General features: G+C 64.3%; 107 protein-coding genes and 2 tRNA genes (1 of these 109 only partly in view). 34 read left to right on the forward strand and 75 right to left on the reverse strand.

All coding sequences use genetic code 11. The features are described 5' to 3' along the window. The 7 genes in view from IE92_RS0105135 to IE92_RS0105165 are tightly spaced (at most 48 nt apart) and all read right to left on the reverse strand, a layout consistent with a single transcriptional unit that may run on beyond the window. Positions 1 to 47, reverse strand: partial view of a CsbD family protein gene (locus tag IE92_RS0105135; RefSeq protein WP_030143798.1) — the 5' end (the start) only. 127 nt of this gene lie to the left of the window's left edge; 47 of the gene's 174 nt are visible here — the first part of the coding sequence; its start codon is at positions 45 to 47; its stop codon lies beyond the left edge, outside the window. Between the two features lie 26 nt (positions 48 to 73). Beyond that, positions 74 to 289: a hypothetical protein gene (locus IE92_RS0105140; RefSeq protein WP_156027395.1), complete on the reverse strand. Its 216-nt coding sequence runs from the start codon at positions 287 to 289 to the stop codon at positions 74 to 76. A gap of 48 nt (positions 290 to 337) precedes the next feature. Next, entirely contained in the window at positions 338 to 955 is a 618-nt protein-coding gene (locus tag IE92_RS0105145; RefSeq protein WP_030143800.1) for a hypothetical protein, read from the reverse strand. After that, the gene (locus tag IE92_RS0105150) at positions 952 to 1,518 is read right to left on the reverse strand and encodes a hypothetical protein (RefSeq protein ID WP_030143801.1); all 567 of its coding nucleotides are present in this window, start codon (positions 1,516 to 1,518) and stop codon (positions 952 to 954) included. Before IE92_RS0105150 ends, IE92_RS0105145 begins: the two co-directional genes overlap by 4 nt. Next, positions 1,515 to 1,862 carry a hypothetical protein gene (locus IE92_RS0105155; protein WP_030143802.1) on the reverse strand — a complete coding sequence of 116 codons (348 nt, stop codon included), beginning with the start codon at positions 1,860 to 1,862 and terminating at the stop codon, positions 1,515 to 1,517. The genes IE92_RS0105150 and IE92_RS0105155 overlap by 4 nt, the downstream gene beginning before the upstream one ends. Beyond that, complete coding sequence (locus IE92_RS0105160; RefSeq protein ID WP_030143803.1) at positions 1,859 to 2,050, reverse strand: DUF2273 domain-containing protein; 192 nt, start codon at positions 2,048 to 2,050, stop codon at positions 1,859 to 1,861. Before IE92_RS0105160 ends, IE92_RS0105155 begins: the two co-directional genes overlap by 4 nt. After that, a complete protein-coding gene (locus IE92_RS0105165; RefSeq protein ID WP_030143804.1) occupies positions 2,047 to 2,502 on the reverse strand; it encodes an Asp23/Gls24 family envelope stress response protein in 456 nt (151 codons plus the stop codon). The genes IE92_RS0105160 and IE92_RS0105165 overlap by 4 nt, the downstream gene beginning before the upstream one ends. A gap of 203 nt (positions 2,503 to 2,705) precedes the next feature. Here IE92_RS0105165 and IE92_RS0105170 point away from each other — a divergent pair, with 203 nt between their 5' ends. Together IE92_RS0105170 and IE92_RS0105175 are read left to right on the forward strand one after the other, a co-directional pair. Next, on the forward strand, positions 2,706 to 3,305 hold the full coding sequence (locus IE92_RS0105170; RefSeq protein WP_030143805.1) for a hypothetical protein: 600 nt from the start codon (positions 2,706 to 2,708) through the stop codon (positions 3,303 to 3,305). Further along, positions 3,287 to 3,916: an RES family NAD+ phosphorylase gene (locus IE92_RS0105175; RefSeq protein ID WP_030143806.1), complete on the forward strand. Its 630-nt coding sequence runs from the start codon at positions 3,287 to 3,289 to the stop codon at positions 3,914 to 3,916. The genes IE92_RS0105170 and IE92_RS0105175 overlap by 19 nt, the downstream gene beginning before the upstream one ends. Positions 3,917 to 3,963: 47 nt before the next feature. Here IE92_RS0105175 and IE92_RS0105180 read toward each other — a convergent pair whose 3' ends face one another. From IE92_RS0105180 to ileS, 6 genes are all read right to left on the reverse strand, one after another. Next, positions 3,964 to 4,599, reverse strand: a complete 636-nt coding sequence (locus tag IE92_RS0105180) for an ABC transporter ATP-binding protein (protein WP_030143807.1) — start codon at positions 4,597 to 4,599, stop codon at positions 3,964 to 3,966. An 8-nt stretch (positions 4,600 to 4,607) separates the two neighbouring features. Then, positions 4,608 to 6,548 (reverse strand): hypothetical protein, encoded by a 1,941-nt coding sequence (locus IE92_RS0105185; RefSeq protein WP_030143808.1) that lies wholly within the window; start codon positions 6,546 to 6,548, stop codon positions 4,608 to 4,610. A gap of 14 nt (positions 6,549 to 6,562) precedes the next feature. Beyond that, on the reverse strand, positions 6,563 to 6,784 hold the full coding sequence (locus tag IE92_RS18725) for a lactococcin 972 family bacteriocin (protein ID WP_211250754.1): 222 nt from the start codon (positions 6,782 to 6,784) through the stop codon (positions 6,563 to 6,565). 425 nt (positions 6,785 to 7,209) lie between these two features. Beyond that, complete coding sequence (locus IE92_RS0105195) at positions 7,210 to 7,596, reverse strand: DUF4233 domain-containing protein (RefSeq protein ID WP_051701821.1); 387 nt, start codon at positions 7,594 to 7,596, stop codon at positions 7,210 to 7,212. Between the two features lie 2 nt (positions 7,597 to 7,598). Beyond that, a complete protein-coding gene (locus tag IE92_RS0105200) occupies positions 7,599 to 8,903 on the reverse strand; it encodes a bifunctional folylpolyglutamate synthase/dihydrofolate synthase (RefSeq protein WP_051701902.1) in 1,305 nt (434 codons plus the stop codon). A gap of 285 nt (positions 8,904 to 9,188) precedes the next feature. After that, a complete protein-coding gene (ileS, locus tag IE92_RS0105205; protein ID WP_030143812.1) occupies positions 9,189 to 12,551 on the reverse strand; it encodes an isoleucine--tRNA ligase in 3,363 nt (1,120 codons plus the stop codon). A 385-nt stretch (positions 12,552 to 12,936) separates the two neighbouring features. On the opposite strand from ileS, the gene IE92_RS0105210 reads away from it, so the two are divergent. Beyond that, positions 12,937 to 13,602, forward strand: coding sequence for a M50 family metallopeptidase (locus IE92_RS0105210; RefSeq protein WP_162178486.1), 666 nt, complete (start codon positions 12,937 to 12,939; stop codon positions 13,600 to 13,602). On the opposite strand, the gene IE92_RS0105215 is transcribed toward IE92_RS0105210, so the two are convergent. Next, positions 13,599 to 15,413: a prolyl oligopeptidase family serine peptidase gene (locus IE92_RS0105215; protein WP_030143814.1), complete on the reverse strand. Its 1,815-nt coding sequence runs from the start codon at positions 15,411 to 15,413 to the stop codon at positions 13,599 to 13,601. The two genes, IE92_RS0105210 and IE92_RS0105215, sit on opposite strands and share 4 nt — an antisense overlap. Beyond that, positions 15,410 to 16,699: a hypothetical protein gene (locus tag IE92_RS0105220; protein ID WP_051701819.1), complete on the reverse strand. Its 1,290-nt coding sequence runs from the start codon at positions 16,697 to 16,699 to the stop codon at positions 15,410 to 15,412. Before IE92_RS0105220 ends, IE92_RS0105215 begins: the two co-directional genes overlap by 4 nt. Positions 16,700 to 16,803: 104 nt before the next feature. Between IE92_RS0105220 and amiA the strand changes: the two genes are divergently transcribed. From amiA to IE92_RS0105255, 7 genes are all read left to right on the forward strand, one after another. Next, entirely contained in the window at positions 16,804 to 16,905 is a 102-nt protein-coding gene (gene amiA, locus IE92_RS18870) for a streptamidine family RiPP (protein ID WP_245601218.1), read from the forward strand. 76 nt (positions 16,906 to 16,981) lie between these two features. Beyond that, positions 16,982 to 17,716, forward strand: coding sequence for a hypothetical protein (locus tag IE92_RS17165; protein WP_051701818.1), 735 nt, complete (start codon positions 16,982 to 16,984; stop codon positions 17,714 to 17,716). Beyond that, positions 17,716 to 18,720 (forward strand): CocE/NonD family hydrolase, encoded by a 1,005-nt coding sequence (locus IE92_RS0105235; protein WP_051701817.1) that lies wholly within the window; start codon positions 17,716 to 17,718, stop codon positions 18,718 to 18,720. The genes IE92_RS17165 and IE92_RS0105235 overlap by 1 nt, the downstream gene beginning before the upstream one ends. Further along, on the forward strand, positions 18,717 to 20,105 hold the full coding sequence (locus IE92_RS0105240; RefSeq protein ID WP_030143818.1) for a YcaO-like family protein: 1,389 nt from the start codon (positions 18,717 to 18,719) through the stop codon (positions 20,103 to 20,105). The genes IE92_RS0105235 and IE92_RS0105240 overlap by 4 nt, the downstream gene beginning before the upstream one ends. Before the next feature lie 4 nt (positions 20,106 to 20,109). Then, positions 20,110 to 21,435, forward strand: a complete 1,326-nt coding sequence (locus tag IE92_RS0105245; RefSeq protein WP_030143819.1) for a nitroreductase family protein — start codon at positions 20,110 to 20,112, stop codon at positions 21,433 to 21,435. Continuing rightward, entirely contained in the window at positions 21,425 to 23,329 is a 1,905-nt protein-coding gene (locus tag IE92_RS0105250) for an ATP-binding cassette domain-containing protein (protein ID WP_051701816.1), read from the forward strand. Before IE92_RS0105245 ends, IE92_RS0105250 begins: the two co-directional genes overlap by 11 nt. After that, the gene (locus IE92_RS0105255; protein ID WP_043321963.1) at positions 23,326 to 25,074 is read left to right on the forward strand and encodes an ABC transporter ATP-binding protein; all 1,749 of its coding nucleotides are present in this window, start codon (positions 23,326 to 23,328) and stop codon (positions 25,072 to 25,074) included. Before IE92_RS0105250 ends, IE92_RS0105255 begins: the two co-directional genes overlap by 4 nt. A 60-nt stretch (positions 25,075 to 25,134) precedes the next feature. Here IE92_RS0105255 and IE92_RS0105260 read toward each other — a convergent pair whose 3' ends face one another. From IE92_RS0105260 to IE92_RS0105270, 3 genes are read right to left on the reverse strand one after another with little or no spacing between them, the layout of a single operon-like run. After that, on the reverse strand, positions 25,135 to 26,127 hold the full coding sequence (locus IE92_RS0105260; protein ID WP_051701815.1) for an ABC transporter substrate-binding protein: 993 nt from the start codon (positions 26,125 to 26,127) through the stop codon (positions 25,135 to 25,137). Positions 26,128 to 26,140: 13 nt separating this feature from the next. Beyond that, on the reverse strand, positions 26,141 to 26,926 hold the full coding sequence (locus IE92_RS0105265) for an ABC transporter ATP-binding protein (protein ID WP_030143823.1): 786 nt from the start codon (positions 26,924 to 26,926) through the stop codon (positions 26,141 to 26,143). Then, positions 26,923 to 28,023: a FecCD family ABC transporter permease gene (locus IE92_RS0105270; protein ID WP_245601219.1), complete on the reverse strand. Its 1,101-nt coding sequence runs from the start codon at positions 28,021 to 28,023 to the stop codon at positions 26,923 to 26,925. Before IE92_RS0105270 ends, IE92_RS0105265 begins: the two co-directional genes overlap by 4 nt. A 273-nt stretch (positions 28,024 to 28,296) precedes the next feature. Here IE92_RS0105270 and IE92_RS0105275 point away from each other — a divergent pair, with 273 nt between their 5' ends. From IE92_RS0105275 to IE92_RS0105290, 4 genes are all read left to right on the forward strand, one after another. Then, positions 28,297 to 28,977 (forward strand): sporulation delaying protein family toxin, encoded by a 681-nt coding sequence (locus tag IE92_RS0105275; RefSeq protein WP_030143825.1) that lies wholly within the window; start codon positions 28,297 to 28,299, stop codon positions 28,975 to 28,977. 6 nt (positions 28,978 to 28,983) lie between these two features. Next, entirely contained in the window at positions 28,984 to 29,556 is a 573-nt protein-coding gene (locus tag IE92_RS0105280; RefSeq protein WP_081864040.1) for an SdpA family antimicrobial peptide system protein, read from the forward strand. Between the two features lie 101 nt (positions 29,557 to 29,657). Beyond that, positions 29,658 to 30,497 carry a hypothetical protein gene (locus IE92_RS0105285; RefSeq protein ID WP_051701813.1) on the forward strand — a complete coding sequence of 280 codons (840 nt, stop codon included), beginning with the start codon at positions 29,658 to 29,660 and terminating at the stop codon, positions 30,495 to 30,497. Then, the gene (locus tag IE92_RS0105290; RefSeq protein ID WP_030143828.1) at positions 30,494 to 30,973 is read left to right on the forward strand and encodes an SdpI family protein; all 480 of its coding nucleotides are present in this window, start codon (positions 30,494 to 30,496) and stop codon (positions 30,971 to 30,973) included. The genes IE92_RS0105285 and IE92_RS0105290 overlap by 4 nt, the downstream gene beginning before the upstream one ends. Positions 30,974 to 31,045: 72 nt before the next feature. Here IE92_RS0105290 and IE92_RS0105295 read toward each other — a convergent pair whose 3' ends face one another. Together IE92_RS0105295 and IE92_RS18525 are read right to left on the reverse strand one after the other, a co-directional pair. After that, the gene (locus IE92_RS0105295; RefSeq protein ID WP_030143829.1) at positions 31,046 to 31,678 is read right to left on the reverse strand and encodes a hypothetical protein; all 633 of its coding nucleotides are present in this window, start codon (positions 31,676 to 31,678) and stop codon (positions 31,046 to 31,048) included. Then, the gene (locus IE92_RS18525; protein WP_030143830.1) at positions 31,675 to 32,289 is read right to left on the reverse strand and encodes a TetR/AcrR family transcriptional regulator; all 615 of its coding nucleotides are present in this window, start codon (positions 32,287 to 32,289) and stop codon (positions 31,675 to 31,677) included. Before IE92_RS18525 ends, IE92_RS0105295 begins: the two co-directional genes overlap by 4 nt. A gap of 130 nt (positions 32,290 to 32,419) precedes the next feature. Between IE92_RS18525 and IE92_RS0105305 the strand changes: the two genes are divergently transcribed. The 4 genes from IE92_RS0105305 to IE92_RS0105320 are packed head-to-tail and all read left to right on the forward strand — an operon-like array spanning position 32,420 to position 37,848. Further along, positions 32,420 to 34,039 (forward strand): ABC transporter substrate-binding protein, encoded by a 1,620-nt coding sequence (locus tag IE92_RS0105305; protein ID WP_051701812.1) that lies wholly within the window; start codon positions 32,420 to 32,422, stop codon positions 34,037 to 34,039. A 1-nt stretch (position 34,040) separates the two neighbouring features. Further along, complete coding sequence (locus IE92_RS0105310; protein WP_245601220.1) at positions 34,041 to 35,060, forward strand: ABC transporter permease; 1,020 nt, start codon at positions 34,041 to 34,043, stop codon at positions 35,058 to 35,060. Continuing rightward, entirely contained in the window at positions 35,057 to 36,010 is a 954-nt protein-coding gene (locus tag IE92_RS0105315; RefSeq protein WP_081864039.1) for an ABC transporter permease, read from the forward strand. The genes IE92_RS0105310 and IE92_RS0105315 overlap by 4 nt, the downstream gene beginning before the upstream one ends. Beyond that, positions 36,007 to 37,848: an ATP-binding cassette domain-containing protein gene (locus tag IE92_RS0105320; RefSeq protein WP_051701811.1), complete on the forward strand. Its 1,842-nt coding sequence runs from the start codon at positions 36,007 to 36,009 to the stop codon at positions 37,846 to 37,848. Before IE92_RS0105315 ends, IE92_RS0105320 begins: the two co-directional genes overlap by 4 nt. 43 nt (positions 37,849 to 37,891) lie before the next feature. On the opposite strand, the gene IE92_RS0105325 is transcribed toward IE92_RS0105320, so the two are convergent. Further along, the gene (locus IE92_RS0105325; protein WP_156027396.1) at positions 37,892 to 38,335 is read right to left on the reverse strand and encodes a DUF3995 domain-containing protein; all 444 of its coding nucleotides are present in this window, start codon (positions 38,333 to 38,335) and stop codon (positions 37,892 to 37,894) included. Positions 38,336 to 38,395: 60 nt separating this feature from the next. Then, the gene (locus tag IE92_RS0105330; protein ID WP_030143836.1) at positions 38,396 to 38,905 is read right to left on the reverse strand and encodes a DinB family protein; all 510 of its coding nucleotides are present in this window, start codon (positions 38,903 to 38,905) and stop codon (positions 38,396 to 38,398) included. Between the two features lie 74 nt (positions 38,906 to 38,979). Here IE92_RS0105330 and IE92_RS0105335 point away from each other — a divergent pair, with 74 nt between their 5' ends. Continuing rightward, positions 38,980 to 39,774, forward strand: a complete 795-nt coding sequence (locus tag IE92_RS0105335) for an alpha/beta fold hydrolase (protein WP_030143837.1) — start codon at positions 38,980 to 38,982, stop codon at positions 39,772 to 39,774. After that, positions 39,767 to 40,315, forward strand: coding sequence for a TetR/AcrR family transcriptional regulator (locus IE92_RS0105340; protein ID WP_030143838.1), 549 nt, complete (start codon positions 39,767 to 39,769; stop codon positions 40,313 to 40,315). The genes IE92_RS0105335 and IE92_RS0105340 overlap by 8 nt, the downstream gene beginning before the upstream one ends. Before the next feature lie 227 nt (positions 40,316 to 40,542). Here IE92_RS0105340 and IE92_RS17750 read toward each other — a convergent pair whose 3' ends face one another. The 5 genes from IE92_RS17750 to IE92_RS0105355 all read right to left on the reverse strand — a co-directional run bounded on the left by IE92_RS17750 (position 40,543) and on the right by IE92_RS0105355 (position 45,681). Continuing rightward, a complete protein-coding gene (locus tag IE92_RS17750) occupies positions 40,543 to 41,748 on the reverse strand; it encodes an acyltransferase family protein (RefSeq protein WP_162178487.1) in 1,206 nt (401 codons plus the stop codon). Then, positions 41,699 to 42,577, reverse strand: a complete 879-nt coding sequence (locus IE92_RS19140; protein WP_081864037.1) for a patatin-like phospholipase family protein — start codon at positions 42,575 to 42,577, stop codon at positions 41,699 to 41,701. The genes IE92_RS17750 and IE92_RS19140 overlap by 50 nt, the downstream gene beginning before the upstream one ends. Before the next feature lie 108 nt (positions 42,578 to 42,685). Next, a complete protein-coding gene (locus IE92_RS0105345; protein ID WP_030143839.1) occupies positions 42,686 to 43,348 on the reverse strand; it encodes an ABC transporter ATP-binding protein in 663 nt (220 codons plus the stop codon). Beyond that, positions 43,345 to 44,796 (reverse strand): hypothetical protein, encoded by a 1,452-nt coding sequence (locus tag IE92_RS0105350; protein WP_156027398.1) that lies wholly within the window; start codon positions 44,794 to 44,796, stop codon positions 43,345 to 43,347. Before IE92_RS0105350 ends, IE92_RS0105345 begins: the two co-directional genes overlap by 4 nt. Before the next feature lie 81 nt (positions 44,797 to 44,877). Beyond that, entirely contained in the window at positions 44,878 to 45,681 is an 804-nt protein-coding gene (locus IE92_RS0105355; RefSeq protein ID WP_211250755.1) for a hypothetical protein, read from the reverse strand. Positions 45,682 to 45,952: 271 nt separating this feature from the next. On the opposite strand from IE92_RS0105355, the gene valS reads away from it, so the two are divergent. The 4 genes from valS (at position 45,953) to IE92_RS0105375 (ending at position 49,860) form a co-directional block, all read left to right on the forward strand. Further along, on the forward strand, positions 45,953 to 48,535 hold the full coding sequence (valS, locus tag IE92_RS0105360; RefSeq protein ID WP_030143842.1) for a valine--tRNA ligase: 2,583 nt from the start codon (positions 45,953 to 45,955) through the stop codon (positions 48,533 to 48,535). A gap of 1 nt (position 48,536) precedes the next feature. Then, entirely contained in the window at positions 48,537 to 48,989 is a 453-nt protein-coding gene (locus tag IE92_RS0105365; protein ID WP_030143843.1) for a GNAT family N-acetyltransferase, read from the forward strand. Between the two features lies 1 nt (position 48,990). Then, positions 48,991 to 49,257, forward strand: coding sequence for a hypothetical protein (locus tag IE92_RS0105370; RefSeq protein WP_030143844.1), 267 nt, complete (start codon positions 48,991 to 48,993; stop codon positions 49,255 to 49,257). 189 nt (positions 49,258 to 49,446) lie between these two features. Beyond that, positions 49,447 to 49,860 (forward strand): VOC family protein, encoded by a 414-nt coding sequence (locus tag IE92_RS0105375; RefSeq protein ID WP_245601221.1) that lies wholly within the window; start codon positions 49,447 to 49,449, stop codon positions 49,858 to 49,860. Between the two features lie 116 nt (positions 49,861 to 49,976). On the opposite strand, the gene IE92_RS0105380 is transcribed toward IE92_RS0105375, so the two are convergent. From IE92_RS0105380 to IE92_RS0105390, 3 genes are all read right to left on the reverse strand, one after another. Beyond that, a complete protein-coding gene (locus IE92_RS0105380) occupies positions 49,977 to 50,699 on the reverse strand; it encodes an SDR family oxidoreductase (RefSeq protein ID WP_030143846.1) in 723 nt (240 codons plus the stop codon). 76 nt (positions 50,700 to 50,775) lie between these two features. Continuing rightward, positions 50,776 to 51,690 carry a LysR family transcriptional regulator gene (locus tag IE92_RS0105385; RefSeq protein ID WP_030143847.1) on the reverse strand — a complete coding sequence of 305 codons (915 nt, stop codon included), beginning with the start codon at positions 51,688 to 51,690 and terminating at the stop codon, positions 50,776 to 50,778. An 85-nt stretch (positions 51,691 to 51,775) separates the two neighbouring features. Continuing rightward, positions 51,776 to 52,582, reverse strand: coding sequence for a class I SAM-dependent methyltransferase (locus IE92_RS0105390; protein ID WP_043321959.1), 807 nt, complete (start codon positions 52,580 to 52,582; stop codon positions 51,776 to 51,778). 115 nt (positions 52,583 to 52,697) lie between these two features. Here IE92_RS0105390 and IE92_RS18530 point away from each other — a divergent pair, with 115 nt between their 5' ends. From IE92_RS18530 to IE92_RS0105405, 3 genes are read left to right on the forward strand one after another with little or no spacing between them, the layout of a single operon-like run. Next, entirely contained in the window at positions 52,698 to 53,225 is a 528-nt protein-coding gene (locus IE92_RS18530; RefSeq protein ID WP_281173588.1) for a lactococcin 972 family bacteriocin, read from the forward strand. Beyond that, positions 53,222 to 55,273 carry a hypothetical protein gene (locus IE92_RS0105400; RefSeq protein WP_030143850.1) on the forward strand — a complete coding sequence of 684 codons (2,052 nt, stop codon included), beginning with the start codon at positions 53,222 to 53,224 and terminating at the stop codon, positions 55,271 to 55,273. The genes IE92_RS18530 and IE92_RS0105400 overlap by 4 nt, the downstream gene beginning before the upstream one ends. Beyond that, the gene (locus tag IE92_RS0105405) at positions 55,266 to 55,916 is read left to right on the forward strand and encodes an ABC transporter ATP-binding protein (RefSeq protein ID WP_030143851.1); all 651 of its coding nucleotides are present in this window, start codon (positions 55,266 to 55,268) and stop codon (positions 55,914 to 55,916) included. Before IE92_RS0105400 ends, IE92_RS0105405 begins: the two co-directional genes overlap by 8 nt. A 194-nt stretch (positions 55,917 to 56,110) precedes the next feature. Here the strand turns inward: IE92_RS0105405 and IE92_RS0105410 are convergent, their stop codons facing one another. The 4 genes from IE92_RS0105410 to IE92_RS0105425 form a co-directional block, all read right to left on the reverse strand. Then, a complete protein-coding gene (locus IE92_RS0105410; protein ID WP_030143852.1) occupies positions 56,111 to 57,184 on the reverse strand; it encodes a 2,3-butanediol dehydrogenase in 1,074 nt (357 codons plus the stop codon). A 201-nt stretch (positions 57,185 to 57,385) separates the two neighbouring features. Beyond that, on the reverse strand, positions 57,386 to 58,663 hold the full coding sequence (clpX, locus tag IE92_RS0105415) for an ATP-dependent Clp protease ATP-binding subunit ClpX (protein WP_030143853.1): 1,278 nt from the start codon (positions 58,661 to 58,663) through the stop codon (positions 57,386 to 57,388). Positions 58,664 to 58,835: 172 nt separating this feature from the next. Next, positions 58,836 to 59,498, reverse strand: coding sequence for an ATP-dependent Clp protease proteolytic subunit (locus IE92_RS0105420; RefSeq protein ID WP_030143854.1), 663 nt, complete (start codon positions 59,496 to 59,498; stop codon positions 58,836 to 58,838). Positions 59,499 to 59,525: 27 nt separating this feature from the next. Continuing rightward, a complete protein-coding gene (locus tag IE92_RS0105425; protein WP_255505794.1) occupies positions 59,526 to 60,125 on the reverse strand; it encodes an ATP-dependent Clp protease proteolytic subunit in 600 nt (199 codons plus the stop codon). A 419-nt stretch (positions 60,126 to 60,544) separates the two neighbouring features. Here IE92_RS0105425 and IE92_RS17765 point away from each other — a divergent pair, with 419 nt between their 5' ends. Together IE92_RS17765 and IE92_RS0105430 are read left to right on the forward strand one after the other, a co-directional pair. Next, a complete protein-coding gene (locus tag IE92_RS17765; protein WP_156027400.1) occupies positions 60,545 to 62,014 on the forward strand; it encodes an ATP-dependent nuclease in 1,470 nt (489 codons plus the stop codon). A 171-nt stretch (positions 62,015 to 62,185) separates the two neighbouring features. Beyond that, on the forward strand, positions 62,186 to 63,202 hold the full coding sequence (locus IE92_RS0105430; protein WP_030143856.1) for an MDR family NADP-dependent oxidoreductase: 1,017 nt from the start codon (positions 62,186 to 62,188) through the stop codon (positions 63,200 to 63,202). 6 nt (positions 63,203 to 63,208) lie between these two features. On the opposite strand, the gene IE92_RS0105435 is transcribed toward IE92_RS0105430, so the two are convergent. Both IE92_RS0105435 and IE92_RS0105440 read right to left on the reverse strand, forming a co-directional pair. Then, entirely contained in the window at positions 63,209 to 64,957 is a 1,749-nt protein-coding gene (locus IE92_RS0105435; protein WP_051701809.1) for an alpha/beta hydrolase, read from the reverse strand. 126 nt (positions 64,958 to 65,083) lie between these two features. Next, positions 65,084 to 66,556, reverse strand: coding sequence for a SulP family inorganic anion transporter (locus IE92_RS0105440; protein ID WP_030143858.1), 1,473 nt, complete (start codon positions 66,554 to 66,556; stop codon positions 65,084 to 65,086). A 149-nt stretch (positions 66,557 to 66,705) separates the two neighbouring features. Between IE92_RS0105440 and IE92_RS0105445 the strand changes: the two genes are divergently transcribed. Beyond that, entirely contained in the window at positions 66,706 to 67,086 is a 381-nt protein-coding gene (locus IE92_RS0105445) for a MerR family transcriptional regulator (RefSeq protein WP_030143859.1), read from the forward strand. 103 nt (positions 67,087 to 67,189) lie between these two features. Here IE92_RS0105445 and tig read toward each other — a convergent pair whose 3' ends face one another. Together tig and IE92_RS0105455 are read right to left on the reverse strand one after the other, a co-directional pair. Beyond that, entirely contained in the window at positions 67,190 to 68,506 is a 1,317-nt protein-coding gene (gene tig, locus IE92_RS0105450) for a trigger factor (protein WP_030143860.1), read from the reverse strand. A gap of 56 nt (positions 68,507 to 68,562) precedes the next feature. After that, a tRNA-Pro gene (locus IE92_RS0105455) sits at positions 68,563 to 68,636 on the reverse strand. A 221-nt stretch (positions 68,637 to 68,857) separates the two neighbouring features. On the opposite strand from IE92_RS0105455, the gene IE92_RS0105460 reads away from it, so the two are divergent. Continuing rightward, positions 68,858 to 68,931 (forward strand) — tRNA-Gly (locus IE92_RS0105460). An 88-nt stretch (positions 68,932 to 69,019) separates the two neighbouring features. On the opposite strand, the gene IE92_RS0105465 is transcribed toward IE92_RS0105460, so the two are convergent. After that, complete coding sequence (locus tag IE92_RS0105465) at positions 69,020 to 69,442, reverse strand: hypothetical protein (protein WP_030143861.1); 423 nt, start codon at positions 69,440 to 69,442, stop codon at positions 69,020 to 69,022. Positions 69,443 to 69,477: 35 nt separating this feature from the next. On the opposite strand from IE92_RS0105465, the gene IE92_RS18180 reads away from it, so the two are divergent. Then, on the forward strand, positions 69,478 to 69,618 hold the full coding sequence (locus tag IE92_RS18180) for a hypothetical protein (RefSeq protein ID WP_156027401.1): 141 nt from the start codon (positions 69,478 to 69,480) through the stop codon (positions 69,616 to 69,618). 79 nt (positions 69,619 to 69,697) lie between these two features. Further along, entirely contained in the window at positions 69,698 to 70,117 is a 420-nt protein-coding gene (locus IE92_RS18185; RefSeq protein ID WP_156027402.1) for a hypothetical protein, read from the forward strand. 59 nt (positions 70,118 to 70,176) lie between these two features. Here IE92_RS18185 and IE92_RS18190 read toward each other — a convergent pair whose 3' ends face one another. The 29 genes from IE92_RS18190 to IE92_RS18215 form a co-directional block, all read right to left on the reverse strand. After that, positions 70,177 to 70,743 carry an alpha/beta fold hydrolase gene (locus IE92_RS18190; RefSeq protein ID WP_162178488.1) on the reverse strand — a complete coding sequence of 189 codons (567 nt, stop codon included), beginning with the start codon at positions 70,741 to 70,743 and terminating at the stop codon, positions 70,177 to 70,179. Positions 70,744 to 70,940: 197 nt separating this feature from the next. Continuing rightward, the gene (locus IE92_RS0105485; RefSeq protein WP_156027404.1) at positions 70,941 to 71,780 is read right to left on the reverse strand and encodes a hypothetical protein; all 840 of its coding nucleotides are present in this window, start codon (positions 71,778 to 71,780) and stop codon (positions 70,941 to 70,943) included. Positions 71,781 to 71,851: 71 nt separating this feature from the next. Next, positions 71,852 to 72,286: a hypothetical protein gene (locus tag IE92_RS0105490; RefSeq protein ID WP_030143865.1), complete on the reverse strand. Its 435-nt coding sequence runs from the start codon at positions 72,284 to 72,286 to the stop codon at positions 71,852 to 71,854. Further along, positions 72,286 to 72,510 carry a holin gene (locus IE92_RS0105495; RefSeq protein ID WP_030143866.1) on the reverse strand — a complete coding sequence of 75 codons (225 nt, stop codon included), beginning with the start codon at positions 72,508 to 72,510 and terminating at the stop codon, positions 72,286 to 72,288. The genes IE92_RS0105490 and IE92_RS0105495 overlap by 1 nt, the downstream gene beginning before the upstream one ends. Continuing rightward, a complete protein-coding gene (locus tag IE92_RS0105500; protein ID WP_030143867.1) occupies positions 72,510 to 72,962 on the reverse strand; it encodes a hypothetical protein in 453 nt (150 codons plus the stop codon). The genes IE92_RS0105495 and IE92_RS0105500 overlap by 1 nt, the downstream gene beginning before the upstream one ends. Next, entirely contained in the window at positions 72,962 to 73,720 is a 759-nt protein-coding gene (locus IE92_RS0105505; RefSeq protein ID WP_156027405.1) for a hypothetical protein, read from the reverse strand. The genes IE92_RS0105500 and IE92_RS0105505 overlap by 1 nt, the downstream gene beginning before the upstream one ends. Next, positions 73,717 to 74,718 carry a translocation/assembly module TamB domain-containing protein gene (locus tag IE92_RS18195; protein ID WP_156027406.1) on the reverse strand — a complete coding sequence of 334 codons (1,002 nt, stop codon included), beginning with the start codon at positions 74,716 to 74,718 and terminating at the stop codon, positions 73,717 to 73,719. The genes IE92_RS0105505 and IE92_RS18195 overlap by 4 nt, the downstream gene beginning before the upstream one ends. A gap of 11 nt (positions 74,719 to 74,729) precedes the next feature. After that, a complete protein-coding gene (locus IE92_RS0105510) occupies positions 74,730 to 75,839 on the reverse strand; it encodes a hypothetical protein (protein ID WP_030143869.1) in 1,110 nt (369 codons plus the stop codon). A gap of 772 nt (positions 75,840 to 76,611) precedes the next feature. Beyond that, on the reverse strand, positions 76,612 to 79,311 hold the full coding sequence (locus IE92_RS17170) for a tape measure protein (protein WP_030143870.1): 2,700 nt from the start codon (positions 79,309 to 79,311) through the stop codon (positions 76,612 to 76,614). A 34-nt stretch (positions 79,312 to 79,345) separates the two neighbouring features. Then, positions 79,346 to 79,615: a hypothetical protein gene (locus tag IE92_RS18200; RefSeq protein WP_156027407.1), complete on the reverse strand. Its 270-nt coding sequence runs from the start codon at positions 79,613 to 79,615 to the stop codon at positions 79,346 to 79,348. A gap of 89 nt (positions 79,616 to 79,704) precedes the next feature. Continuing rightward, positions 79,705 to 80,025, reverse strand: a complete 321-nt coding sequence (locus IE92_RS0105520; RefSeq protein ID WP_030143871.1) for a hypothetical protein — start codon at positions 80,023 to 80,025, stop codon at positions 79,705 to 79,707. 83 nt (positions 80,026 to 80,108) lie between these two features. Further along, on the reverse strand, positions 80,109 to 80,720 hold the full coding sequence (locus IE92_RS0105525) for a phage tail tube protein (protein WP_156027408.1): 612 nt from the start codon (positions 80,718 to 80,720) through the stop codon (positions 80,109 to 80,111). A gap of 69 nt (positions 80,721 to 80,789) precedes the next feature. Next, on the reverse strand, positions 80,790 to 81,221 hold the full coding sequence (locus tag IE92_RS0105530) for a hypothetical protein (RefSeq protein ID WP_030143873.1): 432 nt from the start codon (positions 81,219 to 81,221) through the stop codon (positions 80,790 to 80,792). Next, entirely contained in the window at positions 81,218 to 81,529 is a 312-nt protein-coding gene (locus IE92_RS18205) for a hypothetical protein (protein WP_156027409.1), read from the reverse strand. The genes IE92_RS0105530 and IE92_RS18205 overlap by 4 nt, the downstream gene beginning before the upstream one ends. 58 nt (positions 81,530 to 81,587) lie before the next feature. Next, positions 81,588 to 81,926 carry a hypothetical protein gene (locus IE92_RS0105535; RefSeq protein WP_030149783.1) on the reverse strand — a complete coding sequence of 113 codons (339 nt, stop codon included), beginning with the start codon at positions 81,924 to 81,926 and terminating at the stop codon, positions 81,588 to 81,590. Then, positions 81,917 to 82,306, reverse strand: coding sequence for a hypothetical protein (locus IE92_RS0105540; protein WP_030143875.1), 390 nt, complete (start codon positions 82,304 to 82,306; stop codon positions 81,917 to 81,919). The genes IE92_RS0105535 and IE92_RS0105540 overlap by 10 nt, the downstream gene beginning before the upstream one ends. 2 nt (positions 82,307 to 82,308) lie before the next feature. Further along, positions 82,309 to 82,536, reverse strand: a complete 228-nt coding sequence (locus tag IE92_RS0105545; protein WP_030143876.1) for a hypothetical protein — start codon at positions 82,534 to 82,536, stop codon at positions 82,309 to 82,311. A gap of 56 nt (positions 82,537 to 82,592) precedes the next feature. Further along, positions 82,593 to 83,630 carry a major capsid protein gene (locus tag IE92_RS0105550; RefSeq protein WP_030143877.1) on the reverse strand — a complete coding sequence of 346 codons (1,038 nt, stop codon included), beginning with the start codon at positions 83,628 to 83,630 and terminating at the stop codon, positions 82,593 to 82,595. Positions 83,631 to 83,647: 17 nt separating this feature from the next. Next, a complete protein-coding gene (locus IE92_RS0105555; RefSeq protein WP_030143878.1) occupies positions 83,648 to 84,007 on the reverse strand; it encodes a hypothetical protein in 360 nt (119 codons plus the stop codon). 34 nt (positions 84,008 to 84,041) lie between these two features. Beyond that, positions 84,042 to 84,539: a hypothetical protein gene (locus IE92_RS17175; RefSeq protein WP_051701808.1), complete on the reverse strand. Its 498-nt coding sequence runs from the start codon at positions 84,537 to 84,539 to the stop codon at positions 84,042 to 84,044. 94 nt (positions 84,540 to 84,633) lie between these two features. Next, positions 84,634 to 85,425: a VG15 protein gene (locus IE92_RS0105565; RefSeq protein WP_030143880.1), complete on the reverse strand. Its 792-nt coding sequence runs from the start codon at positions 85,423 to 85,425 to the stop codon at positions 84,634 to 84,636. Beyond that, on the reverse strand, positions 85,422 to 87,020 hold the full coding sequence (locus IE92_RS0105570) for a phage portal protein (protein ID WP_156027410.1): 1,599 nt from the start codon (positions 87,018 to 87,020) through the stop codon (positions 85,422 to 85,424). The genes IE92_RS0105565 and IE92_RS0105570 overlap by 4 nt, the downstream gene beginning before the upstream one ends. Positions 87,021 to 87,022: 2 nt before the next feature. Continuing rightward, positions 87,023 to 88,570 (reverse strand): hypothetical protein, encoded by a 1,548-nt coding sequence (locus tag IE92_RS0105575; protein WP_051701807.1) that lies wholly within the window; start codon positions 88,568 to 88,570, stop codon positions 87,023 to 87,025. After that, positions 88,500 to 88,967, reverse strand: a complete 468-nt coding sequence (locus tag IE92_RS18730) for a hypothetical protein (RefSeq protein WP_211250756.1) — start codon at positions 88,965 to 88,967, stop codon at positions 88,500 to 88,502. Before IE92_RS18730 ends, IE92_RS0105575 begins: the two co-directional genes overlap by 71 nt. Before the next feature lie 889 nt (positions 88,968 to 89,856). Beyond that, complete coding sequence (locus IE92_RS0105585) at positions 89,857 to 90,069, reverse strand: hypothetical protein (protein ID WP_030143884.1); 213 nt, start codon at positions 90,067 to 90,069, stop codon at positions 89,857 to 89,859. A 2-nt stretch (positions 90,070 to 90,071) separates the two neighbouring features. Beyond that, complete coding sequence (locus IE92_RS0105590; RefSeq protein WP_030143885.1) at positions 90,072 to 90,287, reverse strand: hypothetical protein; 216 nt, start codon at positions 90,285 to 90,287, stop codon at positions 90,072 to 90,074. 4 nt (positions 90,288 to 90,291) lie between these two features. Next, complete coding sequence (locus IE92_RS0105595; protein ID WP_030143886.1) at positions 90,292 to 90,504, reverse strand: hypothetical protein; 213 nt, start codon at positions 90,502 to 90,504, stop codon at positions 90,292 to 90,294. A 217-nt stretch (positions 90,505 to 90,721) separates the two neighbouring features. Next, positions 90,722 to 90,877 (reverse strand): hypothetical protein, encoded by a 156-nt coding sequence (locus IE92_RS18210; protein ID WP_156027411.1) that lies wholly within the window; start codon positions 90,875 to 90,877, stop codon positions 90,722 to 90,724. A gap of 49 nt (positions 90,878 to 90,926) precedes the next feature. Beyond that, positions 90,927 to 91,388: a hypothetical protein gene (locus IE92_RS18215; RefSeq protein ID WP_156027412.1), complete on the reverse strand. Its 462-nt coding sequence runs from the start codon at positions 91,386 to 91,388 to the stop codon at positions 90,927 to 90,929. A gap of 54 nt (positions 91,389 to 91,442) precedes the next feature. Between IE92_RS18215 and IE92_RS18220 the strand changes: the two genes are divergently transcribed. Then, entirely contained in the window at positions 91,443 to 91,643 is a 201-nt protein-coding gene (locus IE92_RS18220) for a hypothetical protein (RefSeq protein ID WP_156027413.1), read from the forward strand. Between the two features lie 59 nt (positions 91,644 to 91,702). On the opposite strand, the gene IE92_RS0105605 is transcribed toward IE92_RS18220, so the two are convergent. From IE92_RS0105605 to IE92_RS0105635, 7 genes are all read right to left on the reverse strand, one after another. Further along, a complete protein-coding gene (locus IE92_RS0105605) occupies positions 91,703 to 91,999 on the reverse strand; it encodes a hypothetical protein (protein ID WP_156027414.1) in 297 nt (98 codons plus the stop codon). Positions 92,000 to 92,083: 84 nt separating this feature from the next. Beyond that, complete coding sequence (locus IE92_RS0105610) at positions 92,084 to 93,328, reverse strand: hypothetical protein (protein ID WP_030149782.1); 1,245 nt, start codon at positions 93,326 to 93,328, stop codon at positions 92,084 to 92,086. A 386-nt stretch (positions 93,329 to 93,714) separates the two neighbouring features. Continuing rightward, positions 93,715 to 94,320, reverse strand: a complete 606-nt coding sequence (locus IE92_RS0105615; protein WP_030143889.1) for a DUF7341 domain-containing protein — start codon at positions 94,318 to 94,320, stop codon at positions 93,715 to 93,717. Then, positions 94,317 to 94,877 (reverse strand): dATP/dGTP diphosphohydrolase domain-containing protein, encoded by a 561-nt coding sequence (locus IE92_RS17180; protein ID WP_051701806.1) that lies wholly within the window; start codon positions 94,875 to 94,877, stop codon positions 94,317 to 94,319. The genes IE92_RS0105615 and IE92_RS17180 overlap by 4 nt, the downstream gene beginning before the upstream one ends. Before the next feature lies 1 nt (position 94,878). After that, positions 94,879 to 95,076 carry a hypothetical protein gene (locus IE92_RS0105625; protein WP_030143891.1) on the reverse strand — a complete coding sequence of 66 codons (198 nt, stop codon included), beginning with the start codon at positions 95,074 to 95,076 and terminating at the stop codon, positions 94,879 to 94,881. Beyond that, entirely contained in the window at positions 95,073 to 95,393 is a 321-nt protein-coding gene (locus IE92_RS0105630) for a DUF7768 domain-containing protein (RefSeq protein WP_030149780.1), read from the reverse strand. The genes IE92_RS0105625 and IE92_RS0105630 overlap by 4 nt, the downstream gene beginning before the upstream one ends. Positions 95,394 to 95,690: 297 nt before the next feature. Continuing rightward, positions 95,691 to 96,065 carry a hypothetical protein gene (locus IE92_RS0105635; RefSeq protein WP_030143893.1) on the reverse strand — a complete coding sequence of 125 codons (375 nt, stop codon included), beginning with the start codon at positions 96,063 to 96,065 and terminating at the stop codon, positions 95,691 to 95,693. Between the last annotated feature and the right edge of the window lie 556 nt (positions 96,066 to 96,621).

Consider the following 96,621-nt stretch of genomic DNA (forward strand, 5'->3'; position numbering starts at 1 on the left):
CCGACGACGGTGTCCGCTGCTGCCTTGATTCGGTTTTCTGCACTCATGATGTTGCTCCTTTGATGGTTGGTGACTAGTTGCCGACGAGAGACTTGCGTGTCTTCTCGATGGACTTTTGGGCGTTCTTGGCGAACTTCTTGCGCGCCTTCTTGGCGTCCGGGCTCGTCCAGAGCCGCTCGACCTGATGGCGCAGATCCTCATAGTTCTTGCCGCGATTCTTAGCCGACTGCACACCCACAAAATAGGCGGCCACCACGAGGATTGCGATAATCAAAAGATTCTTTGGCATCCGTACCACTCCTTCTTATTGAGATTGACGCTTGATGAAATTGACGACCTAGCGCACCCGCGTTGCCGAGCGCCACCGGTCCAGCCATCCCCGACCCTGCAGGTGCAGGATCACGGGAATCGTTGTGCCCGCCAGGGCGTCCCAGTCGCGCACAGCCCGCTCGACCTCATCGAGCACGCGCGGCACCCGGGCACCTCGGCGCAGGGTGATGCTGAGTCGGATCGCCGGTGCCCGCCGAACCCGATAGACACCGGTACCGGCCGAGAGCACATCGGTGCTCTCGCGCAGCCGGGCGGCGATCAGGTTCTCGACCAGATTGGCGTCCAACTCGGTGTCCCCCTGCCCACCCTCGATGCGCAGAACCGTGGCGGTTTTTCCGCCGCCCCGGGTGGAGAGGAAGATGATCAGCAGCACCAATAGGATGACCAGCTTGGCGATCAACAGGACCGCCGCCCCGGAGAGGGCGACCCCGCCGGGGAGTTCAAACCAGAACGATCCCAGCCAGTCACCGAGGGTGCCGAGCCAGCCGGCCACGGTGTCCCGCAGGCCGTCGGCCCACCGCGGCAGTTTTCCGCTGGCCAGCACGAGGAACACTCCGACCATCGCCAGCGCGAGTCCGGTCACCAGCAGCAGGGCACGATTCACGATGCGGTTGGTCGCGTTCATGAGACCACCCCACGTTCGGCGATCCGCACCCGGACCGTGCTGGGAAAGCCGGCCGCGACCAGTGTGTCCTGGGCGACCTCCCGCACCGATTCGGGATTGAGCGCGACCCCGCTGGTGGGTGTGACGTGCACACTCGCCTGGGTGCGTCCCACCACAACCGACACGTTGCCACGGTCGAGCCCCTCGGCCTCGGCAACCCGGTCGGCCACGGTGTCGGCAAGAACCCCGTTATCCACGAGGATTGCCAGCCGCTCGGTGGTGCGGGACCGTCGGTCGCGACGTCCCGGTGCGAGGGCCAGCCAGATCAGCAGGATCGCCAGCACCAGCAGGATGGTTCCTGCGCCCAGGGCCACCGATCCCACGTCGAAGGCCGCGCGGCGTCCGGAGAGGAACTCGGCCAGCGTGTCACCCACGCGCTCATCGATGATCATCCAGATACCCAGCACCAGCAGGCCACCACAGAGAATCACCAGCAGGCTCGCGACCACCACGGCCGGTGCCGTGCGCGAATCGTGGCTCTCGCGTCGGAGAACGCGGGTATAGACGTTCGAATCGATACTCATATCACCCTCCTCTCGCGCACCTCGCGGACACCCGAGTACCGGATATCCACGATCGAGACGTTGCGTCCGGCGAGCGAATCCAGTCCCCGAATCACCGCCTCGCGCAGCGCCTCGGCCCGGGCACCCAGGGTGTCCCCCGGACGCTGGCCGAGGGCGACCGGAACGGTCACCGTGGCCTTCAACGCGCCGGCCTCATCCGAAAAGGAAACCGATACGTCCTGGGCGGTCACCCGTGCGGCATCGCGCACCAGTCCCACCGCGAGATGCTGAAGCGCCCGGCCCGTGACGGTGGTCCGTCCGATGAGATTGCGCTCACCGGTGTCGGCTCGGACGTCCCCGGTCATGACGACGAACGCCGTCCACGGAACACGTCCGCCAGGGCGCGTACGTCCAGTCGTCCATCGGCAATCCGGCCGATCCCCGCTCCCACCAGCATCGCCACGGCGACGAGCACAAAGGCCCAGAAGCCGAGCACGATCCAGGTCAGGGCGAGGACCGCTCCGATTGCGGCCCCCACTCCCGACTTACTCACTGGACTCGAGCCTCCTGCGGAGCCTTCTGCTCCTCGTGGTCATCCTCGGAGGGAATGTGGACGTCGTTGACGGTCACGTTGACCTCGGTGACGTCGAGTCCCACCAGGTCCTCGATTGCGCGATAGATTGCCGCGCGGACATCATCGGCAACCTTCTGCAGCGACACCGGGTACTCGGCCACGATGGTCACGTCGGCGGCGGCCTGCTTCTCGCCCACCTCGACGCTGATTCCCTGGGTGAGGTCGGTGGTGTTCAGCGCATCGCGGATCGCGCCGACCACCCGGGCGGCACCTCCACCGAGGGCGTAAACGCCGGGGACCTCGCGGGCGGCGATACCGGCGATCTTGGCGACAACTCCGTCATCAATGGTGGTCTTGCCACCGAGGCTTCCGGCGGCCACGCCTGCCGGGTCGATCTTCGTCTGGGGGTTGTTTCCGGTTACGTTAGCCATGATGTTCTCCTTCACAAACCTGTCCGCACGTCCCGGTGCGGATCGCCTGAAGCGGCGACACAACTAGGACGTGTCCGGCACGGAAATCGTCACAAAACAGTCGGCATGTTTTTGAACGCGCGGCGGAAAAGCCCGGATTTCCGGGGGAACTTCCTGGATATCTGGCGGAACCAACGTTAGACTCAGTCGTAGGAAACGGAGGAATGATGTCGATCAAACAGCAGCGCAGCGCCGATGCCGCCCTCGTGCACGAGGCCGTACGCGCGGTGACCGGTGCCGACGCGACCCCGGCCGAGGTGGCCGACCTCCTGGAGCGGGTCCGCGCCCGGACCGCGGTGAGTGAGCTCTCCGGCGTTCTCGCCCGCACGGCCCAGGCCCCACACCCGGCGCTCGCCCGCGCCGCCCAGGCGGGGGAAAACGAGATCCGGGCGATCGATGCCGAGTTTGGCCTGCTGACCAGTGCCGAGGTGGCCAAGATTCTCGGTTCCTCCTCCACGCCGAGCGCGGTTCGGGCACTCGCCAGCGATATGCGTGGACGCGGCGAGCTCCTGGCCCTCAAACGGCTCAACCGGTTTGTCTATCCGGGGTTCCAGTTTGATCGGGGGCGGGGACGAGTCAAGCCGTGTGTGAAACCGCTGGTGGCGCTCGCCCATGCCAGCGACTGGGACGAGGTTGATGCGGTGCTCTGGCTCTGCGCCCCGAGCACCTACTTTGACGATGCGTCACGCCCGGTAGACCACCTCGACACCGATCCCGAGCGGGTTTTGGAGATTGCCCGGCGCGCATGGAATCCCGGCTGGTAGTCCCGGCACCGCCGGAACCGTTCGATCCCGAGACGATTGAGGTCCCCGCGGGCCTTGTGCTGTTTCGGGTGCATGCGGCCGAGCGCCTGGCGACCACCTTCAACCCGGGTTTTGGGGCCCCCACCCGCTTTGCCTTCTTCGGCGAGCCGAGGGTTCCGGTGCTCTATGCGGCCGAAACCGAGCAGGCGGCGATCGCCGAAACCCTGCTCCACGACACCCCGCTGAGCGGCGGCACGCTCCTGCCCTCCGCCTATCGCGGCCGCCGTCTCTCGCGGATCACCACGGCCCGCCCGCTCCGCTTCGCCTCGCTGCTGGGCCTCGGCCTCCGTCGGCTCGGGGTGAGTGCCGACCAGGTCACCGCGACCCCCGCCGCCCACTATGAACACACGGTGCCCTGGGCACGCGCCGCCCACGAAGCGGGGTTCGACGGCATCGCCTATATGAGCCGCCAGTGCAACTCGGACCGCGCGTTCGTCTTCTTCGGCGACCGAGCCCCCGCAGCCCTCGCCCCCGAAGCGGAACTCCACTGGGACTTCGACGACCCCACGGCCGGACTCCCCCGCCTGATCACCTTCTGCACCGCCCTGGGCGTAGAGGTGGTGGCGAGGTAGCGCGGACGCTGCGGGATAAGGATCCCCCGTCACACGGGTGCACGTGACTATCCGAGTCGAAACCGGGTGTCGCAGGTATCGGCGAAGTCCTCATCGTGGGTCGCGATGACCACCGTTGCCCCGGCATCCGCTCGCGCACGCAGCAGGCTCATGACCCGTGCGCGATTGGCGGCATCGAGGGAGGCGGTGGGTTCGTCGGCGAGGATCAGGTGCGCCTGGCGGTAGATGGCTCGGGCGATCGCGAGCCGCTGCTTTTCGCCGCCGCTGAGTCGCGCGGCAAGCTCCCGTTCGCGCCCGGAGAGCCCCACCTGTTCCAGGGCGGTGTGCAGTTTTCCGGCGTCTCCACGCACGGTAGCTCCGAGTGGGCCCAGCGCCATGACCGTGTTGGCCGCAACCGTACGCTCCTCGATGGTGCCATAGTCCTGAAAGACGAACGCAGCATGCGCACGCCAGAACGCGCGACGGGCGCGCTCCGATGCACGAGAGAAATCGGCACCGTCTATCAGGAGCGTGCCGCGTGAAATCGGGAGCAAAAGCCCAAGGGCATGCAGCAGCGTGGTTTTACCGCTGCCACTGGGTCCGGAGAGCGCGGTAATGGTTCCCGGGGTACAGGACAGCGAGACTCCTCGAATCAGCGTGTGATCGGCGAGGCGGACCTCGATGTTCCGGGTTTCGATGTGCATGAGGTCTCCTAAAAGAGTCGGCGACGCAGGTGAGTGAATACGCGCTGCCCCGCGCGCACATGGGTGAGCGGGGCCAGGAGGATCGCGAACAGTCCCACCCCGCCAATAACCCAGAACCCCGGTTGCTGGGTGATACCAACGATGGCGGTGATGATCACGACAACCACGACCCCCTGAATGCTCTCGGTTCGGACCCGGGCGGCCACGACACGCAGCGGCCGCACGCCGGCCACCCGGAGCGGATGGTCGGCCCGCGCATTCACCTCCGCGTGAATGCGCGCCCCCAGGATGGTGGCCAACACGAGCCCCAGTATGAGCGCGGCCAAGGCCGCGGCGCTCAGCGTGGCAAAACCCGCGGCGAACTGCGCCTGAACCAGCCCGTTTTCGGCAATGTAGCGTGCGCGCACCTCACCCTGTAGCCCAAATTCGGCGAGCAGCTGCTGGGCCGATTCACGATCACGAAGCACGATATTGCCGCTGGTTGCGAGTGCCGCGAGAAAATCATTATTGAACACGTTAAGGTTTTCAAACATCACGATTCCCACCCCTGGTCGCGCGTCCAGGGTGCCGTTTCCGAGTCCCACTCCGAGGACATCGGTGCCCGGCACCGGAGTCAACAGCTCGAGACTTTCTGAAACAGAACGAGCCTGCTCGGACGTCCCGGTCCAGTTTTCAAGATCCTGCCGAAAGGATTCGCGCAGTGATTGCGAGGCTCGATTGCGGGTTCCCGCGGGAACTCGATCCTCGGGAAACCAGCGCGGCGTGGCAAACATGATCGCCGCCGGGATATTTCCGGTTACCCCATACTCACGCAGTTGCTCCCGCTCCCAGACGATCGATAGCGCCGCCAAGCCGCGCTCATCGGCAGCGCGCAGCATGGCCGCAACCGGGGTTCTCAGACGCTGCCACCGCTCCTCGGTACCGGATGGGATCACGATCTCCGTGCGCTGTCCCAGACTTTCCCACTGCGAGAGTTGACGCGCCGCGTCCGAAGCGTGCGCCTGTGCACTCAGTGCGGGCGACAGCATTCCCAAAACCGCGGCCAGCAGGATCACTCGAGCGATCGCACCCACGCGTCCCAGTGCACGCATGGGCGGTATCCGCCGAGCCAGCATCCGTGACGTCGGAAGAGATGCGGCCGTTACCGAGACCCCCACCAGAACAGCCAGAATCCACCCCGTGAGAATTCCGCCCGCCAGGAGGGTGGCGATTCGCGGCACAAATACCCAGCCGCGCCACAGCCCAACAATGAGCGCCGTCACGGCCGTCAGCGCGGTGGAGGTTCCCAGGAATGTGCCGCTAAAGAGGCGAATATCCGCAAGCAAAACCCTGCTCGGACGGATCCCCGCCAGGATACTGAGCGCTCGCCCGCGCGCTCGGACCGTGAGCCAGCCGAGCATGGAAACAATGCTCAGCCCGAAGACCGCAAGCGTCGCCATGAGAAAGCTCGGTTGGCTCAGCACCAGGCGGATAGTCTCCCCCGGGGAGTCCTGACGCCAACTCATATCGATTGCGACCGAACGTGCCCAGCGAGCGAAACCGGCGCGGTCCGCGGTTGTCCCCGTAACCAGATACTCCCCCGCCGTCGGGCTCGACTCAAGCCGATCCGCCCCAACCAGGCTAGCCGCGGGCAGCGGACCGAATCGAGGAACGCTCTTGGGGCGATCACGCTCCCGTTCCAGCTCCGCGTACACGGATCCACCTCCCGATACCGCCGCCGGAAGTGCCCGCACCAGCCCCAACCCGAATCGCGCACTCGCTGCGGCAAGGTCGGATCTGAGACGGGCGTCGTCGGTCGCACCGGACGGATATGTCAGCACGACACTCGCCCGTGCCCCCACCGCCTCGGGAAGCGAACGATCCCGCAAGTCGGTGATCAGGGCAGCAAGAATCAGGATGAGGACACAGGCCACCACCGCGATCCCCGCCACCCCGCGCTTACGCACCACCCGTGCCCCTCCCGCTACAGAACGCGATAGTAGTAGGCATCGTCGTTGCCCCAATAGTTCAAGGCAGGTTTTTCCGCGATGGATTTCTTCTGGGGAGCGGTGTCCACACTGCGCACGGTTTCGCTCCCGTTCAGAACCACCGTGCTGCCATGTACGCGGTTCACCGTGTAGTACGACCGGATCGCCGCGTTCTTAAACCCGTACTGCCAAAACCCACCTTCGGCGGGATACTGCATCGAATATCCAACGTGCAACCAGTTGGGCGCTGCAGCATTTACCGAGGAACCATCCTGGGTCGACCCCGCCTGGGTAGCCGATGCTCCAATCGGGAGCGCCAACGGCACAAGCAATGCGGAGGCGGCAGCTACACTCAGCCCAAATCGTCTCACCAACGCTAACGTCATGTTCTTTCCTTTCGCAGAGGGACACTCGAAGCGGTGTCCGTTGCGAGAACGCTACGTCGAAGGGGGGACGAATCCCAGGCTTCGCCAGAAAAGAACGTGCCTTCAAGGGGAAAAATGCCGCGGTTCTGGGGATCTAGGCGAGAGGCAGGCTGTGGCCGCAGGACAAGGTGGACACGGTCGCGGACACACAAACGCCGCGGCGCGGATCCCGAAGGACCCGCGCCGCGGCGTGTGTTGAGGTGGCAGGGAAACGGTGGCTATTCGCCGGTCGCCTCCTGGTGCCGGCGGAAGGCGGCGTTGCGCTCGTCGAGCTGCGTGCCCTTGTAGACACCGTAGATCCAGAGCGCCAGGAACAGCGCGGCGGCCACCCAGATCTCGCCCACCAGGAAACCCGCGGCCACCAGGCACGCCTGGACCACCCAGCCGAGGATCTCGCCCAGCGGGCTCTTCAGCGTGGCCAGGGCAACCAGCATGATCACGATGACCACGCCGCCACCCACCAGCGCATACCAGGGCTCGCCCGGTGCGGCCTTCAGCCCAAACACCGTCAGGGAGGCCAGGCCGATGATGATCAGTTCAAAACCCAGGATGATCGACAGCAACATCTCCTTGACGCCGCGCTGGCGCCGGACTCGTCCCGCCACGACTACGCCTTCCACTCACGGTCGGCGGCGATCTCGATCGCCTCGCCGCCCAGCACGATCGATCCGGTCACCACAACCATGCGGCGCGGTGCCTCATCGGCCCACTCGCGGGCTGCCAGCAGCGCGTCCACCAGCTCCTCATACGGGGCAACCAGGGTGTCGGGCAGCTCGCTCAGGGCGATCTGCGCGAGCGCATCCACGTCGGTGGAACGCTCCGAGCTGGAGCGGGTCACCAGGGCGGTGGTCACGATCGGGGCCAGCTCGCGGAAGATTCCGGCGGCGTCCTTATCGCTGAGGATGCCGGCGACCAGGGCCACCTCATCCACGTCGAAGTAGCGCTCGATCGCCGCGCGCAGCGAACGCGCACCGTGCGGGTTGTGGGCCGCATCCACCAGGATGGTGGGGTCGGTGCCGATCAGCTGCAGGCGTCCCGGGCTGGTGGCCAGGGCCAGGCCCTCGGTCAGCGGCTCCTCGCCCAGCGGACGCTCCCCGTCGCCGAGGAACGCCTCGACCGCGGTGATTGCCACGGCCGCGTTCTGTGCCTGGTGATCCCCGTAGAAGGGCAGGTACAGCTCGGAATAGGTGGCCGCACGACCGCGCACGGTGATCTGCTGGCCACCCACGGCCACGATGTCCTCGGTGAGTTCAAAGTCGCGATCCTGCAGGACCACGGTCGCGCCGACCTCGGCCGCGCGGGCGTTGATCTGCTCCAGCGCCTCGGGCTTCTGCGCGGCCGACACCACGATCGCGCCGGGCTTGATGATGCCCGCCTTGGTCGCGGCGATCTCGGCGATGTTGCGGCCGAGCTTGCCCACGTGATCCAGGTCCACCGGGGTCAGCACGGCGATCTGAGCGTTGGCGACGTTGGTGGAATCCCAGGTGCCGCCCATGCCCACCTCAACCACGGCCACATCAACCGGGGCGTCAGCGAAGCAGGCGAATCCGAGGATGGTCAGCGCCTCAAAGAAGGTGATCTTCGGCTTGCCGGCGGACACCAGCTCGGCGTCCACGATCTCCAGGAACGGCTCGATGTCGTCCCAGTTATCGGCCACCGCCGCGTGGGCGATCGGCTTACCGTCGATGCAGATGCGCTCGGTGAAGTGCACCAGGTGCGGGCTGGTAAACAGCCCGGTGCGCAGCCCGTGGGCGCGCAGCAGCGACTCGATCATCCGCGAGGTGCTGGTCTTGCCGTTTGTTCCGGTGATCTGAATCACCGGGACCTGGTGCTGCGGGTCACCCAGCAGCTCCAGCACGCGGGCGGTGGCATCCAGGCGCGGCTCGGGGGCCACCTCGCCGGTGCGCTGCATCAGCTTGGCAAACACGACCGCCGCACGGTCGGTGTCGAATTCGCTGTTGAGGATTTCCTCATCCACGTCGGTTTCGGCGTCCTCCCCCACATCCGACGGATCGGAGACGGGAAGACCCAGCGGCCCGGAAAGCGCGGCGAGTTCCGCCGCGTCCTCGGCCGCCGCGTCGGCGGGAAGTTCGGGTTCGTTGGAGGAGTGAGTCATAAGAGCCGATCCCTTCGATATGCGATCCGGGCCGCGGGGACGAACCCGGATCGCACTACTGAGTGTGAAATAAGGTGGGAATTAGATTTCGGTGGAGGCGTCGAGGCGGGAAACCGCCACGATGAAGCGACCGGCGTTGGCGAACTTGCCCGCGGCGATCGACTGCGCAAACTCGGGACGCTCATCGAGCACCTCAGCCAGCCAATCGGTGCCCTCGGCCGCCGCGTGCGCGGACCCCTCGGGCAGACCGATCAGCCCGAACTCGGTGGCGAGGGTCTCCCCGGCGATGTCCACCAGCTCGGTGGCCACGGTCACGGCCTCGGCGTCGGCGGCGTCGGCGAAGACCAGGTCCAGGCGGATCCGGTCGGACACCTCAAAGCCGGCGGCCTTGCGGGTGTCCTGCACGGCGCGGATCACGTCGCGGGCCAGGCCCTCGGCCTCCAGCTCCGGGGTGGTCACGGTGTTCAGCAGCACAAATCCGCCACCGGCCAGCAGGGCCAGCGCGTTGTCGGCCGAACCGCCATCGCCCACCTCGAGGGTCAGCTCGTACTCGTGCGGCTCGAGGGCGATGCCACCGGCGGTGACCACGTCCCCCTCCTGGCTCCAGTCGCCGGCGCGGGCCGCCTTGATCACGGTCTGCACCTCCTTGCCCAGGCGCGGACCCGCGGCACGGGCGTTCACGGCGAGCTTTGAGGTGATGCCATAGCTTGCGGCGCTGTCCTCGGCGAGCTCCACGAACTCGACGGACTTGACGTTGAGCTCATCGCGCAGGGTCGACTCGAAGGCCGCGAGGCCCGCGGTGTCGGCGGCCACCACGGTGAGGGTCGCCAGCGGCAGACGCACGCGCAGACCGGCCTTCTTGCGCAGGGCCAGCGAGGTCGAGGCAATCTGACGGACCTGGTCCATCGAGGCCACCAGCGCGTCATCGGCGGGCAGCTCATCGGCGCTCGGGTAGTCGGTCAGGTGCACCGAACGGCCACCGGTCAGACCCTTCCAGATCTGCTCGGTCACCAGCGGCAGGAACGGCGCGGCCACCCGGGTGAGGGTTTCCAGCACGGTGTAGAGGGTGTCAAACGCCTCGCTGCCGTTGCCGTCCGCGTCCACGCCCGCCCAGAAGCGGTCACGCGAGCGACGCACGTACCAGTTGGTGAGCACGTCAGCGAAGTCACGCAGCGCAGCCGCGGCCAGCGGGGTGTCGAAGTGCTCCAGGTGATCGGTGACCTCGATGACCAGCTGACGGGTCTTGGCCAGGATGTAGCGGTCCAGCACGTCGGTGGAGTCGGTGCGACGCTTGGCGTCGTAGCCGCCCTCGGTCGCGAGGTTGGCGTACATCGAGAAGAAGTACCAGGAGTTCCACAGCGGCAGCAGCACGGCGCGCACGCCCTCGCGGATACCCTCCTCGGTCACCACCAGGTTTCCGCCGCGGATGACCGAGCTGGAGAGTAGGAACCAGCGCATCGCATCGGATCCGTCGCGGTCAAAGACCTCGTTCACATCCGGGTAGTTACGCAGCGACTTGCTCATCTTCTGGCCGTCGTTACCCAGCACGATGCCGTGGCTGATGACGTTCTTGAACGCCGGACGGTCAAACAGTGCGGTGGACAGGGTGTGCAGCATGTAGAACCAGCCGCGGGTCTGCCCGATGTACTCGACGATGAAGTCGGCCGGGTTGTGGCTCTCGAACCACTCCTGGTTCTCGAACGGATAGTGCACCTGGGCGAAGGGCATCGAGCCCGAGTCGAACCAGACATCCAGCACGTCGGTGATCCGGCGCATGGTGGACTGACCGGTGGGGTCGTCCGGGTTCGGGCGGGTCAGCTCGTCGATGTAGGGGCGGTGCAGGTCGGTCGGACGCACACCGAAGTCGGCTTCAAGCTCATCCAGCGATCCGTAGACATCGATGCGCGGATAGTCGGGGTTGTCGCTCTTCCACACCGGGATCGGCGAACCCCAGTAGCGGTTGCGGCTGATCGACCAGTCACGGGCACCGGCCACCCACTTACCGAACTGGCCGTCCTTGACGTTCTCCGGAACCCAGTTGATCTCCTGGTTGAGCTCGCCCATGCGGCCCTTGAACTCGGGGACCTTGACGAACCAGCTCGACACGGCCTTGTAGATCAGCGGGTTCCGGCAGCGCCAGCAGTGCGGGTAGGAGTGCACGTAGCTGGCCTGACGCAGCAGGCGGCCCTTCTCCTTGAGCAGGTTGGTCAGCGGCTTATTGGCTTCGAACCACAGCTCGCCGGCGACATCGGTCACCTCGGGGAGGAAGCGTCCACCCTCGTCCACCGAGAGCACCACGGGGATGCCGGCGGCCTGACAGATGCGCTGGTCATCCTCACCGTAGGCCGGGGCCTGGTGGACGATACCGGTACCGTCGGTGGTGCTGACATAGTCGTCGGAGAGGATCTGCCAGGCGTTCGACATATCCAGGTCCTCGGTGGTCTGGTAGTAGTCAAACACCGGGGTGTAGCGGGTGCCCACCAGCTCTTCGCCCACCAGGGTGCGGGTGATCGCGGCGGTGGCCGCGGCGGCATCCTCGTACCCCAGGTCCTTGGCGTAGCTACCCACCAGGTCGGCGGCCAGCAGGTACTGCGAGGCGGCGTCGCCACCGTCGTGGGCACCGTTCGGGCCCGCGGGCAGCACGGCGTAGCTGATGGCCGGGCCCACAACCAGGGCAACGTTGGTGGGCAGGGTCCACGGGGTCGTGGTCCAGGCCAGGGCCTTCACGCCGGTGAGTTCCAGGGTGTCGGCGCGTTCGCCGGCGAAGGGGAAGGTCACGGTGACGGTCTGGTCCTGACGGTCCTTATAGACGTCGTCATCCATCCGCAGCTCGTGGTTGGACAGCGGGGTCTGGTCGCGCCAGCAGTAGGGCAGCACGCGGTAGCCCTCATAGGCGAGGTCCTTGGAGTGCAGCTGCTTGAACGCCCAGATGACGCTCTCCATGAAGTCGATGTCGAGGGTCTTATAGTCGTTTTCGAAGTCGACCCAGCGCGCCTGGCGGGTCACATAACGCTCCCACTCGCGGGTGTACTTCAGCACACCCTCACGCGCGGCGTTGTTGAACGCGGCCAGACCCATCTCCTCGATCTGGCTCTTATCGGTAATGCCCAGCTCACGCTCGGCTTCGAGCTCGGCGGGCAGACCGTGGGTGTCCCAACCGAAGCGGCGGTGTACCTGCTTGCCGCGCATGGTCTGGAAGCGCGGGAACAGGTCCTTGGCGTAGCCGGTCAGCAGGTGACCGTAGTGCGGGAGGCCGTTGGCGAAGGGAGGGCCGTCATAGAAGGTCCACTCGGGGGCACCCTCGCGGTTGTCAATCGAGGCCTGGAACGTCCCATCGGTACGCCAAAACTCGAGGATCTGCTCCTCGATCTCGGGGAAACGCGGCGAGGCCTGGATACCGAACGCGGCACCGGGCTGGGAGTCCTGGGACTTCGGATACGACATGTGCAACTCCTGGCAGTGAGATTTTCTCCTGCGAGGACGACATGAGCCGCGGTACCACCTCGCTTATTCGCTGATCCCCGGGCAGGGGGCGAATCGCTTCATTGGGCTGTGACGGGCCTGACCCGTTCGGTTCTACCCGCGGCCGGGGCCGCGCTCTTCCGAAAACTCCCCGGTGATGGCCGGATCGATGTTGGTATCCACAAGTGTACCGGCAATTTCGGGGTGCGGCGAGCGCGCCGGTGAGCGTAGTGCGAACGTTCAGTGAAGCTCGGGAGAATAGGGTGTTCCCCGCGCGAAAGGCACCCCCATTTCTCTGCACTCCCTCGCACTCACCCCCGCCTCCTGGGGCGACACCCTCGATGCGTTCCTCGGTCGAACCACCCCGGTGACCCTGGAGCCGCTGATCCTCGGATCGATCATCCTGGCCGCGATTCTGCTGAGCGTGCCGCGGGTAACCTGGCGTTGGTTTGGGATGTTCACCACCCTGGTCCACGAGCTGGGCCACGCATTCTCGGCCGGGCTGCTGGGCCGCCGGGTGCGCGCGATCCGGGTGGGGGCCAATCACGGCGGCTCGACGATCAGCTCGGGTGGATCCTTCACCGCGGTCATCTCGGGCTTCCTGGGCTACCCGGCCCCGGCGATCGTGGGGGCCGCACTGATCCTCACGGCGACCGCCGGCTACACCCGGGCCGCGATTCTCGGCGGCGCAATCCTGGTGGTGCTCTCGCTGATCTTCCTGCGTGGATGGGGCGCGATCCTGATCGCCCTGGCCACCCTCGCCGGCGGCGCCGCGCTATGGGTTTACGCGGATTGGGTGATGCAGACCTATGCGCTGATCACCGTGGGCCTGGCCCTGCTGGTGGGATCCATCCGTGGCCTCGGCAACGTATTTGCCGCGCACGGCCGAAAGCACCGCAACCTGGAATCCTCGGATGCCTTTATCCTCGCCCGGCAGACCCACATCCCGTCGGTTTTTTGGCTGCTGGGTTTCAGCGTGACGATTGCCGCCTGTGTGTGGGCCAGCGTGGTGGCGCTGATCGGGACGGTTTAGGACACTCCCATCCACGGGGTTGTCCCCGCGGCGAAGCCGAGCAGGGTCGCCGAAAAATCGAGCAGGGTTCCCGCCGCACGCTGCGCATGACCGTCGCCCGCCTCGGTCAGCAGCGCCACCCGCCCGCCCCGACTGTTCAGCTCGGCGGCAAACCGCGTCGCCGCGGTGTTGTCCACCCGCTCATCCCGGCCCAGGATGCAGCACAGGATGGGTGGCACATTCTCGGCGCGTTCCCGGGCGATCGCCAGGTGCAGCGGCGAGTACTCGGCGCGCTGGGCAGCCGTAGTCTCCCCGTCCACACCAAACTCGTGCAGCCACTGCGTTCCCAGGCCGTGGCGGCGCAGGTCCACGGTGTCCAGCACGGGGGCCACCGCGATGACGCGCCCGAACGCGGACGGATCAATCAGCGCCGACGCGGTCACCACAAACCCGCCGTGGGAGGCTCCCAGCGCCGTCATATCCTCGGTGCGGGTCCATCCCCCGGCCACCAGCGCGTGAGCCACATCGATCAGATCGTGCACCGCCCGAATCTTCCGTGCCCCGCGGCCCGCCTCATGCCACTCGGGACCCAGCTCGCCGCCGCCCCGCACCTGCGCGGCCACAAACACGCCCCCGGCCTCAAGCCAGGCCGCCACGGTGGGCTCCGCCTCGGTGCGATGGTGCACCCCGAATCCTCCGTAGACCGACAGCAGAAGGGGTCGGGGGCCTCGCGGATGGTCCCCCTCCAGAAACTCGCGCCGCGACGAAACCACCAGCGGCACCGGGGTCCCATCTCGGGCGAGGATTGTCAGGTGCAGGTGGGTGTTGTGCTCGGCGTCGCGACCCGCTGCCGACGCCGACGCAGATGCCGATACCGATACCGATCCGCGGGTCAGGTCCACACACACCACCCCCGCGGGGCGCTCGGGCGAGGCGCTATGCACCCAAAGGGACACCCCGGTCTGATCCTCGCTCACACTCAGGGCCAGGAGCCGTTCGGCCGCGGACAGCGCATGGACGGGTGTTCCTCCGAGTGACAGCACCACAGCGTCCTCCACCTCGCGCGCGGTGACCTCGCCGAGGGAGGAGGCCAGCGCGACACGGCCATCCGCGGGCACGGTCGCAGGCACAAGCACAGGCGCTGCTGCGCTGCCGGGCTCCGGCACCCAGCCGTCGTCCCGAAAAATCCAGGTGGTCGGCGCAGACCCCGGATGCCGGGCGATGAGCCGAACGCCGCCCGAATCACCCTCAATTCGCAGCCGCAGCCCCTCGGGGGTGTGTTCAAGGTCCGCGGGCAGGCCCACCGGACGCGCATCCTCGGACGATCCCGCCACCCGCCACACCTCATGAACCGGCGGCTTGCCGGTGAGGACCCACAGGGCGGCCTCGTGGTGCGGCCCGGCATCGATCCACACCGGGCGCGCGTGCCACACGGGCGGAACGTCCAGGCGAACGGGTTCGGTGTCGGATGCCAGGATCCACACCTCGGCGAGTTCGGAATCGGGGGCGCCCAGTAGCGCGGCCACCCGCCTCCCGGTGGGATCAAGCGCAAACCCACGCACCACCCGGCCCGCGGGCACCGGCAGTGCCGCGCCAGGATCCGGAGGGGTTGGCGAGCGCCCGGGCGCACACGCGGCACCCAGCGTGGATGCGGATTCGCGGTAGAGCCGGGGGAAGTCCTCCCCCGGTCCGCGCCAGGTATAGACGGCGATGCCTTGGGCAATCTGTGGCATGCCCTGCCGCGCGGTGGTGTCCCAGCGAGTGAGGGCCTCCCGGAAGTAGTCGCGCGCCCGGCGGGCATCCTCCGATTCAAGAACGTTGGCCTCGCTCATCGCCCCACCAGATCCCCGGGGGCGGGTGCCGTGGCGTCGATCCAGGCGAGGTGTCCGCCGTCCCGCAGGGCACCGGGTACCCGAATGGTGACCGGCGAGGCGGAGGGATTGCCCGTGTCGATCAGCAGGACCTCGCCGTGTCCACCCCGGGTCAGTGCGACACGCTCATCCCGTGCGGATGCGGCGATGGCCCGCCGGTCCGCATCATCCCAGGGCTCGACCCCGGGTTTTGGAGCCCGATCCATCGGGGTGAGGCTCCAGGTTCCGCGCAGACCGAGAGGGCTCCCCGCCACGGGCGCGCGTTCGCCCACGGGCGGGGCCGCGAGACTCCTCGCCGGATCGTTCCCAACCTGCGCCTCCGCCGCATCGAGGTCGAAGACCGCGAGGTCATCCCCCTCGGGGTGCACCCGCGCCACCGCGATCCCGGTCGCCGTGAGCGCAAATCGAAAAATCAGTCCCCGCCCCAGCGGCGCGGTGCGCGTCTGTCCGGTATCGATGGTGTGCACCCAGAGCGTGTTTTCCCAGTCGGCCCAGTCGCGGGGAGCGTCGCCGCCCTGCCTGAGGACCGCAACGATGACCCGGCGGCGCGGGCAAAAGCGCAGGAAGTAGGCGCGACCCGGGGCAACCCAGGGGCGCACCCCCAGCGACCGAGGCACCACTCCGGTCACATCAAAGCACTCGAGCCCACGGTCGGTGGCGACCCACATTTGCCCCGAGACCGGATCGTAGACATCGCCGTGACCGGTGTCACCGATCGGTAAGATCTCGTCCGCATGCAGCTCGGGACAGTGCACACCCACCCGCAGAATCTCCGCCACATCCAGCGATTCCAGCGCACCCGGCTCCCGGTGGCGCAGCACCACGCGGGGTGGATGCGCACCCCCGGTCACAATGACACCGGGCTCCCCCGCTCGGGTGCGCACCCGGCGCGACCGGGGTCCCTCGGGGGCGTCCAGATCCACCACGCTCACCAGGTCGCTCCACGGCTCCCAGGAGGCACCCAACCCGGTCGACACGCCGAGGAAACGACCACTCGGATCACACGCCAGATGCTCGCCGGGGATCGCCACCGACACCCGTTCGCGCACCTGTCGGGCCAGAGCATCAACCACCACCAGCGCACCGCCGGCGTCGTCCACCCAGGCGCATTTTCCGCCGCCGAGCGGCAGGATTCCGGCGTGTTCGGCCACAACCTGACCGCGCCACCAGTCGGTCAGCGAGGCCGAATCGGTGTCGATAAATCCGATCGCCTCCCCGCGCTGGTCCGCCACCACGAGTACGTCCATCTGGGCTCTCCCTCGAAACTGTTATTGATAATGATTATCATTTAATTATAGGGTGAAGGCGTTGCCGACCGGCAGCACGAAGAAACACCGACGAAAGGAACCCCATGGAAAACACCGTGGTACTGACCGAAGTTGAAGAGACCGAGCAGCTGGCCCACCTGTCTGCCAGCCATTCGAACGCACTCGTCGAGAACCCGTTCGACTAGTCGGTCACAGTCCCCGCGGGGCGGATCCTCGGATTCGCCCCGCGGGGTGCCCGCCCACCATCAGGCAAGGACACCCGTGAACACCACACCCGAGCTCTTCACCCGCGATGGACACACGGTTGTCCGGGCATCCGACGGCAGCTTCCTCCGGGTCACCGCGAGCACTACCACCGCCTCCGCGGCGGACCTGTACCGACAGGTTGGGGAACGCCTGGCGGAGCGCGCCGCACAGCACGCGGCCCCGATTCCCGGACGCGAGGGCATCTCCCTCGCCGGCAATCCCGCCGATCTGGCCGCCCTCGCGCCGGCCCTTCTCGGCCTCGACGCGACTCCACGCTCCCCCACCTCACCCGATCGCGCCCTCATTGTGCAGGTTGTCGCCGACCGCACCCAGCACCGCGGGCTGGACCATCTGGCAGCCTCGGGTACCGGGGTTTTACGCTGCTACCGCGAGGGTGATCTGCTCCTGATCGACCCCCTGATGCTTGGGCCCGAAGATCCCACCGGCTCTCAGGTTCTGCGTCGCCGCATCGCCGCCTCCCCGGCCGCCGCGGACCTCAACGCCTGGCTCGACGCGGCCGGAGAGCATACGCCGGGTCTGGACGACCTCGATCCGGTCGCGCTCGACATGGCCGGGGCCCGGCTGCGCCAGATCATCGCCGCCTGGCAGCACAACACGGCCGAGCTGCCCCGGCTGCGCCGCACACTCTGGATGCTGGACTGCGCGACCCTCGCCGCCTCCGAACACCCGGTCCTGGCGTTTCCCGAGCCCGCCGCGAGGCCGCAACCCCGTTCCCTGTCCCGGCCGTGATGACCGAGCCGCGCACACTCGGGATCGCCGTCGATCCCCTCATCCACCTCGCCACCGACCTGTATGAACCCGAGCCGGGCCGCCCCCGCGGTACCGTCCTGATCCGCACGCCCTACGCTCGTTCCGCCCAGCGAGAGCACGCACTCTCCTGGGTACGCCGCGGTTTTCGGGTCGCGGTTCAGGACGTGCGTGGACGATACGGGTCCCCGGGCAGCTGGCACCCCTATCACCATGAGGGTACGGACGGCGGGCGCACGGTGGTCGAAATGGATCGACTCGGACTCATCGCGGGCGAGGTCCTCCTGGTCGGTGCCTCCTATGATGCCCACTGCGCCCTGGAAGCCGCCCGCTGGCTCGACACCCACCCCGGGCGGGTTCCCACGATCCGCGCGGTGATCGCGATGGTGCCCGCGCTGGGTCTCTGGGAAACCGCGCATGATCCAGACGGCACCCCGCGCCTGCGTGACCGCATCGGATGGTGGCACCAACACGGGTTCGCCCGCACCTCCCGGGCCTCGCTGAGCCCCACCGAGCTGGATCGACGGGTCAAACAGGCTCGGCACCACGGGGTTGCCGGCGTGGTCTCCCCCGCCGAATACGGCGCGGAGGCGCCTGCCCTCTGGCAGCGACTCTGGGAGGCCCGGCCCCTCGATCTCGCGGCGCGCTATGGCTCCTGTACCACCACACTGCTGGTCATCGGCGGGGACACCGACTTTTTCACCCGGGAGGCACGCCTCCTTGCCTGCGCCTGGGCGGGAGGGCGCACCGGTTATCTCACCGGGCCCTGGGGTCACGGCCTCACCGCGGACCTCGACCCCGAGACCGCCCGCGTGCTGCGCGCTCACGGGGGCCTGATGGCACGCATCGAACACGTCCTCGGCGACGCCGCGACGCTCCCGTCCGCCCACCGCTTCACCGGGGACTCCAACGCTCCGTGGGTCACCGAGAAGCGCACCCCCTCCACCCATCCGACGTTGCCCACCCCTTGGAAGGACTCCCGATGACCACCGCCGACGCCCTCAACCTGCTCCCCCTACACACCCTGGTGGACGAGCACACGGGCATCATTCGCCGGGTCCGCTCGGTGCTCACCCCGGAAAACGCGCCGCCCGCCTACACCTCGATGACCGCCGAGGTGTCCGATGCCCGCTGGCTCGGCGATTGGCCGGCCGACCGCGTCTCGCTGGGCACCACGTTTGGTGATCCCCGACAGGCCTGGATTGCCGCGGTCGCCGAGGGAATGGAGCGATACTGCGGCAACTTCATCCCGCGGGAGGTCCCCGACGCAGAGCACCTGATCGGCACCGCGAGCGAGCTGCGAGCCGCGGGCCACCGGATCGTGGAGCTCGGTGCGCTGCCCCGGTTTGCCTCCTGGCAGCTGGAATCCCCCGATTTTCCGTATCGCAACCTCGATGAGCACACCGAAACCCTCTGGATGCGCTGCACCCGTTACTCCGACGGGGAGGACGTGTGGCTTCCGGCCAGCCTGGTCTCGCTCAATTGGCGGCAGCGACGCTTTGCCCACCTGCCGCGCATCCATCACCTCAACTATGCGGGCATCGCCACCGGGCAGGGATATGCCGACGCCCGCGATCGTGCACTGCTGGAAACCATCGAACGCGATGCGCTGGAGGTGTGGTGGCACCTGGATGGTCAGGCCCGGGGCATCCGTCCCGAGTCGGTTCCCGGACTCACCGAGGCGATGGCCGGCAGCCACCTGGCGTACTGGATCGTCGAGCTGCCCAGCGAGTTCGCTCCGGTCATGGCCGCCCTGGTCTTCGATCCCGAGACCGGGCTGTATGCCGCCGGGTTCTCCTGCAAGACCGATCCGGCCGAGGCCGCCCGAAAGGCGGTCCTGGAAGCCGTGCACACGTGGGTCTATACGCAGGGCATCACCGAGGCGGACGGCTGGGTCTTCCAGGCCGTCGAGGCCGGGCTCATGGCGCGCGGACTCTACCTCGACCATCGGGAGGATCGGCGCTACCTGCGCGATACCGGGACCCACTTCTCCCGGGTGCGTGACCTCGGTGCCCACGTCCAGGTGTGGCTGGATCCCGAGGTCCACCCGCTCGCACGACGCTTCCGGGAACCCGCCCTCGGACTGGTTGATATCGCGGATATTCCGGCGACCGCCCCAGCCGACGTGTATCGCCGACTCATCGATGCCGGCCACCAGATCTTTGCGCGCGATCTGACCACCTCGGACGTCGCGACAACCGGGCTCAGCGTGGTTCGGGTGGTGGTTGAGGGTCTGGTGCCCAACGCTCCGGCGGCCTTTGCGTATCTGGGCTGCCCGCGGTTCGCCGAGGCCGCCCTTGCTCGCGGCTGGCGCCCCCGCATCCCCACCGAGCCCGAGGACTTCACCCTCGTTCCGCCACCCCACATGTAGGACCATGACCCCCTTCCAGCTCCCCCAACCCGCCGACCATGCCCGGCAGCTCTTCGCCGAGGCCTGGTCCTCGCGCGTGCCCGCGGACACGATCCATCCGGGCCCGCGTCAGAACCACTGGGACCGCGGCGAGCGGGTCGCACCCCTGCCCATGGCGGAGGTCCCGATCGCGGCGATTCTGCACGAGCTGTGGCGTCCGCGCGGTTTCCATCCGGACCCGCTCACCCGCGAGCCCACGGGCACCGCCCGGCGCGCGATTCCGTCCGCCGGCGGATGCTACCCGGTCCAGGTGCACCTGGTGGCCGGCGACGGATGCGACCTTTCCCCCGGGAGGTTTGCGCTCGATCCGCGGGATGCGAGTCTCGTGCGCCGGACGGGGACGGTTCAGCCCGGCCGCACACCCCGGGGTGCCCTGGTGGTGCTCGGGGTCCTCCCCCAGCGCACCCGCGGGAAGTACCATCACCGCACCCCGCCGCTGCTCATCGCCGATACCGCCTATGCCCTGTCCGGCATCATCCACCGGGCGGCGGCATACGGCCTGGAGTGCGAGCGGATGCCCGCGGCCCCCGACGAACTGGCACAGGTGCTGGGGCTACCGACCTACGCGCGCTGGCATGAGGTCTGGCCGGGCACCGGACCCGAGCTCCTGCTGACCGCGCTGTGGATACGCCGCCCGAGATGGCGGGCGAACGTAGCTTCGAAGCGTCCCGGGCGGGCCGATGTCTCGGCGATCCTTGAGGAGATATGGGCCGAAACCGGTCGCCCCCGGGTCGAAACCGGTCCCCGTCCACTCCCCGAACGCGAACCGCGCACCGACCCGGAGACCGCGGCCTGGGCGGATACCCTTGACCGGGATTTCCTAGGATCGGTTTCCGCACCTTCCCGCGCCCGACCCCTGCATTCGGACGTACTCGCGCGGCGACGCAGTCTCCCGCTGCACGCCCCCGGGGCACGTGATGCCGCGGAGGCCGCGCCCGAACGCGTCCTCACCGCCCTCGCGAGTATCCAGGTGCCGCCCGCCTGCCGGATCGAGGTGATCGGCGCCGACGGGCTCGCCGATCCCTCACTCGCGGCTTCGTGCGCCGGGCAGCACTGGATCCGCTCACTCCACGGCCTGGTGCGCTTTCACACCGACCGGTCACCCACCCCGGCCACCGTGTGGTGGGCATCCACCACTGCGGCCACCATCCTCTACTCCTGCCTGGGCGCGGGTCTCCCCCTGGGGTTTCGTCCCATCGGGGGCTGGCACGCTCATCCCGGCGCCCCGCTGACCCTCCACGGCCTGGGATTCCGCTCCGACCCAACGAAGGGAGCACACGGTGCTCACTAATCGGCGTCTCTGGGCGCTCACCCGCCCGCACAACGCCCTGCGAAACACACTCACCCTGGTGGTGTGCGCGGGGACCGCGACCTACTGGGCGCAGGCCTGGTTTCTCGCCGCCGCGCTCTCGGGCCTCCTGCCCGGCCAGCCCCACGATGTCGGTCGGGTGATGCTCAGCCTGGCCGCCGTGCTGGCCTGCGGACTCACCCGGACGCTGCTCACCCAGGTTCAGGTCCGGGTGGCCAGCACGCTGGGTGGCCGGGTGCGGGAGGACGTTCGACGATCACTCACCCGGGCGCTGCTGCATCCCCGACGGCTGCGGGACGCGTCCGAGCGTGCGGGTGCCCGCAGGCTCGCCCTCGGCGAGGGCACCGACGGGGTCGAGCCCTACGTGGTCTCGTATATTCCCGCCGCCCTGCAGCTTCAGATCCTGTGCCCGATCCTGCTGATCGTGATCGCGATCATCAATCCGCTTCTCGCCGCCGCCCTGGCCGCGGCGCTCCTCATCGCCGTGGGTGCACCCCGGCTGTGGAGCCGCCTACTCACCCGACGCGGCGCCGCGCACTGGGACACCTACGAGGCGCTTAGTGCCGACTTCGCCGAGGGGCTCCAGGGCATGCGCACCCTGAAGATCCTGGATGCCGTGCCGCGGTTTCGCACACGCCTGAACGACCGATCCGATGCCCTCCATCGGGCAACGGTTCGCACGATGCGGGTCTCCCTAGCGGATACGGCCCTCGCCGACCTCGGCATCCAGGCGGGCCTGCTCGCCGCGGCCGCGTTGACCACCCTGAGCGCGCTGGGTGTCCTGCCCTCGGGGCTACTGGGCGGGACTCCGGCCCTCAGCCTGTTCACGCTGATGCTCGCCTCGGAACTGTTCCGACCCGTGCGAGACCTGGCTCGGCACTGGCACGCCGGGTACCTGGGAATGTCGGCGCTGGGCAGCATCGATGCCGCCATCGGAGACACCGACCCGTCGGCCGAATCCGCGGCATCCGATACACGGCCCGGTGCCGCGGACGGGGGGACGCACCGGGACCGGGAGGAGCACCGAGCGAACACGGAGCACCGAGCGATCGAACGGCACCACGCAAACGAGCAGCACCGTATGGGCGAACCACACCGAACAGACGATGAGCACCGTGTGGACAACCAGCACCAACCAGACGAGCAGTCTCGGGATCACAAACCGCACCAGCCCCGCGGCAGCGTGCTCCGACTCGACCGGGTCGGTTTTGCCTACACTCCGGATTCGCCCCCGGTGCTCAACGAGGTCACCACCACGATTACTCGCGGCGGCATCACCGCGCTGGCCGGCCCCTCCGGCACGGGCAAGAGCACGCTCTTTGATGTGCTGCTGGGATTTCTGCCGGCATCGGGCGAGTGCCGCCTCGATGGTCGGCCCCTGCGACCCGAGGATATCAGCGTGGTCTCCCAGCACGGCTACCTCTTCCCCGGCACCATCCGCGCCAACCTGAGCGCGGTGGCCCCGGACGCCTCGGATGCCGACATGCTCGCGGTGATGCACCGAGCCGGACTCGGCCGCGAACTCGCCTCCTGGCCGCTGGGGCTTGACACCCGGGTGTCCGAGTCCGGGCGCTCCCTGTCGGGCGGGCAGATCCAGCGCCTGAGTGCGGCCCGCGGGCTCCTCGCCAACCGCGCGATCCTGCTGCTTGATGAGCCCACCTCGGCACTGAACCCCGAGCTGGCCGCACGGCTGCTGGCAACCCTGCGCGAGGAGGCCCGCAGCAGAATCGTGATCATGATCGCGCACCGAGCCGAGGCGCTCGAAGCCGCCGATACCGTCCTCACGCTGCGAGCGGGGACCCTGCACCGGGCCTCAACCTCAACCGCAGCGCCCACATCCACATCCACATCCACCACCGTCATGGAGACTCGATGAGTACCACGCCGCCCCGCACCGATCCGCTCTGGGCACTCATCCCCGCCCTCTCCGCCCACCGCGGCGCCCTCATCTGGACCGGCCTGGTGGGCCTGGCCAATAACCTCGCCCTGGTGTTCCTCGCGGTGGCCGGCTCATACACCGTCACGCTCGCCCTGGTGGAGCATCGCCCGGCCGAACCCGGCTGGTGGATCGCCGCGGCGAGTGCGGTCCTGCTGCGCGCGGTCCTCACCTGGCACGAGATGGATATCTCCCACTCGATCGCCTATCGGGTGCTGGCGGCGCTTCGGATGGCACTGTTTGACGGTTTCGCCCGCGGAGTCCCCTCCCGCTCACCCGATCAGCACACGGGACGCCTGGCCGCGACCGCGATGGGCGAAACCGAAAAACTTGAGTTCTTTTACGCGCACACGCTCACCCAGCTGGCCGGAGCCGCGGTCCTCCTCATCGGGGCGCTGCTCGCGCTGGGTGGCCTGGGCCCGACGCTGGCGGCGGGATTCGCGCTGGGATGCGCGGCGCTTGTGGCCTTCAGCGTTCCGCTGCTGCGCAAGAACGCGCGACTCGGCGAGCGCATCCAGCGGGCGAAGTCGGATCAGTCGGCCCTCGTTGTGGATGTCCTCTCGGGCACCCGCGAAATCCTGAGCTTCGATCTGCGGGACCGTGTGGGTGAGCAGCTCTCCGTCTCCACGCGGCGAATCGTCGAGTTGGAGCGGCGTCTGCGGGTGCGCGAGAGCGCCGCGGCGAGTATTCGAGAGCTCTGCACACTGGCAATTTTGATTGTGGTGTTTGTGCTGGCCTGGAATCAGCCGGGGCTGGAACGGGTGTGGATTCCCGCGGTCATCGCCGGCACCCTCACCGTGCTCGCGCCGCTCACCGAGGCGGTCGCGGTCCTCACCCAGCTGCAACCCCACCGGGCCAGCGCGGCCACGGTGGTTGCGGGAATCTCCCTGCCCCCCGAGGGGCCCACAGAAGGACCCACCGTGGAGTCCCTCGAGCAACCCGCCGAGGATCCCGGCACTCGGACCGCGCCCCGAGGACCCTCGATGCGGATGCCCGCGGGCCCGCTCGGGCTCGAACTCAACGCGGTGCAGTTTTCCTACGCACCGGACGCCCCCGCCCTTGCTCCCACCTGGCTCACCATCGCCGCCGGTGAGCACATCGGCATCGCCGGGCGATCCGGGTCGGGCAAAACCACGCTGGCTCGTCTACTCGCTCGGCTCTGGGAGCCGGATCGGGGCAGCATTCATCTGACCGCCGAAACCGGAGCACACTACGATCTGCGCGACCTGGATCTGTCCGGCTACCGGAGCCACGTCGGCCTGGTGGAGCAGGACGCCACGATCTTCCACGGCTCCCTGTGGGACAACCTTCGCCTGGCCGATCCAACCCTGACCGAGGACACCGCACTCCACACTCTGACCCGCGCCGGGCTCACCCTGGATCCCGGCCGCTGGCCCGCAGGGGTCCACACCGAGCTGGGTGAAGCGGGATCGGGCATCTCCGGCGGCGAGCGCGCCCGCATCGCACTCGCGCGCGCCCTGGTCCGGCGGCCACGCATCTTGATCCTGGACGAGACCACCGCGGCCCTGGACGCGCGCTCCGAATCGAGTCTGCTCGATGCGTTGGCGGCGCTGCGCGGGGAGACCACCGTGATCACCATCTCGCACCGTCCCTCGACCCTCGCCCGCTGCGACCGCGTGGTGCAGCTCCCCGCGCTGCACCGCGAACCCGAGCCGAGGGGCTAACCACAACAACGGGGCCCTGGCCGATCGGATTCGATCGGCCAGGGCCCCGTTACCGTGCGGCTAGGACGCGTGCAGCCCCTGCGCGATCTGCTGCACCGCACGAATGTTGCCCCAGGTTCCAGGCATCACATCGTCGGAGGCGATCGCGATCAGGCGGTCATTGGCAACCGCCGCCACCTGGGGGAACGTGGCCCGCAGGTAGTCCCGGGTGGCCTGCTCGTGGGCGGCATCCAGGGTGGTGAACACGATGGCCTCGGGGTTCTTGGCGATCAGCGTTTCGGGCGAGATGACCGCAGAGAAGAAGCTGGCAAACGCCGGATCCTCGGGGCTAAACACGTTGTCACCGCCGGCGAGCTGGATCATGTTGTACTCGATCCCCGCACCGATCGCCGAGATGCTGGTGCCCTCCACAAAGAGTTCGGCCACGCTCGGCTTGGGCTGCTGGGCGGTGCGGGTGGCTACCTCATCCAGCGCTGCCTGTGCCTCGTTCGCCACCGTCGCGGCTCGCTCCGGCACCCCGAAGATCTGGCCCAGGTTGGTGATGTCCTCCAGGAGGTCACTCACCTCGGCCACGCTGCGGCGATCCGAACATCCGGCCGTGGCCACGTACGCATTCGCGCCCGCGGCCTTTAGCTGCGCAATGTCCGCAAAGCCCTGCTCGGCGGTGAATTCATAGGTGGTCGGCGCGTAGACAAAGTCCGGCGATACCCCCAGCAGAACCTCGCGGGAGGGCGGCATCTGGTCGCTCAGCTGGCTCACCGTGCCGTCCTTGGCGAGTTCGGGGGCGAGCGGCTGGCCGTGGGTTTGAGCCTCGGCGACCACGCGGTCCGCCAGGCCCAGCTTGATCAGCATCTCCGACTGGGCCGGGCTCATGGCCACCGCACGCTCGGGGGCACGATCCACGCTGAGGGTGCGGCCGCAGTTGGTGAGGGTGACCGCGGAGGCCGACCCACTCGCGCCGGTATCGGGGGTCGACACGGCCTGGCCACAGCCGCTGAGGAGGAATCCGCCCAGGAGTAGTCCGGTCAGCGGAAGGAGGGTTTTTGTTGTCATACGGGTATCACTTTCACTTGGGTGGGATGGGAGGGGTGGGAGCAAGCGCGATCAGGGTCCGACCGGTGATCGGATGGGTGATGCGCCTCGAGTCCACCCCAAAGACTGCGCGGATGCTCCGCGGGGTGAGAATGTCGTGGGGGTCGCCGATGCCCAGCAGCTCCCCCGCGCGCATGAGCGCCACGTGGGTGCAGAACTCGCTGGCCAGGTTCATATCGTGCAGGGCCGTGATCACCGTGAGTCCGCGGCTCGTGGCCAGGGACATCAGCTCAAATTGAAACGAGATGTCGAGGTGGTTGGTGGGCTCGTCGAGGATCAGAATCGGGGCGTCCTGAACGAGGGCCCGCGCGAGCAGGACCCGCTGTTTTTCCCCGCCCGAGAGCACGGTGAAGGGACGCTCGGCCAGGTGGGTGGCGCCCACGTCCCTCAGCGCCTGATCAACCAGGTCGCGGTCGCGGTCGGAGTCCCCGCCGAAGCCGCGCTGATGCGGGACCCGTCCCAGCATCGCCATGTCACGTACCGAGATGGGGAACTCCTGGATGGACTCCTGCGCCATGACGGCCACGCGCCGGGCGACATCCCGCGCGGACATGGCCTGCACATCCGATCCATCCACCAGCACCCGCCCGGATGCGGGACGCTGCGCGCGATAGGCGGTGCGTAGCAGCGTGGATTTTCCACAACCATTGGGCCCCAGAATGCCCAGCACACTCCCGGCGGGCACACTCAGGCTAACCTCGGTGACCAGGCGTCGACCGCCCAGCTCCACGCTGACCGACTGAAACTCCACGCCCGTCATCGGGTGCCACCCATCCGAGCGCCCGAGGTGCGCATGATCCAGAGGAAGAAGGGAGCGCCCACCACCGAGGTCAGGATCCCCAACGGGATCTCGGCGGGCTGGGCGACGCTGCGGGCAAGCAGGTCGGTGAGCATCAGAAAGAAGGCCCCGCCCAGCATGACCAGCGGGATCAGCCGGCGATGATCCGCCCCCACGATCATCCTGATCACGTGCGGAACCACGAGCCCCACAAATCCGATTCCCCCGCAGACGGCAACCGTGGTCGCGGTGAGCAGGGCGGTGGCGAGGAGGAGGGTGCGACGCAGCGCGGGCACGTTGACCCCGAGGGCGGTGGCGGTCTCATCCCCGGCGAGCATTGCGTTGAGCGCCCGCGAGCGCAGCAGTGCATAGGTTCCCACCAGCACCAGGGCACCGGCCGGCAGCAGGAGCTGGGCGTATGTGGCCGCCGAGACGCTGCCCAGGAGGAAAAACAGCACGCTGTAGACGTTTTGGGCCGAGGTGGTCAGGGTCAGAAAATTGGTGATCGCGGCGAGCAGGGACCCCAGGGCAACCCCGGCGAGAATCAGGCGTGAGGGGGCGATGATCCCGCCCTGACGTGCCAACACGTACACCAGGAAGGTGGCCCCGATCGCCCCGACAAAGGCGGCGGCGTTGAGACTCAGCCCGGCAACCGCGGTGGATCCGGCCACGATCGCCAGGACGGCACCCACCCCGGCACCGGCCGACACCCCGAGGATGTAGGGCTCGGCCAGTGGGTTGCGAACGTTTGTTTGAAGCAGGGCTCCGGCCAGCGCCAGGCTCGCCCCGGCAACGCCCGCTAGCAGGGTGCGCGGGAGTCGGAACATCCACACGGCCTGGTCCTGGGCGCCGGTCAGACTGCCGTCACTCATCCAGGGCATCCCGGGCAGCAGGTGCCCCAGGATAACGCGCGCGGCCTCAAGCGGCGTCGTGCCCAGCGGACCGGTGGCGGCGGAGGTGAGGAGCACCACAAGAATCGCGACGCTCAGCAGGAGTACCCAAACCCCGGTCCGAGAGCGCGCGGGGCGACGCGGCGAGGGGGCGGATGGAAGGGTGGCTGCACGGCTGTTGTCGGTCACACATCACAGCGTAGCTTAATGAGAGCGATTCTCATTAACGGTGTGATGAAATCCCCTCGCGTCGCGGATAATCACGTCGAATGGTCCGCTTTACTTCCGGGCTCACTGCCCATTCACAGCCATTCGGGTATGGCAAGTGGGAGGATCTAAACGTCACAATCGACGTTCCGGATCCCCCGTCCATGGCACGATATGCTGCCCACGAATTTCGACCCGTGCATCTCCCCCTTTAACGCAACTGACGAGTCACTCGTCTTTGATGAAAGGGAACACATGTCCATCTCCACCGCCATTTCCACGGCTTTCAGCACCAAGAAGACCCTGGCCGCGCTGGCCCTCACCGCCACGCTGGCGATTGTGCCCGCGGCACTGCCGGCTCAGGCAGCCACCGCAACCACACAGTCCGCCAACCAGACCACCACGCGTGCCGCCGCCTTCGATGATCGCGCCGTGGTCGACCTGCTCGCCTTCGGCCGCGGTCCGATCGCCGAGCAGCGTCCCGAACTCGTTCGCCAGCTGGGCCATGCGGGCGCTTCCTCGGCACCGGCCGACCTCACCGACACCTTGCTCGCCGACCTGCGAGAGGTTGATCCGGACTTCACCGCCCGGGTCACGACCGGTGCACAGGCGAAGGATCCGTACCGCGCGGAGACGGCGCTCCAGGCATTCAGCGACGATGTTGCGCTGGTAGCGGCGAAGTACTCCACCGGCAGTGCAACGCCGGGCACTCGCTCGGACGCAACCGCCTCCTCCCCGCTCACGGTCTCCCCCTATAACGGCAAGGTGGTGGGCTTCACCAATGTGTTTGTGAGCACCCAGGTGGTGATTGCGGCCGCGGTCGCCGCGAGCGTCGCCGCCGTGGTGGGGGCACTGGCAGTGATCGTCTACCAGAGCCCCAGCGGCGACACCGACCTGATCCGGGAGGGGTTGGCGGCCTCGCTCTCCGAGCTCTAGTCCGCGATGAGCTCGCATCCTCGCACGCTGCCCACGCCCCGAACACGATCCACACGGGTATTTTTCCTCACACTGGGACTGATCACCATGTTCTTCGTGCTCACCGTGGGCGCTTCGTGGACAAACAACGTCCTCACCCGGTCACCTAAAACCTCGGTGTCCACGGATATTCAGGCTCTGTTCCCACAGGGGTGGGCATTTTTTACCAAGAGTCCGCGAGAGCCCGCCGCGGTTCCCTACCTGCGGACCGCGGCGGGCGACTGGGTTCGGGCCGATTCTCTACCCCAGTCCAGCGCCGGTAACCTCTTCGGGCTCAGCCGCAACCAGCGAGCACAGGGCACCGAGTTGGCGATCATCGCGCAGTTACTCCCCGGCTTCCAGGAGTGCGCCGACTATGTGTCCAGCTGCCTGGAATCCGCCGCACCCCCACGCACGGTCCTTCCCAGCCCCACGCGAGCACGGCAGTTCTGCGGAGATCTGACGATCGTCATGCAGGAGCCCGTGAAGTTCGGCTACCGGGATCGCGTGCCCTCCCAAACCCGCGCGGTCTCCCTTGCCCGGGTGGCGATCACGTGCTGAGCGCTCTTTCGTCGAGGGCGCTGTCCCCGGCACGAGACTTTAGTAGTGCGCTTCGCGGGCTGGCGGCAAACCTCTCCCGATACCCTCCGCCGGGGATCCGCGTGCAGCTCGGGCGCAGCATCATCGCCCTCGGCCAGCTCGTCACGCTTGCCCTCACCTCGTGGCTGAACCTGTCAACCGAGGTCCTGAGCGTCGAACCGGCCACGTACTGCGCGGGGGTGAGGCGAGCCTCGCTGTTCTGCCTGGGTTCGGAAACGCCGCAGGAGTTCGGCCGGTGGATCGGAATCGTCATCGCGGCGCTGGTCATCGCCGGGGCGTTCCCCCGCATCCTGGCGGTCGCGCACCTCTGGCTCGCCCTCTCGATGAATATCTCGCTCTCTCTGCCCGACGGCGGCGAAAGCGTGGCCGTCTTCGCCACCGCCTTTCTGGTGCTGATTGAGCTCGCCGATCGCCGCCGGTTGGGATGGTGCCGCGCGCCGGCGGAATCCGCCGACCTTCCCCGGAGTGGGCCGCGGGCGATCAGCTACGCGGGATCCCTCGCACTATGCATCCAACTGGCCGGCATCTATTTCGAGAGCGGACTGGCCAAGCTCGCCGTGTCCGAGTGGGTGGACGGCAGCGCGATGTTCTACGTCACCCGCGACCCGATGTTTGGAACCGTCGGCTGGGTTGGTGACATTCTCCAGGCGCTCACCATGCTGCCCGCCGGGGCGGCCCTGCTCACCTGGGGCACGATCGCGGTGGAGTGCACGATTGCCGTACTCCTCCTCCTACCGTCCCGCTATAAACGTTATGCGCTGCTCGGGGTCGTTCCGTTGCACCTGGGCATCGGAGTGGCCATGGGACTGTGGTCGTTTGCCGCGACGATGATCGGCACGGCACTCATCGCGACCTACTCACTCGCCGATCCCACTCACCCCCACACCGAAGGCAGGAAATGAGAGTCAAGATTCGATTCGCCTGGGCCGCCCTCTTTACCCTGCTGCCGCTGGTTTGGCTGCTGGTGGCCGCGCAGGATCAGCCCGTCATCGAGCGAGCAATCGCTACCCACTGGACCCTGGCCGGGGTTGCCGACGGCTACGACAACCAAAATGGGCTGCTCTGGGCGGCCCTGATTCCCCTGATCGCCTGCGCGCTGATCGCCGGTTCTCTTGTGATTGCGCTGGATCAGAGCGTGGGCCGCTGGGCGGCCGCCAGCGGGTTTGCAACCCTGGCGCTGGTGAGCGCCGGGGCGGCGCTTCTCTGGGATGCGGCTCTGACTACCGCGAGCCAACCGGAACTCGGCGACCGGCTAGGAACGCCCTTCTTGAATGTACTCTGGGCTCTCCCCTGGGCGCTGATCCCGTTGTGGATCGCGGCAGCTAGGACCCCGGTTCTGCCTCAGATCCGGGAGTCACCCTCGGATCCCGAGGACTAGTCGAATCACTCGGTGTAGCCACCGGGCCGGCCGGAGAGCGACGTCCAGGCATCCAAACTCGTGGAACCCTGTCTAGTGCCCGCCCTCGCCGTCCTCGTCATGGTCGTGATCGGGGTCCTCGGGCTCGCCGCAGGCGTGGCCCAGCATGCGGAAACCGTGCAGGACCGGGCTGGTCTCGGTCTGGCCGAAGACGTTGGTGCGGGTGATCGTATAGTCCACCTCGGCACCAAACGGATGCGAGGTGAAGGACTGCCCCGGTTCCCCGATGAAGGTGCAGGATCCGGCGTCGGTGGCACTGCCCGCCGCCTGAGCCGAGTCCCACCCGAGCCGCGCGGTTACCCAGGCGGCGTCCTGGCCGAGTGCCGTCTGCACTCGCAGCCGGCGATCCTCGGGGACCGGAATCTTGGTGCACTGCTGGCCGCCGGCCGCGCCCTTGCACACCTCACCATTGGTTGCGGTGCACTCGGTCTGCCCCGCCTGGATCTCGCATCCAGCGAGCACAAAGGACGCGTCGGCATGGGCGTTGTTTTGCTGGACGATCCGCAGCGTCGCGGTGCTTCCCGCGCCCTGACCCAGCGCAAACAGGACACCCCCGGCGGCGAGCACCAGGACCGCGAGCACACTCAGGGTGATGATCAGCCCGCGATGGCGACGCTTCGGCGGTTCGATGGGCGAAAAAACGGGTGCGGGCCAGGCCTCGGTCATCGGGTCCCCTTCGCGAGATTGGTGAATCCGGCCAGGGCCGGGCGCAGCGCCGCGGCCACATAGGTTTCCAGCCGGTCCCGGCGCACGCCCGCGGCAATCCAGGCACCCACGCCGGCGGCAATCGCGCCCACCGCGACCGATCCAATGGTGCGGGCGATGAACTCGGATTCCTCGGGGGCCACAAACGTCTGGATCGCCTCGGCGAGCGCCAGCAGGCGTGCCGGGGCCGAGGCCTCCAGGTCCGCGCGGGTTCCCATCAGCTCAACCTGGCTCAGTGCCCACGGCACCCGGGAGGCCGGATGTTCGGCCGCCACCGCGAGAATCAGCGTGGTGAGCCGTTCCAGCCGGGTCCCCTCCTCGGAGCCGGACGCTCCGAGTGCGGTGACCAGCGCGGCGATGGACGGGTCCAGATCGATCCACAGCAAATCCGACTTGGCCCCGAAGTAGTTAAAGAAGGTGTTTCGGCTCACCCCCGCGCGCTGGGTGATCTGCTCGATCGACGTGGCCGGATACCCCTGCTCCAGGAACAGCTCGGCCGCGGCATCCTCAAGCATCTGCCGGGAGGATCGGCGCGGACGGCCCACTCGGGCGGCGGGGGAAGCTTCGGTCACCGCGGTGTCCTTTCATCGGATTTCCCCCAGCCTAGCGGGCGGGCGACACACGTTTTACATCCACGCCGCACTCGCGCTAGGCTGGGTTCTTGCACCCGATCCAAAAACCCGGATCGGCAGGAAGGTTCCCGTGAATACCCATCGTCGCCTGCTCGGTTTTGCCGTGCCCGCGCTGCTTCTTGGCTCGGCCCTGGCGCTCTCGGCCTGCTCGGCCGTGGCCCCGACCGAACCCGTCTCCACCGATAAGACCCTGGTTTACGCCAGTGGGGACGCCGAACCGACCTGCCTCGACCCGCATGTGGGTGGCAACTATCCGCAGTCGCTGCTGGCCGCCCAGTTCCTGGAGCAGCTGGTCTCCGAGAATAAAGACGGCGAGTTCACCCCGTGGCTGGCCAAGTCCTGGACCACCTCCCCGGACGGCCTCACCTGGACCTTCACCCTGGCAGACAACGTGAAGTTCAGCGACGGCACCCCGCTGGACGCCGCCGCCGTGGTGCGCAATATCGAGCACGTCCAGGATCCCGAAACCAAGTCCTCGACCGGATACCTGGCCCTCGCCAAGGTCAGCAAGGCCACCGCGACCGACGCCCACACGGTCACCCTGAACCTCAGCCAGCCCGACAGCGCGCTGCTGGAATCCCTCAGCCAGCCCTGGCTCGCGATCGAGTCCCCCGCCGGACTCGCCCGCAGCCAGGACGAAAACTGCCAGGCCCCGATCGGGACTGGCGCGTTTGTGGTCGACTCCTGGAAGCGCCAGGACAGCGTGACCCTCAGCCGCAACCCGCACTACACCACCGGGAAGGGCGAGCCCGCGCTGGCGAAAATCACCTGGCGCTTCATTCCCGACTCGGCAACCCGCATCGCTGCGCTGCGCTCGGGGGACGTGCAGATGATCGACAACGCCCAGCCCGACACCATCGCCGCCAGCGCGGCCTCCGACGAGATCAAGCACCTCGACGCCCCGCGTCCGGGTTCGGTCAACCGGATCGAGTTCAACTCGTCCCGCGGACCGCTCGCCGACGAGCGCGTGCGGGAGGCACTGGTGCGCGGCGTGGACGTCAATGCCGGTATCAAGACCCTGTTTTTCGGGACCGCCACACGCTCCTACTCGCCGCTGTCCAGCGTGGAAAAGCTCGGATTCTCCGAACCCAAGCTGTTTGACACCGATGTGAACGCGGCCAAGAAGTTGTTGGATGAGGCGGGCTGGGTGCCCGGCACCGACGGGATCCGGGAGAAGGATGGGCAGAAGCTCAGCCTGAAGTTCCCCGTCAGCACCAACCAGTCCATCCCCGCCGAGCAGTCACTGTTTGAGCAGATTCAGGAGCAGGCCAAGGGGCTGGGGATCGCGATCACCATCACCCCGCTGGACCTCTCCTCCTGGTATGAGGCTCTGGGCAAAAACGACTACGATCTGGTGAGCGCTCCATACACCAAGGTAGGCCCGGATGTGCTGCGCATCCTCTACCACTCCGCCGGGATCACCCCGGCTCCCAGCGGCTACTTCGCGAACCACGCGCAGGTCAACCTGCCGGCGCTGGATGACCTGCTGACCCGGGCCGCCGAAACCGGCGATCAGACCGAGCGAGCAAGCCTGTATGAGCAGGCGCAGAAGACCATCCTCGAGGGCTACTACATCCTGCCGCTCTACGACCAGCAGAACCACTTCCTCTACTCGGGCAAGCTGACCGGGGTGGGCGAGGTCAACTCGGTGGGTAACCCGCTGCTGCGCGGGGTTTCGTTTGCCGGATAGTTTGACCCGGCCCGACGCCGCCACGCCCGCCCGCACCGCTTCGGTGCGGGCGGGCGCTCGCGGTTCCCGCGGGATCATCGTCGCGGTCGGGATGCGGATTGGCGGCGCGATCCTGGTGCTGTGGGCCGCCGCCACCGCCACATTTTTTGCGGTCAGGCTGATCCCCGGCGATCCCGCCCAGGCCTTTCTCGGCGGCCCCGGGTCCCAGGCTTCGGCCGAGGCACTCGCCCGCGTGCGTGCCGAAAACGGATTCGACCTGCCGCTGTGGCAGCAGTACCTCGACTACCTGGGGCGTCTGCTGCGCGGCGAACTGGGCACCTCCTATTCGCTGCACGCCCCGGTATCCGAGGTGGTGGGCGAACAGCTCGCCGGCACCCTGGAACTCGCGCTCTGGTCGCTGGTGATCGCCTGGGTCATCGCGCTGGGCCTCGCACTCTGGTCGGTGGCCGGAGGTCCGGTGGCCGCGCGCATCGCCGCCGGAATCGAGATGACCGCCGCGGTCCTCCCCCACTTCTGGCTGGGCAGCGTGCTCATTCTGCTGTTTGCGACCGGTCTGGGCTGGTTGCCCGCAATCGCCACCCCGGATGCGCGCGGGATCATCCTGCCCGCGCTGACCCTGGCAATCCCCCTGGCCGGGTTCCTCGCCCAGCTGCTGCGCGAGGCCCTGCAGGACGCCGCCGCGCAGCCCTTTGTGCTGACCGCGCGGGCCCGCGGGGAATCCCACGCCTCGGTGTTTGCCCGGCACACGCTGCGGCACGCGGCCGGGCCGGCCATCGGCCTGACCGGCTGGGCCTTTGGCTCGCTGATGAGCGGCGCCGTGGTGGTCGAGACGATCTTTGCCCGGCCGGGCCTCGGGCGCACCCTGGTATCGGCCGTGCAGGTGCGCGATGTGCCGCTGGTGATCGGGCTGACCCTGGTCGCCGCCGCGGCGTACCTGGTGGTGAGTGTGCTCTCCGATCTGGCCGAGCGCGCGCTGAACCCGGCCCTGCGCATCCGCACCGAGGCGGGGGCGGGGGCATGAGCGAGAACACACGCCAGGAACGTCCCGGCAGCGAGCCCACCTCGCCGTCCACGCCCCCACACGCCCAGCACGCACGGGCCTCGCAGCCCGTGCCCCCACGCACAGCCTCCCCGTGGGGTTCGCATACGCCCCACAGATTCACACTGCGCGCGCGCGACATCCCCCGGCTGATCGCCGCCCTGATCCTGCTGCTCCTGGTGATCGCCGCAATCTTCCCCGCGCTGTTTGCCCCCGGTGATCCGCTGGCGATCGATCCGGCCGCGGGTTTCCAGCCGCCCGGCGGCGCCCACCCGTTCGGGACCGACGGCTCGGGCCGCGACCTCTACACCCGGGTGATTCACGGTGCCGGACCCTCCCTGCTGATCGGCCTCGGCGCGACCGCGCTGGGTATCGGCCTGGCCACGATCCTCGGGCTCCTCGCCGGACTCGGCCCGCGCTGGCTGGACTTTGGCACCTCCCGACTGATCGAGGTCCTGCTCGCCTTCCCCGGGCTGGTGCTCGCACTGCTCGTCATGGTGATCTCCGGGCCCGGCGCCCTCGGTGCCACCGTGGCCGTGGGACTCGCCACCGCCCCCGGATACGCCCGCATCATCCGTGGCCGGGTGCGCGAGATCGCCGGTTCCGGCTACGTCGAGGCGGCCCGAGTACAGGGACGCGGACGGGTGCACATCCTCACTCGCCACATCTTTCCGGGCACCGCGCGCTCGCTCGCCTCGCTGGCCACCCTGGGCCTCGGTCAGGCAATCGTGTGGGTGTGTGCGCTCAGCTTCCTGGGCCTCGGCGTCGCGCCGCCCGCCGCCGAGTGGGGTGCGCTGCTGAATGAGGGGCGTCAGTTCATCGCGACCTTCTGGTGGCTCACCTTCTTCCCCGGCCTCTTCATCGTCCTCACCGCCGTCTCGGCGACGGTCCTGGGGCGCGGGCTCGCCCGCACCGATCGGAGCGCATCATGACACCCTTCCCGTCGACCGGCCGTTCTGAAACACCACATCCCACGCAGCCGCTGCTGGAGGTGCGCGGTCTGCGCATCCGGTTTGGCACCACCGAGGTGGTGTCGGGGATCGATCTGAGGATCGCGCCCGGTGAGTGCGTGGCCCTCGTCGGAGAGTCCGGTTCGGGCAAGAGCGTGAGCGCCCGCTCGATTCTGGGCCTCGCCGGATCGGGGGCAAGGGTGGATGCCGAGGTGCTGCGGGTGGCCGATACCAATGTGCTCGGCCTGCGCGAGCGTGGCCTGCGCACACTCCGCGGCGGCCGGGTGGGACTCATCCCCCAGGACGCGCTCGGCGCGCTGGATCCGCTGCGCCCGATCGGCCACGAGATCGATCGCACCCTTCAACTACACACCCGGCTGGGTGCCTCCGCGCGGCATGCACGCGCGCTGGAGTTGCTGCACGCGGTGGGGATCCCCGAGCCGGAGGCGCGCATCCGGCAACGACCGGGTCAGCTCTCCGGCGGGCTGCGTCAGCGTGCGCTGATCGCCAGCGTCCTGGCCGGGGAACCCGCGCTGCTGATCGCCGATGAACCCACCACCGCCCTGGATGCGCGGGTGCGCCGCGGGATCCTTGAGCTGCTCGGCTCGCTGCGCGATGCGGGTACCGGGCTGCTGCTGGTGAGTCACGACCTGGACGCGGTGCGCGGAATCGCCGATACCGTGGCCGTGATGTCCGAGGGACGAATCATCGAGCGCGGCCCGGCAGCCACGGTCCTCGAACATCCGGCCGAGGAATACACCCGGATCCTGCTGGCGGCCTCCCCCGCGGGAGTGCCCCGGGGCGTGCCACTGCTGGCGGCGCCGATGCCCCAGGCCATACAGACCCCGGCCGTGACCGGCCGGACCGAGCCTTCGACGGAGCGTCTCGGCTCCGGCAGCACCCCAGCACCCGACGCCGCGACGGTACCCGGCGACGTGTTGCTCGCAGACGTCATTACCAGCACGCGGCGAGACACCGGCGCGGCCGGATCCGATCCACTCGCACCCACGCCTCCGTCGGCACCCGCACCCGCACCCGCATTTTCCTCCACGCCCGCGCCGATCCTCGAGGCTCGCAGGCTGTCCAAGACCTTCGGCGCCCGCGGGTTCCGGGTTCCCGCCGTGCGCGAGGCCTCACTGACCCTACATCTCGGCACCACGCTCGGCCTGATCGGCGAATCCGGCTCGGGCAAGAGCACGCTCGCGCGCCTGATCCTGGGACTGGAAACCCCGGATGCGGGAACCGTGGAGCTGGACGGGCGGGCGTGGGTTCCCGCGCCCGAATCCGCGCGACGTCCGCACCGTCACCGCATCGCGGCAATCTTCCAGGATCCGCTGGCCACCTTCGATCCCCGGCTCAGCGTCGATCAAATCCTCGCCGATGCACACTCACACGGACGGACCCTGCGTGCGGCCGGGTGGCAACGCGCCATCGCCGACTCCCTGGACGCGGTGGGACTGCCATCGACGCTTGCCGGTCGAGGACCGCGGGAACTCTCCGGCGGTCAGCGGCAGCGGCTCTCGATCGCCCGAGCGCTGGCGCAGAATCCCGAGATCCTGGTGTGCGACGAACCGGTCTCGGCGCTGGACCTGACAGTGCAGGCACGCGTGCTCGACCTCCTCGATGCGCTTCAACGCGAGCGCGGACTCGCGCTCCTGTTCATCTCCCACGACCTGGACGTGGTGCGCCACGTCTCCGACACGGTCGCGGTCATGAAGGACGGCGAAATCCGCGAATCGGGACCCACCGAACGGGTATTTGGTAATCCCGGGGACGAGTACACCCGGGCGCTCCTCGCCGATACGGCGGCACACCGCTAGGCCACCCCGACCCGCCACGCCGACCCGCCACGAGTACCCGCCGCTAGCGTCGGCGCGCGCCGATCAGCAGGGCGATCCCCAGCGCCAGGCACAGCGGCCGATAGACGCGCGCATCCAGGCGGCGAAAGGTCTCTCCGGGCTCGGGGAGTTTCAGCAGCCGGCAGGCAAGGACCCCGCCCGCCCCACCGCGTGCAAGCACACCCGCGGCCGCGAGCACCCGCGCGGTTCGCACAACCCCGCTCTCCCCCGCGGCCCCCGACACGGCGACGCCAGCGGCGAGCGCTCCCACCGCCACGATCCCCGAGGGAACCGGGCCAGGCATCTCCTCGGATCCCACCACGGCTCGGGCCAGCTCGGGCCGCGTGCGCGCGGGCCAGGACGATCCGGTAGCCCACACCACGTGAATGGCACCGATCAGGCCCAGACCCAGGCCACCGGCGATCCGACCGCTCCGGGTCAGCGGACGAGGGGACGCGGGAAGGCTCATGCCGCCCACGCTAGCAGCCCGGTCTCGCTCGAACACCGATCCGTCCCGTTCGGCACGTCCCTAATCGCTCACAGTTCCATCCAGCGCCTCGCGGATGATGTCGGCATGACCGTTGTGCTGGGCGGTCTCCTCGATTAGGTGGGCGATAATCCCGCGCAGGTTCCACACGGCACCGTACTGATCGGGCACCGCGGCGAGCGCATCAAAATCCCCCTCGGAGAGCAGGGCTCGGGAGCGTTCGATCGCCGCCACATAGTCCGAGCGCAGCGTTTCCGGCGCGAGCCCCGCGGCGGAGGTGAGCTCCCAGTCGGGATCATCGGACCAGGGGGCACTCGCCCAGGGTTCGGGCATGTCCGCGCCTCGGAACCGACGCGCCAGCCAGATGTCTTCCACATACGTGAGGTGGCGCAGCAGACCCCCGAGGGTCAGCGTGGAGACGGTGGTTCGTGCGGCAAGCTGGGAGGCGTCAAGCCCCGCGGTCTTATCCAGCATCGTGGCGCGGTGATAATCCAGCAGGCTCACCAGGATGGTGCGTTCATCGCCGGAGGAAGCGGGGTCAATTCGGTTCATTATCCCAGTGTCCCAGACCGGGTTGACATTAAAAACTAATAGCGTTAGTTTTAACCCGTCGAAAGGAATTTGAGATGACATCCAGCATTCAGTACCTCACCCGCCCCGAGGGGCGCGTCGCGTTCGAGCGCAGCGGCGAGGGTCCGCTGATCGTCTGCATTCCCGGCATGGGCGACCTGCGAAGCTCCTACCGGCACACCACCCCGGCCCTCGTGGCCGCCGGCTTCTCGGTGATCACGATGGACCTGCGTGGCCACGGCGACAGCGACAAAACCTTCACCGACTACGGCGATGCCGCAACCTCCACCGACATCGTGGCCCTGCTCGACTTCCTCGACGAGGATGCGATCGTCGTGGGCAACTCGATGGCCGCCGGTGCCGCGGTGATGGCCGCCCGCGCCACGAGCCATATTCGGGGAAACGTTCTGGTGGGCCCGTTTGTGCGCAACCCCACGGGCAACCTCGGCTGGATCCTCAACATTCTGCTGCAGCCGCTCTGGGGCCGCGCGGTGTGGATGGGATACCTCCCCAACCTCTATGCGGGCACCAAGCCCGCCGATCAGGCCGAGTATCTCGCCAGCGTCCGCCAGGCGCTGCGTCCCGGTGATGCCTTCCACGCCTTCCGTCTCACCACCCGCGCCGATCACGCCCCCGCCGAGGCGGCGCTCGACACCACCACCCCGACCCTCGTGGTCATGGGTGAGAAGGATCCCGACTTCAAGGATGCGCGCGCCGAGGCGCAGTGGATCGCGACGCAGACCGGCGGCCGCACGCTCATGGTTCCCGACGCCGGGCACTACCCGCAGTCTCAGCGTCCGGAGATCGTCGCCCGGGCCATCATCGAGTTTGCGCGGGCCCAGCGTGGCTAGGGCGGGCCTCACCCCCGATCGGGTGCGGGATGCGGCAATCGAGCTGGTGCGCGCCGAGGGCTTTGAAGAACTCTCCCTCGGTGCTCTCGCACGCGAGCTCGGGGTACGCGTTCCGAGTCTCTATAACCATGTCACCGGCCTCGACGCACTCCGCGCCACGGTGGCGGCCGCCGCGGTGCTCGCCCTGGACGAGGCGCTGAGCGAGGCGAACACACTGGAAACCATCGCCCACGCCTACCTCGCCTTCGCCCGCACCGAACCCGGCCTCTACCGCGCCTCGCTGCGCGCCCCCGATCCCGAAAACACCCACCATGAGGCGGCGGCCCTGCGGGTCCTCGAGCGGATCGAGGAGGCGCTGTCGGAGTTCCCCCTGGGCCCCGATGAGCGGATCGACGCGATCCGTGGGCTGCGGGCACTCCTGCACGGATTCGTTGAGCTGACGTTGGCCGGGGCATTCGAGATGCCGCGGCCCATCGAGGTCTCCCTGGATGCGGTTCTGGCGGTCTTTCGACGCGGACTGGAAACTTTTCCCGCAACCTGACGCAACACTCGGTCATCGGACAACATCGGGCGCAATACCAAATTGACCGACCCGGATTCGCACGATTGGATAGCACTACCGCCGATCACCCGCGCCCACCAATATGGTGCAGCCGCGCAACCGGGTGAGAGGCGAGCGTCCCGCCGCGTTACCCCGCCGCGGGTTCGTGTCCGATCGGTGTCTGGTTGGGGATCCCGACACCGATCGGACACGATGACGACACAGCCTCAAGTCGATCGGGTTTGCGGATTACGGTTCCGCGCGCGCCTTCTACCGAGAAATCCTCTTGCGATGTGCACCACGGGCCGTTCAATCAGTCGGTGGAGCGAATACGCCATCGATGTGGCGACCACGAAAAGCATGCAAAGCGCGCCCAGTGCGCCCCAAAGTTCATACCCATCGGCGGGTCTCACGTATTTCGTCCATACGGTAATAATCGGCCACTGAACCAGGTAAAACGAGAACGTAAATGGCGCAAGCGTAGCCACGGGAGACAACCACGCGTGCGACCTTCCCAATCGCCACTCAGCATTTGCGATGCCCGCGACGATCAACACAATTGGCACCAGCGTAAGCGAGGTCAGCGCTACCAGGAATGGTGCCCACAGGGTTGCATAGACAATGGCCAGCACGGTGAGTATGGCCACCAGGTATGGCGAGACGGTAGGCCAACTTCGTCGCATAAAAATCGTGCACACGATTGCACCAATCACACATTCAATCAATCTGATTGGCGGAAACAAATAAACTAACCAAAACTTCCACTGAGACACATCCACCTGATCAGCTCCGGTCAGAAACGCGGGTTCGCTGAGCGTACGGCCATCTGGAAAAATCGAAAGAACCCACGGCAAGAGAATCACGACAGTGGCGAGTGCGGTTCCCAGTATCCAGAGCAGCTTGGTTGAACGTCGAGTTATCCAGGGGAGCACAAGTGGAAACGTTCCATAAAAGAGCACCTCAACACAGAGTGTCCACGCGGGAACATTAAGGCTGAAGAAGTATGAATCGTTAGGAACCCAACCGTGCACAAGAACAAGGTTCGCAATCGCGGGCAATAGCCCCGGCCATCCCAATACAACTAAACAGATACCCCACAAGATCACGTGCGAAGGTACGATTTTGAGAAATCTACGTGCGATGAACTCCCCATTGACGCGCTGTCTCGATGCAACCCAAGTAATGATGAATCCGCTCAGGACGATAAAGAAGGATACTGACTCGTATCCGACCTTGTTAAAAATTTGAGTTGTCGCCAGATGAAGATTGTCATCTCGAAATACTCGATACTGCAGAGCATGTGCAAGAAAAATCAGTAGTGCGGGTAAAACCCTGATTCCCGCCAGCGATTGCAGCGGCACACCCATCTGCGTGGGTACGGCCCTAGCTGTCATTTTTCGACGTCCAATAGTCGTCCAGACGTTCAGCTTCATGAATACCCTGTACGAAACCCGCACGCGCAGCTGCCCGCTGCACGTCGGGGTCCATGAGGCGACCATGAAGTATCGACGCTGATGACCTATCGGGCTCTACAACGAAGGCCCGCGCACGCGCGGGTGCTTCCGAGTCTCGTGGCCCCTGGAGGTTCGGTGTGGGCTGAATCACGAGTAGCCGTCGAGCCTGCCCCACAAGATCGACGTTAGTGTCACTCAATACGCCCGCGTCAAAAAGGGTCTCCTCGCGGTCGCCAAGGCGGACATCGACTGGCGGCCACATGCCCGGAACAGCACTGGCTGATGCTATGGCCGTGAATAGCGGAACCTTTGAGTTCGAGTCCAAAATGACACGTTCACCCGTCGACGCCTGCAGGGACACTATTTGAAGTGACTTTTGGGGCCAAGAGCAGATTTCGCCAAGTCTCATGCGAATAGTGTCGATTCGCTCACGGTGGAGTAACTGACGGTCGGCGTATTCGCTTCGTAGTGCAAAATCCGCCCAGAGCAGCGAATAGGCGGCTTCATCTCGCGCTTCGGGGAGAATTCGCCCGGCTTCAGCCGAAAAATTCCTGGAACGCCGCGGTATATTCGTTTCCCGGTCCGTCGTCTCCTGACGAAGCATATTGAGATATGCCGCCCTAATCGCTCCGTGGTTTAGGAGCAAAACGCCAGCAGTTGCCCCCGCCGAGGTTCCGAGGACAACCATATCCTCATATTGGGTGAGATTCACCCGTGTGGAGATCGCATGGAGGTATCCAGTCATCCACGCAAGACCTCCCGGCCCGCCGCCGCCAAGCACCACCACTCGATTCAACATTTTCGGCATGTGATCACCTCATTTCGTCGTGACCCTCAGTCTGTGCTTCGCCGTATGGAGTAACCACACCCGCGCAAGGGTAGGCATTCCGGTCACTAGCTTCGATTGAAGTTTCACCTAGCCGAGTACGTCTGAGGAATGCCCGGGCGGTCGCTCGATTACCTGCTGGTCCTCGATCACAAATACCCGCTGGGCCAGCAGGTCGACATCATGCGGATCGTGACTCGTAAATACGATGGTGATGCCCTCATCGCGAAGGCGGACGAGCCGCTCGCGAAGTGACTGCGCGGAGGCCGCATCGAGCGCGTTAAACGGCTCATCCAGGATCAAGACCTGGGGCTCCTCCATGAAAGCCTGGCAGAGCGCCAGTTTCTGTTTCATCCCCAGTGAATACTGCCGCACCCGCCCGGTGTTTTCGGGGTCGAGTCCGAAAGACCGCATCAGTTCGGCGAGTTGCGCCTCACCGGTGCGACGACGAATCCGGGCGAGTGTCTTGAGGTTATCGATTCCACTGAGATGCAGCAGCGCTCCGGGACGATCGATCAGCACGCCGAAGCGGTCGGGAAAAACCCTGTGTCGGTCGAGGAATTTGGGGTCAATAACCACCTCGCCACCGTCGGGCTTCACGAGGCCGCAGAGCAGCCGAAGCAGGACCGATTTCCCCGAACCGTTTGGCCCCACCAGGGCATGAATCTCCCCGGGTTCAATTGCCAGGTTAACGTGCTCATACAGGGTTTGTCCCCGAAAGCGTTTGACCAGTTGTGTGACGGTGATGATCATGAGGGGGCTCCTTCCAGAGCCGAGCGAAGCGAATATGGGATACGAGTGCGAGCAAGAACGGCCAGGCTGAGGGCAAGCCCGATCGCAGGGATGAGGGGGCCGGCAAGTTCGGGCCAGATTGTTCCCGGATGGCCCGGATCGATCCGCACGGAAATTAGCGGGGCGATCGGCCCCAGCTGAATAATCGCCGGATAACCAAGAACCACATAGCTGCCCAGTGCCACCGGCCACGCATGCTCGATCGCCCGCACCCACCAGAGCAGGAGCACCAGCGTAAGTAACATGAGCGTCTGTGCGAACAGGGCCAGGGCAAGGATCGCGAGTACAGCGGTACCTCGAGCTCCCCCATGAAGGGGTTCGGCCGTAAGGAGGCTGGGTGCCCGGATCACCACGAGAATGAGGCCGATGCCCGCCGTGATCACGGCCAGGGCAGCGAACCGCATAAGCGTAGAAACCAACCACCGGGTGTGACTGCCTCGGCGAAGCACCAGCTGCTGATGCCAGGCGGCCCCCGCGGTAGCCAGGTAGTGGGCCGCGAGTGTGGCCGCAACCAGGGGCAAAAGAAGTGTGCGAACATACCCGATCGGGTCCGCGAATCTGCCGGGAATGAGTGTCGCCAGAATCTCATTCGGGGTGCCCGCGACAAGGCCCGTACCCCACACGGTGATGATGCCCGCCACGACCAGTGCACCCACCCCCACCCACCGCCCACCCCGGAGACGGCGGCCGTCACGGTGACACAGCACAAGAACCGAGGCGAAGGTGAGAAGACCGAGGAACGCCCCCGTGCCCGGCCACGTTCCGGTATTCAGGGCATGCCCGGGATCGATCAGGCTCGCCGGGTCGATGCTCCAGACGGGCGAAGCCGCCCCCACTCGGGCGGGCGGGTCTCGCCAGGGCAGGGCACCAAATGCTGCCAGCGTGATCAGTGTTCCGGTGATCGGGATGATCACGCGTGCGGTCTTGGCGAGTCCGGCGGCAGCGAGCGCGAGAGCGAGCGCCGTCACCAGGGCGAGCGCAATCACGACCCACACCAGGTGAAGGATGACCGCGAAGATCGGCAGTTCGAGGTATTCGGCAAAGCTGCCCGCGCCATCCTCCGCAAGCTCTTCCGAGGTGTGGCCGATTGCCTGGCCGCTCCAGCCCGCCCCCGTACCGCGCGGTGCTGCGATTACCAGGGCGGCTATGCAAAGCATCACCACATGAACCAGGCCCCTACCCGCGAGCTCCCCCGTCGCCTCCCAAGCCGCGCGGGCGCGGGATCCGGAGCGGATCAGGGTGTCCGGGAGGCCCAACCGGTTCAGGGCGCGCGTCACGGGGACCGCCCAAAATAGGAACAGGATTCCGCCCAGTTGGGGATTGCCCACCACCACAAAATACAGATCCCACGCATTTGTCTCCGGCCCCGGCGGGCGCACCGTGGATGCGGCCAGAGCCAGAGCAACCATGAGTGCGATCACTGCCGGTCCGGCGGGTGAGAGAATCCCCTGGCAGAGTCCACGAAAAATTGAGCGCCACATGACCGAGACCTAGGCCAGTCTCGGATGTGATCGAGAACGCGCCAACAGTATCGACAGCGCGAGCAGTACCAACATTGCAAGGATGAGCCCCGGGGCCAGCGCATCGCCCAGCGTGAAGCGTTGCAACCCTCCCGGATAGACGGCACCGATAACAAAAGAGAGTTCGGGCCTGCTCCCCACCTGCGCGACCACACTCTGAATCATGTACACCGCCAGGGGAAACACCAGTGCCAGCACACGGCTCCGAAATATCAGCGCCGAGACAAAGCCCAGCGCGGCAAACACGGCCGCATGACCCCCGAGCCACAACGCCACTCCGGCACCGAAGGCCACACCGCCGCCGCGCAACAGCACCACCAGCTGTCCGGCCGATTCGGCTACGGCTCGTACGGCCTCGGCCGAGGGCCCAAACTCCTCGGGCACAATGGCGCGAGGGAAGAGAGTGGGAATAATCGTGGCGGCCACGATCCACCAGACCATCCCGATCAGCGCAAAACCCACCCCCGAAATCGCAACCCCGCGCGCCAGCAGCGAAGTCAAATAACGGCGAATATCGGTACGTGCCCGAACTAAGGGAATCCATCCCGCATGCAGCTCATGGGCGAGACGACCGCCGCCCAGATACGCGGCAACAAGGGGCAGCAGCAGTCGAATGCCGCTACCGGCGAAAGCGGCGTAGACCCCCTCGGGACCGCTCACCAGGCTGTGCGAGGAATCGCGGAATCCGGTATACAACCCGAGTATCAGCACGGCTAGAAGCACGGCGACGGGAAAACCCCAGGACGGGACGCTCCCCCGCCGAACTCTTGACATTGTGGACTCCCGATCTCACGCGTGGCGACACCGAGCCGCACGAGTGACCAGTCACACACCAGACCTTGAGTAGCCGCTGGACGCTCAGAAGGGATTCGGCTTTTTTCGTCACATAGCGGCGATTCTCCCGGCGAACGCACCGTGCGTAGCCGACGCGCGACTCCGACACGGCAGTTCGCCTCGCGGGCGGGCGGCTCTCCGCTAAACTGGACGTTAGTCACCCATTAGGCACGTACACACCGTGCCGCCCATAACGAAACCGGAGCATGCGATGAGCACCCCCGTCCCCGACAAGCCCGCCCTCGAAGGCCTCGAAGCCAAGTGGGGCTCGGTCTGGGAAAACGCCGGAACCTACCGCTTCAACCGTGCCGCCGCCCTCGAGGCCGGTCACGACTGCGTGTACTCGATCGACACCCCGCCGCCCACCGCCTCCGGTTCGCTGCACATCGGTCACGTCTTCAGCTACACCCACACCGACGTGGTCGCCCGCTTCCAGCGGATGAACGGCAAGCAGGTCTTCTACCCGATGGGTTGGGATGACAACGGTCTGCCCACCGAGCGTCGCGTGCAGAACTACTACGGCGTGCGCTGCGACCCGACCCTGCCCTATGTGGCCGATTTCGTGCCGCCGCACGAGGGTGGCGACGGCAAGTCGAGCAAGGCCGCAGATCAGCTGCCCATCTCGCGTCGCAACTTCATCGAGCTGTGCGAGAAGCTGACCGTCGAGGACGAGAAGCAGTTCGAGTCGCTGTGGCGCGACCTCGGCCTTTCGGTCGACTGGGACCAGAGCTACCGCACCATCTCCCCCGAGGCGATCCGCACCAGCCAGCTGGCATTCCTGCGCAACCTCGAGCGCGGCGAGGCCTACCAGGCCCTCGCCCCGACCCTGTGGGATGTGACCTTCCGTACCGCCGTGGCCCAGGCCGAGCTGGAGGACAAGGACCAGCCCGGCGCCTACCACCGCCTGTCCTTCGCCAAGGCCGATGGCGGCACCATCGAGATCGAGACCACCCGTCCCGAGCTGCTCGCCGCCTGTGTTGCCCTGGTCGCGCACCCCGATGACGAGCGCTTTAAGGACCTCTTCGGCACCACCGTGACCACCCCGGTGTTTGGTGTTGAGGTGCCCGTGCTCGCGCACCACCTGGCTCAGCCCGATAAGGGTGCCGGTATCGCGATGATCTGTACCTTCGGTGACCTCACCGATGTCATCTGGTGGCGTGAGCTCGACCTCCCGAACCGCACCATCATCGGCAAGGACGGCCGCGTGATCGCCGAAGCCCCCGAGGCCATCACCTCCGAGGCCGGCAAGGCCGCCTTCGAGTCGCTCGTGGGCAAGACCGTGTTCAGTGCCAAGACCCGCGTGGTCGAGCTGCTGACCGAGGCCGGCGCGCTGATCGGCGAGCCCAAGAAGATCACCCACCCGGTGAAGTTCTTCGAAAAGGGTGACAAGCCGCTGGAGATCGTCTCGACCCGTCAGTGGTACATCCGCAACGGTGCCCGCGACGAGAACCTGCGCGCCCGCCTGCTGGAGCTCGGCACCGAGCTGAACTGGCACCCCGACTTCATGCGCGTGCGCTACGAGAACTGGGTCAACGGACTCTCCGGTGACTGGCTGATCTCGCGTCAGCGCTTCTTCGGTGTGGCCCTGCCGCTGTGGTACCCGCTGGACGAAAACGGCGAACCCAACTACGACGCCCCAATCGCCGCGACCGCCGAGTCGCTGCCGGTTGACCCCACCGCGGACCCCGCACCCGGCTACACCGAGGACCAGCGCGGCGTTGCCGGCGGCTTCATCGGTGAGGTTGACGTGATGGACACCTGGGCCACCTCCTCGCTGACCCCGCAGCTCGCGGGTGGCTGGGAGCGCGACCCCGAGCTGTGGAACCTCGTTGCCCCGTTCAGCCTGCGCCCGCAGGGTCAGGACATCATCCGCACCTGGCTGTTCTCGACCATGCTGCGTTCGACCCTTGAGGACGACCGCAAGCCGTGGAGCGACGCCGCGCTGTCCGGCTGGATCCTCGACCCCGACCGCAAGAAGATGTCGAAGTCCAAGGGTAACGTCGTCACCCCGGCGGACATCCTGGAAAAGCACGGTTCGGACGCCGTCCGCTACTGGGCCGCCACTAGCCGCCTGGGTACCGATGCCGGATTCGACCCGCAGAACCCGACGCAGATCAAGATCGGTCGCCGCCTGGCGATCAAGGTCCTGAACGCCACCAAGTTCATCCTCGGCTTCGAGGCCCCCGCGGGCGCCGCGGTCACCGAGCCGCTGGACCAGAGCCTGCTGACCACGCTGAACAAGGTGGTGGCCGACGCCACCACCGCGTTTGCGAACTACGACCACGCCAAGGCACTGGAAATCGCCGAGTCCTTCTTCTGGGAGTTCTGCGACGACTACCTGGAGCTGGTCAAGGAGCGCGCCTACGGTGAGCCGGGCGACGCCCAGGCCAGCGCCGTAGCCGCCCTGCACCTCGCACTCGACGTGCTGCTGCGCCTGTTCGCGCCGTTCATTCCGTTCGCCACGGACGAGGCGTGGTCCTGGTTCCGCGAGGGCAGCATCCACTCGGCCACCTGGCCGAGCGCGGATGAGGTTCCCGCCACCGGCGATCCCGCACTGTTCTCGCTCGCGAGCGCCGCACTGATCGGTATTCGCCGCGCGAAGACCGACGCCAAGGCCTCGCAGAAGACCCCGGTGGACACCGCCACCATCGCCGGTTCGGCCGAGCAGATCGCCCTCCTGCAGGGTGCCCTGACCGACCTGCAGGGTGTGGGACGCATCAATGAGCTGAAGACCGCGATCGGCGATGAGCTCGCCGTGACCGAGATCGTCTTCGCCGAGGTTCCCGAGGCCTAGCATGAGTGTCCGCCCCATCCGTGCCGACGAGTTCGCCGACTGGCACCGTCTCTTCTCCGCCTATGCGGGGCTCTTTCGAGACGGTGTGAGCGACGAGCACGCCGAGCTGGTGTGGGGATGGATCACCCGGGGCGAGCATCAATTGCACGCCCTGGTGGTCACCGATGATTCGGATCGGCCGGTCGGTCTGGCGCATGTGCGCTGGATCGCCCGGCCGCTGGCCGGCGAGATGGGCCTCTATCTCGAAGACCTGGTGATCGACCCCGATGTACGCGCCCGGGGCCTCGGCCGCGAACTGCTGGACGGGGTGGCCGAGTTTGCCCGGGAGGGCGGCGCACCCACGGTGCGCTGGATCACCGCACCGGATAACACCCGGGCACGGGCGCTCTACGCACGGGTGGCCGAGGAGGCCCCGTACATTATCTATGACCGGTTTGTGGAGGTGGGCAACTAGCATGCAGCTGGGTACTCGATGGGGGTTCGGTGCGGCACTGCCCGCCGCGCTCCCCGCGGCGGCCGAGGTGCCGGTGCGCGAGGTTGAGGCGGTCAGGGAGCTGTCGTTTTCGGCGGCGGAGCTGTCACACTGGCGCTGGACCCTCACCTATCTGGAGGGCCGCCCGCACCTGGAACTTGAGGACGGCACCCTGCTGGTTCTGAACCCGGACGGCAGCGCCGCGAGCGTCACCGAGCCGGGCGCCCCCGATCCCGACGACGACTGGTAAACCGAGCACCCCGGAGTACCGCACCGCCTTCCTGAGAGCCGCAGCCGGCCCCGAGTTCGGGCGCCCCGGATCGGCACCTCATCGCCCCGAGAGCCTCCCCGATTCGGCACGTAAACTCCCCGAGAATTCCGTCAAGGCCGGTACCCAACCGCCCAGACTTTTACCGTCAGCACAGCCCCAAGGAGCCCCGTGATTCCGCAGCCGCTGCCCCACCGTGAGGATCCGGTTCCGGACACCCCGTTTGGTCTGGGCCTCCAGCACGTCCTGCTGGCGATGCCGCGCGGTGGCGAGGACGATGCCCGTGCGTTTTTCGGCGGCCTGCTCGGCCTCACCGAGATTCGCAAGCCCACGGTGCTGATCGCCCGCCGCGGCGTGTGGTTCCGCGGCGACGCCCTGGAAATCCACCTGGGAGTCGAGGATCCCTTCCGCCCGGCCCGCCGCGCCCGCCCCGGCATCATGACCCGGGACCTCGACCTGCTCTCGATCCGACTGCGCGAGTACGGCCTCCCGGTGGAGATGGACGAGTTCTTCCCGCCGTATCGCCGCCTGATCTCCGAGGATCCGTTCGGAAACCTGCTGGAGTTCGTGACGCCGCGGGTCTAGGTCCAATTCGGGCCATCACCGGACCGGCCATGAGGGTTGAGCACCATCCCCTCACCGGTACACACCCAAAACGCCCGTGAGATCCACCGATCCCACGGGCGTTCCGTGCTAATTACCTAGACGATCAGCGTCCCGCCATCCACGACCGAGACGGTCCCGGTGACGAAGTCCTGATCCATCAGGGCGAGGAACGCCTTGGCCACGTCCTCGGGTTCACCCACCCGGCCCATCGGCAGGCCCGCGGCGGTGCCCGCATACATGGCCTCGCGGTCGGCCTCACTCATGCCGTTCCACAGCGGGGAGCGCACCACGCCCGGTGCCACCGCGTTGACGCGCAGCGGGGCGAGTTCCACCGCGAGCGAGCGCATCGCCGAGATCGTGGCGCCCGAGGCGGCGGATCCGAGCAGCCAGCCGGGTCCGCCCCGGTAGGCAGCGGTTCCGCTGGTCAGCGTGATCGACCCTCCGACCCGCAGGTGCGGAACCGCGAGGCGCACGGCGTCGAGGGCGTGGAACAGGCGCAGCCCGAAGAATGCGGCCGCCTTGTCCGGGGTGAAGTCGCTGAGCGGAACCGCGGCGAGGTTTTCGGCGGCGGTGTAGGCCAGGTGGTCAAACTCCCCCACCAGGTCGAAGAAGGCGGAAATGTTCGCGGAGTCCGCCGCGTCCACCGCATAACCGGTCACCGATTCGGGAAGTTCACCGAGGGCCCGGCGCACCGATTCGGGGTTGCGGGATCCGATGAAAACCTGTGCTCCGGCGAGCGCCGCGGCGCGAGCGGTGGCCAGGCCAAGGCCCGAGGTTCCGCCGAGGATAACAATCTTTGAGGTGTTGTTTACTGTCATGGATCCATGGTCGATCCAGGTGGGCACGGCCGTCCAAGACCCTTTTTGCGCGTGTTGATACCCCAGGGGTATCGGGTTACACGTCGGCGACTGACAGTCGCTCGGCGGTCAGTGTGCCCACCTCCCGCTCGGCGATCTCGCTCAGCGCGGTGAGCACCGGAGTCTGCCGATCGGCGGGGATCGCCAGCCCGACCCGACCGTGTGGCAGGTCGCTCACCGCCCGACTCACCACGTCCCCGCGGGTATAAAACGCGGCGGTGGATGCGGGCAAAATGACGATGCCCCGCCCGGCGGCCACGTACTCCAGTTTCTCCTCGACCGTGTTCACCACGGGCAGGCCGATCCGATCCAGCGAGAGCGCATTCGGGCGCACTGTGAGCACCGCGTCGCGCCATTCGGGTACAGCGTCGGGATCCTGCAGAAGGTTTTCGGCGGTGAGTGCGGCGAGGGTGATCTCTTCCAGCTCCAGCAGCGGATGCCCGGTCGGGAGGACCACCACACGCGGTTCCTGCAACAGTTCGGTCACGTGCAGGCCGCGGCGCGGAACCGGCAGGCGCACAAAGCTCGCGTCGATCCCGCCCTCCAGCAGGGCCTCGACCTGGGTGTCCCAGCCGGTGCGTTGCACGTCCACGGTGAGTCCGGGGAAACGCTCGACCAGATCGCGCACCACCGAGGTGATGATCAGGCCCGGCATGAACCCGATGGTCAGGTGCGGTCCCTGCCATCCCGCGGTGCGAGCCCGGCGCTGCAGCGCGGCGGCCCCGGCAAGCAACGCGCGGGCGTGATCCACCAGCGCGGTCCCGGTTTCGGTAAGCCGGGTGCCACGGCTCGACCGCTCAAACAGGGTGGTCCCCAGTTCCCCCTCCAGCGCGGTAATTTGCCGGCTCAGCACGGGCTGGGCGATGTGCAGCCGCTCGGCCGCGCGCCCATAGTTCAGCTCCTCGGCCACCACCAGAAAGTAGCGCAGCTTGCGCAGGTCCAGGTCACTCATGCTCGGAGTCTACTCCGGACGGGACCACACACCGGTGTGCGAGGTACCCGAGGCCCACGACCTGGGTCTCGGGCACCTCGAACGGCTACGCGACCGCCAGGATCTCCCCGTGCGGCATCGCGTACCAACCGGCCGGGTCGGCGACCCAGGCGGTCCAGGCGTCGACGATCTGCTGGATCTGGGTTTCGGTGGCGATACCCTGGCTGATCGCGTCCGGTCCCCAGTTGGAGGAGGACGCGCGCTCGGCCCAGGCACCGCCCCACCACTCGCGCTCATCTGGTTCGGAGAAGCCCCACACCGATGCGCTTGCACGCACCTCGGTGAAGCCCGCTTCGAGCGCCCAAGCCTTGAGGAAGCGGCCACCGTTGGGTTCTCCCCCGCCGGAGCGGGCCAGTTCCTGATACACGCGCATCCACTCATCCAGGCCGGGCAGGAGTGGATACCAGGAGGCGGATCCGTACACCACATCGCGCGCGGCGACGATACCGCCGGGCTTGGTTACCCGGCGCATTTCGCGGAGCGCGGCAACCGGGTCGCCGAGGTGCTGGAGTACCTGGTGGGCGTGCACGATATCGAACGAGTTGTCCTCGAAGGGCAGTTCATACGCGCTCCCGGCGAGGAAGTGGGCGTTGTCGACGCCGAGTCCGGCCGCACGCTGAGTAGCCTGCTGGGTAACCGATTCGGAGGCGTCTAAACCAAAAACATCGCCCGGAAATACTCTCTGGGCGATGTCGGTGGTGATGGTTCCGGGGCCACTTCCTACATCGAGGACGCGACAGCCGGCAAGCAGATACGGGGAAAGATAGGCGGCCGAATTCTCGACCGTCCGCCACGAGTGAGTGCGAAGAACACTGGGGTGATGCCCCAGCGTGTACCGTTCCATACTTGCCATATCGCCAGCCTAGGAGTCGTGGTCTGGCCCCCCTGACCGTATGACAGAATCACGCCCGTTCTGCCGCGTGGCGCAATCCCGAGCCCGGCCCGGCACCCCTTTTATGACGTTTTGGATGTCATATTCACGGTTTCCCACGGAAAAACGAAACCTGGCGACACCCGGCGTCACACTTCGGCTTCTTTATCTGGCTCCCAGGTTTCGGCGCGTACCGTGGCCGCCACCTCGCCCCACTCGGTGCGGGGTGATCACCACGAAGAAAGGAATTGCCATGAAAAATCTCCTCAGAAACGGCATCATCACGGGTTCCCTTGTGACCGGGCTGCTCCTCACCGGAGGCGCGCTCGCACCCGGAGCCTTCGCCGCCGATACCAGCACGCCCGATGGCGGAGGAAACTCCACGCAGAGTAACAACAAGCCGTTGAAGATCGAACACCCCGGCGGCGGAACGTGGGATTGGGGCGTCCTGTTGGGAGACAACTGGTCGTACTATCTGCACGGGTCCAAGGTCCATGGATCCAGCGTAGAAGGCGACAACGGACTGGTCCGATCGAAATGGGTCGATCCCGGACAATGGTCCAAGGCCAACGCACCCGATACCAACCTATTCCGGATTGACGGAGCATACTGGCGCGTCAGGTGACCTCGCGTCTCCCACAGCGAGGACTCCGGCTGGCGTATTTCCTTGCGCTGGCCGGGGTACTCGCGGGCGTCTTTGCGACGCTTGTGGTGATGGAGGACCGAACGGGTTCCCTCGGCTGGAACCTCGCGTTCAAGGCGGTGGCGAGTGATCGGGGCGTTGTCCCGGCCGCCGATACACTGTCGAAGCTCACCCGAGTCGCCACCGAGGGGCGATACACCCTCGCCAGATTTCGCGCAGATCCCGAACACCCAGCAAACCAAAACACGCTGGACATGATCATCGGTGATCCGCGCAGCGATCTGGCCGAATGGGTGCGCTCGGGCTACCCACAGTTTGGACCGGGAACCAGTGCCACAGTGGAAGCAATTGACCCACAAATTACCGGCGACCTCGCCGGGGACTTTGTCCTGCAGGGGTCACCCAACGATCGTGATCGTGTCGCCGCAGTATTTGAGCGTGCGGGCTACACGACTCAATTCGTCGATCTCTCGGACTCACGGCCGTTCCTCATCTGGTTCATCCAGGAACCGATGGCCCCGGGTCTCATCGCACTTGCCCTCCTCAGCGTGCTCCTCACAGTCCTCAGCGCACTGACTTCCGTTCGTCGCTACGCGATCGGACGGCTCCACGGAGCGACCGCTCTCCGCCTGCTCGGCCGCGACCTCGCCGATGTTTTCCTCGGGTTCTGGCCCGCGTGGATTTTTCTGGTCCTGGGCGCTACTGTCCTAGTCGTCTGGGGCAACGGCGGCAACCAGCTGCCGCTGTATCTCACGGTCGTGGCGAAGACCGCACTCGTGCTGTTAACACTGCTGATCGCCTGCCACGCTACCGCCATCCTGATCACCACCCGAGTGCCCATCCACCGCGCGCTGACCGGCCGTTCGATCGCACGTGGTTCGCTTCCGCTGCTCCTCGTTATTCGCGTGCCCGCCCTGGTTTTCGCCCTTATTCTCATGTTTCCTCTGGTTCAAACCCGCGCGGATCTGGAGGAGAAGAATCAGGCAATCACCGAGTGGCGGGCCTACCCCACCGCCAGCTTCATCAACCTCAGCGGTGCCCAAAACAATTCGGTGGCCGAGGCACAGATGCCCGCGCTCGGGGCGCTCATTCGCGCCGAGGAGCAGTCCGGAACCATCATTCTGGCATCGTCGGATGTGCTCACGTCGGTCACCGGCGAACTGCCGGTTTTTCGGGTCAATCCGAAGTTTCTGGACTCTCAACCCCTTCACGATGACCGCGGTACCGTCGTGGTTCCCGATCCTGCCGCACTCACACTTCTCGTTCCCGCGTCTCGGTGGGCCGAGCGCGACGCCCTCGTCGCCGCGGTCAAAGGCAGCCGCGAAAACGACAAAGACCGCTCGGCTCCCCCGAGCGAACCGCCGTCGGTGGACGCCCAGAAAATCCGCGACGGACAGTCGATCTTCACGTTTGCCCAGCGAGCGAGCGAGGCCTCCCCGGCGCGGCTCACCGACACGATCATCCTTGTCACTCCCACGGGCTCCGGCACGATCTCCGACTATAATCTGGCCGCGACAGCCTCGGGAGGCGGCGTCATTGTGCTGAATCGCGACGCCCTGCGCTCGCAGATCACCGCTGCCGGCCTCGGAGAGATCATTCGCTCCTACGAACCGGCAGGCGAAACCGCGCGGGTGGAGCGTGAGCGTACCGCGCGTGACCTGACCGGGGCGGTGTTCGGGACGATCGCCGCGCTCCTGGTCCTGATCGGCGGGGCGCTGGGTACCGCCGAGTTCACCACGCGCAACCGCTCGACCGAGCTGTTTGTCCAGTTTGCCTCGGGATGGCGGTTCACCAGGCGGTTCCGGCGAATCCTCCTCGCTGAGGTAATTCTTGCGGTGGCCGGGCTCGGGATCCTCGTGGCAGAGATCGCTAGACGATCACAGTACCGCAGCAGTGAGCCGGTCGAACCCTCCATGCTCCCGATCTTCCTGGCCGGCGGCGCCGTGGTTGTACTCTCCTCCGGCGTCCTGATCGCCGGACTCCACCTGTTCCCCACCCGCAGTCGACGCACCGGAGGTTCCGATGACTAACCCCGCACCACTCACCCTGCACGATCTGAGCAAGCGCTACGGCGAACGCGTACTCTGGCATCAGCTCTCCGCCGAGATTGCGCCCGGGGAGCTGGTCGCGGTCACCGGCCCCAGCGGCTCGGGCAAGTCCACGCTCCTCAACGCGATCGGCCTGCTCGAACCCGCAAGCTCGGGGCGGATCACCGTCGGCGAGGACGAGCTCACTCGGTTCGGCCCCGGCCGCGCCCGCCGGTTTCGCCGAGACGTGCTCGGCTACCTCTTTCAGAACTTCGCCCTGGTCGGCTCGGCCAGCGCCGCCGCCAACATCCGGCTCGGTCTGGTGCGCTCGCCCGGCCGCAGAGTCCTCGCCGCGCGCACCGCCGCGGCGCTGGACCGGGTGGGGCTGGGCGGACGCGAGCGCACCCCGGTGTACCAGCTCAGTGGCGGGGAACAGCAGCGGGTCGCGCTCGCCCGGCTGATCGTCAAGGATCCGCGAATCATCCTCGCCGACGAACCCACCGCGTCCCTCGATGCGGGCAACGAGCGGATCGTCCTCGATGTCCTGCGCGAACGGGCGGCGGCCGGCGACATCGTGTTGATCGCCACCCACTCGACCGCGTTGGCGGCCGCCTGCGATCGTACGCTCGTTCTTACGCCGCCATAACCGGCGGGAAAACACACGGCGGGCGACCCGCCGAAACCGGCCGGTCGCCCGCTCGCTTGGCCGGACTCCAGACTCCAGCACCTTGAGACTAGAGGCTAAGCGCTCTACGCCAGATGCCAGACGCTAGAAGGCTAGAGGCCACAAACCAGGGACCGTAAGTCAAAAGCCCATTAGTCAGCGCCCATAATCCCGGCCTAGAGCCCCGCGCCCGAGGGTGAGACCAGGATCTTCACCGCGGTCTCGTTGCGGTTGATCAGGGTGTCAAAGCCCTCATCGATCAGCTGATCCAGCCCGATCTTGCCGGTGATGAACGGCTTGAGATCGATCTTGCCCGACTCCACCAGCGCGATCGTGTCCGGGTGGTTCCCCATGTATCCGATCGTGCCACGCAGGTCGATCTCCTTGACCACGAGCTTCTGTAGGTCCACGGTCGCCGGCTTGCCCCAGATCGAGACCACCACGATCGTGCCGCCGGCCTTGATCGCGTCCACCAGGGTATCCAGCACCACGTTCACCGAGGTGCACTCGAACGCAACATCGGCACCGCGGCCGTCGGTGAGTGCCCTGACCTCCTCCACCACGTTGACCTTCGAGGGGTCAAACGCGTGGTCGGCAACCCCGGATTCCAGGGCCTTCTTGCGGCGCAGCTCGCTCAGCTCGGAGATCACCACGGTCACCCCCTTGGCCTTGAGGACCGCGGCGGTGAGCAGCCCGATCGGACCGGCCCCTCCGATCAGGGCCACGTCACCCTCCCGGGCACCGCTGCGCACATAGGCGTGATAGCCCACCGACAGCGGCTCGATCAGCGCGGCCTCATCCAGCGGCACATTGTCGGCAATGGGGTGCACCCAACGACGCTCCACGGTGATCTTCTCCCCCAGTCCGCCGCCACGGCCGCCCAGACCGATGAAGTTCATGTTCGGGGTCAGGTGGTAGTTGGTGCCGGGCTCGGTCGAGTACTGCGGGTCGATGATGTAGGGCTCGACCACAACCTTCTGGCCCACCTCGATATCGGTGACGCCCTCACCCACCGCGTACACCACACCGGACATTTCGTGCCCGAGGGTGATCGGTGCCTCCTCGCCCGAGATCGGGTGCGGGTGTCCCGCCGGCGGCACAAAGATCGGCCCATCCAGATACTCGTGCAGGTCGGATCCGCAGATTCCACACCAGGCCACATCGATACCGACGGTCCCGGCGGTCACCTCCGGTACCGCAATGTCGTCGATTCGAATGTCGCCACGGTCATAGAAACGTGCTGCCTTCATGGGGTGCTCCTCACTCGTCATCCGGATGGGAGGGATCGCCTCCCACCAATAACTTTACGCTCGTTATGTATTGAGTTCGAGGGATCCCTCGGCGTGCCTCAAGACGGGTTCCTCCCCCGATGAATTTCGAGTAAACACAATAGAAAAGGCCCGGCACGAGCATGGCGTGACGGGCCTTTTGGCCGGATAAACCGGGAAGATCTAGGCGGACTTCTCGCGCACTCGGCGCTCGCGCACCACCAGGGTTGGGGCGGCATTTTCCACCACGGTGGCCTGGGTGATGATGACCTTGCCCACCTCGGTGGTGGAGGGAACCTCGAACATGATCGGTCCCAGCACCTCCTCCATGATCGCGCGCAGACCACGAGCACCGGTCTTGCGCAGCACCGCGAGATCGGCGATGGCCTCGACGGCCTCGGGCTCGAACTCCAGCGCAACTCCGTCGAGCGCAAACATACGCTGATACTGCTTGACCAGGGCGTTCTTGGGGACCGTGAGGATCTCCACCAGCGCCTGCTGATCCAGCGGGGTGACCGCGGTGACCACGGGCAGACGACCGATGAACTCGGGGATCAAACCAAACTTGTGCAGGTCTTCGGGGAGCACCTCGGAGAACCAGTCGGTCCCGTCGGAATCGGCGTGCAGCGGCGCACCAAACCCGATGCCCTTCTTGCCCGCGCGGGCCGAGATAATCTCCTCCAGCCCGGCAAACGCGCCGGCCACGATGAAGAGCACGTTGGTGGTGTCGATCTGGATGAATTCCTGGTTGGGGTGCTTACGCCCACCCTGCGGCGGCACCGAGGCGACGGTGCCCTCCAGGATCTTCAGCAGCGCCTGCTGCACACCCTCACCCGAAACATCGCGGGTGATCGAGGGGTTCTCGGCCTTGCGGGCGATCTTGTCAACCTCATCCACGTAGATGATGCCGGTCTCGGCCCGCTTCACGTCGAAGTCGGCGGCCTGAAGCAGCTTAAGCAGGATGTTCTCGACATCCTCACCCACATAGCCCGCCTCGGTCAGCGCGGTGGCATCGGCCACGGCGAAGGGCACGTTGAGCTGCTTGGCCAGGGTCTGGGCCAGATAGGTCTTACCGCACCCGGTGGGTCCGATCATCAGAATGTTGCTCTTGGCGATCTCCACCTCATCGGCGCGATCCTCGGCGCTGGCCAGCGTGCCGCCGGCCTGAATGCGCTTGTAGTGGTTGTAGACGGCCACGGCGAGGGCCTTCTTGGCCCCCTCCTGACCGATGACGTACTCCTCGAGGAAGTCAAAGATTTCACGCGGCTTGGGCAGATCAAACTCGGGAGTCTCCTCGGTGCCGGCCTCGGCCAAACGCTCCTCGATAATCTCGTTACACAGCTCGACGCACTCGTCACAGATGTACACGCCGGGTCCGGCGATCAGCTGCTGCACCTGCTTCTGGCTTTTGCCACAGAAGGAGCACTTGAGTAGATCAGCGCTTTCACCGATGCGTGCCATGATTCCTCCAGATCCGGGTTACCCCCAAGGTTACCGTCACCTTGAGCCTAGTCGAGGCCACCGACGTCGTGTGTCCGGCCCCGCCGCATTCCTTCACGACCGTTATGGGCGCGGAATGCACGCGAGGCGCGTGTTGAGAAACTCAGCACGCGCCTCGCGGATAAAGCAGTTGCTACGCGGTAATCGCGAGCGGGTTCTTGCGGCTCTCCAGAATCTGGTCGATCAGACCATATTCCAGCGCCTCCTGAGCCGAGAGGATCTTGTCGCGGTCGATGTCCTTGTGGACCTCTTCCACGGTGCGCTTGGTGTGACGGGCGAGGGTTTCCTCAAGCCACACCCGCATGCGGGCGATCTCGGCGGCCTGGATCTCGATGTCCGAAGCCTGTCCGCCACCCTGGCCCACGGCCGGCTGGTGAATCAGGATGCGGGCGTTCGGCAGGGCCAGACGCTTGCCCGGGGTACCACCGGCGGTCAGCACGGCGGCGGCCGACGCTGCCTGGCCGAGCACCACGGTCTGCACGTGCGGACGGATGTACTGCATGGTGTCGTAGATCGCGGTCATCGCGGTGAAGGATCCACCGGGCGAGTTGATGTACATCATGATGTCGCGGTCGGGGTCCATCGACTCCAGCACCAGCAGCTGCGCCATGATGTCATCGGCCGAGGCGTCATCCACCTGCACGCCGAGGAAGATGATGCGGTCCTCGAAGAGCTTCGCGTAGGGGTCCTGACGCTTATAACCGTAGGCGGTGCGCTCCTCGAAGCTCGGCAGAATGTAGCGCGAGCTCGGGCTCTGCAGCATCGAGCCGCCGGCCTGGAAAGTAGGGGTCTGCATATTCTCTATCCTGTCGTTTCGCGCCGGTTACTTGGATTCGGTTCCGCCGCCGCCGGTGACGTCGGTAGCCGAGGAACGAATGTGGTCCACAAAGCCGTACTCCAGGGCCTCTTCGGCGGTGAACCAGCGGTCGCGGTCACCGTCCTCGTTGACCTGCTCGACGGTCTTACCGGTCTGGTCGGCGGTGATCTTCGCCAGGCGCTGCTTCATGTCGTTGATCAGGGCAGCCTGAGTCTGGATGTCGCTCGAGGTACCACCGAAGCCACCGTGGGGCTGGTGCAGCAGCACGCGTGCGTTCGGGGTGATGTAGCGCTTGCCCTTGGTGCCCGCGGTCAGCAGCAGCTGGCCCATCGAGGCGGCCATACCGATACCCACGGTCACGATGTCGTTGGGCACAAACTGCATGGTGTCGTAGATCGCCATGCCGGCGGTGATCGAACCACCCGGGGAGTTGATGTAGAGGAAGATGTCTGCTTCGGGGTCCTCGGCAGCAAGCAGCAGCAGCTTGGCTGCGATCTCGTTTGCATTGTCATCGCGGACCTCGGAGCCGAGCCAGATGATTCGGTCCTTCAGAAGACGGTCAAATACACCGGGCTGGGGTGTGATGTCGGCCATGTCGCGCTCCATTCGTTTTGTGCGTCGAATTGAATCTATCGCGCCCGAAGGCATCGCGCTGGCGTGTTCGCCCACGGCGTGCACCGTGGCGTTTACCGTTCGCTCGGGGCAAACAACACAGCAGGTTCGCACAGCACCAACACACGCGAGCACCGTGGAGCACATCTCCCTACAGCGTTCACCTCAGGCATAGAACTTGCCCCCAGGCCCTTACGGGTCGGCGAAAAATGACGCTGCTTAGCAAACAGTGTTTGAGACGCGTATCGGCCGACCAATCTCTACAGAGATTTCGGCCGGGCCCCTCGAATTGGGGCATAGCTGATGGCATGTAGTTCCAAAGGGGTCGTTGAAATCTGAAATACAGTTCATTGGGTACCGATGATTAGACAGAACTTCTCTTTGCAAGAGGCTCTGCGAGCTACAGGAGTATTTTGAGTCACAATAAGAACCTCAAGTCGTTGGCAGGCAAATTTCAAGAGAAGCATCGACACGCCAATTTCGGTCCTGCTCTGCAACGAATGGCTGTAAACGGATTTCGCGGGGTAAACCTGCCCGAACTGATTCTTCAATCACCAATCACAGTTCTCAGCGGAGTCAATGGAACAGGGAAAAGCACTATCGCGCAGTTAGCTGTCTGCGCGTATTCCAGGGATTCTGCCGGCGAACAGCTCCGGTTTTATGTCAAAGACTACTTTCCAGTCTCAGTTATGGACCCTAAACCCTTTGTTGATCAAGCCACAGTGCGATTTGAATATGCAGCGCCCCCGGGACTGGAGCCACAAAAAGTAACTACAAGCCGGTCCGCCAAGAATAGCTGGACCGGATATAAACGCCAGCCGCCCAAGTCAGTCTTTTATGTAGGGCTGACCCATTTCCTCCCAAAAGTGGAGAGGAAAGATATGTCGGTTTACGCTGGTGCCCGAATCTCAATTGACAATGTCAATAAGCTCGATGACACGATTCGAAAGCACTTGTCAGGCGTCATCGGGAAGAATTACTCAAATGCTGAGCTTCTCGATATAACGCTAAATCGGAGTTCAACAACGATCGCACGTGTAACGCACGCTAATACCCAGTATTCAGAGAATCACATGGGATTCGGTGAAGGTCGCATGTTTTACCTCGTCTCGCTATTAGAAAAAGCTCCACTTAAAAGCCTGATCATTATTGAAGAACCTGAAACGTCTCTTCATGGTCATGCCCAGCAAAGGCTCGCTCGATACTTGGTAGATGTTTCAAACCGCCGCGGTCATCAGATCATTATGACCTCACACAGTGCCGCAATTATGAACGAGCTAAACCGTGAATCGATTGTTTATCTGAAGAGAGAAGCCGACGGCTCGATCACGTCTGCTACTGGGCTGAGCACTTACCAGATCGATTCGTATCTTCACGATTCCGAAAAAAACAATGCGGCAATCTGTGTAGAGGACGTTACTGCAGAAATTCTGTTGTCCGAGGTGCTCCGGGTACACGATCCGCATTTACTTTCCGGAACTCATTTCCGAATTGTTGGAGCAGGGCAGGATATTCCAAACGTAGTAAAGACACTGCGTGACTCACACGTCCGAGCCGTCGGTGTAAGCGACGCGGATTTCAACCACGAAGGTAAAGACTTCACTATGAGCATGCCAGGAAAGCTAGCTCCAGAAAAAGAAATCTTTGCACATCCCAGCGTGCGTTCTTATTTTGCTGAGAAGCCATACTCGAGCAAAATCGAAGACCTTCTCTCCACCGTGGATGATCATCACGAGTACGCAAGGAAGATTAGCAAAGCAGTTAACCTTCGCGAGGATGCAGTATTAGCCATTTCGTGCAAGGAATTTGTGAACGCGCAACCTGAAGGTTACTTCACTGAGATTGTGTCATTCATCAAGAAGTCATTGGGAGATAGGAAATAGTCCTACAGAGTACTCGAGAGAGCTAAAGACACAGCTGGCTCCAGCTCAGTCACTTGCGTCTCGTTTCGGGTAGTCGGATATGTTTGAAATCAAATTCTTTCAAGCGCTGCCGTCAACTCTAGCGTTGGTCGAGGGAGCGGTTTTCCAGAACCACCAACCGAAGGGTGCCCCGTGTCCGTTCTGTCGCACCGCTTTCTCCTGGTCGCCCGGCCCACCGGGCTGCCCGGGCCCGAGCACTTCGAGGTGGTGAGCGAAAAGCTCGACCTCGCCGCACTCCCCCGGCTTGCCCCGCCGACGCTGCTGGTACAAAACGTCCTGTTCTCGGTGGACCCCTACCATCGCGAAATGATGGACGGAGACTGGGCGCTGCACGCCCCGCTCGAGGGTCGCTCGGCCGGTCGGGTGCTCGCGTCGACCTCGCCGGCGTTTCGTCCCGGTGATATCGTGCTGCACCGCCGCGGGTACTCCACCCATGCGCTGGTTCCCGCCGCCGAGGCGCGGAAGATCGCACCGCCCAAGGGCGTCCCGCTCGAGGCCTACCTCAGTATCCTCGGCGGTACCGGGCTGACCGCCTATGTGGGCCTCACCCGCATCGCCGAGCTGCGCGGCGGTCAGGCCCTGCTGGTCACCGCGGCCGGCGGCGGCGTGGGCACGGCGGCGGCGCGGATCGCCCGGCTACTGGGCGCGAGCCCCATCGTGGGTATTACCAGCACCCCGGAGAAGGCCACGCGACTGCTCGCCGGCGGTGCCTACGACCGGGTTATCGCCTCCCGGGATGCGGTGGCGCTCGCCCGAATGCGCGCCGAGGGTGCCGGCCGGTTCGACGTCGTGCTGGAGGGTGTGGGTGGCGACCACCTGGCCCTGGCGATCGACCTGGTGAAGCCGCGCGGACGCATCGCCTGGGTGGGGGCCATCGGCCAATACACCGCGACCGAGCCTCCCGCGGCCCCACGCAACCTCTTCACCCTGGTGGACAAGCAGGTGCGCCTGGAGGGATACCTGGTGGCCTCCTACCGTGACCTGCAGCAGGAGTTCGAGGACTTCCTGATCCCGCACATCCTCTCCGGGGACGTCCCCCTGGAGGTGACCGTGACGCACGGATTCGACCAGGCGATCGATGCCCTCCGGGGCCTGTTCACCGGAGCAAACCTCGGCAAGGCCCTGGTGCGTCTGATCCCCTCGGTCTAGCCGTGCCTAACCGCCGAAGGGCTGGATGCTCGCCATCTGCATGATGGTGTCCTGAATGCGGGCGAGCGCGGCCGGATCGGTGACCGAGGATCCGGTTACCGCCCGCCACGACTCGACGATCAGGTCGCCGTAGTTGTGTCCGTGACGCGCGGGCACCGACTCCCCCATCAGCATGTCGATGAGCACCTGGGCGGCCGTGACCACCGGGATCCAGCGCATGTCCGGGCTGATCTGATCGGATCGCTGTCCCGGGGTCAGCCAGTCGGGTTCCTGCCAGAGCAGGTCCGGACCCAGCCAGGTAACCGGGTCGCTGGCGTGCTGCAGGTAGGCCACCCGCGGATATTCCCAGGCACCGGGCAGCAGGTCGAGGTCACCGGACCTGGCCATCCAGCGCACCTCGCGCCCCTCGTCCAGCACCGGCTGCCACTCGGGAGAGCCGGGGTCACGCATGGACTGGAGCTTCTGCCAGAGCGGCGTCCCGTTGGGCGATCCCACAAACAGCGCCCCGTCGGTCCGGGCGCGCACATCGGCGAGGGAGGTGAAGACGGCCTGAGCACCCTGGGCACCGAGGCTCAGCCCGTAGCTGATGAGCTTGGGGCGGTGTGCCCCCTCGGGCAGCGCGTGGATCGCCGCGCTCACCGCATCAAACAGGTCGCGGGCGGCGGCCACCGGGGCATCGGGATCAAAGACAAACGAGACCCAGCTCGGGGTGTAGGCGTACTGCATCGAGACGATAGCGGTATTGCCGCCGTGCAGGTATTCCACCGCATCCACGGTTTGCGGTTCGAGCCAGCCCGAACCGGTGGACGTCGCCACCACGAGCACATCGCGATCAAAGGCGTGGGTGCGCTCAAGCTCGCGCACGGCCAAGGCCGCGCGCTCCCGGGTTGTGGGAGCGGACTTCAGTCCCGCATATACGCGGATCGGCTCCATCGCCGGCCGCCCGGTGATGTCGCGAATCTGCTGCGCATCGGGCCCCTCGGACACAAATGCGGCACCGTGGCGGCCGAGTGTGTCCCAGGGGATTTCGGATCCGGGCCCACCCGAACGCTCGGCGGACGTCGGCGCGTGCAGTCCCTCGGCGGGTTCGGCGTTGGAGGCGGCGTAGATACGGTCCACCCCGAACATCGCGCCGGAGACGATCACGGCGGCGGCCACGATCCCCACCAGGACCGAGATTCCCAGCGCGACCGGTGTTCCGCGACGGGCACGGCTGCGACGATACAGGGTAGAGAATCCGCGACCGATCGCCAGACCCAGCAGCGTGACCGGCAACAGCCCGAGGACGAACAGCCCCGCATGCGGCGCTCCACCCGGCGGCATCTCCACCAGCTCGCGCACCTCGTTCTGCCAGGCGAGAGCCGCGGCCCCCAGGCCGGACAGGCCCATCGCGGTGACCACCAGCACGCTGATCCAGACGTTGCGTCGAACCCGCGCCGAAACCCGCCAGGGAAGCACGCGACGCCCAATGGCCCAGAGCAGGCGACCAAACGCATAGCCCAGCAGGAAGATGACGGCGGTCATGACCCCCTGCAGGATCGCCGGACGCGGCAGCAGCGACGGGGTCAGCGAGAGGTACGCGGGAATCAACCCGAAGATCACCCCGGCCACATTGAGCCGCCACCAGGGACCGGCCGTGCGCAGAGTCGTCCCCACGCGCACGGGGCTCTGGACGAAGTTCTGATCGTCGGCCGGTTCGGTCGTTTCCGGCTGAGGGGAACGCGCGGGCCGTTCATCGGGGGTTGCGTGGTGCACGCGCCCTCTTTCTCTGGGTCATGATGCTCGAGTGCACTCACGCGAGACGACAGTCATTTTCTCATGTCCACCGCCCCGATCCGAGTCACGCCGCGCGTCGTCACGCCCGAGGGGTGTCCCTCGGATTTAGAGGTTCCCGGTGAGTCTGCGGCGCAGGTTTTCACTGGGGGCATTGAGCCCACTCAGCGTCGTCCGAACATCGTGGCGCGCAAATCGCTCCTGGATGCTATCGAGCGCGGCAACGCTGGACGCATCCCAAATGTGCGCACGTGAAAAGTCGATGGTGACGTGTTCGGGATCGGCCGCATAGTCGAACTGGGTGACCAGGTCATTACTGGAGGCAAAAAACAGCGCCCCGCGGACACGATAGAGCACACTCCCCTCCTCCGAGATCTCGCGGGTCACGGTGGCAAGATGGGCGACGCGACGGGCGAACACCACCATCGCGACCAAGACCCCCACGATGACACCAATCGCCAGGTTTTCGGTTGCTACCACCACAGCCACGGTGATGACCATGACCCCGGTTTCCCCCAGCGGCATGCGGCGCAGGGTGGAGAGCCGGATGCTGTGCCAGTCGAAGGTTGCCACCGACACCATCAGCATCACCGCCACCAGGGCCGCCATCGGAATCATCGATACCACCCCACCCAGGAACACCACCAGTGCCAGCAGAAACGAGCCTGCGGCAAAGGTGGAGATGCGTGTGCGTGCACCCGACGATTTAACGTTAATCATGGTCTGACCGATCATCGCGCATCCGCCCATGCCGCCAAAGAAGCCCGAAAGGATATTGGACACCCCCTGCCCCCATGCTTCCCGGGTCTTATTGGAGCCGGTGTCGGTGATTTCGTCCACGAGTTTCGCGGTCATCAGCGATTCCAGCAGCCCAACGATCGCCATCGCCAGCGCAAACGGACCGATAATGCCCAGCGTCTCCCAGGTGAGTGGCACACGGGGCACAAACAGCTCGGGCAGACTCGTGGGCAGCGTTCCCTGATCCCCCACGTTGGGCACCCGCGCTCCCATAACCACCACGATCACGGTCACCGTGACGATGGCCACCAGCGGTGCGGGAACAGCCCGGGTGACGCGGGGCAGGAACACCAGGATCAGAATCGCCAGCACCACCAGCGGATACACCAGCCAGGGCACGGCGATCAGGTGCGGCAACTGCGCCAGGGCCACCAGAATCGCCAGTGCGTTCACAAACCCGATCATCACGCTGCGCGGGATGAAGCGCAGCAGCCTGGTCACACCTAACAGGCTCAGTATGATCTGGAGAGCGCCGGCAAGAATCACCGTGGCGATGAAGTAGTCGATCCCATGCTCGCGCGCAACCGGGGCGATCACCAGTGCCACCGCCCCGGTTGCCGCGCTGATCATGGCAGGTCGTCCCCCCACAACCGCAATCGACACGGCCATGATGAACGAGGAGAACAGGCCGTAACGCGGGTCGACTCCGGCAATGATCGAGAACGAGATGGCCTCGGGGATGAGGGCCATCGCCACCACGAGCCCGGCGAGCAGCTCGCGAGAGAGCAGCCGCGGGCTGCGCAGAGCTGAGGCGACGGTAATGGGCGCGGTTATCGCGGGCATAAAAACTCCGGTCACAACGGGGCACGGCGACGGTGCGAGCGTCGGAGAGTGACGGAGCAGGGCGACGTGAAAGAATGGGAAATGGTTGCCGCAACGGCAACGTGTTCAACTCTACCCTAACGTAAGGGTAGGTTTGCGAAAGGCATGTGATGTCCCCCACCCCGGCCACGATGCACATCGGCGAGTTCGCCGAGCGTACGGGCATGTCCCTGCGCACCATCCGTCACTACGACGAGGTGGGCCTGGTGACCGCATCCCTTCGGACAGACGGAGGTTTTCGCCTCTATAGCGAGGCGGATTTTGAACGAATGATCCTCATTCGCCGCATGAAGCCCCTGGGATTCACCCTCGAAGAGATGGCCGAACTCCTCGCCATTATCGATGAGGGCCGGGCCGCCGAGGACTCATCCGGAACCGACCCGAGACTCACCGAGTTCATTCGCGAGGCCACCGAGCGCCGAGAAAAACTGCGCACCCAGCTCGCCATGGCCGACGAATTTGTGGCGCTCCTGGAGCGCCAGGCCCGCTAGAAACCCCGGCGACACGAGTCTCGGCATTCCACTCCCCGCGCCCTAATCGAATACACAAAACCGCCCCCGATTGCTCGGGGGCGGTTTTTAGTGAATCGGAGAATTACTTCTCGTCAGCAGCCTCAACCTCGGCGGCCTCTTCCTCTTCCGAGGGGATGAAGCCCGAGAGGTCAACGTCGGCACCGTTGGTGTCAACAACCTTGACCTTGCCCAGGACGATTGCGAGGGCCTTGTTACGGGCAACCTCGCCGACCATGGCGGGAATCTGACCGTTCTGGTCCAGAACCTGGATGAACTCGCCCGGCTCCATGCCGTACTGAGCGGCACCCTGGATCAGGTACTGGGTCAGCTCTTCCTGGCTGACCTGAACCTTCTCGGTCTCGGCGATCACGTCGAGCAGGATCTGGGTACGGAAGGTCTTCTCGGAAGACTCCTTGACCTCGGCGCGGTGGGTGTCGTCCTCGAGACGGTTCTCGTTCTCCAGGTGACGGTGCACCTCGTCCTCGACGAGCTTCTCCGGAACGGCAACCTCAACGGTCTCCAGGAGGTGCTCGATCAGCTTCTCGCGAGCGGCAGCGCCCTGACCGAAGGTCTTCTTGCTGGCGGCCTGCTCCTTGAGCGACTCGGTCAGCTCGGCGATGGTGTCGAACTCCGAAGCGATCTGAGCGAACTCGTCGTCGGCCTCGGGCAGCTCGCGCTCCTTGACGGCGGTCAGGGTCACGGTGATCTCCGCGTCCTTGCCGGCGTGCTCGCCACCGAGCAGCGGGGCGGTGAAGGTGGTGGTCTCACCGGCGGTGAGGGTGTCCAGGGCCTCGTCGATGCCCTCGATCAGCTCGCCCGAGCCAACCTCGTAGGAGATGCCGGAGGCGTTGTCGACCTCGTTGCCCTCGATGGTGGCGATCAGGTCGATCTGAGCGAAGTCACCGGTCTTGACCGGACGGTCCACGGTGACGAGGGTGCCGAAGCGGGTACGCAGCGACTCGAGTTCCTCGGCCACATCGGCGTCGGTAACCTCGGCGGCCTCAACCTCAAGCTTGATGCCGTCGTAGGAGGGCAGGGTGACCTCGGGGCGAACGTCAACCTCGATGGTGACCTTCAGGTCGCCGGAGAAGTCCTTCTCGTTGGGCCACTCGGTGATGTCTGCCTCGGGGCGACCGAGAACACGAACACCGTGCTCCTCGACGGCTGCGCGGTAGAAACCGTCCAGACCCTCGTTGGCTGCCTGCTCGATGACAGCACCCTTACCGACGCGCTGGTCGATGATGGCTGCGGGCACCTTGCCCTTGCGGAAACCAGGCACGTTGATCTGCTCTGCGATCTGTGCGTAGGCGCGCTTGATGGCGGGCTGCAGGTCCTCCGGGGTCACCTCAATGTTGAGCTTGACGCGGGTGGGGCTGAGCTGTTCGACCGTCGACTTCACGATGATGTGTTCTCCTGATTGTTGGAAATTCGTCCTCGGGTGAGGAGTGGGCCTCGTCGGGGCGACAGGATTTGAACCTGCGACCTCCCGCTCCCAAAGCGGGCGCTCTACCAAGCTGAGCTACGCCCCGGCTAGTAAAGCCGGTTTTAGTCAATTCCGCGCATGCACGGCAGGCTAATTGACCTCCGCAAGTCTAGCCGACAAAAACACCCGTCCCGACACCAATTCATAACTCGGGGTGTCGGAGGGGCCCCATAATGTCGCGCCGCGCCCGGGTTTCACCGCGAAGTGCGCAACCGGGCCCAACGTGTACTACGATGAAATCACACCCCGGAAGTCACCTTCCGGAGTGGGGATGTAGCTTAGTGGTAAAGCCTTAGTCTTCCAAACTAATGATGCGGGTTCGATTCCCGTCATCCCCTCCAAAATAAACACCAGGTAAAAGCACAAAAACCCCGCCACTCAATTTACGAGCGGCGGGGTTTTGCGTTTCTGTGCACCTTATCTGGCACCTTATGCGTCAGTGGCTGCCTCGCTGGTCGAGTAAAAGCGTGCTGCCTGATTGATCTTGCTCACGAACTCTCGCGCCTCTCGTTCCTTCTTCACCGGCGCGTCTTCGATGATCACAGACCCATCAGGGAACGTGATCGAAACATAGACTCGGTTCTTGTTCTTCTTGAACATTCCGCCGACGATCGCTCCGACGGGGCCGGCGATGATTGCGCCGGCGGCGACTCGACCGATCGTCGTCTTGCGTCCCTGGTCTGCACCGTTCTCGAACACAGCTTCTGCGCCGGCCACATCACGCTTGACCGTTCGTCCGGACACGATGTGCGACACCACGCCTTTGTCGTGGAACACGTAACCGAAACGCCCGATATACGGAACATGCTTCTGGTTTTCCTTGTACTTGACCATCAACTCTTTGAATCCCATGCGGCCAAGATACAGGCCCGAGCTATCCTGAGTCCATGAAGGTTATTTTGCAGGTGCGCCCGTCCAAGGTCACAACTATCGAGGTCGAAGCTGATAGCTATGAGGTCGCGCTCGAGCAGGCTCGCGCACAGATCCCCAAGGGGTACGCGGTCCTATCAATCCGCAAGGAGAAATAAGAGCATGCCCCCAGCAATGGGGGATTGCTTTGCTGCGCCGAACCAATCGCGGTGGGTTCCGATGGGTTAAAGTGGGATCATGACTGCCCGCCACACAACTGCCTACCTCTTGGCCGCGGCCGCGCTAGCGGCGACGCTCACTGCATGCTCGGCAACTGTTGAACCCGCGCAGCAGCCTGCGTTAGTCGCAAAACAGGTAAATGAATCGACCCCTTCGCCGTCCCCCACCATGGAAGAGGTTGCCTCGCCCTCCAGGGACCTCGAAGGCGAGGCTGGCGCGTTCTCCCTAGCAGCATTACGCATTGTGGACAGTATCCGCCATGCTCCCTACGGCACTTTCACCGACTCTGAAGTTGACAGCCTCCACCATAGAGCGATGGCGCTCGCCTCAGATGATCGAGTGTTTGAAGCCAAGACGGACCCTGAAACAATGGATCAGCTTTCCGCTGAGTTGGAGGCGTTGAAAGCGGACATCGCCGGCCGCGTCAGTACTGACTAAACGCGAAAAAGCGGGGCGGATCCTAAAGGATCCGCCCCGCTTGACCATAAGCCGAGTTGCTAGACGTTGTGAGTGTTGAGGAAGTCCACGATCATCGGCTGATTGACGGCCGCATACGAGTCGTAGTCGTGGCCGGACTGCAGCGGCACCAACGTGATGTTGTTTCCAGCATGACGTTTCATCTGCTCTGGCCACGTCGGAATACAAAGCTTGTCAGTGAGCCCATAGAAGAAAAGCATCGGGATGCCGGCCAGCTTACCCGCCTGAGACAACGTGAACGGGTTATGCCCGGCCCCGTATGCTGATTCTGACCAACCGCCTGTATAGGCAGAGTTGGCAAATTGGGCGTACCCTTCTCTATCGTTCGTCACAATATCTGTAACGTTGCAGACCGGGATCACCGACACGATGCATGAGACCTTGTCCGGGTTGGCGGCCGCCCAGTTCATGGAAATCAGGCCGCCCATTGAACCGGAGATCAGTGCTGTTTTTCCAGTCTTCACATTGGGTAGCGCCTGGCCTAGGGCATTATGCGCATCCACGCCCCTGAGAGAGGCGAGGTTCCCCCAAGTCTGGGGCCCTCCGTTCTCGCCAGAGGTCGCGCTGTAGCCTGCTGCTGCAACCATCTGAGTAAGCGTGTTCTGATTCCCCAACGGGCTCAAACAGTACAGCGCGTCACTTCCCGCGCCGTGCACAAACTGTACCGGATATCGAGGATCTGGCCGGCGCAGCTTCGGCTCAATGATGAGAGTACCTTCACCTGGAATAGCAGACCCGTTGTTTACCGTCCCCACAGCGTAGCTAGTGGACATCGCGTTATAACTCATGCTGTCACCACCGTGAGAGAGCCAGGATTGTTTACCGTCCCAGTAACACGAGCGTTGTACGCGGTGTCAGCTGACTGCAGCTGAATCTTCGCAATATGAGTCGAGCCCGGTACCAGGCCGCTCTTACGCGCTCCTCTACTGATCGTTACCCATCGATCCGCAGGCGGCGCGTTTAGTCCCGGACTAGCGAGACGCACTCCATCAAGAAGTATGTGAGCTACCGCAATGCCGTTGGGCCCCTGGCTGGCCATATCCGTATCGAGGCGAAGCATAATAGGCCGCTCCCCCACTACAAACGTGACGGTCAGCCCAGGCACATCCACAGGTGTCGTGGAGGTAGTACTGAACATGCTCGTGATTTGCGCGTACCCCAGCTCATTTCCGCCTGCGCCCACCACGCTCCACACGGACCCGTCAGATCGGTATGCCTCGGGAACATCGGTGGCGTAGTACATTGTCGCAGCCGGCACCGTGTTCGCGGCAGGCCTGGCCGAGTACTTGCCCGAAAGCGAGGGCGGAATGCCATCCCTCGCAATGGGGATTCCGAATTGGATCGTCCGATTACGACCCTGATCGGTGAAGGACACGGTCGGCGCGCTCCCATGGGCGAGCGGAGTAGCCGTTGCTGCGGTGATCACTGGCCCCACAGCAGTTTCAATCTTATCCTTCTGGACTACGGCAAACTGCGAATTGTCGTCGCGCGCCACCAGAGTCATTGAGGCGTCCTGCATGGCGACGGTGTTCGCAGCGAACATCTCAGCCTGATCTCGCGCTGCATCTGCATCATCTCGCGCCTGCACGGCTTCATTACGGGCAGCCACGATCTCGGGGGTCATATCACCGCTTTCCCCCTTTTCCCCTCGGGGGCCCCGGACATTCCCAAGGAACTCAATACGATTAGCCATCATTACCCGTTTCTCCGGTTTACATCACCGGTCGTGCTGTCTACCCAGATCCATCCAGCGGGCCAGGGATCAGGACGCTCAGCCTGCCAAAACACATGCGCCGGCGACCAACCCTCGCCATTAGCGCCATCAGTGATGTCTCCGCCACCCTGCTGCGCGAAAAACGAAAACAGGTCTTGCGCCTGGTAGTTACCTGCCTCATCGAGCCAGGTCACTGAGGCGATGTATTTCGCCTGTCCCGCGATCTCTTCCATTGACACCAGTTCAACAGTGAAAGAGCCATCAGCTTTAAGATCAGCTTTCACCGGCCGCGTAGTGAGCATCTTGCCGCCGCTGAGCCCGTACGATGGTCGATCCAGCCGGAAGTAGAGCGCAGGGCTGAGGTTCGCGAGCGCAGACAGGGCAGGGTCCGTGATCCTACCGCTATAGATAGCCATCAGCTACCGTCCTTGACGCGCTTCCCCGGGGTACGCTCGTGCGAGTACACGCTGGTCAGGATCGATACGACGCCCGCCAGAGCTGCCGCTGACGCAACGCCAGCCCAGTCAACTTCAATCAGGCCAATCGCCGTGGTTCCGATAACCGCCACCGCGGTCTGTGCGAACGTCTTGATAGCGCGCTCGCCAGCGTAAATCCAAAAATCCTTAGTCAGGTAGTCCATTACTCCCCCTTCGTGAACCGGCCGCGTTCATCACGCGGCTGGGTCCGTTCTTCCAAAACTGCAATGCGGGTGTGATCGCTGCCTAGCTTGTCCGTGATCGATTTGATCGAATCTTCGACAGAGGCAAGGCGCTCAGAGAGCATCCCTGTCGCACTCTCGTTGCGGTCTACCGCGTCGCGCATGCTGCCACCGTGATTGGGCAGCACCTCATGCTTCACGGCGGCCAGGGACGCAGTGGTCGCCGCCGCATGCGCTTCAGCCGACGCAGTATGAGCTCGCGTCTCGGCCATGAACCTTGGCAGCTCGGACAAAGCATTCAGAAACACACCAAGCGCCTTCAACGACGGCCAAACCTTCCGCAAACCAGCAAGGGCCGCCGCTACCGCGACGACCCACAAAACACCCTCACCAATGGTGAGAGCTTGCACCCATTCCGGCACCCACTCTGGCATCAACTAGAAACCCGTTTGATTGCCGCCTCGGACAAATTCCACAGATACCCATTCACGGTGTCCAGGTCTTCCCGAGACATCTCGAGGATTTCACCCGGCTTGGCCTTGGCCACAGCCTGCAACAAGCTCAGGTGGCGAGTGTCTGCGATGGCGGTAAGGCCATCGTCGGTGCCGAGGTAAATGGTCCCATCAGGCGTTCGAATAAAAGCCATTTCTAAAGCTCCAATCTGCGGCGCGGTCGCCGGTACTAAGTTTTCAGCGGGTGGTACCGCGTTGCCTTCGAGGGCGGCACCAAGCACGTTATGCCCGAGGAACGCTCCCGGGCCGATGGCCCATCCCTCAAACTTGAGGTGGCCCCATGCTCTGCGGAACTCCGCCGGCGTAACTGCACCAGTGAAGCCCCGAACTGGCAGATCAATCGTGGCGATTCTCCGGTCTGCGGTCATGATTGCTACATGCCCAGCATCTCCCCAGATCCGCTTCCCATCGCGCAGCCACATGCCCATAACCCCGGACCAGTAAAGAACAGCGCCCACCGGCGCATCTTCAAGCCGTCCAGCGACTAGCGCACCCTTGGCTTGTGCGCCTTTTCGCGCGTCTGTGGCCCACTGATATCCGCCCTGCTCGCCGTCGGATTTAGGAGATCCGAAAGCCCGCCACGTGACCTGCAAGCACCAGCCAGGCGTTACCTTCCCTGCATCCCGCAGACGCGTAGCGGCCGCCAGACCATCAAGATTCTTCGGCTCAAACTTGGTCAACTGGCTCCCCCCTTCTGCTGCACTGGTGCGAAATCAGCACCCAGCCGTTCGGCTTTTACCAGCCATGAAAAACGGCCACCAGGTTTCCCAGTGACCGTAAAAGTGTTTCCCTCGATATCGCCCCAGTCGGCGATGAACCCGCGTGCTGTTACCAGCACCGCACGACCATATGGCTTCGTGAGGTCCTTGAAGTATGTGGGAAGCTGCACTACGGTAGAACCCGTTTCATCCAGCCCAGATTCACCCCAATACTCCACCCCAGACACGGGCGACTCGGTGGCCGCATGATAAAGCTCGGACATGCGATCAGTCGGGTGATCCATCACGAACTGCTTCGCGCCAGTTACAGCCAGCGCGCCAGCTACGCGCACTCGCCCAGATCCGATTTCAAGGCCTGCCGAGAGGTCTGGTGGAACTAGCGTGATCTGGCCCAAGCTGGCAGATATTGATCCTGATGGGGAAAAGTTGATTGTCCCGCCGCCACCGAGGCGTTCGAGGGTCATTGTTCCAAGTGATATCTTTCCGGGAGCCTGGATTACTAGATCATTCTCTAGAGTCGTTCGGGCGCGCAACCGAGTCGCTCCTGTCACGTCCAAAGACTTGGTGACGCGCGCATCACCAGACACTTCGAGCGACCTGGTGATCTTGGTGTCGCCGTCGAAGCTTGCCGCCCCGTACCATGTGAGTGTTCCTTGGCCGGCCGTGTTTCCGTTGAACTGGCATGGCCCGTTGAAGGTGAAGGAACCATTACCCACAACGGCTCCGCGCATCCACATCGGGCCTGACCAGTCGAATGTACCCGTGCCATCAAGACGCCCAGAGATCGTCTGTCGCCCTGTAGTGCTGGCTATACCTTCGACCCACAGGCCTTCTCCTGCGACCCGGAGGCGGCCTTTGGTGATGGAACTGAACCCGATAGGGGCCTGGCGTTCCAGCTTCGCCACTCGAGCAACGAGACGTGCGAGCTCGTTTTGGTTGAGGTTTTCTGTCTTGCCCATGTCTCCCTTCCCTACTGAAGTTCGAGTTTGATTCGGTCGGACAGGTCGCCGGAGAACCCGATCAATCGGAACGTTCTCAGCCCATCGAATATCCACGGATCGCCATCGCTCTTGATAGCGATCGAGTCTCCGATGCGCAGCTTTTCCACTCCTTGAAGGCCTCCCGCGGGGATGCTCACAGACCACTGCTCGGTTCCGTTAGTCAGCGTGGTCACCTCGGTGACAGCGTGAGAGAACAGGATCTGCTTCGAGTCAATGTCTTTGAGCTGGATGGACCGGTCCAGCGCGGGAGTAGTGAACGGAGAGACGCTTCCCAACCCAAACCCTGCAACCGCCATGTCCTGCTCGGACCCGGCACCGACTGCGAGAATCCCCGTGGTTTGTGTCTGCCCGTCATCGGTTACTGATTCCAGGATCATTTCCGGCTGCGGGGCGGAGAGATCGAAATACCATGTGCTGCCAGGCAGCCGCCCCGTACGCATAACCCAGCCCAGGGTGTCATTCGAATTCCAGCGAGCCCAGAAATCAAAATCGGGCCCGCCCTCGACTTCCTGAATTTCCTGCAACGCGTCTTCGACGGTAGGAACTAGGTAGTTCTCATATGTTCGGGAGTGCTGGCCAGCCTCTACTGGGGAAAGCTCTATCGGAAGCGAGTACATCGGGAAAGGCCCGGTGAGGCCCTGTTCGATGACCCGCGCAGCAATAGAAACCAATGTCTGGTTTTGGATCACCAAACGCCCCGGTAGCGCTTCAGCAGGGCTCTCCCAATACCCAGTTACTCCGAAAGGCCACCGTTTGGAGAAGAACTCCCGAATGCCCTTTGCCTTCAGTGTCAGGGTTCTAGTTGCGGGCGAGTACGTCCGAGCAACGATGGGGCCGGCAGCGATCACGTACTCGTTGGTGCCGTCATCCCAGCATCTCGCGAGCGAGTATGCCCACTTTCGTGTGTACTCGCGCCACTGTTCACGATCGATTGGGCCCTCGCCCATCCGGAACGAAACGGATTGTTCCCCAGCGGAGTTGATCGCGACACTAAAATTCGCCGATTCAGGATCCACCCGAAACTGCTTGCGTCCCGTTCGTGTATCGCACAACCAAAATGTCCACGCCATCAGATCCACGTATCTTTCACTGCGATGGAAATTGATGCTGACCCTGAAGCGGAAGAAACGGTGTGTTGCATTCTTCGCCCCCCAGGGATCGTCCAGACCCGTCCGTCGCCGCCAGCAGCGGGAACCACTGAACCGTTGACCATGATGTACCCCGTAGCCATGTCAATAACGTGAGGGCGTCCTGCGACCAAGGGGACAAGCACTCGAAAATGCTTGCCCCCATCAGCCCACACCACGTACCCGCCCGAGGGGACAGACCCCGACACCGTGATAATCGGTGAAGCATGTGCGTTTCCCCGATGAAAAACCATGTCGCCAGCACCAAACCGGCGCGTCTCTCCATACCGTCTTGGGTCAACACACACTAAAGAAATTTGAAACCTCGCCACGGTGGCATCAGCCGCCAAAACTTCAAACTTCACATCAGTTACATCACAATCAGCCCATGTAGTCGAACCCAGATGATCCACAGTGATGCGTCCCTTTTCCCCATCCGAAAGGAAACCCGTGAGCTTCCACCGCATCGAGTCAAGCTCCTGCGCGCTCCCCGCAAAGGCATGCCCAGAAATGGTGACCACTCGAGCGTCCATAAATCCACGATCATGGAACTGCCCGTGGCCCGTTGGCCGGTCAGCACGATTAGATCGAAATGACACTCCGTCGTCCCACCCCTTGAACCCGTCAGGTCCAACGACAAATCCGCGCTCATCTCCGAAAACAGAAGCGCCGCCACGCATAACCAGCGCGACGGCACTCCCAATAGGGTTCAGTCTGATTTCCATCATGCCCCCCTCAAAGCCCAATTGCGTTCGGCCTGCACCCGCTGGGCAAGTTCTGCCTCAGACATCCGCTCGGTTGCGTGAATATTGATGGTGTCTCCGCCAGCTACTGGGGCAGACGAGTTGCCCTCGAGTGCGTCATAGAATTTTCGATTCAATGGCACAACGGCTTCGTCGTATTTGCCTTCGCCGATGTTTGCCAGAATCCCGCCTGGCTGCTTTGAAATGATTCCGCCCTGGGCAAGGCGCGGAATCTTTGGAATATTGAACCCGATAGTTTTGCCACCCAGATCACCTGGGAACCAATCGGGGATGTCAATCGCCATCGAGTTGATACCGCCGATAGCGCCATTGATCAGATCAATGATCCCGTTAATAGGCATCTTGATCAGGTCCTTGGCGGTATTGAACGCCTTCTCCATGAACCCAGGGATTGCACCGAAAACGCTGTCCACTGTCTCCCCGATTCCAGTGATGAACCCGGTGATCCCTTGAGACACGGGCTGGATCACGTTGTCTTGAACCCATTGCATGCCCTTACCGATGCCATCCAACGCCGGCTGGACCGCGTTCTCGTGCAGCCAGGTGAACACTTCACCGATGCCCGTCATCACGGAATCGATAAAGTCTCCAAACGGTTTGAACACGTTTTCCTGAATCCAGGTGATCAGGTTTGCAATGCCCTCGAACACTGGTACCGAGACGTTTTCAAACAGCCAGGTGAAAATCGCCCCGATCCCGTTGATGATGTTTACCCAGCCGTCAAACACAGGCTTGATGACGTTCTCGTAAATCCAGACGATCACGTTTGTAATGCCATCAATGGCCGGCTTCACTGCGTTCTCGTACAGCCAGGTGAAGACGAACCCCACGGCCCGAATGTACAGATCGATACCAGCAACAATCGGAGCGATGACGTTGTCATGAATCCAGGTGAAGACCGCCGCGATCCCATCAAACACCGGCTTAACGACGCTCTCATACAGCCAGGTAAAGACCCTTCCGATTCCCTCAAACACAGGCTTGATGGCATTGTCATACAGCCACTGAGCCGCCGCAGCCATGAGGGCGAAACCAATCTCAATACCTCTGACCAAAGGCACCAAAACGTTCTCGTGCAGCCACGTGAACACTTCACCGATCCCATCGAAAATGGGTTTGATCGTGTCGTTGTAGAAGCTCACGAAAAAGTCGCTGATTTCTTCCCAATGCTCCACGATCCATTGGATCGCAAGGCCCATCGGGCCAATCAGGAGCGACAGCAGTAGACCCCAGTGGTCTTGCACAAACGAGACGATGTTGTCGATCGCGTCACTAAAGAAGTTCGCGACGTTGTTCCAGGCGTCCACGAAGAAATCGACTACGGCCTGGAAACCGGCAACAATGTTGTCCCATGCCTCACCAAGAAACTTGGTGAAATTATCCCAAATTTCCTGCCCCAGCTCGGTTTGAGTGAAAAAGTAGACCAGTCCAGACACCAGCGCCGCCACTGCCATGATGACCAACATGATTGGGTTGGCAGCCATAACTGCGTTGAAGGCGGCCTGAACAAGAGCTGCCGCTTTTGTGATTCCGCTCCAAATACCCAAAGCGATGTTCCATGCTGCAAACGCAGCAGCCGCAGCGCCTGCGCCAACTGCTACGGGTCCGAGCCATCCGCTGTTCGCTTGGACCCACCCGAAGACGTTTTGGATAACCTCGCCCGTGGTCTCGAATGCTTGGCGCACATCAGCACCGACCTTGACCAGGCCTTCGAGGTCGCTCCCGAACTGGTCGCGAGTTTCCTTGTTCATCGTGAGCCCGGATACCAAGTCTTTGATGCCCTCGCCCACGGTCTTGGCGGTCTCGCCGATGGCCTTGCCTACGTCTTTGGCAACAGGGCCTAGGTCATCAAACAGGGTTGTCAGGTTGCCGAAACCGTCCTTGATTTCCGGGAAGATTCCCGAGAGCAAGTCGGCACCCAGCCGCCCCATCGCCGCGCCCATGTTGTCGAGAGCGCCCTTGAACGTGGCCCCCGACGATGCCGCCGCGCCACCCAGGCCTTGCTCCATCGCGTCTTGGAAGATAGCGAAGCTGACCTGGCCCTTCGAAGCCATCTTGGAAGCTTCTTCAGCGGTCACGCCCATCTTGTCCGCGAGGAACGCGAGTGCCGGCACCCCGGCATCGTGGAGCTGATTGATCACGTCCATCTGGACCTTGTTCGATGCGGCCGCCTTATTGAAGATTGCGCCCATAGTGCCCATATCGGTGCCAGCGATAGTCGAAGCATCTGCAACCAGCTTCAGAGTGCGCTCGAGGTCCTTGCCTGGCTTCACGCCCGCAGCGACGGCATTTGCCGCCGACGTGCCGGCCTCTGCCAGCCCGAAAGCAGTGCCCTTCACGGACGCGAGAGCGTTGTCCATGATGAGCTGGACGGTTTCGCCAGAGTGCCCCAAACCGGTCAGCTTGGCCTTCGCCTGGTCGATTCCATCAAGACGACTAAAACCCTTCACCAGGGCAGTACCGATGCCACCAACCGCAATCGCACCCACGGCAATTGCGCCGCCTTTGAGGGCTTTCCCAATGCCGCCCAGCATCTTGTCGCCAACAGACTTCCCAGCCTTCTCACCGGGATTGTCCTTGTCGATCTCGTCGGCGACCTGTTTACCTGCCCCCTTGCTGACAATAATCAGCGATACCTCAGCTACAGCAGCTTCAGCCATACACACCCCCTGTGTACGCAAGAGGGGCTGACCATCAGGCCAGCCCCTCTTGCTTCATTCCGCGCCCTGCAAGGCGTTCACGTGCTTCCTCGATCGGCACCGCCGTAGCACTGATTCGCTGCCCCGTCTGCCACGGACGAGGCGACGGCTTCGGCTTCTTCTTGCTCGAATTGATCGCGAGCGTCAGGTCATACAGCTCGAGTAGGATTTGCCCCTCACGAGACAGCGGATACTTCCACCCGTTGATCGCCGCATGCAGCCACGACGCGGGATCTCGAGCGGAAATGCGCAGCCATGACAGCACCTCACTTAGGCAGCCGCTCTCGCGCAGATCAGCGACTGACCACCCGCCCTTGCGAAGTTCGTAAACGAACTCGTCTTCGTGCTCCGCCGCTAGGCGTCGGAGCTCTTGGATTTCCCCAGTTCGACGTACTCCGACCATGCGGAGAAGATTTCACCGGTGTGCTCGTAGGCGTCCCACGTCGGCCGCGACGTCAGCGACTCTGGCAGCACCGCCGTGAGAAAAACGTTGATCAGCGCCTGGGACACCATCTGGTCATAGGCATCCTTCTGAGCGCCTGCGTAGACCTTCGGCTTGGGCACACCATCTGTGGCCGTGAGGATGGCCTGAGGGGCAATGCCCGGCAGCTCATACACCTCACCGTCATACGAGAATTTGAAGTTAGGTCGACCCTTTGGGGTAATTTCAAGCATCGTGATTCCTTGCGTAGGGAAAAAGTGAATGCGTGGGAAAAGGAAAGGTGGACGCGCCCCACGCAACGCGTCCACCTGGTCTGTTACTTGTCCTTGCCAGCAGACTTAGCCGCAGCATCGCCAGTGGACGCCAGGGCCGGGTCAAACACCTTCTCGGTGCCGCCGTCGATCTTCGAGGACGGGTAGCCCTTGATGGTGATCTCGTACCCGATGGCCTCACCAGAAGCGTTGGTCTGGTCGCCAACTTCGGTGACCTCACCCTCGGGGATCCACACCAGGCGCTCATAAGCACCGTCGAAGACCACGAAAACGAACGAGCGGCGGCCGCCAGTACGGCCGGGGTTCACGACATAGGTGCCGTCAGCGCCGATGTCGGATTCCTTGAGGCCGTTGTAGAGAGCCACGGTCTCGCGGTTTGTCTCGATCAGAGTGAACGTGTACGAGATACCCGATTCGGTCACGACCACGCGAACTTCGGCGGCGTCCTGCCATGCGCGAAGCGACGTGGTCGATCGGTCGATCGTGCGAGAGGTCCCGTCCTCGCTCAGGTATCCAAGGTTGCGGTACTGAGCGAGCGAATCGCCCGGACCAGTCGGGGCTGGCGCGCTCGTCTCACCCACAAACCATGCACCCGTAACTGCGACCCGCACGTTTGCGGCAGTCAGCCCAGCGCGGGCGTCTTCTGCAGTAGTCATCATTGCTCCATCCGCCCGAATCCGGGCATAGAAAAAGCGCCCCCGAGGGAGCGCGTCAGTCTTGTTTGATCAGCGGAAATCGGTTCCGCGCCGGGTCACATTCGCAACCATGTACCATTCGAAGCCTTCGGCGGCCGCCACCACCTCGACAGGGCCGGCAGAGACCTTGCAGCGCACGATCGGATCGCCATCGACTAAGCCGCGGCCCCACGCGTCTTCGAAAAGCGCCTTCACTAGGTGCGCAAGATCCTCAGCGTCGAACTCGCCTTTGCAAATCACCCGCACCCGAAGCGTGGTGTCATCCAAAGTGTCGTAGTCCCCAGCGCCTGGCCCCTGGAATACCGCAACCATACGGTCCTTGAACCCTGAGCGGCGGTCCTTCACGGGAAGAACCTTGTTAGCTACCGTCACCCCGGACGCGCACGGCTCAGGCCGAGCCTTCAGGATCGCATCAAGCTTCGGCACAACGGAGGCAACCAAGCTGTCAAAAACAACACTCATTTCGCCCCCTTCGCTTTGCGGCGAGCCTTGATGATCGCGTTCCCGCGCTTCTTCGACACCTTCTTCGCCGCCCTACGACTTCGAGTCGCACCAGAGTTTCCGTTGGACTTGTGACCAGACGAAACAACTGCTTGCAAAGCAGAAAGCGCCTCTCCTGTCTCGACTTCAGTTTGAAACGGGATCTTCGTTGTGACGATCGCACGAGCCCGAAGCCCGCCTGCAACCACCTTCGTCACCTCGGTCTCCACCGTGCTGCCTGGAAGTCGCGATGCGACTTGACCAGCCAGGCCAGCCAAATGCTTTTCCACACCAGCGGATCCTGTGACCTGGCGGCCCCACTCTCCGCGGTTGATTTTGACCCTCGTTTTACCCATGTGCTACCTCGTGCCGGCGCAGTACGATCACCGTTCCTCGATGCCGAGAATCCTGATGATGCCAATCAGCGTCAGGGCCGTCCGCCTCGTACTCGACGCCGCGGACAACGAAGCGATCGGAAGCCTCTGCGTAACAAAAATGAGGCGGGCGGAAGTACAAGGTGCCGCCAAAGTTGGCAACCGTGCGCTCCACGTCTTCATCTTCAACCTGAACGAGCGGCGCGAACGCTTTCGCGATGTGCTCGGTACGGGCCTCAACCATGATCGGCTTCCCGGCACGATCGATCTGTCCCGAATCCACCAGACGAATCCGAGTTACCGTCAGCGCCATGGATACCCCACAGGGATCGTGTTCACCGTGAATGCCGCACCCGTGCGCGAACCGGACAACTCCTTGATCTGATCGTTGGTCAAGATCATCGCGCCCGGGTTCGCGCCACCATAGGTGACCGAATCAGTGAACGGACCCGTGGTGGTATTGGCCTGCCGTGTCCCCGACGGGTTCTTGAGCGTCTCAATAACCAACGCAACCGTGATTTTCTGCACTCGACGAAGAGGGATCGGCTTGGGAACTCGCGATGGAAGATCGGGGAACCGGCCAAGGATTGTGTCCTCGGCTTCCTCGATCAATCCTTCGATCTGGTCATCGGTCGCGGGTATTGCCTCCGCCAGCAGCCACCGACGTTTCACATCCTCGACGGTCGCCCACATAGCTACTCCGATTCGGTCTTGCGGGGTCGCCCGCGCTTAGGCTTCTCCGGAGCCCCCTCAGGCACCTCGTCGCCAGCCACGGTCTCGACTACCTCGACCGTCTCGGTTTCGCCCTCGGGCTCAACCACATGCTCGCCAACGACAGCCCCCTCAGGCACCTCGTCGCCAGCCAGCAACGCGACACCATCAATCCAGACAGCGCCAACCAGATCCAAACGAATCCTCGACATGAAAACCTCCCACCATGAAGGGCGGCCGACAAGCGCCGGCCGCCCTAACGGACTAGCTAGAGAACCTTGGCCGCCAGGCTCAGGTTCGGGTTGGTCAGGACCGGCAGGCCGATCGCTGCACCGTGAACCCACACACCCACCGGGTCGAGGCTCTTGTAGGTTCCGACGACCAGACCACCACGCTCCTCGACGGGGATGCCGTACTCGGGCTCGGAAGCCTCGGCCGTGGTGCCCCAGAACGAAGCGCCGAGGTCAGTGCCCTCCGGGTCGTTCGGGTCGGTTGCCGCAGGCAGCAGGTAAACCTTGTCGTCCGGGGTTACGCGGACGTTCGCGCCACCTCGCTTCACGCGACGGTCGAAGATCTCGAACGCCGGCAGCCCAAACGATGCAAGGATCGTGTTGAAGGTCTCGCGAGTGATCACGGTCGGGGCCGGGCCCGAACCCGCAACCAGCGCGCGAACCGCAGCCGACTTCAGTGCAGCGTTGAGAACCTTGGTGGAGGTCAGGATGGTACCCGGCTCCTCGCCATTCTCCTCGACGTAAGCTGCACGCCAGGTTTCGATATCACGCAGCGGGTCAGCATCAGCAGCAGACCAGAGGTTCGCAGCGGTAACAGAGAAGTCGGCGCGACGCTCGAAATCAGCCTTAGCGATGAAGCCGTTTTCGCTAATGTCAACCTTGGCAGTGTCGATGACGCGGCCACGCTCAAACTCGATTCGGTCCGACACTGCGCGGGCGACCTGGCCGGCGTACTTCTCGATGGTCGGGCGCACCGACTCGTCGGTGACGTTTCCACGTGCTCGAATACGGTCGTACTCGGAGTTGCGGAGCTTACGGCCCAGCGGGGGCAGCTCGAGCGTCACACGCTCTCCACCCTCAACATCGCCGACCGAGGTCTCAGCGTCGTACGCGCGGTACTCTGCAACCTCGGTCAGACCACCCCGGCCACGCTGGAAACGCGCCACGATGTCGTCAATGGTCTTGTTCGGGAGGAACCGCGCGAGCGATCCCTTGCTTGCCTCGTAGTCCTCGAGGGTCTGTCGGGCGTACCCGGTGAGCTCTACGGGATCAACAACATCAGTCCAAAGTGCCATGTGCTATTCCCCTTTCTTTAGACGAATACGAACGAAGTCGCGTTGTCGGGTGCGGTGAAAGCCACCGGAAGCTTTGCCACACGAATGCGGCCGTGGTCCAGCAGCGGGGCCACGATGTCGCCACCGCCGGGCTTGATGGCCTGGTCGGTGAGCAGGAAGCCCACGAACACCTGGCCCTCAGCGGCAGTGTACGGAGCGACCTTGTTGGCCGACGCCGCGAGCGGAGTGCCAGCAGGCAGAACGCCAGCAGTGACCTGCGCAGGCGTCAGCTTGGTACGGTCGATGGTTACGGTGCGCGCGGTATCAACGCCGCGACGCGATCCAAGCCAGGACAGCTTGGAACCGCCGTAGCTTTCCTTGGTGATAGTCAGATCCATCAGGATCTCCTTTCAAAGAATTGGAAAAGGTCAGTTACTTCTTGCGGGCGCGCTCGCGCCCAGCAGCCATGCCGCCACCCGACGTGGCTTCTCCGCCGCTCCCTGCGGTCGGCACCACATCGACCTTTCGGCCGGCGTACTTCGCGAGGACCACAGCATGAGCTTCAAGCTCTTCCTTGGTCTCGCCATGAAGGAGTTCGGCGGGGACGCCTGTGGTCTTCGAGACCTCGGCGATCAGCGCAGAATGGGCAGCCTTTGCATCTCGATCAGCGAGCGAAGCCTCGGCAGCCTCTGCCCTCGCCAGCGCCGCCGCAGCGGCGGCATTTGCCTTCTCGATCTCCGTGAGGTTCTCGGCTTCGATCTCGGCAAGCTTCGCGGCCTTGGCCTTCAGCTCTTCGTAATCGGCGTACTTAGCACGTTCCCGCTCGAGCCGACCAGCGATGAGGCTGTTCAGTTCTTCCTGGGTCGCAGGAGGCGTAAACCCTGCATTACCGCCCGTGCTGTTTTCTGCGTCGTTCTCGTTCTCAGGCATGCTGTTCTCCTTCACCTCGCTGTTGACCGTCGCGAGTGCTTACGTGCGCCCTGTTGGGCATGAAAAAACCGCCTCGTGAGGCGGTGGATTATGGCTATCGAATGCCGTATTTAGAACGTATGTTCGATAGATCGTGGTAGCCGTTTTCGGCGCTCCACAGGGCTGAGTACATTTCTTCGTACTTGGCCAGGTCGTATGGGACTTCCTGCCCCTGGAAAACGGGCGTCGCTGTGCAGCGGCAAAAGCTGTGATACTGGCTTCCCAGTGCTTGCACGCCCTGCACCTTCGTTCCGCCTCCCCGCATGCCGATGTACCGGCCAGAGGATGAATGCGCCCGATGAGCTTCAACGCCTCGACCGACTACACCGCCGGCGGATCGTTCAGACCCGTAGACCGCGCCGCGGCTTGCGAGCATCGCGCAAAACGCGCAACACCCGGCCTGCGGAACTCGGGCATAGGCGACCTTTACTCGGTCGCGGCGCACGTTCGAATCGATCGTGGAGCGCCCCGCGCCGGCAACAGCTTTTTGCACGCTGCCAGCGAGCAGCGATGCCACCGTGGCATTGCCCTGCCCGAACAGCGGCGACACCGCATGCCGGGCAATACCGGAGACCAGCCCATCCGCCAGGGTATCGATGGGCTCAGCGTAAAACCCGGCCCCAACAGCCTCGCGGCGCAGGTCTTCATACCAAACCGCGGACAACTCCCCCGACGCTGTGATGTACGGTTGCAGCACTGCGGGCAGCCCCTTGATAAGCGCCTTCCGCACCGCGACGGGGTTCGGCTGTGCCACCTCTCGAAAGAGGGCCACAGCCTCACCCGTCGCCGCAAGAGACAGCGCATCAGTCGCGGCACGAAACCGCGCAACCTGGACAGCCGTCGTCATCGCTCTTCCAGCCCAGCACTCTCGTCGGTCGGCATACGCAGCGACACCGGAACCGCACCCGTGAACTTGATGCCACTCAAACCGAGCAAGCTAGCCGCATTCTCGGGATCGACGCCGGCACGCACTGCAACGCCCAGCGCATCGAACTTGGCCTTGAACGTCTGAGCATCCTCAGCCGAAGAGGGCGAGTCCTCGGTGCGTCGTCCAGCCACAGGACCCACTTCCGCATCGTTGCCGGCCGCGTCCATTCGATCAGACAACGAGCCCAGCAGCGTGTTGACCTGCGCGCGGGCCCGGTCTGACTTCAACCGATCGAGCGTAGGGCCGTCATATCCCATGTCTTCCAAGGCAACATCCGAGTCAGCCATCCACGGGAACGCGGTAACCCGCTTCAACGTCGCATCCGCAGTTGCAGCCTGCGTCGGCGTAGAAGGCGACCGCCACAGAGAGGTCAGCTTAGACAGGTCCTTCGCCATGCTCGCGGTGTACTCCCCCGCAAGCAGAGCGGCGACATTTCGGGCCAGGTCCACGCGAGCAGCGCTGTACGACGGCAACTGTTCCTCAGCGATCGATACCAGGTCAGCCTCGGAGGCGTTGATAGCGTCCGCGGAAGCCGGGTTGTCGTGCAGAATGCCGAGGTACCCAGCAGGGATCGAGGTCTCACCAGAGAACATCATCGCGACAGTCCGCAGGTGATCGCTGTGAGGCTGCATCGACTGCTGCGCGAACTGACCCACCTGCACCCGGTGTCGTTCACCCAGATCATCTTCAGGGTCGGGGACAGCTAGCAGCCGGCCAAGAATGTTCTCCCAGCCGGTGCGCAGCTCCCCGTTCGGGCCGGTGAACATTTCCTCGGTCGCGCCGAGCATGAAACGCTGTGGAGCGCTAAAGAACTCCGCGGACACTTCCTGGCGCAGCATAACCCGCACAGCCATGTCGGTGAGAGCCATGACCGGGCGAGTGATCCGAGAACGCCCGAACGGGCTTTCTAGGGACTCACCAAAAATGTATGGTACGCAGTAAACCCGGCCAGGAGTCATCGTTAGCTCTGAGATCACGCCCCATTGGTTCTGGTTGCGTCCGATGACAAGCACCTTGCCATCCAGCCACATGTTCCAGACACCATCTGCGATCTCGAGAGCCGACAAGACTCGACGCGATCGCGGATCACGAATAGCCGTAGCCGAAAGCGCAGAACGAACCGAAAACACGATTTCAGGCTCTCCGACATCACCCCGAGAGGTAAAGACGAACGCTGCCCCATGCCGGGCAGACGCATCGATCGCGTGCTTTTCAGCCAGCACCGCATCGGCGGTCAGGAGTTCACCCTTGACCCCTTCGAGCAGGGCGCTCTTTTCCCTCGAGGCAAACCCTCGAGGGCGAATCCGTCGAGACATGACCGAGCAAGTCTTTTCAGGCCAGCCGAGCACCGCCTGGAAATCCTGCATCTCAGGAGGGATTGAAATGCCAACCTGCTGCAACGTCCGCTTCGAGTCTGCATACCGAGACCGCAAAGCATTGCGGCGCTTCTTCTGGTTGATCGTGTCCAGCATCTTGTTGAACAGCTTCTGCTCATCCTCAGTAAGGCTTCGCACGGTCACCCCATCACAATCATTCGACCGCCGCTACCAGCCGTCTTTGTCGTCTTCTTGCGGCTCTGCAAAACATGCAGCGCCAACGTTGCTGAAATCAGCGGGGCGATATCCGCCTCGCCGGTGCGGGCCCACTTCCAAACGGAGTCGGACCCCATGGTCTTTTTGCCGGCAGACTTCACCGCGTCGGTGAGTTCCTTCTGACCGGTGTGCACCAGCACGCGGCCTTCGCCATCCGGGCCGGGAGTAACCACCGAGTCGTAGAAACGAGCACAGGCAATGCCAAGCTCACGCGTCTTGATCAGCAGAGGGCGCACCTTCGCACGCCGCACCTCGGGCACGAGCGTCCCGGTTGCGGCGAGCTCATCGAACACGCACGCAATCGGATTCCATGCCTCTTTGAGTTCTGCCAGCCGGTCAGGCACCCAGACGACTCCCTCGCGTCGGTCCACAACGAATACAGCGAACTTGCCGTCGCCGAGATCCGCAGCGAGTGAAATGGTCGCCGAGTCACGCGCCGGCGGGATATCCACCCCGAAGGCGATGCGTCCGCACTCACGCGCCGCGGTCTCGACCTCGAGCGGGTCGCCGGCAGCGTCCAGCCAGTCACCGACGGGGATAACCCCGTCTCCGCCGATCTTCGCCCAGATGCCCAACCGCTCCCGGTCAAACTGTTCAGGGCCCATCGCCTCAATCTCGCTGACCACAAAGTCAGGATCGAGTCGAATATTCCACCCTGGGTTCGCACGGCGATGAATCTCAGGGTCGGCACGATACTCCGCAGGAGACGGCCACGGTGCCCGGTCGGCAGCCGAGAGCTCATCCCAACGTGGGACGGACCATTCGACATAAACCAGGCGTTTGGACTCCCCCGACAGGGCGCGCTCGCGCACGCTCTCCTGCACCTCGGAATCCTGCTCCCCCGCAGACGAGAAATACATGAGCTGAGTTGACTGGTTCAGAGACAGCGCCGACATTGTCGGCATGATCGCGGCCTGCATGCGCCGCTTCAGCTTCATGGCCTCGTCGAGATACAGCGTCGGAGCCGTAAACCCTCGTCCTGACGAACTCGAGCGGGCCATGAACTTCAGCCGGCACCCGTTCTTCGTCTCGATAGCTTCTTCACCATCAGCGGTACGGATGCGCTGCACCAGCCGGTCAAGTTCGGGAGTCGCCTCAACAAGCTGCCGAATCCGAAGAAACATCTCCTGCGCAGTCTTGAACTCGTGCGCGGTGTAAACCTGAAGGGTTTCTTCCCACACAAAAAGGCCCGCTAACTGGCGAGCCTCAATAATCGTTCCTTTGCCCTGCTGCCGGTTCGCGGCCACGAAGGCTTCAAACGCTGCCCACCGGCCATCTGCGCGGGTCAGGGTGAGTGATTCCGCCCCGATCTGCTGCCACGGGTCTAGATACAACCCGGCGATCTCCGCGATGCCCACCATGTCATCGGCACGGTCAGCCGACAGGATCGGGTCGTAAACGTCAGGAAGTAGCCGAAGCCTCGGGTTCTGCTCTCCTACGAGCTGCCCGGCGCTCTGCAAGCTGGTCTGCAATCGAGACCTCCTTCTTGCCGCCGAGCTCGGAAATCAACGCCACAAGCTCTTGCCGGCGCTTGGACAACGCCGAAACTTCACGAGGCACAGCCTCTTTCAGCGCGGCCTTCACAAGCCGCAAGTTTTCTTTTGCATCTGTCAACGGGTCGTACTCATCGCTGCCGCTCGACGCTGGCGCAACCTCAGCGGAGGGTTCAGGCACGGCAGAAGCGATCGCGCTCAACTTCCGTGTATCCCGATCCCCATCGAGGCGATCCATCTTTTTTCCGGCAACCGCAGCCTTGCATGCATCGCACGCTTCCTCGCCATTGCGCAGGTGACGACGATACGCCGCCTCGGTACCGCAGGGCTTCAACACTCGAGGCATACCGACCTCCAATGTCAAAACCATGTCCATGTCAAACCAATGTCAAGCGCGCACACATATGACTAAAGCGCGGAGTGTCGGAGGCGGCCCCGGGGAGAGGGGAGGCCCCCCACCCCTCGCACGACCTTTTTTGTACCACTTTTTGTGTCATTTGCGATCATTGGGGTCACCATTTCATCGCTGTGTTTGGAGCTGATGTGATGTGAGTTCCACGGTTCCCGCGTCTTGAGTTGCATCCTCGATGCGCTGGCTTCAGTTCTCCATACAGCGAGCCGCCCTTTGAACGCGCTTGGACATGATCAGCAGTGAACGCGTCCTTGTGCGTGTAGTGTGCGTCATAGTCAATGGGTTGTTCACATATCCAACAGTCAAGACGTAGACGCTTGAGGGCATCCCTCTGGGCCATGTACTGGGGATCGTTCAGACCGCTACCCATGACTACCCTCCTTCATGCAAGGCCTCACATGAAGCCCCCTGCTTGCCTGTGCGCCCCTCCCGGGTTTGATGGGGCCCCGGGGTTACCGAGACCCCCTCCGGGTTTAGACACCCCCTCGGGGGTTATTTGAGGGCATCCCCGAGCGTCTTGACCTGGGGTCTACTGGATGCGCCCAGGCACGGCAGGAGGCGGCGCATGAGTAGTTCATCTGCCATCAGTGCTGGGTCTGTGAAGTACAGCACGTCTACCGACTCGCCGCGCCCTGATTGCCCCCGGGCAGAGGCGTAACGAACAACCCCGCCGTTGGGGTAGGTGATGCTCTCGTTCCCCTCGGAACGCCGTACCTTGCTACCCTCTGGCGCTCGTAGCGCGAGGTAGGTGTGCACCTGCCGCACCTCAGCCCAAGTCCGCGCCACCACCAGTGTTCGATCACCGGCATCCAGGGAAGGGCTGCTCAGGCCCTCCCAGAGGTGAGCTTCACCGCTACCCAAGGATCGCGCCCCAAATAGCAGTGATCCCCCACACCAGCAGCGATACAGCCGCTACCCCGACCAGGGAGACAATGGTGATGCCGATGATGCGACCGACTACCTGGCCGGCCCGCAGACGCGACTTGGCTACCTTGTGTACGCCCGGTATGTCCTGAGCGTTCAGCCCGGCCACCATCGCGTCGAACTGTTCCTTGTCGTAAGCCATAGCTATACCCCTCTGCTTACTTCGAGGTCATACTCGGCCCCAAAGCTAAGGAAGATGTGGTCCGTGCCCTTGTCGAGGCTTACCGCATATTCAAACTGCCCCTGCACCGAATCGAGGCGGTCAAGAATGATTGCGAGCTTAGGAGTTCTCACGTTACCGACCACCTGCTCCCCGACCTGGACGATCCGGAGGCGTGGGTTCTTGGCCTGTTCAGTCATGTCTTTACTCCTTGGGGTAGTGGATGGTTGCGCTACCCGTGGTCTCACCCAGGGTCACCAACCTCTTGGCCACCTTGGGCAGCGCGCCTATGATGGCGCGAGATTCGTCGGCGGACACGAAGGGCATCCGATTGGGAAGGACGACTCCTCCATCCGCAAACATGTCAGTCGGCTGCACCCTCTGGGTGAGCGCGTCATAGATCGGTGTGTCACTCATGGGACCCACCTCCTACTTCAACACCTGAAAGGTGGCCTTGGTTGATCCACATTTCAAACAGGTTCGCTTAGCGGCCAGAGCTCGCCGGCCTCCCCTGCCACGTTCCCGACCCCAGAAGTGAGCACACTCCCCGTAAGCCACACGCCCGCAGCAAGCGTTAGCCGTCACCCCATGCAGGCACACCATGTACGCGCCGTGAGGGTTCTTCCAGGCGAGGTCAGTCATCGCCGACGTGCTCCCCTGTCGTGAGCTGCCAGTCCCCTTCACCGTCTACGTGGGCGGGGCGAGGGGTCTTGAATGCGAGGTCGCGGCGTGCACGAGCGGCCTGATAGTCGGCTTCGGTTTCGGTGCGGGTCAGTTCAAGGGTGCTCATTTTTCTCCTCAAATAGAAAACCTCCACCGGTGAGCGTGGGGGTTTAGGGTTACTGTCTTGCTTCGAGAATTTCAGCGAAGGGGTACCGGTCAACCCAGGAGTATCCGGTTTCGACGCTGACTGTCTTAACGTTGATCCTCGCTACTTTGTGCCACCCGACCCGGGTTCGAACCACGCGGGCACCGATTATGTCGGCGCGTTCCAGCCGGACGCGATCGCGCTCAGCGATGCGGAGTTGGTAGCTACGGGCCTTGGAATCGTAGTAGGCGACTTTCCCAGTTGCCTCTTTCCAAGCCTTGTAGGCCCGGTCTGTTGCTGCGCCAACCTGACGTGCGGCTCGCTGGTTTCCAGAACGGCCAAAACCGGGTATTCCGCCTCCCATTTCATGGGCGGATTCGGTCATCGCGTTGGCTCGCTCGAGCCTGTGTTCCCAACGCGCTTTTCCGTGGAGGGCCCAGGCAAGTTTGTCTTCGAGTGTGCGCTGGGGGGTATTTTCTTGTTCTTCGCTCATGCTTTTACTTTACCAGGTAAAGCGTGCAAATGCAATACATGGTAAAGTGTCGATATGGACCTCGAAGAACTCGCCCAAACTGTCGCCAAACTCGAAACAGTAAATGAACGCCGAGCTAGCCTCGTCGCCTACCGCAACCGGCAAATCGTGGAAGCGCTCGACAACGGGTCCACCTGGGTAGAAATGCAGCGACTCACCGGATTATCGGTACGGGGGCTCAAAATCGCAGTAGATAGCATCCGGGACCCCAAATAGACGCCTACCCGTTGGGAGCAGTGGAGAGAACCCACACCCCAAAGACGTGAGGTTCAGCGCTAGTTCTTACGCTGCGCCCTCCGAGCGCGCTTCAGCACCGCAATGGCCTTGTCGATTTCGGCCGCAGTGAGGACCGGCGTCCACATGAGCGTCCGGTTCGGGGCACAGCCGTTAGGGCTCGCGGCTGCGAACTGGGCGTAACTAATGTCGACCTCAAGGCCGATCTGCACCCAGCCTGCGGTGCCTTCGCCGCTCTGCACGTCAGGGTCGTTGTACCACCCGACATGGACGGCTGAATCGCCCCAGGGAGCATCCGTCTGCTGGGTAGGGTGGTTGATTTGTTCTCTCGGCATCACGCCTTCTCCGTTTCTCCGCATCACGCGGCTATGTTGAAATCTGATCCTTATGCCAGGCCTCGCGGCACGTCTCGAGCTGCCCGCCTAATTCACAGGCACATCGATCAGCACGCCCTCAATGAGGGCCGTACCGTTGATGATGCGGTACACGGCGGGCCATGTCTCGGTGTCGTTGTAATAGTTGAACCCGAGGCCCTGCTGCCAGTTCTCGACCACCTTCGCCGGGACTCCCCCGGCACCGATCGCGCCGTTCACCGAGGGCACTGCACCGTCTGTGCGGCATAGCGCGCCAGGGTTGGCGGAATACGATTCAACGGCCTCTCCGCGCGGCCCCATAACGGACCTGTAGGTGATTTCCACCCGGTGCGTGTGAGCCGCCCACGTGTTGATGTGGGGTAGGTCGGTCACGTATTGCGCCGTGGTGGACCCGCGAGAGTTGGCCTTGGTGCCGTGAATGTTGCGTGTGGTGTCGTTGTCCCAGTCGGTCGCGGCCGGGTAAGCATCCATGTAGGTGATGCCGAGCTCGTCCAGACGCAGAAGGTTCGGCAGCGACATGACAGGCCAAGAATCGGGCATCTGCGCTCGCCGCAGCCCGAATGCGGCTAGGGCGTTGGCTTCGATGAAGTTCTGCATGCGCTTGTCGTGGTTTCCTTCGATCACGATGATCTCGGATCGAGGCGCTACTGCCCGCAGCTCGGCAAGGAACCGATGCCCGCGGTCGATCGATGCCTGCGTTGTCTGCGCGAATGCTGCCTCTTGAGCGAAGCGGCCCTGCGCGGCAAGGTCGAGGAAGTCCCCGAGGATCTGAATTTTCTCCGGCTGATGCCGGCGACAGACTTCCACGAACAAGGCCATTGCCTGGTCGTCGTGGAAGGGGTCTAGGGTGCCGTCTGCGAGCTGTCGGAAACCGATTTGGGTATCTGCGCCCTTGATTGCGAGTTTCAGGCCGCGAGCAGGGGCGTCCGGGATTTCCTGCACCGACACATGCACCGGCTGGGCCGACTGAATAACAGGCCATTCAGGCCCATCGCCAGATGCCGCCTTCGGAGTCGCACTGACCCGGTTTGACCAGAGCCCTTCGCCGTAGGCGATGGACCGGACGCTCAGGTTGTACGCGTCGGGGTCGTCGCCGCCGGCGCGAATCCATTCCCGAGCGTCCTCGGTGGTCACGGCTCGATGCCGAAGCCCCATCACCACATCGGGGGCCTCTGCCGGCTGGATGCGCCGGCGGTGCTTTCGCACGGTGGACTCATTCACCCCGTACTTGGCACCGATCGCCACGTTCGACAGGTCACCTGCAAGGTCCGCCCGGTAAGCGGCATCATCCATGAGCGCCAATGTGACCCCTTCAAAGTTGTGTGGGGTCGGGACACCCCAGTGATCCCGACCCCGCCCGTGCGTGGGCTATCCGGGCGTTTTCTACCAGTGCGCGCCACGCACCATGACCGGGCACCCCTGCCCTGGTAGTTGATTACGGCCAGCTCCACACTCGTGTAATGCTGGTCGCCCGCTCTCCGTCTTTACCCTTGCGAGTTGGCGGGAGTCTGGGCGTTCTATCTCGATGGATACTGGCCGTAAGTTAACGCAAAAAGGCCCTGGTACTGAAGTACCAGGGCCTTTCTGTGAGTTTTTGCGCACCCTAAGATGACGTGCTTCTAGTGTACACAGATTCGACACCCACCACAAGATGTTGTGGTTCGTTACGAAAATGTGTTCTATTTGCCGAGGAGGCTCCTCAGCCAGATGAATGTTGTTGCTCCCTCCCAAACTTCATCGCATTCCTGGCTTCGGCAGTAGCCGCGAGCCTCTTTGAGATCCGCCATGTCGTGTGGATACTCGATCACGACCGGGTTGGGCACCCACTCGCCTTCCCCGTTCAAATAGTGACTTTCGTTGCACGTCGGGCAGGGCCCCACGATCTCCAACCGTTTAGGTGGGTCGAGGATCTGTTTGATCTTCACCGCCCACGACTGGATTTCCCGGATAAACAAGTCATGGTCCCCACTCGTGCGAGTGAAGACCATGTGCCAGTCGTTGAGAGCCTGGACCAGTTCGGGGATGCGTTTCAGCCCGAGGTCGGTTCGCCATGACCCGATGACGCGTCTAATGTACGTTGCTTCATCGAACGCGGCCGAGTTCAGCACCGACCCTGTTGTTGCCCCACCTCCCCCGCCGGCGCTGTCCTTTCCCGACGACACCACGGCGTCCTGGATCTGTTCAAGCAGACACGGCAGTTCAACCGTGTGCAGCCCACCCGACTCGGTAAACACCTTCGTCGTCACTGGCAAAGTAACCGACGCTACAGCCTCAGCAAGAGTCATTCACCCACCCACTTCCAAGGCTTGCCGTTGACCTCATGGACACATTTCAGCGGGATGCTCCCCGCGAAACGGATTGCGTCGATCCAAACCGATGAACCCACGACTGCTACCACTGGGCCGGAATACTCGATCCCTCTTATCCGAGCGCGGATGGTATCTCCGTCAGAGACCCCGACAGGTTCAATTTCGTGAGATTCGCGCCCCTCGGAGACCCAGTCGATCAGTACGGCGTCTTTTCGTCGGTCATCGAACTCCGGGTGCGCGGCAAGGAGTTCCATCATGGTGAACGCATGCCAAGCAACGTTTGCGAGGTGCAGCACACCTGTTTCTTCGTCACGGTCGATACCGTTCCAGAACTGGTTGAGATGCCGGCTCAAAGCCGCATACGACTTGGATAGCTCGTAGCCCTTGGCCCAGTTGTGGTCGTCGTATTTTTTCGCGCCCTCCCCGTACAGGCGCGCCAACTCCGCCAGGGGGAACGTGGGGATCAGGTCATACCGTTCGGGCTTGGTGCCCTTCTGGCCTCCGGTAGATGAGGTTGTTCGGATCTCGGTCATGCTAGCCTCCAATCCTCTTCACCGGTGCCGCAGTGATGATGTCGACTCCCTCGATATCGATAAAGGCAATCTCGGGGTTCGAAGCAGTTACAGCAAAGCTCTCGACCTCTCCCAAGTCCGAGAGTGTGATCCTCCAACTCTCAGCTTCAAACTCGAATTTGTTGCCGCTCTTGAAAAGCACGGTCAGTCGATCGGTCATGGGTTCTCCTTCAAAGTTCGGTATTCGATGGGACGACCTACAGCGGTCGCGGCTTCGATGCCCTGCTGCATGCCTGCCGAGATGCCTAGGTCGTGGTAGACGATGGTTGCGTGCGCGGTGGTGGCCCATTCCAGGCCCGCGCGGATGCCGAGTTCGCGTTCTGCAGGGTCGGTGTCGTCTAGCGCTTGGGTGTACAAAAGGTGCGATGCGAACGGCACCTCACCCCGGATCAGGCTGTCGCGTAGCGCTGCCCGCGCATACGTCGAGTTGCCCTCAACATCCCCGGCATACGGGGACTCGATAATTACGCGCCTCACCCGCGGTCCCATGGCTTCCACCAGGTGCGCCGCTGTGGCGCAGAGGTCGGATGTGGTGTCGCTTGTAGGGCTTCCAGCGCCGCGATTCGTGCACGCTCGTCTTGCTCCTGGCGGACGCGCTTCAACCCGTGGGCGATTGCAGCGAAACTAACCAGCGCCGCCTGTGTCTGGATCGCAACAGCACTCATCGCCACCCGTAACTGCTCGAGTCCCGGGAACAGGTTCGTTCTCGGGGCTCGATATGCGCGGTACCGGCCGCGCTGTTTCATCTTCGGGAAAAACTCCCGAGTACGTGGCCTAGTCGCCATTGGTGGAGTCCTCTCGGTCGGGGACGATTCGAATGTTGTGGTGCTCGAGCTGTCGCGTTGTTTCGGGGTCGATCCGTCCAGATGCGGCGATCTTGGCGAAAATGTTGACGAGGCCACCGTCTGCTCCTGCCGCGGCCAACTGCAACGCGTGATCCATTCCTTGTTCTGGCCGGACTCCCAGGGCTCGGAATTTTTGCAAGGTCTGGCTCTCCCCGATCGCATCCCGGACGCCTCGCTCATATCCGCGGTCGTACTCTCGCGCGGGGTACTCTCTGGCGTCCTCTCGGGCCTTTGCGGCGAACTCTACAAACATTGCTGTCGTGGCATCCACGAACGCGGCCATCATCCTAAACAAACGCTTCACAACGCCACCTCCGTTCCGGGCGCACCCTGATCGGTACGCCCCTCGTCAAAAAGAATCGTCACCACATACGGTGACGACTTCGATACCTTCGGCAGGCCAACCCGCATATGCGACTCCAAGCCCGCCTCCGCCAGACTCCGCGTGAAAGTTTCCTCGCCAATGTCATCCAGATCATCAGTGCGAACCTCCACACGTGTAGCGCGGCCCGGCCACCGCTTCACCTTGATACGGCTATCCAAAGCTCCACCCCCAGAAGGACGAAACACGCGCCTGCCGCGAGGGAGCTCAAGTAGAGAATCACAATCAGCAGACCCTCGCGGGCTCGCAACGGGTGTTTTGGAATACCTCTCTCGATCACGCCTATTAGAGCGTCCAATGTACAGATCCCGAGCACAAAGAAGCCCACAGCAAAGACGCCGCTCATGCCTTGCCCCCGTCCTGCTCGGGAAACACCGGGGACCACGGACCACGGACCACTGTGCGCTGAACAAGCCGATTATCCGAGGAGGCATGCCGCTGGCTACGATGAGCCGCGAACGTTGCCTCAGCCAGGGCA

This window comes from Mycetocola saprophilus (assembly GCF_000718085.1).
In the GTDB taxonomy this organism is placed as follows: Bacteria; Actinomycetota; Actinomycetes; order Actinomycetales; family Microbacteriaceae; genus Mycetocola; species Mycetocola saprophilus.

What these genes read in the sequence shown, in the direction of transcription:
- IE92_RS0105295 (WP_030143829.1), bottom strand. Translation starts at nt 31,678, where the DNA reads ATGACCGAGGCCTGGCCCGCACCCGTTTTTTCGCCCATCGAACCGCCG.
- IE92_RS0105320 (WP_051701811.1), top strand. Translation starts at nt 36,007, where the DNA reads ATGACACCCTTCCCGTCGACCGGCCGTTCTGAAACACCACATCCCACG.
- IE92_RS0105590 (WP_030143885.1), bottom strand. Translation starts at nt 90,287, where the DNA reads ATGACTGAACAGGCCAAGAACCCACGCCTCCGGATCGTCCAGGTCGGG.
- IE92_RS0105565 (WP_030143880.1), bottom strand. Translation starts at nt 85,425, where the DNA reads ATGACGACGGCTGTCCAGGTTGCGCGGTTTCGTGCCGCGACTGATGCG.
- IE92_RS18195 (WP_156027406.1), bottom strand. Translation starts at nt 74,718, where the DNA reads ATGGGCAAGACAGAAAACCTCAACCAAAACGAGCTCGCACGTCTCGTT.
- IE92_RS0105500 (WP_030143867.1), bottom strand. Translation starts at nt 72,962, where the DNA reads ATGCCAGAGTGGGTGCCGGAATGGGTGCAAGCTCTCACCATTGGTGAG.
- IE92_RS18220 (WP_156027413.1), top strand. Translation starts at nt 91,443, where the DNA reads ATGGACCTCGAAGAACTCGCCCAAACTGTCGCCAAACTCGAAACAGTA.
- IE92_RS17175 (WP_051701808.1), bottom strand. Translation starts at nt 84,539, where the DNA reads ATGCCTGAGAACGAGAACGACGCAGAAAACAGCACGGGCGGTAATGCA.
- IE92_RS0105595 (WP_030143886.1), bottom strand. Translation starts at nt 90,504, where the DNA reads ATGAGTGACACACCGATCTATGACGCGCTCACCCAGAGGGTGCAGCCG.
- IE92_RS18730 (WP_211250756.1), bottom strand. Translation starts at nt 88,967, where the DNA reads ATGGACATGGTTTTGACATTGGAGGTCGGTATGCCTCGAGTGTTGAAG.
- IE92_RS0105425 (WP_255505794.1), bottom strand. Translation starts at nt 60,125, where the DNA reads ATGGAGCGCGACATGGCCGACATCACACCCCAGCCCGGTGTATTTGAC.
- IE92_RS0105525 (WP_156027408.1), bottom strand. Translation starts at nt 80,720, where the DNA reads ATGACTACTGCAGAAGACGCCCGCGCTGGGCTGACTGCCGCAAACGTG.
- IE92_RS18215 (WP_156027412.1), bottom strand. Translation starts at nt 91,388, where the DNA reads ATGAGCGAAGAACAAGAAAATACCCCCCAGCGCACACTCGAAGACAAA.
- IE92_RS0105140 (WP_156027395.1), bottom strand. Translation starts at nt 289, where the DNA reads ATGCCAAAGAATCTTTTGATTATCGCAATCCTCGTGGTGGCCGCCTAT.
- IE92_RS0105180 (WP_030143807.1), bottom strand. Translation starts at nt 4,599, where the DNA reads ATGCACATCGAAACCCGGAACATCGAGGTCCGCCTCGCCGATCACACG.
- IE92_RS0105615 (WP_030143889.1), bottom strand. Translation starts at nt 94,320, where the DNA reads ATGACTCTTGCTGAGGCTGTAGCGTCGGTTACTTTGCCAGTGACGACG.
- IE92_RS0105545 (WP_030143876.1), bottom strand. Translation starts at nt 82,536, where the DNA reads ATGTCGAGGATTCGTTTGGATCTGGTTGGCGCTGTCTGGATTGATGGT.
- IE92_RS18530 (WP_281173588.1), top strand. Translation starts at nt 52,698, where the DNA reads ATGTCATATTCACGGTTTCCCACGGAAAAACGAAACCTGGCGACACCC.
- IE92_RS0105275 (WP_030143825.1), top strand. Translation starts at nt 28,297, where the DNA reads ATGTCCATCTCCACCGCCATTTCCACGGCTTTCAGCACCAAGAAGACC.
- IE92_RS0105420 (WP_030143854.1), bottom strand. Translation starts at nt 59,498, where the DNA reads ATGCAGACCCCTACTTTCCAGGCCGGCGGCTCGATGCTGCAGAGCCCG.
- IE92_RS0105520 (WP_030143871.1), bottom strand. Translation starts at nt 80,025, where the DNA reads ATGCTTGAAATTACCCCAAAGGGTCGACCTAACTTCAAATTCTCGTAT.
- IE92_RS0105240 (WP_030143818.1), top strand. Translation starts at nt 18,717, where the DNA reads ATGACCACCGCCGACGCCCTCAACCTGCTCCCCCTACACACCCTGGTG.
- IE92_RS0105535 (WP_030149783.1), bottom strand. Translation starts at nt 81,926, where the DNA reads ATGGCGCTGACGGTAACTCGGATTCGTCTGGTGGATTCGGGACAGATC.
- IE92_RS0105380 (WP_030143846.1), bottom strand. Translation starts at nt 50,699, where the DNA reads ATGACAGTAAACAACACCTCAAAGATTGTTATCCTCGGCGGAACCTCG.
- IE92_RS0105155 (WP_030143802.1), bottom strand. Translation starts at nt 1,862, where the DNA reads ATGACCGGGGACGTCCGAGCCGACACCGGTGAGCGCAATCTCATCGGA.
- clpX (WP_030143853.1), bottom strand. Translation starts at nt 58,663, where the DNA reads ATGGCACGCATCGGTGAAAGCGCTGATCTACTCAAGTGCTCCTTCTGT.
- IE92_RS0105220 (WP_051701819.1), bottom strand. Translation starts at nt 16,699, where the DNA reads ATGGACGTACTCGTGGTGGCGGACCAGCGCGGGGAGGCGATCGGATTT.
- valS (WP_030143842.1), top strand. Translation starts at nt 45,953, where the DNA reads ATGAGCACCCCCGTCCCCGACAAGCCCGCCCTCGAAGGCCTCGAAGCC.
- IE92_RS17180 (WP_051701806.1), bottom strand. Translation starts at nt 94,877, where the DNA reads ATGACCGAGATCCGAACAACCTCATCTACCGGAGGCCAGAAGGGCACC.
- IE92_RS18180 (WP_156027401.1), top strand. Translation starts at nt 69,478, where the DNA reads ATGAAGGTTATTTTGCAGGTGCGCCCGTCCAAGGTCACAACTATCGAG.
- IE92_RS0105235 (WP_051701817.1), top strand. Translation starts at nt 17,716, where the DNA reads ATGACCGAGCCGCGCACACTCGGGATCGCCGTCGATCCCCTCATCCAC.
- IE92_RS0105255 (WP_043321963.1), top strand. Translation starts at nt 23,326, where the DNA reads ATGAGTACCACGCCGCCCCGCACCGATCCGCTCTGGGCACTCATCCCC.
- IE92_RS0105355 (WP_211250755.1), bottom strand. Translation starts at nt 45,681, where the DNA reads ATGTCAAGAGTTCGGCGGGGGAGCGTCCCGTCCTGGGGTTTTCCCGTC.
- IE92_RS0105445 (WP_030143859.1), top strand. Translation starts at nt 66,706, where the DNA reads ATGTCCCCCACCCCGGCCACGATGCACATCGGCGAGTTCGCCGAGCGT.
- IE92_RS0105610 (WP_030149782.1), bottom strand. Translation starts at nt 93,328, where the DNA reads ATGGATGATGCCGCTTACCGGGCGGACCTTGCAGGTGACCTGTCGAAC.
- IE92_RS17170 (WP_030143870.1), bottom strand. Translation starts at nt 79,311, where the DNA reads ATGGCTGAAGCTGCTGTAGCTGAGGTATCGCTGATTATTGTCAGCAAG.
- IE92_RS0105335 (WP_030143837.1), top strand. Translation starts at nt 38,980, where the DNA reads ATGACATCCAGCATTCAGTACCTCACCCGCCCCGAGGGGCGCGTCGCG.
- IE92_RS18190 (WP_162178488.1), bottom strand. Translation starts at nt 70,743, where the DNA reads ATGGTTGCAGCAGCAGGCTACAGCGCGACCTCTGGCGAGAACGGAGGG.
- IE92_RS0105200 (WP_051701902.1), bottom strand. Translation starts at nt 8,903, where the DNA reads ATGCAGCGCACCGGCGAGGTGGCCCCCGAGCCGCGCCTGGATGCCACC.
- IE92_RS19140 (WP_081864037.1), bottom strand. Translation starts at nt 42,577, where the DNA reads ATGCCGAAAATGTTGAATCGAGTGGTGGTGCTTGGCGGCGGCGGGCCG.
- IE92_RS0105465 (WP_030143861.1), bottom strand. Translation starts at nt 69,442, where the DNA reads ATGGGATTCAAAGAGTTGATGGTCAAGTACAAGGAAAACCAGAAGCAT.
- IE92_RS0105260 (WP_051701815.1), bottom strand. Translation starts at nt 26,127, where the DNA reads ATGACAACAAAAACCCTCCTTCCGCTGACCGGACTACTCCTGGGCGGA.
- IE92_RS0105550 (WP_030143877.1), bottom strand. Translation starts at nt 83,630, where the DNA reads ATGGCACTTTGGACTGATGTTGTTGATCCCGTAGAGCTCACCGGGTAC.
- IE92_RS0105215 (WP_030143814.1), bottom strand. Translation starts at nt 15,413, where the DNA reads ATGAGCGAGGCCAACGTTCTTGAATCGGAGGATGCCCGCCGGGCGCGC.
- IE92_RS0105365 (WP_030143843.1), top strand. Translation starts at nt 48,537, where the DNA reads ATGAGTGTCCGCCCCATCCGTGCCGACGAGTTCGCCGACTGGCACCGT.
- IE92_RS0105405 (WP_030143851.1), top strand. Translation starts at nt 55,266, where the DNA reads ATGACTAACCCCGCACCACTCACCCTGCACGATCTGAGCAAGCGCTAC.
- IE92_RS0105290 (WP_030143828.1), top strand. Translation starts at nt 30,494, where the DNA reads ATGAGAGTCAAGATTCGATTCGCCTGGGCCGCCCTCTTTACCCTGCTG.
- ileS (WP_030143812.1), bottom strand. Translation starts at nt 12,551, where the DNA reads ATGTCGTATCCGAAGTCCCAGGACTCCCAGCCCGGTGCCGCGTTCGGT.
- IE92_RS0105490 (WP_030143865.1), bottom strand. Translation starts at nt 72,286, where the DNA reads ATGGCTATCTATAGCGGTAGGATCACGGACCCTGCCCTGTCTGCGCTC.
- IE92_RS0105540 (WP_030143875.1), bottom strand. Translation starts at nt 82,306, where the DNA reads ATGTGGGCGACCGTCGAGGATGTGAAACGTCGGTGGCTGCTGGCGGAG.
- IE92_RS0105145 (WP_030143800.1), bottom strand. Translation starts at nt 955, where the DNA reads ATGAACGCGACCAACCGCATCGTGAATCGTGCCCTGCTGCTGGTGACC.
- IE92_RS0105350 (WP_156027398.1), bottom strand. Translation starts at nt 44,796, where the DNA reads ATGGTTGCTCTGGCTCTGGCCGCATCCACGGTGCGCCCGCCGGGGCCG.
- IE92_RS17750 (WP_162178487.1), bottom strand. Translation starts at nt 41,748, where the DNA reads ATGAAGCTGAACGTCTGGACGACTATTGGACGTCGAAAAATGACAGCT.
- IE92_RS0105315 (WP_081864039.1), top strand. Translation starts at nt 35,057, where the DNA reads ATGAGCGAGAACACACGCCAGGAACGTCCCGGCAGCGAGCCCACCTCG.
- IE92_RS0105245 (WP_030143819.1), top strand. Translation starts at nt 20,110, where the DNA reads ATGACCCCCTTCCAGCTCCCCCAACCCGCCGACCATGCCCGGCAGCTC.
- IE92_RS18185 (WP_156027402.1), top strand. Translation starts at nt 69,698, where the DNA reads ATGACTGCCCGCCACACAACTGCCTACCTCTTGGCCGCGGCCGCGCTA.
- IE92_RS0105330 (WP_030143836.1), bottom strand. Translation starts at nt 38,905, where the DNA reads ATGAACCGAATTGACCCCGCTTCCTCCGGCGATGAACGCACCATCCTG.
- amiA (WP_245601218.1), top strand. Translation starts at nt 16,804, where the DNA reads ATGGAAAACACCGTGGTACTGACCGAAGTTGAAGAGACCGAGCAGCTG.
- IE92_RS0105625 (WP_030143891.1), bottom strand. Translation starts at nt 95,076, where the DNA reads ATGACCGATCGACTGACCGTGCTTTTCAAGAGCGGCAACAAATTCGAG.
- IE92_RS0105175 (WP_030143806.1), top strand. Translation starts at nt 3,287, where the DNA reads ATGGAATCCCGGCTGGTAGTCCCGGCACCGCCGGAACCGTTCGATCCC.
- IE92_RS0105325 (WP_156027396.1), bottom strand. Translation starts at nt 38,335, where the DNA reads ATGAGCCTTCCCGCGTCCCCTCGTCCGCTGACCCGGAGCGGTCGGATC.
- IE92_RS0105370 (WP_030143844.1), top strand. Translation starts at nt 48,991, where the DNA reads ATGCAGCTGGGTACTCGATGGGGGTTCGGTGCGGCACTGCCCGCCGCG.
- IE92_RS0105495 (WP_030143866.1), bottom strand. Translation starts at nt 72,510, where the DNA reads ATGGACTACCTGACTAAGGATTTTTGGATTTACGCTGGCGAGCGCGCT.
- IE92_RS0105150 (WP_030143801.1), bottom strand. Translation starts at nt 1,518, where the DNA reads ATGAGTATCGATTCGAACGTCTATACCCGCGTTCTCCGACGCGAGAGC.
- IE92_RS0105440 (WP_030143858.1), bottom strand. Translation starts at nt 66,556, where the DNA reads ATGCCCGCGATAACCGCGCCCATTACCGTCGCCTCAGCTCTGCGCAGC.
- IE92_RS0105165 (WP_030143804.1), bottom strand. Translation starts at nt 2,502, where the DNA reads ATGGCTAACGTAACCGGAAACAACCCCCAGACGAAGATCGACCCGGCA.
- IE92_RS18725 (WP_211250754.1), bottom strand. Translation starts at nt 6,784, where the DNA reads ATGCAGTATCCCGCCGAAGGTGGGTTTTGGCAGTACGGGTTTAAGAAC.
- IE92_RS0105585 (WP_030143884.1), bottom strand. Translation starts at nt 90,069, where the DNA reads ATGGCTTACGACAAGGAACAGTTCGACGCGATGGTGGCCGGGCTGAAC.
- IE92_RS0105530 (WP_030143873.1), bottom strand. Translation starts at nt 81,221, where the DNA reads ATGAGTGTTGTTTTTGACAGCTTGGTTGCCTCCGTTGTGCCGAAGCTT.
- IE92_RS0105345 (WP_030143839.1), bottom strand. Translation starts at nt 43,348, where the DNA reads ATGATCATCACCGTCACACAACTGGTCAAACGCTTTCGGGGACAAACC.
- IE92_RS0105280 (WP_081864040.1), top strand. Translation starts at nt 28,984, where the DNA reads ATGAGCTCGCATCCTCGCACGCTGCCCACGCCCCGAACACGATCCACA.
- IE92_RS0105485 (WP_156027404.1), bottom strand. Translation starts at nt 71,780, where the DNA reads ATGACCCCCGAGATCGTGGCTGCCCGTAATGAAGCCGTGCAGGCGCGA.
- IE92_RS0105170 (WP_030143805.1), top strand. Translation starts at nt 2,706, where the DNA reads ATGATGTCGATCAAACAGCAGCGCAGCGCCGATGCCGCCCTCGTGCAC.
- IE92_RS0105410 (WP_030143852.1), bottom strand. Translation starts at nt 57,184, where the DNA reads ATGAAGGCAGCACGTTTCTATGACCGTGGCGACATTCGAATCGACGAC.
- IE92_RS0105385 (WP_030143847.1), bottom strand. Translation starts at nt 51,690, where the DNA reads ATGAGTGACCTGGACCTGCGCAAGCTGCGCTACTTTCTGGTGGTGGCC.
- IE92_RS18210 (WP_156027411.1), bottom strand. Translation starts at nt 90,877, where the DNA reads ATGAGCACCCTTGAACTGACCCGCACCGAAACCGAAGCCGACTATCAG.
- IE92_RS0105390 (WP_043321959.1), bottom strand. Translation starts at nt 52,582, where the DNA reads ATGGCAAGTATGGAACGGTACACGCTGGGGCATCACCCCAGTGTTCTT.
- IE92_RS0105265 (WP_030143823.1), bottom strand. Translation starts at nt 26,926, where the DNA reads ATGACGGGCGTGGAGTTTCAGTCGGTCAGCGTGGAGCTGGGCGGTCGA.
- IE92_RS0105555 (WP_030143878.1), bottom strand. Translation starts at nt 84,007, where the DNA reads ATGGATCTGACTATCACCAAGGAAAGCTACGGCGGTTCCAAGCTGTCC.